Origin of the sequence: Nocardia sp. NPDC101769 (genome assembly GCF_044766925.1) — a bacterium.
Classification (GTDB): domain Bacteria; phylum Actinomycetota; class Actinomycetes; order Mycobacteriales; family Mycobacteriaceae; genus Nocardia.
In genome coordinates this window covers 1-110,196 of the sequence record NZ_JBIWMX010000024.1, presented here as the reverse complement: position 1 = coordinate 110,196, position 110,196 = coordinate 1, and the positions used below count along the sequence as shown (strand labels likewise).

Below are 110,196 nucleotides of genomic sequence, written 5' to 3'. Positions count from 1 at the left end.
TGGGAGTGGGCGATCACATCGACCGCGGGCGCGCCGGTGGTGGCCAGCACCCGATCGACGAACTGACCGAGTTGCCGGGCGGAGTCCTCCATCGGCCCGACACCGTAGCGGCCCGGCAGGATCGGCCCGACACCGCCGCCGCCCAGCGGCGTCTCACGGCCGAAATTGAAGGCGAAGACACAGAATCCGGCGCGGGCGACCTGCGGGGCCAGGAACGAGAAGCTGTCATAGGTATTGAGCCAGGTGCCGTGCACCAGCACCACGGGGTTGGGGTGCTCCGGGCTCGGTTTGCAGTCCCAGTCATTGGATCCGGGCGGCGCGGCATCCGGGTGGGTCAGGCCGTAGCCGAAAGCGGCCAGGAAGGACGACATCTCCGGGCCCACGCCGACGGTGTCGGAGGCGGTGCTGACGGTCGCCGAGCCGGAACTGCTGCCGGAGTCGGCCATGGAATCCGGCTCGGAGCGCGCCACGCCGGTCGAGAACGCGACCGCGAAGGCGGTGGCGCTGGCGAATACGGCGCTGCCGAGGGTGCGGATGGTCGGCCTCATGAAATCTCCTACTGCGTCCGGCGGATCCGACCGAACGCGTCGAATCCGATTGCGACCGTAGGAGCGTGCTGTGGCCCGTGTCACGGGCGCTGTGCCAGGTGACAGCGCGGCCCAGCGTGGATGCCGGGCGATTGTGGCGACCAACAGCCGTCAGGGGGCGGGTGTGCTCACGATGGCCATGGCCGTGCGGGTGAACAACGGCGCCAGTTCGGGCAGCGCCTGGGCGCCCTTGGTGTGCAGGCAGGCGCGCACCCGGTCGTCGATGCCGCCGAGCAGCATGTCGACCAGCTGTCGATCGGGTTCGGCGGTCAGATCGCCGTCGCGCACGCCGACCCGGGCCACCGCCATGATGTAGTCCGCGAATCGCTCGTGGACGCGCAGCCGGTGTTCCACCAATCCCGGTCCGGCCGCGAGAGTCTCGACATACAGTGCGCGGGCCGCACCGGGCTGCACGGACAGCACGCCGAGATAGATCTCGAAGGAAATCCGCACCCGGTCGGCGAAATTCACGCCTTCGAGACCGGTGACGGTTTCCTGCAACTGTTCCAGGGCCGCACCGACCGCGAGATCGTATGCGGCGGCGAAACATTCGTCCTTCCCGCCGAATACCGCGTAGAAGGTGCGGCGCGCCACCTGCGCCCGGGTCACGATATCGGCGACCGTGGTGGCCGCGAAGCCGAGCTCGCCCACCGCCTCCAGCACGGCGGTGCACAGGCGCCGGTACTGCGAGGCCTCCACCTGTTCGCGGGTCAGCCCGTGCCGGCCACGCGGCAGCGGTCCCGGTTCACCGATGGTTTCCACACTCACGTCCCCAGAATAGGTTTCCACGTCACCGAGCGACTAACGGTCCGGCCGATACCAGAGCGGTTCATCCGCTGATTCCTGTCCGGCCACCGTCGTCACGCCTTCCTGTTCGAGCAATTCGATCATGGTCCCGTCGTCGGCGTACTCGTCGACGACGCCGATCAATTCGTCCGAATGGCTCACCACCACGAGCTGGGCGTCCTCGGCGGCGCGGGCGATGAGCCGGCCCAGCGGGGCGAGCAGGTCCGGATGCAGGCTGGTCTCGGGCTCGTTGAGCAGCCGCAGCGGACGCGGCGACAGCTGGGCGGCGACCAGCAGCAGGTAGCGCGGGGTGCCGTCGGACAGTTCCGGCGCGGCCAGGGGGCGGGAGAGCGTGGGCTGGTGCAGCAGCAGTTCGAAGCGGCCGTCGCGGTTCACGATCTCGACGCGGCTGCCGGGAAAGGCGTGGTCCACGGTCTCGGCCAGCGCCCCGGCGTCATCGATTTCGATGACGGTCCGCAGGGCCGCGGTCACATCCGCCCCGTCGTGGGCCAGTGCCAGGGTGCGGGTGCCGATCTGCGGTGTGCGGGCGGGGGCTGCGGCGCCGGTGCGCAGGTGGTCGTAGAAGCGCCACGAGCGAATTCGTTCGCGCAGCGCGAGCGGGTCCGGTGCGCGTTGTGGATCGGCGAGCTCGGACAGCATGGAGTCGTACGGTTTCATCGGGCGCGGCACCATGCCCCAGCCGCCGGCCTCGTCGCGCAGGCGAACCACCGGTTCCCGCAGTTTGCGCAGGGACCGGTTGTTCTCCACGGCCAACGTGGTCAGCATGGGGTCCAGCGTATTAGCTACCAACCGGTCTCCATCAGTCGGTGAGTCCGGCCCGCCACTCCCGATAGGCCGACCGCGAGCACACCGCGCAGGGACGATAGCCGGCCGCGACAGCGGTGGCCTCGTCCGCGAAGAAGACGCGGTGGGCGGTGTAGCCGCCGCGGGCGAGGGCACGCAGCGCGGCCGGACAGTCCAGGCGGCCGTAGATCTTCAGGCGGCGATGGCCGCCGAGGACGCCGGGTGTCCGGCTGGCATACGGACGGCCGTCCGCGCCGAGCAGGGTGAACGCCATCACCCTCCCTCTCAGGCGTCGTGGAAGACCAGGCCCAGGGTGTGGCGCTGACCGGACCGCACCAGACTCACCCCGTGCCGCATGGGCGCGGCCGACCAGCCGCGCGTGCCGCGCACCGGGCGATCCCGGGTGGTGAAGATCAAACCGTGGCCCTGCGGCAGCGCCATGGCCGCGCCGCGGGATTGCGCGCGCGGGCGCTGCTCGACCATGAGGAATTCGCCACCGGTGTAGTCCACACCCGGTGCGTCCAGGCCGATCACGACCTGCAGCGGAAACACCATGTCGCCGAACAGGTCCCGGTGCAGGGCATTCCAGTCGCCGGGACCGTAGCGCAGCAGGATCTGTGAGCCCTTCACCTGTCCGGCTCGATGACACTGGGCGATCCACTCGTCCAAGCGTTCCGGCCAGGTGCCGGGCCGGCCCAGCCGGGCGGCCCAATCCTGGGCAATGGGAAGCAGTTTCGGATAGAGCGCCGACCGCAGTTCGGCCACGATCTCGGGGAGGTCGTGGGTGAAGTAGCGGTATTCGCCCGAGCCGAAACGGTGGCGGGCCATGTCGACGGTCGAGCGGAAGTGCTCCTCCTCGTCGTAAAGCCCTGCGAGGGTCCGGCATTCGGCGGCGGTGAGCAGCGGACCGGTGAGCGCGTGGCCGTGGTCGTCGAGCTCGCCGGCCAGGGCCGCCCATTCCTGCTGGGCGACCCGGCCGGCCCACACCGAGCCGATGGCGGCGGTGGTCATGCGGCCCGCTCGAGGTCCAGCAGTTGCTGCTTGCGCTCCACTCCCCCGGCGTAGCCGGTGAGCGAGCCGTCGGACCCGACAACGCGGTGACAAGGTCGCACGATCAGTAGCGGATTGGCGCCGATGGCCGAACCCACCGCACGCACGGCTGCCCTCGGCGCGCCGATGCGCGCCGCGATCTCCCCATAGGTGGTGGTGGTCCCGTAGGGGATCTCTTCCAAGGCACTCCACACGCGCCGCTGGAAATCGGTTCCGGCGCTGCCGAATCGGAGATCGAACTCGCTCCGCTCCCCCGCGAAGTAGGCGGTCAGCTGGCCCACCACCTCGGCAAAGGCTTCGGCGTCCGCAGTCCACTCCCCCTCCACCAGCATGCTCTTGCTCCCGGCCATCGACACCGCGGTCAGCTCGACCGAGTCGCCCCGCAGCTCCCCCACCAGCAGCAATTCCCCGACCGGGCTGGCCATCGTGGTGTACGCGCGCATCGCTTCCTCCTTCATCATCTTCTCTCTTCCTCACCTACTCTGGCCCAGCCGATCCCCGATAACCGGCGGGAATCAGCCATCGCGTTTGGCGGCATTCGGACAGACGTCAGCGAGCCCGGGGCCGGTGCAGAAGCCTCGGTCGGGCCGTCGAGCCGGAGGCCGGCTTCGCCCGGCCGCGCCCTGGCCGCGGAAGCAGATGCGGCGCGCCACCGAGCCGAGACGCGTGACGTTCCCTCTCGCCGAGGGCGGCAGCACGGCCGCCGGAAGCGCCGGGAACATTTCTTCAATATTTCCGGCGGGGTGCCGCCGATGCTGAGGGGCATGTTCAGACACGACACGAACCGGGCGGGTGGCGTCGAGCGGCCGCCATACGGTATTCGGCTGCTGCACGCCCTGCGCAAGGACCCGGATTGGGAGACGTTGACGGCGGCGGAGTTGGCCGCCCACAGTGAGGCGGCCAATCGTCTCACCGGGTCGCTGATAGGGCGGGTGATCACCGGGTTTCCGGAGCGCGGCACCACTATTGATTGGGAGGAGGTGGCGCTGGGTGATCGCGTGATCCCGGTGCGGGTGTACCGGCCGTCGGGCGAACGCGGCTGCACGCTGCCACTGGTGGTTCACGTCCACGGTGGCGGGTTCGCGGGGACAGCGGCGCAATGTGATTGGGGGAACAGTCATCTCGCCGCGCGACTGCCCGCGGTCGTCGTGTCGGTCGAGCATCGTCTGCTCGCGCCGGGGATTCCGCTGTCGGCGGCCGCCGACGACGGCTGGGATGTGCTGTGGCACATCGTGAATCACGCCGGAGAATGGGGAGTCGACCCCGCACGGGTGGCCGTTGCCGGGGAGAGCACCGGCGCATTGGTCACCGCACTGTCCGCGATCCGCGCCAAGGCATCCGGCCTGACCCTGCGGGCACAGGTATTGGTCAACCCCGCGTGCGATGTGGCTACGTCGTTCGATGACTATGCGTCGGTCTCCCGGTACGCGGACAGTCCGACGCTCAACCTGCCGAAGCTGAACCTGTTCCGGCAGTTGGCCGTACCGCCCGGCTCCGATCCGCGTGCGGTGTCGCCGATGTATGCCGACGACCTCGGTGGGCTGGCCCCGGCACTGGTGGTGGTGCCGACCCTCGACCCGCTGGCAGACCAGGGCCGCCGCTATGCCGAGCGGCTGCGCGAGTCCGGTACGCCCGCACAGCTTTCCGAGTACCCCGGCGCGACACACGCGTTCATCACGCTGCCCGGCCTGGTGCCACAGGCCAGAGCGGCGCGCGCGGAGATCACCGGCTTCCTCCGCGACCGGCTGATCGGATCGCGGGCGGCGGATTCGGTACGGGCGGACGCACAATGACCAGCAGGGCACCGGAGCCGCGCCGCCGTCGGGGCGATTATGGCGTCGACGGGGATTTCGCCGTGGTCCCGGCGCGCTGGCAGGCGGTGATCGTCGCCGCGATCATCACCGCGCTGACCGCCTCGGCCGTGCGCGAAGCTGTGAGCGGCGCTCCCGTCGGCACTGTCGCCACCGGCCTCCTCGCGCTCGGGTCTGCACTGTTCGTGGGCTCCTACCTGTACACGACGCTGGCCGGCAAGTTTCAGGTGTGGGCCGGGATTTTCGGCGACTTCGGACTGCGCGGCGACGAGCGCGCGCTGGATCTGGGTTGCGGTCGTGGGGCGGTGCTGCTGATGGCCGCCGAACTGCTGCCGCGCGGGCGGGTGGTCGGCATCGACCTGTGGCACGCGGATCAGACCGGCAACAGCCCCGAGGCCACGCGCCGCAATGCCGAGCGTGAAGGAGTGGCGGATCGGGTCGAGGTGAAAACCGGTGACATCACGCGATTGCCGTTCGCCGACAACACCTTCGACCTGGTGTTCAGCAATCTGGTGATCCACAACATCCCGGCCGCGGCCGGGCGGATGGCCGCCATCGACGAGGCCGTACGTGTACTGCGGCCCGGCGGACGGCTCGTGATCGCCGATCTCCTGGCCACCCACCGATACCGTGCCCGCCTGCTCGAACTCGGGTTGACCGAGGTGCGGCGTCGCAATCTCGGGTGGCGCATGTGGTGGGGCGGGCCCTTCTTCCCGACCCGGCTCGTCACGGCGACCAAGCCGTTCTGAGCCATCGCGAAGGCTCCGAATGACCAAAACTCAACAGGTAAACTTGCAAGTTTTACTTTGTTTGTGGCATTCTGGGCCGGTGAGCGCGAACGGAGAGGACAGGTCGGCCGCAGAGGTGGCTGCCGCCGCGAGCGAGCTGCGGGTGGCAGCGAGCCGGCTGTTGCGGCAGTTGCGGACGGCCCGGGCCGGAATCGAGATGACGCCCTCCCAGGCCGTGGCGCTGAGCCGGCTCGGACACGAGGGGCCGATGTCGGTCGCCGATCTGGCGCGGGCCGAGCGGGTGCGGCCGCAGTCCATGCGCACCACGCTCGCCGTGCTGGAGGAGCGCGGGCTGGTGGCGCGGGCACCGCATCCGACCGATCAGCGCCAGGTACTGCTGTCACTGTCCGAGGCGGGGCAGCGGTTGCTGCGGCTGGCGCACGACGCCAAGGAAGACTGGCTGGCCACCGCCATCACGACCAAACTCTCTCCCGGCGAACAGGATTCGCTGATCGCCGCGATCCCGCTGCTCGCCCGGCTCACCGAAGACTGACCGGAATCACCACTCCCAGAGAAGGATTGCACCTTGACCGACACCCTGCTCGATCCCAACACCGCTCTGGTCCTCATCGACCTGCAGCGCGGTGTCGTCGCCGCCCCCACCCAGCCCTACCCCGCGAACGAGGTGGTGCGCCGGGGAACCGAGCTGGCCAAGGCCTTCCGCGACAAGGGCCTGCCGGTCGTCCTGGTGCGCGTCACCTTCGCCCCGGACGGCAGCGATATGCCGCCCGGCCGCACCATGCACCCCGCCGGCGCATTCACCCCGCCGCCCGGCTGGGACGAACTCCTCGACGAACTCGACATCCAGCCCACGGACATCCGGATCACCAAGCGCCAGTGGGGCGCCTTCCACGGCACCGACCTCGACCTGCACCTGCGCCGCCGCGGCGTCACCGCCATCGTCCTGGGCGGCATCGCCACCAGCATCGGCGTCGAATCCACCGCCCGCGCCGCCCACGAACACGGCTACCACGTCATCGTCGCCACCGACGCCGCCGCCGACCGCGACCCCGCCGCCCACACCCACTCCGTCGAAAAGATCTTCCCGCGTCTCGGTGTCACCGCCACCACCGAGGAAATCCTGGACGCCGTCACCAAGCTCTGACCGAATCACGATCATTCAGCAACCGAGATCAGGGAGCCCCCACTGCGGAGATCTGTCCGATTTCCCGCGCTGGGAGCTCCCTGATCTTGTTGCCGACTGCGCACGGCGATCCCGGCCTGCCGATGGATCGGGGCGAAAACGGTTGTCGTAGTGGGTGGATGGGGTGGGGATGTACGTTCGGGTCATGGGGAGTTCGACCCGTCGGGTGTGTCGAGAACATCAGTATCGGCGTTGGGTTGCGATTTTTGCCGGGCTGCTGGCTGCGTTGTCGGTCGCGGCGTTGGTGCCGGGCTGGTGGTGTGGGCGGGATGCCGATGCGTGGTTCGATGGGGATTCGAGGCGGGTGCGTGGGCTTGCGGAGGAGTTGGTGGCGTTCGAGGATGCCGATGATCATTTGCGGGCGGGCGGCGCGGGTGGGGAGATCACCGGGATGTGGGGGTTGCTTGCGCATCAGATGACCGCGCTGGGATTGGCTCAGGTGTGTCTGGCGCACCCGGAATGGCGGGAACGGTTCGCGCCCATCGCGACTCGCGCGGCAGCGAAGAGTCTGCGACCGGAGATGCGGGACGTGTTCACCGCGACCTGGAACGGCGAGGATGGGCTGGCTGTTCCGGATAGTCCGCACGGGCACGCGTATCTCTCGTATCCCGCTCTCGCGCTAGGGATGGCGCGGCTGGTCGATCCGGCGTTTCCGCCCGACCTCGCGGCCCAGGATGACGCGCTGGTCGCCTCCTACGAGCGTCGGCTGCTCGCCTCGCCGACCGCATTGCTGGAAACCTTTCCGGGCGAGGCCTATCCCACCGATGTGGCGGCGGTCGCCGCGGCCATCGCGGTGCACGGCCGCGCGACCGGCGTCGACCACACGGCGGTGCTCGCCCATTGGGCGCAACAGGTCCGCGCGGTCCAGATCGATCGGGCCACCGGACTGCTGCTGCAGCGCATGGGAGTCGACGCGCATTCGCACGACGCCCCGCGCGCGTCGGGAACCGGATTGGGCGCCTACTTCGCCGGTTTCGCGAACCGCGCGCTCGCCGAGGAATTGGCGACCGGACTGTTCCACCAGGAACGGAATATCCTGGGCTTCAGCGCCATCCACGAGTACGGCAAGGGTTCCGACGGCACCGGAGACATCGACAGCGGTCCGGTCATACTCGGAATCTCGGTCTCGGCCACCGGCTTCGCGCTCGCCCCGGCCCGCGCCTTCGGCCACCGCGATATCTTCACCCGCCTGTTCCGCACCACCGACCTCGCCGGCCTCCCCCTGCGCAGCGGCAACCGCCTGCGCTTCGCCAACGGCGGCGTGATCGGCAACGCCCTGCTGCTCGCCTTCCTCACCTCCGGCCCGGAGCTCGCCCCATGAGAATTCCCGCCACCGAGTGGCTGCGCGCGGGATGGCGGCTCATCCGGCTCCCGCTGATCCCGATCGTCCTGTACCTCGCCCTGCGCCCGGTCCTGGCGGCACTGTCGGAGCGACACGGATTCGGCTCCCCCGACAGCATGAGCCTGGGCTATCTGGCAGTCGCCGCCACCCTGATGGCGTTGCGCATCGTGCTGCTGGTGATCGTGCCCGCCTACCTCACGTACCGCGTTGTGGCATACGCGGTTACGCGCCTCCTACGCCGAAGCGATTCGCAGAACCAGTCCGAAGCTTCCGACCAGTCACCGGATCCGATCAGGGCGAACAACAGCAACCAGCAACAGTGACCACGATACGAATACCGTCGAGCGGGGGCGACGCTATTCCCGGTGGGCTCGGGCCCAGAGGGCCGCCCAGCCGCCCGAGGCCAGCCAGGCGGTGGGGATGAGGAGGCCGTGGTCGGCTATGTGGGACCAGAAGGCTTCGTGATCGGGGCCCGGGTCGGGGGTGCCGAGTTCCAAGGCGGCGGGCCAGGCGGTGAGCCAGGGGCCGTCGGGGGCGGAGAGGGAGGTGGCGGGGTAGCCGGGGACGGTGCTGGCTCGGGGGGCGCTGATCGCGGTCACCGGGGTGTGGTGGGTGGGGGTGCAGGTGGTGGCCAGGATCAGGGGGCAGAGGAGGTCCGGGGTGGGGTGGCGGGTGATGGCATGGGTGAGCGCGGGGTCGCCGTGGTGGGCGAGGCGGCCGAGGGCGGCGCGGACGCGCTGGGCGATCAGGTCCATGCTGCGGGCGGTGGCGATGTCGGGTTCTTTCAGCAAGGCGCGCAACCGTTTCGACGGTACGGGTGCGTCGCCCGTGATGGTGGGCAGACGGGGGTAACGGGTCAGGATGGCGGCGTCCAGGGATTCGATCGCGGCGGCGAGGGGGCGGCTGCCGCCGGCGGTCCAGAGCGCGGGCAGAGCGGCGGGGTTGGCGTCGAGGAAGGCCACGCACAGGGCGGTGAGCCGGTCGGTGCCCGAACGGCGCAGGGCGGTCAGCGTTTTGGGATCGCCGTCGGTGTCACCGGCCAGGGCGGCGAGTACGCGCAGGGCGGATTCCGATTCGACCATTGCCTTGCGGACCGCTTCGTGCAGTGCGGGACCGACCTCGCGGACCGGATCAGGTGCCGAGGAGCGCCGCGCCCGAGCGGGCGGCTCCGCAGCCACCGACTCCACCGGATCGGGTTCCGGCTCCTCGACGCGGAGGGTCACGGCCCAGTCCCGGACCGCCTGCCGCACTGCGGGATCGGCTTCCTGGTTGAACCGTCCGGCGATCTCGCCGACCGCCCACCCGCGGCCTGCGCGGCGCAGTTCGGCATTGACCTGTAGATGGTCGTGCTCGTCACGCAGGCCGAGCAGGATGCTGCGCCCGCGCACGGCCCGACTCTGATACCAATGTCCCGCAATGCAATTGCCCATATGGTCCGACCACTCCGCGAGCCGGGTGGCGGTGCGGGCGATCTGAATCCGCAGCGACGTCCCGGGCAACACGGCACCGTCGTGGGCGAGGACCGGTTCGGCGACCTCGAATTCGCTGGTGAGCGCGGCGGCCACGACACCGCTGCCCACCAATCCGGCGCACAGGCGCGCCCAGTCCCGGCACCGCGCGGGCGCCGTTGCCCCGAGGTCGACCAGCTGGGCCGCCCCGGCAACCGCGAGCGGTACGGAGTCCGAGCGCGGCGTCAGCGGATCCGGTTGCGGCGCCGCCGGGTTCGTCTCGAATTCGGGCACCCGGTAGTAGTGCGCGAGCACGGCGGCCTCGTGCCCGCGCGCCCGGGCGATGGCGTCGGCGAGGTCGGCCAGCCACAGCAAATCGGAGGCATGCTCGGCCGCGGCGGGATCCCCGGCCAGCCGGACCGCGAGGCTGGGCTGACCGTGGGTGCGCACCATCGGGTCGACAGGCCAGTCCTGGGGCGGCCGCTGCGCGGTGTTACCGGCGACCGCGCGCCAGGCCCGCAGCGAGCTCGAATCCCAGTGCTCCACCGGGAACGAACGAGCGGGGATGTCGATGCCGAGCAGCATGCGGCATCGTCCGTCGACCACGATCGCGTATGCCAGCGCGGTCCGCATCCGAGCGCGCACGAACCGTTCGTAGGCGGCGTTGCGGGGCTGCTGCTGCCGCAGCCACGCGTCGATCTCGCGAACATGGACAACAGGCCGCACGGGCAGGGCGTTCGGCTCACCGGCCGCAGCCTTGGCCGCCTTGATGTCTCGGGAGCTCAGCATCGCGGAGACCACGGCGATCTCCTCGCGCACCCGGTCGATGCCCGCGACCACCCCGAGTTCGTGCACCGCGACAGCGGCCCGCAGCAGCACGGTGGCCGCCAGCGCGTCCTGGATCATCCGTTCGACGCAGTGTTTCCAGAGATTGCGCCAGGTCGGCAGAAATCGAATGGCCGTCGGCAGCGTGAGCGGCCCCGGTGCCGATCTCTGGACGAGTTCGATCAGCTGCTGCTCGGAGAACCGGTCCGAGCGTTCGCGCAGCGACTCCAACCCGCTCAGATCGTGGCTCGCCACCAGCCGTTCGCGCTCGAGCACGGCCCGCTGCCGAGCACAGACCCGCTCCCACAGATCCAGCACCAGCTCCAGCCGCCCTGGGCGCGAACAGGGTTCGAGGACCCGGCGCAGATTCGCCGCCAGCACCGATGCCGCGCCGTGGGGCATCGGATCGATGCCGTCGGGCGCGCGCAGCTCGAGCACCCGCACCAGTTGCTCGGGTCCGAGTAGATCCGCCGCCGCGGACGCCAATACCACTGCGGCCCAGCGCCCTTCACCGATGGCCTGCTCGGCGGTCGCGCCCACGGGTTTGGTGGCTGTCACCCCGAACAGCGCGACCAGGGTCGCCGTCCGCTCCCCCAGCCGCCACCCGCCCCCGACCTTCAGCACCCGCAGGGCCGCCAGTACCGCGTCCCGCCGGTCGCCGCCGGCGCCCGCCAGCCGCGCGGATACGAAGCCGTCACCGAGATCGATTCCGGCCCCGGCGATTACGGTGCCGCCGAGTTCGATGAGCCCGGCCAGGTCGGCGCAGGCGATGGCCACACGCGCGGGATCGCTGTCCCGTGCGCCCAGGACGACCGCCGCGCCCTCGGGCCCGTCATGGTCGATCGCCTCCCCGGTCTCGACCAGCCAGGCGCGCCGATCGCGTTCCGCGACCATGCCGAAGGCCAACAGCACTGCCAAACCCGAACTCCCACCGATGAATTACCGCGCCGCCTCGAATCCAGCACGGCGCACTCCCGCCCCGACCATACGATCGGGGCGGGAGCGCGGCAATCGAGTTTTCCGGCCGTTCACAACCGGCGGGCGTCGATCATCCAGATCTCTATATTGGAGGCTTCGTGGTTGGAGCCGATCCGGCCGATCATGCGCACCAGATCGGTGACATCCTCGGTCCGGGCGAGTAATTCGACTCGCAGGCCGGCAGAGACATCGGTTTCGAAACGCTGTCCGCGATAGCTTTCGACGCGGTTGTCACGGTCGTCCACGCGATAGACCTGGGTGACCACCATGCGCCGCACACCGAAGGCGGCGAGGGCCTGTTTGATCTGATCGAACAGGCCGGGCGGCACCACCAGCGTGAGGAGTTTCGCGTCCGCACCGCCGCCCGGGTCCATATTGTGGTAACCGATCATGCCGCCGAGGTGCAGCGGCGCCGACATCAGGATTCCTTGGCCGGAATCTCCGCTCCGTCCTGCCGCACCGCTGCTTCCGTTCGCGCCGCTCTCCGCACGGACGGTTGCGCGTGGACGAGAGTGTCGTCCGGATACGCCTCTTCCTCGTGTGCTCCGACGTCGCCGGTCTCGAGCACCTCGTCGGGCATGCGCAGGCTCATGAACAGGCTCAGCACCTTGAGAATGACGAAGGTGACCAACGCATCCCAGACGATCACCGTCGCGGCCGCACCCGCCTGCCAGAGCAGCAGTTTCGGATTGTGCCCGTAGAGCCAGCCGCCGTAGGTGGCGTCGGCCGCGCCGCCGGTCCCCAGGTACACCCGGATGTTCGGGTCGGCCAGTACGCCGACCAGCATGCCGCCCGCCAGCCCGGCCACGCCGTGGGTGTGCACCACGCCGAGGGTGTCGTCGACCTTGCGGAACAGCCGGGTGCGCCCGAGCTTGTTCCAGGACAGCCACACCAGGGTGGCGGCGATCAGCCCGATCACCATGGCCCCGAAACTGTTCACGAAACCGGCGGCCGGGGTGATGGCGACCAGGCCGGCGATCATGCCGTTGACCGCGCCGAGGAAGTTGGGCCGCCGCGACGGACCGGCCACCATGTCCCAGATCACCCAGGTCAGCACCGCGACCGCGGTGGCGAGATTGGTATTGATCACCGCGAGCGACGCATCCGCACCCGAGAAGTACGGGTCACCGCCGTTGAAGCCGTTCCAGCCCAGCCACAGGATGCCCGCCCCCGCCGCGGCCATGGGCAGGTTGTTGGGCACCGCCCGTTCCCGGTCGCGGGCCAGCCGTGGGCCGATGACCGCCGCGGCCACGAAGCCCGTGGTGCCCGCGGCGAGGTGGATGACATATCCACCCGAGTAGTCGAGCGCACCCATTTGCGACCACCAGCCGCCGCCCCAGATCAGGAACGCATTGACCGAATACGCCAGCGTCGACCAGAGCGGGACGAAGATCAGCCACACCTTGAAATTGATGCGCCCGATCACGCTGCCCAGGAACAGCAGGGGTGTGATGGCGGCGAACACGAACTGGAAGTAGGCCAGCGTGGTCTGGGAGAATCGGAACTTGGGCATGAGTCCGTCGAGCAACGGAATCACGGCCTGCTCTTGATTATTGGAACTCAGAATTGTGTGTGGCTTGCCGATTGCGGCCCGCAGTATTCCTGGGCCCAGTTTGACGGGCTCGCCGAACCCCATCTTGAAGCCCCACAGCACCCACACCACCAGGACCAGCGAGAATCCGGTGAACGCCATGAGCATGGTATTGACGGCCCATTTGCGTTGCACCAGACCGCCATACAAGATCGCGATACCGGGAATGCTCATCAGGCCGACGAGAGTCGCAGCTACCAACTGCCAGGCATTGTCGCCGGGATTCAGCCAGTCGGGATACGGTGACATGGTTCAGCGCTACCTCACCGCGGAGCGGGCAGGCACCAGACCCACTCCAGCACTAAATTACGTTGTGACATAAGGTGTCTAAGGTCACATCGGGTGAACCAAGTGTTGTGCCGGAACATTTCCCGGCGATTACATGCGGTTAAATCTGGATTTCATGGTCCGGTCGTGAATGCACGTGCATTCGAAATGATGGACCCGCTCAGCGAATTCCGACTGGTTGGAACTCGATCGACAGGGTGCGATCGCTACCGTACGATCTGGCTACGGGGAGCACCGGCCGGTCGAACGGGGGAAACGGAGTTGAGGAGTCGCTTACCGGCGACCATTCGCAGTCGCTCAGCGGCGATCACTCGCGGGGGCATGCAGTGGACGCGACGCTTCGCGCGCACCGCGCCCGGCGTCATCGGTGCGGTGGGCGCGGCCCTCGCACTGCTGGCCCTGCTCGGCGGCCTGGTGACCGCGAATCAGCAGGGCACCAAGATCACGCGCCACGACACCGTCCTGGCGCACACCGAACCACTGGCAAATGCCGCGCAACGGCTGTACGTGGCCCTGTCCACCGCCGACGCGGCGGCGTCCACCGCCTACCTCTCCGGCGGCATCGAGTCGCCCGAGGTCCGCATCCGATACGAAAACGCGCTGACCGACGCGGCCGCCGCGCTCGCGGAGGCCACCACCGGCGCCGCGGACGCCGAGACCCGCACCATCCTGGGCCGCATCTCGGCCGAATTGCCCAGTTACACCGGCTATGTCGAGGCTGCGCGGGCCAACAACCGGCAGGGCCTGCCGGTCGGCTCCGCGTATCTGCGGCAGGCGTCGGCGCTCATGCAGGGCTCGATCCTGAAGGACGCGGGCGAACTGGAGCAGATTCGCCTCGCACAGCTGCACAGCGATCAGGGCGCGATCACCGGGCTGCCCTGGTGGAGCGCGGGCACACTCGTGCTGCTGCTCGCGGCCTGCGGCTACGGCTCGTGGATTCTGGTGCGCCGCACCAACCGATGGATCAATCCGGGCGTGGTCACGGCCGGCGGTCTGACGGCGGCCGCGCTGCTGTGGATCCTCGCCACCACCGCCGCGACCACGGCGGCCATCGACACCGGGGCCACCGCGCGCTTCGAAAAGCTCGCGCAGGCAAGGATTCTCGCCCAGCAGGCGCGCACCGAGGAGACACTGCAGCTCATCACCCGCGCCGACGTCGACGCCAGCGAGCAGCGCTTCACCGCCGGCAGCGACCAGGTGCGTGCGGATCTGGCCGGCTTGCTGAGCAGCAATTCCGCAGCGTCGAAGGCCTTCTCGGGCTGGCAGGACGGCCATCAGAAGGAGCTCGCCGCCTACAAGTCCAACGACTATCGCGGGGCGGTCGACCAGTCGATCAAGACCGACGGCGCCGGGTCCGCGGCCCAGTTCACCGCCCTCGACGATGCCTTGAAGGCCGAACTCGAGCGGACCCGCCAGGAAGTGCGCGACGATGTGAACACGGCCGGAAATGCCCTCACCCTGAGCCCCCTGGGCACGCTGGTGCTGCTGCTGGCGGCGGCGGGATCGATCGTCGTCGGGGTGTGGCCGCGGTTGAAGGAGTTCCTGTGAAGCGGATGCGGATGCTGATGGTGGCAGCCGTGGCGCTGCTGGCCGCCGCATGCGGGTCGACGCCGGATGCCGCCCCCTTCCAGCTACCGTCCGGGAGCCGGCTGCCGGCGGGCGCCACCGTCCTCACCACCGCGCCCAATCAGCGCGGCGACCAGTCCTGTAACCCGACCGCGAGCCTGCGGCCGCTGAGTCCGCAACCGCAGCCCGGGTCCATGCCCGCCCGCTCGACCATGGCGAACATCGTCGCCAGCGGGAAGATCCGGATCGGGGTGGATCAGAACCAATTCCTGTTCGGCTACCGCAATCCGTCGACCGGCGACCTCGAGGGCTTCGATATCGATCTCGCCCACGAGATCGCCCGCGACCTGTTCGGCGACCCGGGCCGCGTGGACCTGCATCCCATCGACTCCTCCCACCGCGCGGATGCGCTGGTGAAGAACGAGGTCGATCTGGTGGTGCAGAACTTCACACCGACCTGTGCGCGCCGCCAGCAGGTCCAGTTCTCCACCGTGTATTTCGAGACCGACCAGCGGGTGCTGGTGACCAAGGGCTCGGGCATTCACTCGGCGGCCGATCTGGGCGGTAAGAAGGTCTGCGGCATCCCCAACTCGACGACGCTGGACGCGGTGTTCGCACTTCCTCAGCGCCCCATCGTGATCGGGATCGAGAACTGGCTGGACTGCCTGACCGCGCTGCAGCAGGGCGAGGTCGACGCCGCCAGCACCGATCTGCCGCTGCTGTACGGCTTGAAGATCCAGGACCCGAATCTCGAGGTGGTCGGCGACGCCATGGCCACCGATGTGTACGCCATCGGTGTCCAGAAACAGAACACGGATCTCGTGCAGTTCGTCAATGGCGTGCTGGAGCGGGTGCGCGCCGACGGTACCTGGCAGCGGATATACAACCAGCGGCTGAGCGTGCTCGGGCCGTCCATCGGTCCCCCGGCGCCCAAGTACAGCGATTGAGCCGGTCATGCACGAGAATCGTGGGCACATTCTCAGCGTCGCCGAGATAGATCGTGAAATCGCCGAGCGGGCACGCGAAATCGAGACCATCGCCGCGACCCTGGTGGAGCTGGACAAGCATCCCGGGCTGATGCTGCTGCGCCGCTTCCCGCCCGCCGGTGTCACCGAGCAGCGCTGGGCGCCGGCCCGGGCGGCGCTGGAACTCATGTGGGAGGACTTCGGGCGGCTGAGCACCGTGCTGGACCAGGCCCGCGCCGCGCGCGGGCGGCGCCGCCTGGACGCGCTGGACCGGGAGGAGCTCACGCGCCTGCTGCGCGGACAGCCGGTCGAGGTGTCGCGCAGCATGATTCCCATGTCCCAGCGTTCGCTGAGCGGGCCGCGCGAGCAGATCGAACTGATCGGCATCACCGAGATGCTGGACCGCATGCGTGCGGCCTTCCCGACCGTGGTGCGGGTGCTCGACGCGGTGGAGGCGGTGCACACCCGGGTGATGACCGATATCGCACCGCTGCAGGCGGAACTGACCCGTACCGGCATGTCGATTCCCGAATTGCAGTCGCTGACAAGCGATATCGACGCCCTGGCCATGCAGGTCGCCACCGATCCCCTGGCCCTGGCACCCGATGTGCTCGACCGTCGCCTGGGCGCGTTGTCCCGGCGCATGCGCGAGGCCGCGGCGGTACTGGCCGAACTGCGGGCCATCTCGACGGATTGGGACGCGGCGATCGAGCGGGCCCGGTCCCGGGTCGAGGCGCTGCGCAAGACCTATGAGCGGGCCGATCGCGCACGCGCCGAGGTGGAGCACACCATTCTGGCCGCGCCGCTCCCCCGGCATCCGGACGACAGTGCCGTGTACAGCGCGGAACTGACCGCGCTGGAAGCCAATCCGTCCGTGCCCACGGAGCTGTGGGAGCTGCGGCAACGCATCACCGGGGCGCTCGACGCGGCGACCCGCAACGAACAACTCGCGCAGGGGCTGCTCGATCGGCGGGCGGAACTGAAGGGGCGGTTCAGTTCCTACCGCGCCAAGGCCGCCCGGCTGGGGGTGGCCGAGGATCAGGATGTGCTCGCGGCCGCCCGCATCGCTGCGGGGCTGCTCTCGCGCCGGCCCTGCGATCTGGCCGCGGTCACCCGCGCCGTCACGGACTACCGCCAGCTCATCGACCAGAAATCGGGGAGGCGATCATGAACTGCACCGAGCCCGGCTGCACCGGGACCATCGAGGACGGCTACTGCACCGTCTGCGGCACCGCCCCGAGCGCGGCGCCCGCGGCCACCACGGGCGGGTCGACCACGTCGACCGGGACGAGCTCTCCCGACGCCGCGAGCGCAGCCGTCGGCTCCGAACGCTGTGCCGAACCCGGTTGCACCGGAACGATTGTCGACGGCTACTGCGATGTGTGCGGCAGCGCGCCGGCGTCGCCCTCGGCGCTGGCCACCGCCGCGCGCGACACCGGGCACGCGTCGGCGATGAGCACCGGATCGACGGTCAGCGGCCGGTCCTCCCGCAGCGGGCGCTCGGTCCGCACCGGGCGGTCGGGAGCCTCCGGCGCCAGCCGCGGCCGGCTGGGCGCGGGCATGGTCAAGGTGCCGCCGGTGCCGCGCCGGGATCCGGCCGAGGCCGTGCTGGTCGATCCGGAAGTACCGGAGAACCATCGCGAATGCGGCAGGTGCAATCGGCCGGTCGGGCGCAGCCGCAATGGTCAGCCCGGTCGCGCCGAGGGCTTCTGCGCCCACTGCGGGACGCGATTCTCCTTCACCCCCAAGCTGTCCGGCCGGGATGTGGTGGGCGGCCAGTACGAGGTGCTCGGCCCGCTGGCGCACGGCGGCCTGGGCTGGATCTATCTCGCGGTGGACCACAAGGTCGACGACCGGCCGGTGGTCCTCAAGGGCCTGCTCAATACCGGCGACCCGGACGCCATGCGGGCGGCAGTGGCGGAGAAGCGGTTCCTCGCGCAGGTCGATCACCCTAATATCGTGCGGATCTACAACTTCGCCGAGGACACCGGGCCGGACGGCAAGCCGGTCGGGTACATCGTGATGGAGTACGTGGGCGGTAAATCGCTCAAACAACTGCTGCGCGAACAGCGCACGGCCGATCAACGGTATCTGCCGCCCGCGCGGGCCATCGCCTACATCCTGGAGATGCTGCCCGCCCTCGAATACCTCCACGAGCGCGGGCTCGCCTACTGCGACTTCAAACCCGACAATGTGATGCAGACCGAGGAGCAGCTCAAGCTCATCGACCTCGGCGCGGTCGTCGGCCTGCACGATCAGAACGAAACCATCTACGGCACGCCGGGTTACCAGGCCAAGGAGATCGCGCAGACCGGGCCGACCGTCGCATCGGAGGTGTACACGGTGGGCCGCACGCTGGCGGCGCTCATCATGCGGATCCCGCCGCTGAACAACGAACTCGGCCCGCTGCCCGGTCCCGAGCTCGAGCCGCTCATGGCCCGCCACGAATCGCTGTACCGATTCCTGGTGCGCGCCACCGATATCGAGCCCGACGCGCGCTTCACCTCCATGGCCGAGATGGGCGATCAGCTCACCGGCATTCTGCGCGAGGTGCTGGCCACCGAGGACGGGCGGCCCCGGCCGGGACTGTCCACCCGGTTCGGCCCGCCGCGCGGGGTGTTCGGCGTCGGTGACCAGCTGCCCGACGATCCCCGCGCCCTCATTGCGGCGCTGCCGGTTCCGCTGGTCGACCCGACCGACAGCGGCGCGGCACTGCTGGCCTCCACCAGCGCGGTCACGCCCGAGGACCTGGAGCGCGAGATCACCGCGGGCCTGCAGTCGGTGGTCACCGGCCGCGAGGAGTCGGTGGAGATCCCGCTCCGACTGATCCGCGCCGCACTGGAATTCGGTGATGCGGACGACGCGCTGCGCCGGCTGGACGCGGTGGGCCAGACGCTGTCCGGCGACTGGCGGCTGACCTGGTTCGCGGGCCTGGCCCGCCTGCTGCAGCGCGATTGGCCCGCCGCCGCAGCCGAATTCGACGCCCTCTACAGCGCGCTGCCGGGTGAGGCCGCACCGAAGCTGGCCCTGGCCGTCACCGCCGAGCTCATGGCCGCGGACGGACTGGATCCCGAGACCGCGCGCGAGCGGGCCGCCCGCTACTACGACCTGGTCTGGCGCACCGACCGCTCGTTCACCAGCGCCGCGTTCGGCGCGGCCCGGCTGCGGCGCGCGGCCGGCGACCGGGCGGGCGCGGTCACGGTGCTCGATCAGGTCGACGCCGCCTCGGCGGTGCACACCGAGGCCGGGGTCACCGCCGTCGAGACGCTGCTGGCCGTCGCCGAGCCCGCCGAGCTGACCGAACAATTGGTTCGTGATGCCGGCAAACGCATCGATAGTCTGACCCTCGACTCGAAACGCCGTGCCGCGCAGGCCCGTCTGCGAGTCCTGGACGCGGCGCTGCGCTGGCTGCGCCTGGGCAGGGTGCCCACCGACCACTCCCCGCTGCTGGGGGTGGCGCTCGATCAGCAAGGGGTACGCACCGGATTGGAACGCTGTTATCGCGACCTGGCGCACGAGACCGAGGACATGTGGGAACGGATCGCCCTGGTGGAGCAGGCCAATGCGGTGCGCCCGAGGACGCTGCTGTGACGGCCCGCTGCCCGCACTGCGGCACCTTCGCCGCCGATACCGACCGATTCTGCGAGGCCTGCGGCCGCAAGCTCGGTATCCGGGCGATCGCCCTGCCACCCAAGGAATTCCGGCCCGGCTCCGGCTCGACCGTGCCGGTGGCCGAGGCGGCGCGCAATGCCCGGCTCGAACCCACCGGCACCACGGCCACCGTCGAATCCGGTCCGCCGCCCGACTGCACCGGCTGCGGCGGCACCGAATTCGACCCCGACGGCTACTGCGCCACCTGCGGTGAGCTCGGGCCCGAGCGGGATCGCTTCGAATTCGACCTGGGCACCGCGTGCCTGATCACCGACCGCGGCCTGCTGCACGCCCGCAACGAGGACGCGGTCGCGGCGGCGGTGCTGGAGGGCGCGGTGCCGGATCGCCCGGCCGCCGTGGTCATCACGGTCTGTGACGGGGTGTCGACCTCCGAGGATCCGCAGGCCGCCTCGGGTGCCGCGGCCCGAGCGGGTCTGGACGCCTGCCTGGCCGCCCTCGCCGCGCAGCAGCCCGCCGAGGACTGCGTCATGGCCGGGCTGACCGCCGCCGCCGACGCGGTCAAGGCGGTCGGCTCGCCGGACGGGAAGGCACCGTCGTGCACCTATGTCTCGGCGATCGTGCAGTTCGACGCCGAGGGCGGCGCGGACATCACCGTCGCGAACGTCGGTGACAGCCGGGCCTATTGGCTGCGCCCCGGCGACGACTCCGACCGGCTCACCGTCGACGATTCCCTCGCCCAGGCCATGGTCGACAACGGCCTGCTGGACGCGGCCACCGCCATGGACGGCCCGCACGCGCACGTGCTCACCCGCTGGCTGGGGGCCGACAGCGAACAGCAGTGGTCGCCCACCTGCGTGCGCACCCTGCACACCGACGCGCCCGGGGTGCTGCTGGTATGCACCGACGGGTTGTGGAACTACCTCCCGGAGGCGGCGGCGCTGGCCCGCTTCACCAGCTCGCTTGCGCCGTTACCCGCAGCGCGCGCCCTGGTGGAGCACGCGCTCGGCGCGGGCGGCAAGGACAACATCACCGTCGCCCTCGTGCCCGTCCCGTCCCTCGCACCGTCAGGAGACACACCGTGACTTCCGCTGAGAACAAAGGCATTTCGGTCGCCATCGACCAGAACGCATTCCTCGCCGAGGGGGTGCGCACGGTCGACGCCATCGTGACCGTCGAGGCCACCGGCGATCTGGTGGTGTCGGTGGCACCGCCGCCGCGGGTCGAGATCCTGATCATCGACACCTCCGGGTCCATGGGCGCGGCCGACAAGTTCGCGGGCGCCCGGCGGGCCACGCTCGCGGCGCTGGACGTCATGCCCGACGGCACCCGGTTCGCGATCGTGGAGGGTACCGACAAGGCGCAGGTGGTGTTTCCGCACCGCGGGCCCTCGGCGGTGGCCAGCCCGCAGGAGCGCGCCAACGCACGGCGAGCGCTGGACAAGCTGGTTCCGCACGGCGGCACCGCGATCGGCACCTGGCTGGGACTGTCACGCCTGATCGCCCAGCAGCACCCGGGCGCGATGGTGCACGCGATCCTGCTCACCGACGGCAAGAACGAGCACGAGGCGCCCGAGCGGCTGGCGGAGGAGATCCGCCAGTCCATCGGTGTCTTCACCTGCGACTGCCGCGGCGTCGGGGTGGACTGGGAGCCGAACGAGGTGCGCCCCATCGCCTCCGCGCTGCACGGGACGATCGACACCGTGGCGACCGCGGACCTGCTGGCCCAGGATTTCGCGGCCACCATGGAATCGTCGATGGAGAAGGCGATTCCGGACCTGACCATGCGGGTGTGGACACCCGTGGGCGCGAAGATCGTGTTCCTCAAGCAGGTCGCGCCGTTCATCGAGGATCTCACCGCGCGGCGCAGCGAGGTCGGGCCGCAGGTGGGCGAATACCCGCTGGGCTCCTGGGGCGCCGAGGATCGCGACTATCACATCCAGCTGGAGCTCGAGCCGGCCGCGCCGGACCGGGAGAAGCTGGCAGCGCGGGTGAGCGTGCTGGCCGAGGGCGACGTGCTGGGGCAGGGTCTGGTCAAGGCGGCCTGGACCACCGATACCGACAAGTCGGCGATCATCAGCCGCCGGGTCGCGCACTACACCGGACAGGCCGAGCTGGCCCAGACCGTCCAGGAGGGCCTGACCGCGCGCAAGCAGGGCGACTTCGCCACGGCCACCGCCAAACTCCAGCGCGCGTACCACCTGGCCAGCGAGTCGGGCAATGAGAACACCGCCAAGCTGCTGCTCAGTGTCGTCGATGTGGTGGACGAGCGGACGGGAACCATTCGCCTGCGCAACAAGATCGATCCCGCCGACGAGATGGCCCTCGACGTCCGCTCCACCAAGACCGCCCGAGTCCGCAAGGAGCCATGATGGCGCTCTGCATCGAGGGGCACGAAACCACCGCCACCGACTACTGTGATTTCTGTGGTGCGCCGATGGGCGCGCAATTCGGTGGTGCCGCACCGCAACTGGTGCTGTGCCCGTCCTGCGGGGCGCCCTCGGAGGGACGGTTCTGCGAGAACTGTGGACACGACTCGGCGCTGCCGCCGCCTCCGCCCGCGCCACCGGCGAGCGCGGAGCCGGCGACGACCGCCGACGAGTCCGGAGCAGCCGAGAACGGTGCCGCAGCGCCGGTCTGGGTCGCCACCATTTCCGCCGACCGGGCGCACTACGCGCGCATGCAGGCTCAGAAGGGACCCGATCTGGAGCGGGTCGACTTCCCCGACTACTATCCAGACCGCCGAATCCCCTTGCAGGGGCCCAATATCCTGATCGGCAAGCGCAGCGTCTCCCAGGGCGTGCACCCCGATATCGACCTCTCGGTCGCGCCCGCCGATATCGCGGTCTCGCGCTCGCACGCCATCCTGCACATCGAGGGCGCGACGCTCACGGTCACCGACCTGGGCTCCACCAACGGCACCTGTCTCAACGACAGCCCCCACCCCATCCCACCGAAAACGCCCGTGCCACTGCAGGCGGGCGATCGCATCCACGTGGGCGGCTGGACCACCATCACCCTGACCACCGAACCAGGTTGATCACCCAATTCGAGCAAAACAGCGATCTTGGTCCATTGTCCAGGTTAGGCTCCCCGCTCTATGAGCTTGACCCGCCGAGACTTCGCCCGCAGCACCCTGGCCGCCGCCGCAGGCGCGCTCGCCACCGGCCTGAGCAGCCCCGCGGCGCACGCGATCCCGCACGCGCGAACCGTCGGCGCACCGCCGCAGGCGTGGATGTCCGCGCTCCCCGACGCCACCTCCCTGCTGCGCCTCACCATCCCCGGCACCCACGACTCCTGCTGCACCAGCGCCGCCGACGGCACCGAGTGGGCGCACACCCAGAACTGGTCGCTCCCGGACCAATTCGCGCACGGCATCCGTTTCCTGGACATCCGCTGCAACGGTCTGCAGGACCACACCGCCGACTCCTTCGGCGTGTATCACAGCGCCTTCTACCAGGGCATCACCTTCGACACGGTGCTCGACCAGTGCCGGGCCTTCCTGGCCCGCAATCCCGGCGAAGTCCTCGTCATGCGGGTCAAGAAGGAGGACGGCACCAATAACGACGTGGGCGCCGATTTCGAGCGAATCTTCAACGGCTACCTGGACACCAAGGGCTACCGCTCGCTGTTCTGGCTGGACAATCGCTTCCCCGCGCTGGGTGAGGCCCGCGGCCGCATCGTCCTCATCGCCCAGTTCGCGAATTCCCTGGGCTGCCTGCAATGGCCCGGTGGCGACAACGGCGTCTTCACCACCGATCGGATCTACCTCCAGGACCACTACAGGGACCACGGCCTGGCCGGCCTCGACTCCGGGTCCTCGAACTTCGGCTCCTCCGGCGGCGACAAATTCGACTACGTCAAAGCCTGTCTCGACAAGGCGGCCGCCGATCCCGCCAACACCCTCGAATACATCAACTTCACCAGCTTCGCCGACAATGCCTGGCCCAAGGACAACGCGGCAGCAATCATGCCCAAGCTCGCCGACTACCTCACCACCCACAGCACCCAGTCCGCCCACTACGGAATCGTTCCCATGGACTTCCCCGACCAATACACCCGGGTGCTCGACCTGCTGCTCGCCAAGAACGCCGGCTAGGGCTCGACGCCAAGCTGGACCGACCAATCCGGCCCGGCGGAATGCGGCGGGCACTTCCGCGTCGTAGTCGTCGAGGTGTTCGAGACGCCAGGGCGAGTTCGGCATGGCGGGGTCGGTTTCGATGCGCGGACGAGTTCGGTGCGGTCGGCGTGAAGAACGAAGTGGTGCAACGTGATTCGGCCATCGCCGAGACCGGTGCGGATCGAGCCCGGCAGCAGCCGCGTCGATTCGCCTGCCGCGGCGGTTTTTCCGGCTCCGAAGGCGCCGTTCCACGGTCCGGATCCACCTCACCAACCGCACTGGCCCCACGCCGGTCGAGTTCGCCCATGTCACCATTGCCACGCAGCCCGAAGGCGCTGCGGTGCAGCCGAACACCGCCGGATATCAGGCCATGGCCGAGGCGATCGACCTCACCACCTTCGGCGGCCAGAGTTGACGTTTCGCCGTATTGCGTCGAGAGACAATCGCATTCGGAAATTCGTCCATGGATTCGCGTCCGCCAGTTCGATTGCCACGCAAATGGTCTCGAATCGATTACGATGATCTTTGTGAGTTATCCGATTCCGTCGGCGAAGGTGATGTTGGAGAGCCGCCTGCGGATGGTGCTCGACGGCAGCCCCTACACTGTGCGCTCGGTCCACGGCGGCTTGCGGGTCGAACGGCCCTACGACAAGGACCGCACCCGGACCCCCTACAGCTATTCCCTGCGGCTCAACGAAAAGCACAGCCGCGCACGGTTCTTCCGGTACTACTGGCCCAACAGTGAGGGCGAGGCCCCGCACCACTGGAACCGCGATCCCGACCGGATCGGCGAGTCCATCAAATCGGAACTGGCCACGATGGGATGGCAACTCGGCCGCAGCACCGCGGAATGGCTCTCCGCCATCCTCGGCACGGTCATCTGGCTGGCGCTCCCGGGCACCATTGCCGCGTTCTCCGGCCAGACCTGGTTCCTCGCAGTGTTCGGCTCGGTCCTCCTCGCGGTCGGCTCCGTCATCGTCGTCGGGGTAGTCGTTCTCCTCCGCCGATCACGTACCAGAGTCTGATCCCCGGGCCGGGTTGCGCCTGGCCGTCCAGAACATCCAGGATCCGGCCCCCAGCGTGAGTGCGATGAAGGTCGCCATTCCGATCAGCGCCGCGATTGCTCCCGGCCCGGTGGCACCACCCCCGCTCGCCTCGATCAGGAAACCTGCGGCTACCGGTCCGATGAGCACCAGACCGAGGGCCGTCAGCAGGAACGCGACATATGTCAGCTCCCCTGCCTGCAATCGTGTTTGCGCTGCCGAATGCGCATGTCGCCCGTCATCAACCTGCTGCTGTAACCGCCGAGCATTCGTCATATGCCCTCGAATCCACGTCTCGTAGATGCGTTCGAACAGGGAATTACGCTAACATCCGCAACTTCTCAGCGGCTGCACCGTAATCGAACGGTCATCCCACCTCGAATGCGTTCATGGCGTAATCGTGCCAGCGAGAGCCGCGCCGACGGACCAAGCCGCACAGGCATTTCGCGATGTCCGGTGCCGTTAGCGGAGCAGGTTCACGATTTGGCGGTAGGCGGCGCGGGTGGGCGGCGCCAGGCGGCGCCAGCTGATGGGACCGCCGGAACCCAGGTGAGCGTCATAGGGGATCTCGGCGACCGCCCGGACCACGTCGCCGAGATATTTGCGGACGTGTTCGGTGACCAGAGGCCCGTCCTTCGGGTGCTGGCGGGTGACGACGATGACCGCTTCGGCCAGGTGGTACTGGCTGTAGTTGTCGTCGAGCCAGATCAGGGCGGGTTTGAGCCGATTCACGGCGTCGGGGCGGGCGGCCAGGGTGATCACCAGCGAGATCCGGGAATCCGACAGCAGCGGGGCGACCATGCGGTTGGTGACGGGCGCGCCGCCGTCGTAGACGGGCAGGCAGCCGGCTTCGACCAGGTCGCGATGCACCGAGGAATAGGTCTCGCGGCGGGGCAGCGCCTCGGGGCCACGGGGCAAAACCCCTACGCCGGAGCTGTTTTCGCCGCAACTGTCGATCACCGTCGACGGCAGGCTGCGGTGGGTCATGCTCAGCCAGGACTGGACGGTGCCCGCGGCGTCGATGGTGTCGCAGCCGCGGGCGGCCAGATCGCCACCGGTGCTGGTGGCGTCGACGACGATCGGTGAGTGTTCGCCGTAGTCGTAGGCGGCCGCGCCCGCGATGCCCAGGGCGGTGGTGGTCGCGCCGGAGCCGCCGGAGCTGCCCAGGACGAGAACGGGTGGCAGGTCGGCCCACAGCAGGTAGCCGTTGCGCGGGTGCATGCGCACCATGTCGGTGGGCGCTCCGGGCGGGGCCGGGCGCAACAGCAGGGAAAGGTCTGTGGGAGTGGAAGAAAGAGCGGCGGGATGATCCGGGAAATTTTCGGACACTCTAGATTCCTTTGATGCGAGCGGCAGACGATGCTGCGGAATCTTCTGGTCACCACGTCGCGGAGGACGGCAACGCCGGCGTCATCCATCGCGTGCACGATCGGTGGCGCAGCCGGCCCCTGTCATTTCGCCGTCAACACCCACACCGCGTCGACGAGCGGCCCCTGCGCCTCGACAACTTCGCTGAAGCCTCGAGTTCTGTCCCCCGGATACCCCCTACCCGCCTAGCTGTCGATCAGGAGTGCAAAGGGGTTGCCGTGCAGCCCCTTTCAATGTGGCCAGATATTACCCGATCTTGTCGTGTCAGCAGCGATGTGCATAGCCCCGCCGAAACTCCGGCACTGAATGTCAGCGCACCGCCCGAATCGGCACAACCGCGGCCGCCCCCAGCACCGAAAGCAGACCCCCGACCAGGAATGGTGGCGGGTACCCGCCGAAGCTCACCACCGCCGACGCCACGAAAGGCCCGACAATTCGGGGACCGGCATTGGCGATATTGAGGACCCCCATATCGCGGGCGGAGTCTTCGGCCTTGGGCAGCACCATGGTGACCAGCGCGGTGTCCACGGCCATGAAGCCACCCGAAGGCCAGTCCGTTCACCGCGGCGAAGGCCGGCATGCCGGGCCAGGTCGCGGTGCAGAGTGGAATGAGCTGGGCCCCGGCCGCCAGCGCCGCCGAAAGGCCGACGAACAGCTCGAGCCGGTCGGAGAGCACACCGACGGTCGACCCGAGTCCAGAGCGTGCGAAGAGCTCGGGTTCCGGCCACGGTGCGGCCGGAACCCGTTGCGGTCGAGGCGATCAGCCGATATCGGCGGTGAGGGGGAGGGCGGTCACCGAGGTGCCGACGTGCACGGTGAAGGTCCCCGGTTCGATGGCCCAGCCCTGTTCGGTCCAGTGCTCGAAGGAGCGCTTGGGCACGTCGATGGTGGCGGTGACGGATTCACCCGGGTTCGCTTCGACCACCGCGAATCCGGCCAGCCAGCGCACCGGCCGGTCGACGTTGCTGTGCTCGCGCGACAGATACGCCTGCACGACCTGACGGCCGCGGCGGGCACCGGTATTGCGGACGGTGACGGTCGCGGTCCGGCCGGAAACCGCCAGTCGGTCGAGCTGCCAGGTGGTGTAGCCGAGACCGTGGCCGAACGGATAGGCCGGGGCCACACCCGATTTCAGCCAGGCGCGGTAGCCGATGTGAATGCCCTCGCCGTAGGGCAGCGCATTGCCGGGTGCGGGCTTGGTGTTCAGCACGGGCACGTCGGCCATCGTCTTGGGCCAGGTGGTGGGCAGGCGGCCGCCGGGTTCGGCGGCGCCGATGAGCACGTCGCCGAGCGCCGCGCCGAATTCCTGCCCGGGGAACCAGGCGAGCAGCACGGCCGCGACGTCGTCGCGCCACGGCATCTCCACCGGCGAACCGGAATTCACCACCACGATGGTGCGCGGATTCACCGCGGCCACGGCGGAGACCAGATCGTCCTGCCGGCCGGGCAGCCGCAGCGTGGCGCGGTCGAAACCTTCGGATTCGATCAGCTCGGTCGTGCCGACGACCACCACCGCCACCTCGGAGGCGCGCGCCAATTCGACTGCGGCAGCGAACTCTTCGTCATCCGATCGGCGCGGACGGCCGACCGCGCAGGTGATGCCCATGGCAGGGAAGCCGTTGTCGGGCATCATGCGCACCAGCACGTCGACCTCCTGCCCCTCGGCGAGGGTGCGGGTCACGAACCGCTGCGGCGGATTCAGCAGCATCTCGACCGGATCGGCGCCCGCGGGCACCACGGTCTCCGCGAGCGCCTGCTCACCGTCCAGTGTCAGGGTCAGCGTGCCCACACCGGCGAACCCGATGCGCCACTCCCCCGCCACATCGGCCCGCAGTCGTCCGCGCAACTCGATGGCCTTGGCCTGCAGGGCATTCGGGTTGCCGAAGAGCATGAGGCTGCCCGCCATCCGATGCTCGGTGTCGAGCACGGTGTCGCCGTCGAGGTACCGCAGCGACAGCCCCGGCTCGCCGGTCTCCGGATCGGTGACCAGGTCCAGCGGAACCGGAATCATGTTCTCGCTCAGGTGCACACCCGGTGTGTAGACCACCGGCAGCACCTGCGACAGCCCCTGCAGCGGGGAGGTGGTGTGCGCCGGAATCACGGTCGCACTGCCGCCGCCCATGAAACGCGGTTCGGCGGCGGCGGATCCGAGCAGCGCGACCTGCGCGGGCTTACCGAGCGGCAGGGTGCCGTCGTTGGCGGCGAGCACCATGGCCTTGGCGGCGGCCTCGCGCACCAGGCGCTGTGACGCCTCGTCACCGAAGGTCGGAACGGGCTTGGGCGTTCCGTTCAACGCGCCGACCCGGACGGCGAATCGCAGGATCCGCCGCACCTTCTCGTCGATCGCGGATTCGGGCACCTCGCCCTTGCGCACGGCCGCTTCCAGCGGCGCGCCCCACAGCTCCCACGGACCGGGCATGGCCAGGTCGTTGCCCTTGGCCGCGCCGAGAGTGGAGCGCACGGCGGTCCAGTCCGACACCACCACGCCGTCGAAGCCCCACTCCCCCTTCAACGGTTCGTCGAGCAGGTCGTTCTCGGTCATGGTGACGCCATTGACCGAGTTGTAGGCGGCCATGATCATCCACGCGCCCGCCTCGACGGACCGCTCGAAGGGGTACAGGTACAGCTCCCGCAGGGTCCGCTCGTCGGCGACCACATTCGCGGTGAACCGCTCGGTCTCGGAGTCATTGGCGACGTAGTGCTTCGGGCACGCGCTCACCCCGTGTGCCTGCACCGCCCGCACGTAGGCGTCGGCGATCTCGGCGGTCAGCATCGGGTCCTCGGAGAAGCATTCGAAATGCCTTCCGCCGAGCGGGGATCGGTGCAGGTTGATGGTCGGCCCGAGCACCGCGTACACATCCTTGCGGCGGGCCTCCGCGGCGATGAGAGCGCCGATCCCGGTGAGCAGGTCGCGATCCCAGGTGGCGGCCAGGGCGGTGCCCGAGGGCAGGCTGACCGAGGGGTCACGCTCGTCCCACTGCTCACCGCGGACGCCGGACGGGCCGTCGGAGACCGGCATCTCGGCCAGCCCGATGCCCGGTTCGCCCGCGAAGCGGAAGAAGCCCGCGCCCGAGATCAGGCGAATCTTGGCGGGAAGATCCAGCTTCCCGAGGAGGTCGTCGATGACGTCGGTCATGCCTGCTCCTTCCAGAAGGTCACCAGGTCCGCGAACACCTGTTCGGGGACATCCTCGTTCGGCACGTGGCCGGAGCCGTGGTACACCGCCGTCTTGGCGTGGATCTGTTTCGCGAACGCCTCGTGCACGTCGGGGGTCCAGATGTCGCCGGTATCGCCGTAGGCGACGAGGAGGGGGACGCCCGCATTCCGGAGCGGGCTCGGATCCCGCAGCGGCAGTTGCTGCATCGCGGTCATGATGCCGATGAGGTTGGCCTTGCGCGTGCGCAGAATGCGATTCCCCATGAACTCCAACCGCTGTGGGGTCGGCGGCTGGCCGGAGGCGGCCATCATGGCGCTCATCTGATCCCAGAGTGCCTGCTGGCCACCGGTTTCGATGAGCTGCACCAGCAGCGCGGGCGGCGGGAAGTTGAGGTTCTCGGTGGTGGACGGCCCGGAGGCCAGCAGGGTCAGGGTGCGGAACCGCTGCGGCCGCTCGACCACCGCGACTCGCGAGACATAGCCGCCGAAGGAGTGCCCGACCAGGTGGATCGGCGCGTCCGGCGAGATCTGATCGACGACGCCGAGCAGATCACCGACGAAATCGGCCATGGCGTAGGCGGTGACGTCCTCGGGACCGTCCGACTCGTATTGCCCGCGCTGGTCGTAGGTGACCGCGCGATATCCGGCCTCGGCCAGCAGCGGCAGGATGCCCTCGAAGTCTTCCTTGGAGCCGGTGAAGCCCGGCACCAGCAGCACGGTGCCGCGTCGCTCGCTGCCCGCGGGTGGTTCGACCACCCACCCGGCCAGCTTCCCGGCTGTGCCCTGCAGTGTGATCGGCGTGATCGGGGCCTGACTCATCGGCAATCCCTTCCCTCGTACTGCCCTGTACGGCTGGCACGAGTGTGCCAGTGGAAATCCAGTTTACCGAGTGGTCATTAGGTACTGTTATCGTTTCGTAACCACGGTTCGGTTTTGCCTGATCAACCCGCTTGACTAGTGTCCCACCTCATGACGCCCCACCCCCGACGCCGCAGACGGGGCGACGACCGCCGCGAGCAGATCATCGACGAGGCACTGAAAGCCTTCGCCGACAACGGCTATCGCAGTACCTCCATCGCCGAGATCGCCGACCGCTGCGGACTGTCCCAGCCCGGGCTGCTGCACTACTTCCCGAACAAGGCCGCGCTGCTGTCGGCGGTCCTCGACTACCGCGATCGCCTCGACTACGACCGCCTCGGGTTCGACCAGCAGCTGCGGGGCAAGGACGCCCTCGTCCGCCTGGCCCAGCTGGTCGACCACAATATGCACGTGCCCGGGCTGGTCCGGCTGTTCACCGTGCTCACCAGCGAGGCGGTCACCGCCGACCATCCGGCCCACGACTGGGCGCTGAACCGCTACCGCCTGCTGCAGGACTACCTCGCCGGGGCGCTGCAGGCGGGCATCGACGACGGCAGCATCCGCAAGGACATCGACCCCGCGGCCATAGCCCGCCAGGTCTTCGCCATGATGGACGGCCTGCAGCTGCAATGGCTGATGGATCCCGACACCGTCGACATGGCCGCCCTCTTCCGCGCCTATGTCGACGAACTCATCGCCTACATCTCCTGAGGCCTCATCCGGCGACAGCATCGCGGAAGTGCTCGGCAAGATCGAGCCGGCAGTACACCGAATGCTTTTCTTTCACCCGTTGATCATGCGTGAGAGAACCGCGCGCCGGTCTCGGTCGTGGTTGTCGAACACGATTCTGGCGGGCGGTTCGGGGCGGGTCCCACGGGTGAGCACCCGATTCGTTTGCGACGCACCACGCAGCAGGCCCAACCGAATTCGCAGAGCTGCGCTGCGGGCCATGAGCAACCAGCACACGACCGGGACGAAGAGGATCAGCCTCAGCACGCCGTCAGTGTATGAACCTGGCGCAATGCAATTTTCGCGTCGACACGGCGACCATCACCCGGTAGGTGGCGCGGTGCCCGCCACGAACTGGGTTGCGCGACGCCCGCCACAGACCGGGTTGATGTTGTCCTGGCATGGGCGTGCGTCTTCGTGTGCTCGACGCGCTCAGCCGCCGTCACCGGGTGCGGTCGTCCACGTCAACGGCGGTCGATGGATGTTCGGATGAGCGGGCTATCCGGTACCGGTAGAGGCCGCATTCGAGTGGTCGGTTTCCCGGTGGTTCGACACGTTTCCGGCTGCTGATGTCCGGATGGAGTCGGTCCGCATCCCGACCGGCGATGGGCGGCTCACGGCTGCCCGATTACGCGGAGTCCGCCGCGTACTGGTACTTCCCGCGATCGAGTTTGCGGACATTGCTGTTGTCGCGTTGCGCCATTCGCCCCAGCGCGACCGCGACGTGGTGGCGGGCGCTGATCGGCAGCTCCACGCCCCGACTCTGCAGCGCGGCGATCACTTCCGCCGGGGTCCAGGTCTGTTCGGGGTGTTCGGCGAGGAAGTCGGCCACCACCCGGGGCAGCGAGCGTCCCTGCGACGGCCCGGCCGACTCGGCGAGCTCCGGCACGTCCGTCAGCTGCTCGTCGCGGGCGGTGTCCAGCCAATTCGCGACGGTGAGCAGCTTCGAGCAGGCCGCACGCAATTCGGCGCCGGGCGAACGGATGTCACCGAGGTTGTACATGGCCTGGTAGTAGCGACCGATATTGGTCAGCAGATCGATAGCTTGCTTCTCGGTGTCGGCGACGATGGCTTCGCTGCTGCGACCCGACTGCGCGGCCGCCGCCACTGCTCCCACGTCCACGTCCGACAATCCCCTTCTCTGTTGATCGACAGATGCACGGCTCGCCTGACAGTAGCCAAGCATGGTGGCCGAATTGTGAAAGACTACAAGGTCATTGCCGTCCGCGCGCCCCCAACGGCGTTTCGCGTGACCGGAATGCCGGGTTCCCCCGGTGAGGAGCGCCGTATACCGCGGTCCGGCCCGATCGTTCCGAGCCGCCCGCCCACGCCCGACACGCTGGACGTTTCGGTGTGGACGCGTGGCGCGATATTCACTGCGTGGGGAGCACGCTCGAACCAGGCGAGGTGTTCACCTGCTACCAGGTCCTGCGGAAGCTGGGGGCCGGCGGGATGGGCGCGGTCTGTCAGGCGCGCGATCGGGACCTGCCGCGATTCGTGGCCCTGAAGCTGCCGACGCTTCCGGGCGGCGAGTCGCAGCATCGGGTGCGGTTCCGGCGGGAGGCCGATACCGTTGCGCGGCTGCAGCATCCGAACATCGTGACGGTGTACGCGCGCGGCGAGGAGGACGATCGGCTGTGGATCTCCATGACCTTCGTCGACGGCACCGATGTGGCGCGGGCACTGCGGCCTGGAACCATGCATCCGGCCCGGGCGGTGCGGATCATCGCCGAGACCGCCGCCGCACTCGACCACGCCCACGACACCGGGATACTGCACCGGGACGCGAAACCGGCGAATATCCTGCTCTCCGACGGGCGCCCGGAACGGGCGCTGCTCACCGACTTCGGCATCGCCAAGGCGTTCGACGAGAGCAGGCAGCTGACCCAGCACGGCGAGATCCTGGCCGACTTCCAGTACACCGCCCCCGAGTGTCGGCGCAGCCAGTCGGCGAGGATATTGCGGGCGATGCCGAGCTGTCGGCCCTCGGGGTGTGGGCGCTGACGACCCGGCGGCGACCGGCGGTGCGTGACAGGCTAGTCGGGCGTTTGGCCGAGATACCAGGACAGCAGGGTGGGATCGTCGACCGCGGCGGGGTCGACGACGCGGCCGGGGTCGGCGCCCTGTAGCAGGCGCTTGAGCGGGACTTCGAGTTTCTTGCCGGTGCGGGTGTGCGGGATGCCGGGTGCGGCCGTGATCGCGTCGGGGACGTGGCGGGGCGACAGCGCGGTCCGGATGGTGGCAGCGATCCGCTGCCGCAGCTCGTCGGTGAGCTCGTGCCCCGGGGCGAGCACCACGAACAGGGGCATCCAATAGCCTCCGTCGGGCTGTTCGATGCCCAGCACCAGCGATTCGGCAATCTCTGGCAGCGCCTCGACGACGTCGTAGATGTCGGCGCTGCCCATGCGAATACCGTTGCGGTTCAGAGTGGAATCGGACCGCCCGTGCACGATGACACTGCCGTGCGGTGTGCGGGTGATCCAGTCGCCGTGCCGCCAGACGCCGGGGTACATGCCGAAATATGCGTCGCGGTAGCGGGCGCCGTCGGGGTCGTTCCAGAACGCGACGGGCATGGAGGGCATCGGCTGAGTGACGATCAGCTCGCCGACCGCATCGTGGACGGAGTGGCCGGATTCGTCCCAGGCTTCCAGGGCCACACCGAGATACGGGGCGGAGAGCTCGCCGGGCCAGACGGGGACGGTCGGGGTGCCGCCCATGAAGGCCGAGACCACATCCGTGCCGCCGCTGATCGAGGAGACCGGGATGTCACCGACATTGACGCGCAACCAGATCGACGAGGATGCGGGGAATGCCGCACCGGTGACGCCGATCTGCCGCAGCGCACGCAGATCGTGGGCGAGCGCCGGACGTGCGCCTGCCTTCTCACAGGCCAGCACGTACCCGGGGCTGGTGCCCAGGACCGTGGCGCGGGTGCGGGCGGCCAACGCCCACAGCGCATCCGGCGCGGGATGGCCCGGACTACCGTCGTAGCAGACGATTGTCGCGCCCGCGAGCAGCCCGGAGACCTGGAAGTTCCACATCATCCAGCTGGGGCTGGTGTACCAGAAGAAGGTGTCGTCCGGCCCGATATCCGCATGCAGGGCAAGGGCTTTCAGATGCTCGAGCAGCACGCCGCCGTGGCCGTGCACGATGCCCTTGGGCTTGCCGGTGGTGCCGGAGGAGTAGAGCACCCAGAGCGGATGATCGAAATCGACGGGCTCGGTGGCGAGCGCGGGCGGTTGCGGCGCGAACAGATCCTCGGTGGCGTCGTTCCAGTCCAGGACGTCGGGCAGCGTACTGCCGAGCCGCGACACCAGCACGGTCCCCCGCAGCGCGGGCAAACCGGCCCGGAGAGCGGCTACTTCGGCGATCTTGTCGTGCGCCTTGCCGCCGTAGCGGTAGCCATCGGCGGTGATGAGCACGACCGGCTCGAGCTGGCCGAGGCGGTCGAGCGCCGCCGCGGCCGTGTAGTCCTGTCCGCACGCGCTCCAGACGGCGCCGATACTCGCGGTGGCTAGGAAGGCGATCGCGGCCTCGGGAATGTTCGGCAGGTAGCCCACCACCCGGTCGCCGCGACCGACGCCCAGTTCGCGCAGTGAGCGAACCAGAACCGCTGTGCGGGAGAGCATTTCCGCCCAGGAGAATTCGCGCGGTGGGCTGTTCTCGCTGAGCGCGACAATCGCGGGCCGGTCGGTGCGGGCGTGCCGGATGATCTGGTCGACGTAGTTGACCCTGGTGCCGGGGAACCACCGCGCCCCCGGCATATCAATGGAAGCCAGTACCTCGGCGGGCTCGTCGCCGACCTCGAAGTACTCCCACACCGCCCGCCAGAATCCGGCGATGTCCTCCACCGACCAGCGCCACAGCTCCCCGTAGTCCTCCGTGCGAATCCCATAGCGCCGCTCCACGAATCGACCGAAGTCGGTGATCCGCGCCGCCGCCACGGCGCGCTCGTCCGGCACCCATTGCGGCACCGCCGCGACCTCCACGATCTCGGTCATCGGGCGCTCCATCCGCCGTCCATGGTGTAGGAGGCCCCGGTCACCATCCGCGCGGCATCCGAGGCGAGCCAGCCGACCAGCGAGGCCACCTCCTCCGGCTCCACCAGCCGCTTGATCGCGTTGTCGGTCAGCATGATCCGCTCCACCACCTGCTGTTCGGGGATGCCGTGCGCAGCGGCCTGATCGGCGATCTGCCTGTCCACCAGCGGGGTTCGCACGTAGCCGGGATTCACGCAGTTGCTGGTCACCCCGTACGGCCCGCCCTCGAGGGCCGTCACCTTCGACAGCCCTTCCAGCGCGTGCTTGGCGGTCACATAAGCCGATTTGAATGCCGAGGCCCGCAGCCCGTGCACCGACGAGAGATTGATGATCCGGCCGTACCCCTGGGCATACATGTGCGGCAGGGCCGCGCGGGTGAGTAGGAACGGGGCCTCGACCATGAGCCGCAGCATCATGCGGAACCGTTCCGGCGGGAAGTCGGTGATCGGGCTGACGGTCTGGACTCCGGCATTGTTCACCAGGATGTCGGTCTCCAGCCGGAGGCCCTCCAGCGCGGTCACGTCCGACAGGTCCACCTGCCATGTCCGCCCGCCGAATTCGGCGGCCACCTTCTCCGCGCCTTCGCCGTCGATATCGGCGACGGTCACCTGCGCGCCACGGGCGGCGAGCTCGCGGGCACAGGCCGCGCCGATCCCGCTCGCCCCGCCCGTCACCAGTGCCCTGCGTCCCGCCAATTCGCCCAGGGGTCCGGTCGTCTCTGTCATGCCACCTTCACCTCTGCACTGTCGTGCGTCGAATTGCGCTGCGCTGCCATGCTTTCCGCGTCGGCCCGGTCGATGGCCGCCAGGTCGGCGCCCTTGGTCTCGCGGGCGAAGAGCACCGCCACCACGGTCACCGCCGCCGAGGCCGCCAGGTACCAGGCGATCGGTACCGAGGATTTGTAGGACTCCAGCAGCCGCACCGCGATGATGGGCGCGAGCGACCCCGCCACCAGCGAGGTCACTTGATAGCCCAGGGACACACCGGAATACCGCATGCGGGTGGGGAACATCTCGGCCATGATGGCCGGCTGCGCCGAGTACATGAAGGCGTGGAACACCAGCCCGATGATGACGGCGCACAGGATGACCGCGTTGTGCTTGCTGTCCATCATCGGGAAGGCGAAGAAGCCCCAGGTGGCGGCGGCGAGCGCACCGACCAGGTAGACCGGCCGCCGCCCGATGCGATCGCTGAGCCGCCCGACCAGCGGGATGACCAGGAAGTGCACGGTGTGCGCCGCGAGCAACCACCACAGGATCACCTTGGTGTTCGCTCCCACATGGACTTTCAGATACGTGATGCTGAAAGTGACCACGAGATAATAGAAAACGTTCTCGCCGAACCGAAGCCCCATGGCGGTGAGCACACCTCGCGGGTACCGCTTCAACACCTCCAGCGCGCTGAAGGAGTTCGCCTTCTCCTGCTCGGCCAGCTGTTGCGTGGCCACGAAGATCGGCGCGTCGGTGATCTTGGTGCGCACGTAGTAGCCGATCAGCACCACCACCGCCGACAGCCAGAAGGCCACCCGCCAGCCCCAGGACAGGAACGCCGCGTCGGACAGCGTCGAGGTCAGCACCAGCAGCGCGATGGTCGCGAGCATATTGCCCACCGGCACCGCCGCCTGCGGCCACGACGCCCAGAACGCGCGGCTACGGCTCGGACTGTGCTCGGCGACGAGCAGCACCGCGCCGCCCCACTCACCACCGACCGCGAAGCCCTGGATGAATCGCAGCACCACCAGCAGCACCGGGGCCAGATAGCCGACCTGCCCGAAGGTCGGCAGGCAGCCCATCAGGAAGGTGGCCGCGCCGACCAGGATCAGGCTCAGCTGCAGCAGCTTCTTGCGCCCGTACTTGTCGCCGAAGTGCCCGAAGACGATACCGCCCAACGGCCGTGCCGCGAAGCCGACCGCGTAGGTGATGAAGGCCGCCAGGATGGCGTCCAGGTCGCTGGTGCCCTTGGCGAAGAACACCTTGTTGAACACCAGCGTTGCCGCGGTGCCGTAGAGGAAGAATTCGTACCACTCGACCACGGTCCCCGCCATGGAGGCGGCGACCACGCGCCGCAATCCGGCCAGGCCGCCGCCCGCTTCCGGTTCGGTATCCGGGAGGCTCATCGCGCAACTCCTTCACGCTCGGGCCGCCTCACCCCTCATCTGTGATGCGGCCCACATACTTCGATGCCAAGGAGTATTCGTGCACATTCAACGCAGCCGCAATGCCCAGATCCGCAGCCGCAATCTGCAAGAATGCAGAAATGAGCGTGACCTCCACCACAAGCCGCCCCAGCCCCGACGATCTGCTGGTGCTGCTCGCGGTGGGCCGCACCGGCCGCTACGTCTCGGCGGCCGAGGAACTGGGCATCAACCACACGACCATCTCGCGGCGCATCGCGGCGCTGGAGCAGGCGCTCGGCGGCCGGGTGCTGATTCGCGGTGCCAGCGGATGGGAGCTCACCGATCTGGGCCGGGAGGCGCTCACCGCGGCCGAGGCCATCGAGTCCGCGGTCCGCTCGCTGACCTCCGACACCCCGGAACTCGAAGGCGTGGTGCGCATGTCGGCCACCGACGGGTTCAGCGCCTACGTGGCCGCGCCCGCCATCGCGAGGGTGCAGCGCCGCCATCCCGGGCTGTCGGTCGAGATCGTCACCGCCACCCGGCTGGCGTCCCTACAGCGGTCGGGTTTCGATATCGAAGTGGTGGTGGGCAAACCGCAGCTGCGCCGCGCCCGCGCCATCGCCCTGGGCGAGTACACGCTCGGGCTCTATGCCTCCCACGGCTATCTCGCCGACCACCCCGCCCCGGAGGCTCTCGAAGACCTGTCCCGCCACCCGCTGGTCTACTTCATCGACTCCATGCTCCAGGTCGACGACCTCGACCTGGCCCCCACCTTCGCGCCCGCCATGCGCGAATCCATCTCCTCCACCAATGTTTTCGTGCACGTGGAGGCGACCCGGGCCGACGCCGGACTGGGACTGCTCCCCTGCTTCATGGCCGACCGGCACGCCGACCTGGTCCGCGTGCTGCCGGAAATCTCGGTGCGCCTGACCTATTGGCTCGTCGCGCGCCCGGAAGCCCTGCGCCGCCCCGAAGTCGCCGCGATCGTCGAGGCGCTGCGCGAGCAGGTGGACACCCACCGCGACATGCTCATGGGTTCACCCACCCCACCGGATCACTGACGGCGTTCGAACCGGTATCCGACTTACCCACGGGCATCGCGACACCGCGGCCGATTCTCGCCAGCGTGGGCGGTGAGCGTCGGTGACCATCGAGAGCATGACAACGGATGCGATGACCACCCTGCGGTCCTTCTACGCGGCCGAGGCCGCCTACCTCTCCGAGGAGGCCGGGTTCGAGCGGATGGCTCGGTGTCTGGCGCCGGATGTGGTGATGCACCAGGCCCCGAGCCTGCCCTACGGCGGGCAGTGGCACGGGCATGACGGCATGCGCGAATTCCTCGCCGCTATGGGAGCCAGCTGGGACGGCCTGTGGTTCGACGAGCAGCGGTTCCTCAACGAGGGGGAACAGGTCGTCGTCTACAGCCGAGGACGCCTGCGTGCCCGGCGCACCGGACGGGTACTGGAAACCTCTCTGCTGCAATGGATCAGCTTCCAGGACGGTCTGATCACCGAATTCCGGCCCTACTATCACGACACCTCGGCGGTCCTGGCCGCTCTGGCCGAGAACGCCTGATCACCGGGCACGATCCCACGATCGCGAGGGCGGCGCCCGGGGCGAAGGAGGAGGCATGGCCCGGGTCGAAAGAGGGAGATGGGACCGACCGGTTGGACCTCGGCGCGACGATGGCACAGTGGATCGGGCACGGACCCGATCGAGGAGGAACCAACCATGAGCGGACGTACCCCCAGCCATTGGGAGGAGCTCACCGCTGCCGACCCCGCGCATTCGACGTGGTACGTGGAGCGGTTCAGGAGATTGGCGGCCGAGGGCGCAGATATCGTCGGGGAGGCGCGGCTGATCGACGCGATGCTCGACCGCGGTAGCCGGGTCCTGGATGCGGGGTGTGGCCCTGGGCGTGTGGGTGGCTACCTGCACCGAGCGGGTCACGTCGTGGTCGGGGTCGACGTCGATCCGGTATTGATCGCTGCCGCAGAGCACGACCATCCCGGCCCGACCTGGATTGTCGGTGATCTCGCCGAACTGGACCTGCCGGCCCGCAACATCACCGCCGACTTCGACGTCATCGTGTGCGCGGGGAACGTGATGACGTTTCTGGCGCCCTCCACCCGAGAGGCGGTGCTGGCCGGATTCGCCCGCAACCTCGCCCCAGGCGGCCGAGTGGTCACAGGTTTCGGAGCCGACCGCGGCTACGAGTTCCCGCAGTTCCTGACCGACGCCGAGAACGCCGGACTCACAGTGGATTTGCGGCTTTCGACGTGGGATCTACGCCCATTCACCGACCAGTCCGACTTTCTGGTGGCGGTGTTCTCCCGAGCAGAGTGAAACCTGCTCGGCCCCGGGAACTCCCAACCGTGACCGGTCGCCATTCGGTCCGCTGCAACACCGAACACCCTGCTGTACCGATCCAGGGCATCCATCTCCGGCGCAGTGGCACGCGGCCTACGCTCGGAGTTGCCGACGCTGTCAGCACGAATGTCGCGGTGAGCGAATCCAATTCGCCCACCGCGACATTCGGCTACGACCACTGCCCGGGCCGAAGCACGTCCATCCCGTGAGTCGGCCATGTCGCGAGGGCGACGATCGCCATGACGACCAGGTGCACCGGTGCCGCGAAGCTCTCCTTGGGCCCGTGGTGGTTGATGATGTGCGTGACCACGGCGCCGGTCAGCACCAGTATCAGCACCGCGGCGCCGAGGAATCGAGCCTCGTGGAACGGGATCACCAACAGCAGCGCACACGCACCCTCGATCCCGCCGACCACAAACCGGAACCAGGCGGGCCACCCCCACTCCGCGAACTTGATCGAGTAGGCAGGCCCGAAAAACGTCGGCCCGGGCCAGAACTTGGTCACCGCCCCCATCATGAACTCGAGGGCGAGGAACCACAGGAAACCGGTCGCGACCCATCCGGGCCAGGTGTGCGCAATAGTCATACCGCCATGACCACCCGCACGGCTGAAATGTGACACGCCCAGTGGAGCTCCCGTGGTGCGTGCGGGAGGTGCGTATGCACTCGCGTCCAGTGACACGAGCCCAGCCAACCTCAACCCACAACTGCCGCACGCTGATAGGGGCCACTCACATGATCGACACCACGGCCACTACCACGTCACAACGGCAATGACGATCGTCGCGGCGAAGGACCTCGGTGCTGGTGTTCCGCCGGTCGGGGGGGTCTCACGAAACACCAGCCGAGGCAATTGCATCAGATGCGAGATTCTTCCACCTGATGCAAGCGTCGAATGCGTTGCTCTTCTCTCTTCTTACGTACGGGGCCGGCCAAAGGTTCACGCAACGACAAATCCGGCAAAACCGAGCAGTCGGTGGTTCGGAACGGAGCTCTCGCCCGGGGGTGGAGGTCAGCCCTCGAGATCGACATCCTGGAACCAACCTCGAAACGGCCGCCGGGACCTGGGCGCCGACCAGGGAACTCGCGCGGCTGGGGTGTCACGACATCGTGGCAACCGATCTGAACGAACCCATGATGGCGGCGGCCGCAGCCCGACTGGTCTCCGAGCGCCGTAGCCCTGGTCATCACCGAGGCGCTCTGCGCGGCAGCACCCGACGAGCCGCTCGAGTTCTTCCGCCGGACGCCCTACGGATACTTCGACATCGACCGAATCCGCGGCGAACTCGAGGCGGCCGGGTTCGACCGAACCACCGGCAGATGACAGCCCAGCGGCCAACCGATTAAGCAGTATTCCGCCACGAGATAATCGCCGCCGACTCCGGGGTCTTCTCCCACGGAATGCCAAATCGACTCTCCCCGACCCAATGGTCTTTCCCATGCCGAAACCGACACTCCCACAGCTTCCTCGTCGGCACCGATACCGCCAGAGCACCATTCGTTCTGCGGCATGGCTCATACGGCACCGAATTCGATCCGATGCCCCTGACCGACGAATCGGCTTCAGGGGCAACACAATTCGACATCCACGGAACCAGGAGAAGCACAATCGGCGCTGACTCGAACAGCCCTGCCAGCACCGTTGAGCGGGCGGGCACAAGAGAGGATTATGGGCACGAAGCATTCGTTAGCCATGTGTACGCCGCGGCCCGAATTCCGCGATAATCACGGCAAGGAAATCCCCCAGATCATAGGTATTGAAAGGCAGGATGTGGGCATGCCCACATTTGCTCGATTGTTGCACGCTGTCGCCGCAGGGGCGCTGGTTGTGGCGGTCAGTCATGGCGTCGCGGCCGCCCCCGCCGCGAGTGCCCCGAATGGCCTGTTGCCCTGGCCGAGTTCCGAGCCGGACGGAATACAGGCGCCGGGGGCAGAGCTGGCAGACGGAATCATCGGCACGATGCTGTGGTCGCGAGAGCCGAACACGCCGGTTCCGATAGCCAGCATCGCGAAGGTGATGACGGCGCTGGTCGTCATCAATGCCGGCGACCTCGACCGGACGGTCACCGTGCCGCCGGAGAGCATCTCCTACTGCGCCAGGAACGACGGAAGCCGTGCGGGCCTGGTCCCCGGCGAAGTGTTCACCACGCGACAGGCCCTGTACGCGATGATGCTGCCGTCGGGCTGCGACGCGGCCTATACCCTGGCCGATGCCTACGGGCCCGGCCAAGACGGCTTCATCGCCAAAATGAACGATACCGCGGGTCAAATGGGCCTGGCGGGAACCCATTTCACCGATCCGAGCGGCCTGCCCTCCCCCACCGACTACTCCACCTACTCCACACCGGCGAACCTGGTGGCGCTCGGCCTGCGCGCGATGAGCCTGCCGGTGTTCCGCGAGATCGCCGGGTCGGAGAGCTATCACCTGCCGGCCGGCCCGGACAATCGCGAGCACCACTGGCAGACCACGAACCTGCTGCTGCGCGAATATCCCGGCACCATCGGCATCAAAACCGGATCCACCGACTCCGCGGGAGCCTGCCTGCTGTTCGAAACGGTTCGGGCTGGAATACCGCTGATCGGAGTGGTCCTGCACAGCTCACCCGGCAGCGGCCGCGCCGCGAAGGAAGACGCTGAGCGCCTGCTGAACTGGGCCTACGACCCTATCTTCACCGCGCTGCCGATCGGTTAGCACCGAATACCGCAGGCCGCCTATGAATCCCCGCCGGTGCCGCGCGGAACATCAAGGGCACGAAATAAACTCGCGCCCTTGATGTTCCGCGGCACCGGGAGATGGCAAATTTCGTCACGTCCGTTGCCGGGCACTTCGGCTCGTATCCGTGCTTCGACTCTTCGTTCGGGCCGTACCGACGGCCGCCAATATCCGAACCTGCCGCTGGGTACGGCGGCCCGGCACCCGCAGCAGAATCTTTCAGAGAACCTCGGACACCCGGTACGCGACTCCGTCGTCGACCAGATATCCCGATCCCACGGCAACAATGTCGTTGAGCCACGAGTAGTTCCGCGATCCGGTCTCGAACAGAACATTCGACCGCCAGTAATAGCTGGCGGGATCGACCTGCCGGTTGACGGCGGGATCTCGGATCTGGCTCAGCAATTCCGGCGGGATGATCCATCGTCCGCCGTAATACAGGTACACCAGGTCGCCGTCGTGGGTGCGAAGGGTCAGCCGCACGTCGAGATGCAGATTCCCGTCGGGTCGGTACAGACCCCAATCGCCACCACCCGGCAACACCTCCCCGCGAATCTTCGGCCCCTCGAATGATCCACCAGCACAACCGAATACAGTCCGACCACCCAGCGGCCCCCCAATACTCAGCCGCGGGCTCAGATCAGCCACCGTGTCGAACAGGTATCTCGTCTCGATTGCACCGACATCCTTGACACGTGCGTCCACGACCCTCCCCTTCCTTCGATTCATGTTGTTGCCGAACAGCTTTCGCGAGAAGACCCGCGCATCCACCGTCGACACAACAAACTATACGTACGATCATATGTTTTATAAATCCTCCCGGCCAGCCAGGAGCTGCTGGCTCCGCCGAAGGGCACGTTCGTCCGCTCCGACGGCGAAAGTCGCCCACCGGTCACCGATGGCCCGTTCGCGGAGACCAAGGATCTGATCGCCGGGTGGATGATCATCGACGTCGATACCTACGAGCGGGCGCTCGAGCTGGCCGGTGAGCTGTCCGCGGCTCCGGGCGCGGGCGGGAAGCCGATCCAGGAATGGCTGGAGCTACGACCGCTTCTCACCGCGTCACCCACGGTCACCGAGTGAACGAGTCGCTGCTACGCGAACTCGTACCCGCGGTGATCGGCGTCCTCGTCCGCCGCGGAGCCGACTTCGCCGCGGCCGAGGATGCGGTACAGGAGGCGCTGATCCGGGCACTGGAAACCTGGCCGGACAATCCACCGCGCGATGCCAAGGCCTGGCTCGTCGCGGCTGCCTGGCGCAAGTTCCTCGATGCCGCCCGCGCCGAAACATCCCGGCGGGAAAGGGAACTCGCCATGGAGATCGAGCCCCCGGCAGGTCCGGTGTCCGCCACCGACGACACGCTGTGGCTGTATTTCCTGTGCGCGCACCCGTCCCTGTCCCCCGGGTCGGCCGTCGCGTTGACCTTGCGCGCTGTCGGCGGCCTGACGACCCGGCAGATAGCCTCGGCCTATCTCGTCCCGGAAGCGACTATGGCGCAACGGATCAGCCGCGCCAAGCGGCGGATCACCGGACTGCCACTCGACCGGCCCGGCGACCTCACGACGGTGCTGCGCGTGCTCTACCTCGTCTTCAACGAGGGCTACAGCTGAGACATCGACCTGGCGGCCGAAGCCATCCGCCTCACCCGCCAGCTCGCCGTCTCGACCGACGAGCCCGAGGTCTCGGGGCTGCTCGCGCTGATACTGCTGCATCATGCTCGCCGGGCGTCTCGCACCGGCCCGGGCGGTCGCCTAGGGTGTGTCTCCCAATAGCCTGAGCCATTCGATGGGCTGATGAGTCCGGCGTGCGAGGATTCGGGTTGTGGGTCAGGCGGATTTGTCGGCAGGTTGGCTATCGCGGTGGTGCGATGAGGTCACGGCCGAGGTGCGGAGGGTGACCAGCTCGTTCGAGGCGACTTTCGGCTACCCGGCCGGTGAGAACAAGGTTCGCCTTGTGGACGAAGCTGATTTGGCTGCGGTCACCGAGCTGGCCACTATGCCGGTAGCAGCCGCTGACTTGATGGCCTTTTATGGTTACGTGGGTGAAGTCGTACTGAGTGACATCGGAAACGGCTACTTCATCCATCCGGCTCAGCTGACGTTGGGACATTACCGGGAGGAAGGCACCATAGTCCTGCCAGCAGCCGGGAATCCGCACGGCTTGGTGTTCGCTTCAGATGGCGGGGGCATCTTGTTCGCGGCCGATTCGGAAGGAGCCGTTCACCGTTCGAGCGCTGCCTCCTTCAGCGGTGGCTTCGAGAGAGTCACCGAAAACCTGACAGAGTTTCTCGATTTGATCCACCGGTCTGTCGTTCGATTCGCGGCCACCGGTGAGCCCGGATCGATCTAGGCTGTTCTGCTGGTCCCGATGCGGGCGTGAATGACAGCGCAGGCCAGCAGAACCCCACCGAGGTAGGTCAGCGCGTACTTGTCGTAGCGGGTCGCGATGCCTCGCCATTGCTTGAGCCGATTGAAGCCTCGTTCGACGGTGTTGCGCAGACCGTAGAGTTCGGCGTCGAACGCAGGTGGCCGGCCTCCGGCTGACCCTTTCGCCTTGCGTCGGGCGATCTGGTCTTTGCGCTCAGGGATGGTGTGTTTGATTCTCCTGGAACGCAATTCGGTTCGTGTGCTGGGATGCGAGTATGCCTTGTCGCCGAGCAGCCGGAAGTCGCGGCCGGGCTCACCCGCCCCGCGACGGGTCCGAGCGTAATCGTCGAGCAAACCCACCAGTTGGGGATTGTCTCCGGCTTGGCCGGCGGTCAACCGGACCGCGACCGGGGCCTGGCGCTGATCGGCCAGGGCATGGATCTTCGTGGTCAACCCGCCCCGCGAGCGGCCCAGCGCATGGTCCGCGGGCTCATCGGCGGCTTTCTTGTAATTCGACAGAGCCCCCTGTGGCGAGGGTGTCTGACCGCGCACCGGCGGCATGCTGATGCGCCCGCGCGCTCGTCGAGTCCACCGACAACAGCTTCTCCACGTCACCAGCCATCCCGGCGTCGAACCCGAACACGACCGCTACCCGGGCGAACATCTCGTCGTAGGTGCCATCCAAAGACCACCGGTGATGCCGCTTCCACACCGTCTGCCACGGCCCGAAAACAGCGGGCAGGTCCCGCCACGCAGTGCCTGTGCGGAATCTCCAGGCGATCCCCTCCAGCATCAACCGGTGATCACCGAACCTGTTGCCTCGCTTGCCCTTATCCGACGGCATCACCGGTTCGACAACCACCCAGAACTCATCAGAAATCAAACCCAACCGCGTCACCGGTCAATCTTCGCCGGTCAAGACCCGAATATTCGGGAGACACACCCTAGTGCCGCTCGCGGCGCAGGACCGATCCCGTTGGGACACATGCCTTATCGCCGAGGGGGTCACGATTCTGCAGACCGCGTTGGCCCGCGACCGGCTGGGCGAATACCAGGCTCAGGCCGCGATCGCCGCCCTGCACGCCGATGCCCCGAGCACTGCCGAGACAGACTGGGTACAGATCGTGGAGTGGTACGACGAACTGCTACTCCTCACCGCCAGCCCGGTAGTGCGGCTGAACCGCGCCGTGGCACTGAGCGAAGCGGACGGACCCCGCGCCGGCCTGGCCGCGCTGGCCGAACTGGACCCAGAACTCCCCCGCCACACCGCAGTCCGCGCCTACCTCCACGAACGCGCCGGCGACCTCGAACAGGCCGCCGCCCTGTACGCCGAAGCATCCCACGCAGCTACCAATCTGCCTGAGCGCGACCACCTCACCCGCGAGGCAGCCCGGGTCCGGCAGATGTTGCGGCCTTGAGCCTGGTTGCCGCACAGCCACACTCGGCTTTCTACTGGCAGCCCCGTGCGAAAGCACTGATCAGTCCACGCCGACGTTTGCCAGTCGGATCAGCCGACAGAGCGTATCGAGAATCCCTGGCGGATTGGATCATTGGCGCAGCCGGTTCCGTGGATGGCCTTGCTATGGGTTCGTCTACTTGTGGTCGATGCGGCCGATCGGATCAATGGCCTGCGCGAGATCGGCCTGCGTCTGCTTCCATTCCATGTCATCGATTCCGAGGGCGCTGCGGAGGAAGGCCCGAGACGCCTCCCTGATCAGCGCGACGCGGGCGGGGCTTTCGTCGGTGGTGTCGTTGGCGTTGTAGCCATGGATTCCGCCGAGTGAGTGATCGCCGCCGAAGATGGTGAGCAGGCTTTGGGCTCCGGGGCTGTAGACGTAGACGTCGGTGAACCAGTCGGGGCCGCGGGTCGAGAGATGGGATTGATCGTGATCGCCCGCGACCACGAGGGTCGGCGTGGTCAGGTTGTCGAAGTCGGGGTTCATGAAGGAGAAGTTCTCGGCGGCGAACGGGGTCAGTGTGTCGCCGCCGAGGCCGGTAGTGGCAAGCAGGACACCGGCTTTCACCCGAGCAGGACATCTGGCGCGTCCGAGTCCGCGATGTCACGCAGGTACTCGACCAGCTCGACCGGAGCTGCTCGACGGGTGCCGGCGGTGACGGCCGCGGCAGTTGATCGGTTGACGATCAGTCGGTGAGCAGGATGGTGAGCAGGGCGCGGAGTTGGTGTTGTTGCTCGCCGCTCAGCTGAGCCAGCGGTCGGCTGGCGAAGGGCATGCGGGCTCGTAGGTCCGCGGCGACGCGTCTGCCCTGCTCGGTCGCCGCGACCAGGCGGACTCGCCGGTCATCCGGATTCTCCCGGCGCTCGATCAGGCCCCGGGACTGCAATTTGTCGACGAGCGCGGTGACATTCGACGGCTCGGCGTGCAGATATTCGGCGATCCGCCGGGTCACGACCGGTTCCTGTGCCGCCAGCAGCGCCTTGGCCTGCATGGGCGTCAACCCGTGGGCGCCGGCCGCCGCCTCCGCCTCGGTGGCGTAGCGGCGATTGATCGCCGCGAACAGCCCCAACACCTCGGCCGTCAGTTCCCGCTGCTCCTGCTCGCTCGACATGCCCCCACTATAGCGATACCCCATCATGATTATGGTGTATTATGATTATGGTTCATAACCAATAGCCAGGAGGAAACACAATGAGCCCGTCCATCGACCGGAAAACCGTCCTGATCACCGGCACCTCGACCGGCATCGGAATGCACACGGCTATCCACGCCGCCCGTTCCGGCTGGCAGGTCATCGCCACCATGCGCGACACCGCCCGTTCGACCGCCCTCGTCGAGCTCGCCCGCCACAACGGCGTCGCCGACCACGTCGAGGTCCGACAGCTCGACGTCACCGATCCGGCCTCCGTCCATCGCTGCGTCTCCGGCGTCGTCGATGACCACGGCCACCTCGACGCGCTGATCAACAACGCGGGCGCCGGCCACCTGGGCACCCTCGAACTGGAGGACATCGGCGAGATCCGCACCGTCATGGAGGTCAACTTCTTCGGTGTCCTCGAAGTCACCCGCGCCGCGCTCCCGCAACTGCGCGCCACACACGGACGAGTACTGACCGTCAGCAGCGTCGGCGGGGTCATCGGACAGCCGTTCAACGAGGCATACTGCGCCGCGAAGTTCGCCGTCGAGGGCTTCATGGAAGCGTTGGCCCCGGTAGCCGCGCAGACCGGCGTCGCGGTCAGCGTCATCGAACCCGGTGCCGTCGCCAGCGAATTCGTCGCCAACGTCGGCGGACGGGAAACACTGACCACGAACGCGACCGGACCGTACGCTGCCGCGCTGGCCGCCTACCGCAAGCGCACCGAGAACGCCTTCGCCAACGCCCAATCTCCCGAATCCACGGCCCAGGCCATCGTCGAAGCACTCGACGCCAGCGACCTCCCGTTCCGAGTTCAGACCTCCGACACCGCCCGAAACTTCGTCGCTGTCAAACTCGCCGACCTCGACGGCGCGAAAGTGCAGGACATGACCAGCACCTGGATCGGGTGAACCACCCAACCGCAACAAGGCACGTCGTAGCCGGATGTGGGCGAGCGAATCATCGATTCATCACGCCGCCCACACCTACGCGCCCTCCTCGGGCTGGTCACCCTTTCGAACAGGCATCTGCTGACCCCACTCATCTGCGCTGTTCAGACCGGCCGGCGCGGAGCGTCGAAGGATCAATGGGCCGAGTGCCGTCCGGGCTCACCACGCCGGTCCCGGCGCGCACGGCACCGCCGTATTGCGCGTTGCGGGTGCGGTTTTCCAGACAGCTGCCGCCCTGGATCCACACCATCACCGGCAGTCGCGCGGCACCGGGTTCGGATGTCCAGATTTTGAAGGTCAGGCCGTCTTCCGAGCCGTCACCGGGGAAGAACTCGTCGCGGATACGGAAAACGATTGCGACATGCGCGAATTGAGCTGCCATCGCCTGTACTCGAACTGAGCCTCCTTGTCTCGCTGGTCCTTCTGGCGGCGGCACCCGGCTGTTCAATGGCAACCACGATAAAAGCTCGGTCTGAAACTGACAGAAGCTTCGATGTTCGATACCCGCGATCTCCACCTGACCTACAGGCATGATCGCCGACGCCTTGTAGATGCCGCATCCCACTCCTATCCTTACGATCAGAGGAGGCGACCCCGCGGAGTAGAGATGATCTACGACAATCTGCTAGCGCTGACAGCGCGGGCACCGACCACCAGCGGATTGCGGCAGGGCGAAGTATTCACGCCCTACGCCGCTTTGGTCGAGCGGATCGGCCGACTCGCCGTCGGCTTTATTGAACGTGGCATCGAGAGCGGCGATCCCGTTGCTCTGCTGATTCCAAACTCACCCGATCTTTTCGTAGCTGCCCACGCGCTCTTCGCCATCGGCGCCATCGCGATGCCTCTGGGCGAGACGGCCACGCGATCCGAACTTGCCATGCTCGCGCAAAAGGCACGGCCCAGGGCAGTCATCTCAACTCCCGGCCTTTCCTCTGCTGCCGAGATGCTGATCACAGATGCAGCACTCGGCACTCCCTTGTTCCTGACGAGCACCCTGTCCGAAGGAAATGCAACCGCCCAGCTGCCGAAACTGACAGGCGATACAACGGCGCTCTACCTCTTCTCGTCCGGCTCGACCGGGTTGCCCAAGGTGGTACCGCACACCCATGCCGAGCTCATCGCTGACAGTGAACGAGCCAGCACAGCCTGGGAAATTCAGCCCGACGATATCGTCCTCGACATTCTGCCGGGCAACTTCGCGATGGGCTTCCTACTGGGCGCTACGCAAGCCGTCGCCGGCGGTGCAACGACGCTCTATTGGAGCGATCCCCTGCCGCTGGCGCTTTCGCGGAAGAAGCTGCTCGACACCATGGTCCGCGAGCGCGTCACCGTCATGGGTGCCGTTCCGGCAATGTACGAGATCGTCGCCGGTCAGACCGGCAGTTTCGATCTCAGGCTGCGCCTGGCCTTCTCGGGCGGTGTCGCACTGAAGCGGCCGATCTTCGAAGCGGTGCGCGAGCGCCTTGGTATAACACTTCGTCAGGATTACGGCTCGACCGAGGCAATCATGTTCTCGCACAATAACTCCGTCGATCCCGACGGAAGCTGGGCCTCGGTGGGCAAGCCGGCGGGCGAAGCCAGGGTCCGCATCGTTCCATTCGACACCGAATTCGGCCCATACGTCGGCGAAATGGAAATAAGATCATCGTCGCTCATGCGGGGCTATCTCGGCGATGCCGTGGCCAATGCTCAGGCGTTCGACGAGGGCTGGTTCAGGACCGGCGATCTCGCCTCGCTCGATGAAGAAGGTCGCATCTTCATCCGTGGCCGCAGCAAGCTGCTGATCGAGGTATCCGGCTACAAGATCGACCCTATCGAAGTGGAGGAAACGCTGATGACTTCGCCTGCCGTTACCGAAGCCGCAGTGGCGGGTATCCCAGACTCGCGCAATGGAAATCGGCTGATCGCGTTTGTCGTCAGAGGGGCGGATGTGTCGGCCGATGAGTTGATCCGCTATGCGCGCGCAAGGCTGTCGGTTCAGAAGGTCCCAGCCGAGATCACGTTCATCGACGCACTGCCGCGGAGCCCGGCCGGCAAGGTGCTCCGCGCGCAGCTGCGCGAGCTTTAGGCGGGCTGAGTCGCTCGCTGCGAAACATAGGCCGCTATGTTCGCAGGCGATTCGAACAGCTCCGCCCGTATCTCCGTGTCAGGGATGCTGATCTTGAATCGCTCCTCGAGGAAATGCACCAGCTTTACCAAATTGATCGAATCCAGCAGGCCCGCCTCGAGCAAAGGGGTCTCGCGATTGACCGGCACTCCTCCGGCTTCAGCCACCATGGCGGAGATATACTCGACGATTGGTCGTTCGATATCGTTCATCACTCGAGTCCCTTATACAGTCAGCATAATAGCCAATTTCATCGCGACCTGAAGTGGTATTTGAAAAACATGGGAGGACGGCTTGGGTGACACACGCCCGTTGGGCGGAAAGGAGCAACTGCTCAACAGTTTTCATGTCCGTGGCGTGCTGATCGCCATGCACGTGCTGCATGTGCGCGGCCGCCTCGATCCGGCGCTGGTGAAGCGCGCGCTCGCCTGGCTGCAGACCCAGCACCCTATCCTTCGCGCTCATATCCGCTACGGCAAGATCGTCTGGCGACGCGTGCCGCCCTTCGCCTATCGCCAGGCGTGGTTCGACACCGAGGGCACAACGGAGATCCCTGTGAAGGTGCTCGACGACACCGACCCAGACGCTTGGCGCAAGGTTTTCGCCTCCGACATCCGCACACCGATCCCGAAGGGCAACCATCCGCGCCTCCGGATAACGCTGGTGCGGCAGTCGCCCGACGCCGACCTCAACCACATCGTCATTTGCGCCGATCACGCAACGCTCGACGCCCAGTCCGCGAACATGCTCGCTCGACAGCTTCTCGAATTCCTCGCCGACCCAGCCACGGCGCAACTGAAACCCTCGCTCCACACCGCCCTGCCCCCGCCGATCGAGGCCAGCCTGCTCAACAAGTCTGGCAGTGGCAAGAAGACCACCTATACGCCAGCGATTCGGCTGCCCAAGCAGAGGGTGCCCGATCCGAAGAAAGAAACGCGAGTACTGGCCCGTCACCTCGAGCCCATGGTCACGGCAACGCTCGAGAATGCCGTCAAAGCCAACAGAACGACGCTTCACGGAGCGGTAACGGCAGCCTTCCTGCTCGCCATGCGCGAGCAGTACCGGCTCGACGTCATGACCGTGTTGACCACGGTCGACCTCCGTCGCCTCAGTAATCTCGCGCTGCCGCAAGAGACCTACGGTTGCTATGTCGACATCCTGCGTACCAAGCACCCGATAACCGACGACTTCTGGGCAACGGCCCGTGACGCCTCGTTCAAGCTGATCGCCGCACTGGCCAAGGACTACGAGTCCGCCTCGATCATGAAGTTTCCGGAATGGGAAGTGTATCGGCAGGAAGTCCGTCCGACGCTCCGGAACAACCGGCGCCTCGACGGACTTGCTGTCACCACGACAGGCGAGTCCGGCCTTCAGGCCAGTTACGGCGCCTACACGCTCGAGGACGTCACCAGGGCCGTTTCGCTCGACATGTTCGGCCCGTCACTGTTTGTGATCGCCAGCGAGCGGCTCGGTGGCCTCGACCTCAGTGTCGGATACGCGGCAATCGCGATGAGCGACGATCAGGTATGTCGGCTCACCGACAACGCGGTGACCCGGCTCGAACGTGCTGGATAAATCGCCGCGCCGGTCGCGGCACGCCCCGTGTCGTGGACGAAGCTCCGGAAACCGACGTGGCCGAACAATCCATTCCGGCGTATCCGGATGATCCGGACATGGCCTCAGCCACATGACATCTCGAACATCCATGCCGCATCGTGCGCTGCTTGGACCGGCCAGGCCGCGAGCGGCCGAATGCGCCGTACTGCCCGGATGCCGCTTGGGTTCTCGCCGGTCAGGCCGATGCTGGTTCGGCCGGCCCGAGCAGGTCCCATCGGTTTCCGGCGATGTCGAGAAATACGGCCACCTGACCGTAGGGTTCGGTGCGCGGCTCGGTTACGAACTTCACACCGGCACTGACCATTCGGCGATACATGCCCACGAAGTCGGAGACCCGGAGGAAGAACCCGACTCGCCCGGCGACCTGATCTCCGACCGCATCGCGTTGCCTATCCCCGTCCGCCTGTGCGAGAAGGATTCCGGTGGCAGCGGCGGGCGGGCGAACGACCACCCAGCGTTTGGGACGTCCATCATTCGTGAACGATGGCGAGTTCTCGATCAGGTCGAAACCCAGTGTCCCGACGAAAAACTCGATGGCGGAGTCGTACTCCTCGACAATGATCGTGATCAGCTCGAGATGCATTCCATGAGCGTAGGGCGGCCCGGCTCCGAATGTCCGCATACCGCGCTGACCGAACCTGCATGCACGGGGGCGCCGGCGGCCGGAATTTGGATGCGGTGCAGAACGTCCGCAACGGCCGAATGGCGTGCCTCCGACCGGGCCTTGAATGATCTTCATACCGATGATGAAACGTGTTCTAATCTAGGCGTCGGCGAACTGGAAACGGAGGGGGCCGGTCTCGGTGGTTTCGTTCTTCGTGACGCGTGACGGGCAGTACGAAGCACAGGGTCACGGCGTGAGTCAGTGGTCATCGAAGCAGGTGAACGGACCTGCGGTATGTGGGTTGCTGGCCCGCCAGCTTGAAAGGCATTGCCCCGCTGAGGGCTTCATCCCCGCCCGGCTCACGGTCGACATGCTGCGCCCGGTGCTGAACGAACCGATCTCCGTGCAGAGTGCCGTGATTCGTGAGGGTACCCGGGTGACTGTCGCCGACGCCTCGATCGTCCAGCAGGGTGAGCTGCGAGCCCGGGCAACGGCGGTCTTCCTGGCGTCAGCTTCCGAGCCGCCGGGCCAGACATGGCAGCCGTGTATCCCATTGCCCGCGCCGCAGGCTCGGCTGATCTCGCCCGACGGCGAGCCACCGTTGCTCAAGTTCGGCGAATCGGATTGGACCGATAACCTTTCCGCGGGCCAGAATGCAGACTGTAAAGTATTGTGGCATAACCTGATTCCCCTTATCGAGGGCGAACCGATCTCCCCGTTTCAACGGGCAGCCGCCATGGGCGATGCGACGAACTTTGTATGTCACTGGGGATCGGCAGGGATCGGTTACATCAACGCTGATATGACATTGACGCTCTCGCGCCTGCCGGAAGGCCCTGAGCTCGGGCTCCAGGCTCAGGATCAAATCGCGAGGGGCGGCATCGCGGTCGGGACCGCAACGCTCTACGATCGCGCCGGTCGGCTGGGTACGTGCGTGGTCACTGCGGTCGCAAACGCTCGCCGACAAGTGACGGACACACGTCACGCGTCGGCGGCAACCTGATCTGCAAACATCCTCTTGTGCCGCTTCCAGTGCTGACCGAGCCGAAGAACTCCTGGTACCGCGATTGATCTCAGCAATCACTGCCCTACCAGGAGTTCACTCGAATCTCGGGCGTCACACACCCAACACCAGTTCTCGGACGCTCACTCATATGCACCAGTAGACGCTGCCAAGGTCGAAACACCAGGCAGCTGATCCGAACGATCCGTCGACCGGAGTGGCGGAATCGGCAGTGGCCGCGGGCGCGGCGAGGACGAGCAGGGGCGCGGCAATAACTGTCGCGGCTAGGGTTTTGATGGTCTTGCCAGACATTTTGCTTCCTTACAACGAGCTCTACGACGTCCGTGTACCAGGCCGCGTTGCCGAGCTACCGGACTGGGTCAGCGAGTGCGTCACATGCCGAATCGACTTTGCGACACCCGATTTCGCTCCTTGGTGAAGTACATGATGCGTCCCGACAGGAACACGCGTTCACACTGGCCGACAGCTGCAGCATCGACCGGACAAGACGTCATTTGGTACCGCGGAAGGCGTCAGTAACAGTTTACTGCTGGCTACCAGAACTCTGAAGCAGGTCGCCGCAGCAGACGGAAACAGACCGCCGGCAGCGAGCGGTAGCCGAACAGCGCACTCCACGCAGAGATCCGTTGCGCGACTACCGACTCACGACGCCGGTATCGCAGTTGGAGAATGTCGCGGATGGCAGGACCGGCTGCGGCTGCTGCCGCACTCTGCCTTCTTCTTCGAAGGTTTGGAAGCCCTCGAAGGTGGTTGCACAATGCCTTCTCGGCAGTGTTGTACCAGGCGCCGAGCTCGAGGATCTCGCGTGTTTGCTCAGGCGTCGCGATCGGTCGGCCAAGCTCCTCGGCGATCCGCACCATCTTGCGGATCATCTCCATCGTCGTGAACCTCTGGCACTGTCGGCGGCCAAGTGCACTCTGGTGGTCAACCCGCCGAGGTTCATAGCCTGGACACCCGCGCCGGGCACCACCAAGGGATACCCCTGCCGCGCGACGTGAGGTACTTCTGTGACCGCGTGACGCCAGGTCGACATCGCCAGCCCCGACAGCGGCGTGTGGCAGGCCGATGTGTGGAGCGATCCGCGCGACGAATCCGGCTACAGCGCCCACGACCCGATCAGTATCGGGTTCCTCGCCTCAGCGAAACATGCGGCGCTGGTTGAGAATTCACTGCCGCCGATCCGCTGGCCATAGACCTGGACGCGACGCTGGTGGACACGCACTCGGACAAGGAATACGTCGCGTGTTCGTGCGCTCAGGGAACTCGGCTGCCCACGCCATGTCGTCTAGGCTCCAGCAATGACCGACATCGCCGGCGCTCTGAGCCCTTCCCAGCAAGCACGACTGCGCGAAAGTATCGGACGCCAGACCTTGCTCACCACACTCGGGATCGGAATCGCAAGCCTGGCGCCCGGCCGCGTCGTTCTCGAATTGCCGTTCCGCAACGATCTGTGCCAGCAGAACGGATTCGTTCACGCCGGTGCCATCACCACTCTGGCCGATTCCGCATGCGGCTATGCGGCCATGTCGCTGCAACCACTCGACCGCGACATCCTCACCGTCGAATTCAAAGTCAATCTGATGAGTCCAGCTGTGGGACAGCGATTTCTAGCGACGGCGACGGTCGTGCGGTCCGGCCGCAACCTCACTGTCTGCACCGCCGAAGTCGTTTCCGACGCCTACGGCGCGGGCCCGGTGGCTCTCATGCAGGCCACCCTCATGGCAATGCCGTCCTCCTGATCGGCAGCCGTTCCCGCACAGGCGACAGGGGCGAGGTGATGCATGCTTCGATCGCCTGCCGCGAGTGCTGCCGCATAGTTTCTTCTGGGCTGCCCGACCGCTTCGGGCTGTGTCACCGGACGACGCGTCGCGCACCACATCCGGGTGATCGGCGGCAAGCTACAGGGCGATCGAACCACCCGACGAGACTCCGAGAATGTCTACGGCCGTGCCGAACTCGGCTCTGATCGCGTCGGTGTGTTCGGCCGCGATCTGGGCCATCGTGGCGCCCGCCGCCATTCCCGGCGCTCGTGACACCGCGAACACCCGGAAATGCCGGGCGAGCGGTGCCAGCACCTCGAGCTCCGAGAGACGCAGCGGCCCTGTGGGATTGGTGTGATCCTGGGTGAACCAGCGCAGAAACAGCAGCGGCCGCCCCGACCCGAGGGCGCGATACGGCAGACCGTGCGGCAGCACGCCCTCGGTTACGTTCAGCTTCTCGCGCCGATCATTCACATTCCCCGGCACGCGCGACCCGTCCGGCATCCTGGTGTGCCCGCTCGCGCCAGGCGCGTTCCCATCGCCGCGTCAGTGCCGGATAGACGATCAGATGACGGAACGGCGCGATCCCGGCCATATACAACCGCCCGAACAGGCCGTTCGGCTTGACCAGGGCCGCCATTCGCAACTCGTACTCACCGGTCTCGGCCTGGACCCACCCGAGGTGCATCACCGTGTGCACTGTCTTGTTCGCGAGCTCGTCGGCGGATTCGTCGTGGAGTTCGTACACGGCGGTGAACGGGGTGTCGCCAACCGGCTCCCCGGCTCGGGGCTGCCACAGATCATCCGGCAGGCGGTCACACAGCGACCCGACCCGACCCGCCATGCCCTCCTCGGGCCTGTCCCAGCCGAACAACGCACCGAGCTTCCAGCGCACCGCGAACAGCAACGCGACCAGCGGAGGGTTGCGGGAGAGCCCGCCGGCCACCCGCAGCGCGTCGCGCATGACGGGGAAGTCGTCCGGCCCGGCCCCGGGTGTGCGAAACGCCCACACGTCCTCGATCCGGAAATCGGGCGTGATCTCGTGGATGCGCCACGGGCGGGCGGTGTGCTCGATTTCGGGAAGTTGCCTGGACATCGCCGTCTCCTGAGGGGTTATACGGTTGCGTATAACAGGACGGTAGAGCAGTTATACGGGTGCGTACAACCTATGGAGAGATGCGCCACAACACGGGCCCGTTCGACTGATCACCCTCGGGATCCTTTACGCGACTCGGTGGCCCACAGGATGACGTTCGTGCCGAAAAACTTTGTGTTCCAGCCGATGTCGTGAAAACCCATTCGGCTCAACAGATCAGCGACCTGTTGTGGCGATTCGAAAGCGCGCGTGCGGGATTCGAGATAGGCGCAAGATGACCCGTCACCGGACACGACCTGCCTCAGCAGCGAGACGATCGCGCACATCCCCCACTCCATGATCGGCTTCACCGGTCCACTGCGCGGGCAGGTTTCGAGGATGATGATGCGGCCGCCGGGCTCGAGAACCCGGTGCTGTTCGCGGAGCACTCCCGCGGGGTCCTCGACATTGCGCGGCGGATAGCCCTCGGTGATCGCGTCGAACGACTCCACCATCGGGTATGACGACCGACGGTCAAGACGAAATTCATCCGATCGTAGTACCCGGCGATCTTCTGAAAGATCCCGTGCACCTCAACGCTTTTGCCCTGCGGCATTCGGTCGATTGCCATCTCGCACGCCCCTACTCAGGATCAGGTCGCCGGCGCGGGCGATGACCTCTTCGCGGGTACGACCGGGATGGTCGGCGGCGAGGAAATGGCTGCCGATGGCCGCGCAAAAGGCGAGCAAGCTGCGGGCCTCGACCTCGTCGGGATCCGAGCAGACGGTACCGATCGCGTCGCGCAGCAGCTCCATGCGCCGGTTGTCCACCCGGCGAAGACGTTCGGAGATCGAGGCGTCGCGGCGAGCCCAGTCACGGATGGCCAGATCGATGGGCAGCAACCGGTCGTTGGAGAAGGTGAGACGACCGGCCAACTGGGCCTTGTCGAGCGCGTTGCCGTCGGCCCGCTCGACCTCCGCGAGCACATCGTCGACCGCTTCGCGCTCCCAGGTGTCCAGCATCCCCGTCAGGAGCGCCTCGCGATCGGAGAAGTAGCCGTAGAACCCGCCCTTCGTAACCCCGAGGGTCTTGGCGAGCACCTCGACGCGCACCGCATCGACACCCCCGGTGGCCAATGCCCTCAGCCCCGCGTCGATCCATGCTTCGCGCGGTGTGCGCAGCGAGCCCATGTCGAGATCCACCTCACTCCAATGTTGTACGGAACCACATAACGGCCCCAACCTCGGATTATACGTAACCGTATAACCACGCTGAATATGCTGGCCTCCCTGCACACCCCGCACTGGAACCCCCTCGGCAGCCCGATCGGAAGGGCGAGGGTGGGGTTGCGCGAACCCGCGGAAAGGATCGGTTCACCTGGTCCCTCATGTGGCGCTGGCTGCACGACGCCGCGTTGGAGGACTCACTCGACCTCGCTGAGACCGCCCTGGTTCCGGGCACGGCGCCGAGGAGCCACCACAGCCGATACGTTCGCTTTCTGCGCGGGCGGATCCACAGCGAACAGGTCCACAAGAACAAGGTCCACAACGAGTCCGTCGGTCGATTCGATGGTCTCGCAACAACTTCCGTCTCACGTCACATGTCATGTACCAGCACTGCGGAGTCCCGGCGATGAACGAGCATGCCCGGCGGGCCGCCGGTGTTGTGCTGCCGGGCCTGATGTGGCACTACCGCCACGAGGGCATCGAGGACCGGTGGAGCAATTGCCATCCCGCCATCGGCAGCGCCGATGGTCGCGGATCCTGTAGCGAATACCGCTGTGGCACAAGTCGACTTGACGATACTGCCGTGGCGTGACAGGTTGAGCGTGCAAGTATAAAGAATCGTCAGCGCCAGGTAGGTCGGTGGAGCGTGTTGGCGTGCCCGCGCGGTTGTGGGCACGGCCGGTGACGCCCATCCGGGTGTAGTGGTCGTGTTCGGGACCGGGTGGGATGTCCCGAGAGGAAACACCATGAACACCGACCCGTTCGACATCGCCGAGGATGGGTACGTCCCGGATCCCGAGCGCGACCTCACCATAATCCTCGAGGCGTTCTTCGAGAGGATAGCGGTCACCCTGAGGGAAAATGACGTTCCGGCAACACTTCTCACCGATATGCGACGACTGCACGCCGAACTCGAGGCCGCGAGCGCAGACCGTGTTGTCGACGAGCCGTCCCGCTACAACCTGAGGATGACGGTGGCGCTGGTCGCGGCCTACCGATTGCTACAACCGCGACTCGGTCGTGCGAAATCCATCGAGGCGGTCGAGATTGCGTTCGTCGAACCGCTCGGTGACGCGGTGCGGGAGAGTACCCGAGCCATTCTCGATGGGGCGCCCGATCCGTTCCGGGCGATGGTCGAACTCGCCAAATCGAGGGAAGAGCAGGCATTCGGCCCAACTTTCACCTTCGAGCATCCCTTCGATGACGAGCGGCGCTATCGTTCCGATGTCGTGCGTTGCTTCTATCACGATGTGCTGGTGGATCATTCGGTCGCAGAACTGACTCCGGTGATGTGCGAATTCGATGCCAACTGGATCGCGGCCATCGATCCGGAACGGCACGGCTTCCGGTTCGAGCGGAGCACCACCATCGGCTGGGGCGGCACACACTGCCCGTTCCATTGGGAGCGCACCGACCACTGACGGCACTGACCACTCGATGCAGGTTGGCGCGGATGCAGTCGGCATCTCCACATCGATCCCTGCGCTTGTTACCACCACCGGAGGCTGGTGCGGCGGTGGCGGGCGTTCGCGTCGAAGAACTCCATGGTCGGGCACTCGAGGCCCAGTTGCTCGAAGAACGTCCGCCGTACGGCTTCATAACGGACGAACGGCTCATACAGTACGACCAGCGGAGTATGGTCCACCTCGGCAAGCTGGCGGTATGCGAAGTCGAGCGCATCGGTGATCCGCCGTCGTGCCTGACGCCGTGAAAAGGCATGCTTGCGAGCACGTTGTGACCGGACCGTGTGATCCTTGTCGCGGAGGATCAAGACCGGCTGCACGGCATAGCCCGCCGACGTCATGGAGCCGACGATTCGTGGACAGTCGGGCCACCCGTCGCCGTGCGGCAAGCTCTGACGGAACACGATCCTGTCCGGATATCCCCGGAAGTCGAGGCAATCCAATCGCTGGACATGGCCGCCGTCCCCGAAACAGCCTGCCGCCACGAACGCCCGCGTCAGCATGCGCGTCCCACTGCTCTCCGGCCCCAGGACCAAATACGCGGTTCTCATGCCCGAGCCCGTCCTTCCAGCGGGTCCAGGCTCGTGATGAACCCGCGCGGGCGCCAGTCGATATCGTCCGGCTTCGAGCCCAGATGACCTGCGGTGGGAAGGATTACAAGCTGCACTCCTGAAATGGTCGAGGCGGCATGGGTTTTGCACCGGCGAGGAATGGACCGAACCCCATCGTCGGCGATCATCAACACAGGCGTCCTCCCGAGCGCGGCCAATCCCCCACTGCGTACGCACAATGCCGCGTCGGCAAACAGCGCCAGCAGGCTCATCATTCGAAGACGATGACTCGCCCGGCGTTGGGATCACCGTCGATCGCGTCATGCAGTCCGGTCCCGTCGTAGGAAATCACGCGAGCTGCGTTCACGCCGTCCTACCTTTCAAGCGCGCGTCACCTTTGCCTCCGTGGTACGCCAGCGCCGATGATAATAATTCACTCTCGCTATAAACCGCGCTGGACGCACAGTACTGTTGAATCCAGGTGAAGGGTTGACATGTGATCGTGCACCTTACTGATGTTTTCGCCCCGCGAGTCGGCGGCATCGAGGTTCAGATCGAGCGGCTGGCGCGCGCTCAAACAGCCGCCGGCGAGGAAGTCCACGTCATCACCACGACGAGCGGGACCCATGACGATAGAGCGCTGCCCTATCGCGTGCATCGGGTCGCCCGGGTGGGGCACGTGCGTGCACTGCTGTTGCGACTGGAACCACGGGTTGCGCATGTGCACCTGAGTGTCTATTCACCCTTTGCGCTGTGCTCCACGAGACAGCTAGGGCTGCTCCGGATTCCGACCGTGATGACGGTACACAGCATGTGGGACCTGCCCGTGCGGGTCTGCTATCGCCTGATCGGGAAGGTCGGCGATTGGCGAGACCGGTTCGTGCTGACCGCCGTGAGCACAGTGGTCGCCGACCAGATCGCCCGCGCGTTACCCGGGACCACGACCGTCGTTGTCCCCAATGGCGTCTCACCGGTATTGCCACGCAGCACCTCACGTCCGACGGGCGAGCTGCAAGAGCTGCACGTCGTCTCTGTCGGCCGATTGGTCACCCGCAGGAAACCACTGATCCTGCTGAAAGTCCTTCGGCAGGCACAGCAACGGCTCGACGGCCAGGTCGCAGTGCATGCCACCATCGTCGGCGCCGGTTCACGGACCGACGCTATGCGGCGGTATCTGTCTCGGCATGGCATGACCGGGTGGGTGCGGTTGATCGGGGTGCAGGATCAGCAGACCATCCGCGACATCCTGGCCACCGCGGATGTCTACCTGAACGTGACCCGTCGCGAAGCGTTCGGGCTGGCCACATTGGAGGCGCGAACTGCGGGTCTGCCGGTGGTCGCCCGATCCGACAGCGGGGTGGCCGATTTCGTCGAGCACGGGCGTGAGGGACTGCTGGGCGACACGATGACCGACCTGGTAGCGGCCTTGGTGCAACTGGGATGCGACAAGCAATTGCACCACCGGATCGCCACCCACAACCGAACTGTGACGCCATCGGAGCACAGTTGGTCGGTCGTGCTGAACAGCCTGCGCCACTGTTATGACGAGGCGGTGCGTCGGGTACACATGTCCGATCCGACAGCAGCGGGAAAGGACGTCTGATGGCTTCGCCTGTGCATCTTGCACGTATCGCGTGGAGCAACGTCGATCATCTGCACAAGCGGTTCGGCAACGCCACCGCTGCCGGTCTGACCCGCGACATGATCCGAGCAGCCAGGCTACTGCGGCGTGACCCTGCTCCACGCTTGATGCCCGCCCGCGCAGAACGCATCGTCGTGACGTTGTCTACCGTGCCGCAACGGCGCAGGCACCTGCGGCCGGTTCTGCGCAGCCTGCTGGACCAGACAGTCCCGGCCGATCGGCTGCTGCTGGCATGGCCACGGTATTCGCTCCGGTCGGGAGCCGCCTACCCCGAGCCCCCCTCACTGCCGGCAGGAGTGGACCTCGTGCGGTGCGAGGACCAAGGGCCCGCGACGAAGTTGCTGCCCGCGCTGCGGGCGGAGCCGAACGCGGTGCTGGTGGTTGTCGACGACGATGCGATCTATCCCGAAACGTTGCTCGAAGACTTGCTCGCCGCCCACCGCCAACTGCCCGCCGCAGCGCTGGGCGTACGCGGCCAGCATGTCCGGTCGGGCTGCGACCCGCGCTATCTCGGGCACGTGTGCGGGACGGCGGTGCGCAAGCACGTCCCGGTCGACGTGCTGATGGGCATGTGGGGGTACCTGATTCCCGCCGGATCGCTCGACGAGGCGGTGCATGATTTCGAAGGCTGGCCCCCCGAGGTCTGGTGGCAGGATGATGTGTGGATCTCCGCGCATCTGGCCCGGCGGCGAGTGCCACGACTCGTGGTACCCATGCGCGGCACCCCACTCGAGTCCACGGGCGCGTTCGTGGGAGCGCTGCATCACACGGTGAACCGCTCAGGTCACAACGAGGCGGTAGCGTTCGAGACCTTCAAGCTGTGGTGGTGACGATCGGCAGCGTGACCCCGCTCGGCCTGTGCGGTTCGATCCGAAGGCTAAACAGCGCGCCGGACATACCATTCCGTGCCCAGCGCCCATCGAAACACCGGCCGAGGCAACCTCAACAGAGCGGCCAGCGTGCGCACTCCGTCACCGCCGGCCGACTGAGTGCAGTGTGCGGCCATGCTCGCCCGTTTGGCCACAGCGTAGCGGCCTACGCGCACCCGGTGGGTGATCGCGCTGCGGGGCGAGTAGCTGTTGGTGAGCAGATCCGGTGTCAGCTCGGGCGGCAACAGGCGAAACATGGCAGCGATCCGCATCGTCAGCAGGAGCGCATCGCGGTCGACGGTGGCTTCCAGCAGTAGTGGGGTGCCCGCGATCTGTGCCGCGAGCGCACCCACATGGTGTAGCTGAACATGGTCGGGATGCCCATAGCCGCCTGCCGGGTCGTAGGACGTGACCAGATCCGCCCGCTCCTCGACCAGTAGCGCGGCTATCCGCTCCGCGGCCTGCTCGACCGGCGTAGTAGAGAACGAATTCGCAACGGCCCCATCCGATCCGGAATCGCGGTAGCCGAGAAACTCCACCCGCGCGCAGCCGAGAGCGGTCGCCGAGGCCAACGTTTCCCGTCGCCGTCGCGCGCCGAGTTCGGCCCCGGCGGGCACATCCGCGAGCCCCGCTTCACCATCCGTGGCAACCACTAGGACGACCCGATGGCCCTCGGCGGCCAAGCGCGCCATCGTTCCCGCAGTCAAGAACGACTCGTCGTCCGGATGGGCGTGTAGAAAAACGCAGGTCGAGCTCACGAGACGCGCCCGCCGCGCGCGGCGTACTCATCGGCGTCACGCGCCGCAGCCTCAGCAGTAACGGCACGGGCGAATTCAGCAGACCTCGACATCGTTGCGCTGCCGTCAGTCCTGCGGCGGCAGCCCGATGAGTTTGCAATAGGCGTCGGCGATCGACGCGGGATCGAGCGAGCCGTCCTGGTGATACCAGCGATGGCTTTCGCTGACCATGTTCAGAATCGCGAAGGTCACGACGGATGACGGTGCGTCCGGGAGCTGCCCCAGCGCCTGCACCTTTTCGACGACACCGCGTACGGTGGCGACGAATTCGCGTTCGTGGAGTTGCACTTCCTCGGCCACCGCCGGCTCCAGCCATCGCTGCTCGCTGCGATAGACAGCGAAGGTGAGATGGTTCGCGATCACCGCGGAGGTGAATCGGGTGATGATCGCCCGCAGTTGGGCAACAGGATCGCTGCCCGCGGCCAGGCCGTCGTGCAGTGCGGTCGTCATGTCCCGATCGACCTGTAATGCGATCTCGCGCAACAGGTCTGCTTTCGAACCGACATAGTGGTAGATGGACGGCTGACTGAGGTCGAGCTGGGCCGCGATTTCCCTGGTGGTTCCCTTGTTGTACCCGCGGGAGGAGAACACGGCCGCGGCACCGTCGAGGATGCGCCGACGTTTGTCCTCCCAGGCCGACTCCCCCTCGACCGGCGTTGACGCAGCCACGCGTGGGCCTCCCACCATCGTTCCTCCGAAGTCGAACATGTCAGCTTAGCTCGTAGAAGGATCCAGGAAGCCCGCCGGACGGGGTGGCCGGGTGTCAGCACCCGCTCACGTGTTCGCCGCCATCCTGCGCAGAGCGAGTCGATCTATCTTGTTCGCAGCGGTTTTCGGCAATTGCCCCACCACCTGGATGTCCCGGGGTTGTTTGTAGTGCGCCAGATTCGTCGCGCAGTAGTCGGCCAGCGCCGCCCGGTTCAGGGTCGCGCCGCGGTCGGTGACGATAAACGAGCGACTCGGCCGCGGCGGAGATCGGATCGGCGTCCCCGACCGCGGTGAGCACGACACTGGCCTCGGATCGTTCGAGCAGCAGGCGCAGTTCCCGGCCGGTGAAGCTGGGGTTCATCAGGGCCACCTGCGCACCGGCCAGCCAGGCGGCGAAGATCGCGGCCGACAGCTCGGGGCCGTTCGGCATGATGACTGCGACCGGGCGTCCAGCCACGACCGACCCGGATAGTCGGCGTGCCAGACCCACCGCAGCCCGGCCCAATTGGGCGTAGGACAGTCTCCGGTCGCCGCATACGATCGCAGTCCGATCGGGCGCCTCGGCCATTGCCCGGAAACACTGACCCTGGGCTATGCCGGGGTGTACTCCAGCTTCCTACGCCACGCCGAGACCGCTGGTGCGCGATACGGCATCGATGCGCGCACCTTGCTCCTGGAGGCCGGGTGGCGTGGGTTGGTCGGCGGCCAGGAGGACATGCTCGTGGATATCGCCCTGACCCTCGCGGCCCGGCGATCTCGGAACAGTTCGACCCCCGGGCGATCCGCCACCCCACTCACCCCAACGAATTGATCAGGCCCGTAATCGGTTTCACCAGTGCTCCTAGGCCAGCAGCCGTAGCTTGATCAGTTCCATCATCTCGGTGCGGCTGCGCGGGCCGTTGTCGGCAGCCTGGAAGTGGTTGCCGATGCGCACCGAAACGGTGATCAGGCAGCGGATCTCGACCTCGTCCTCGTCGGGGCAGAACGAGGAATACAGGGACCGCAGGTAGTCCATGCGGCGGTTGTCGACGCGGCGGAGCCGTTCGGCCACCGCTCCGTCGCGGCGGGCCCAATCGCGGATCGCGATATCGGCGGTGATGCCCCGCACCGGCCCGTCCGCCGTGTCGGCGACGATGGCGAAAAGCCGTTCCAACCTGGTTCTGGCGTCCCCTCCATCGCGCTCGATCTGTTCGACCACGCCTTCGGCGACCTCGTACTCCCAGGTGTCGAGCATCTCGGTGAGCAGTGCGTCCCGATTGCGGAAGTACCCGTAGAAGCCGCCCTTGCTGACACCGAGCGCCTGTGCCAGCGCCTCGATCCGTACGGCTTCGGGGCCGCCCACGACGAGTGCCCGCAAGCCTTCCTCGATCCATCTGCCTCGCGGTGTGCGTGCCACGGCCATGGTGTGCCTCCTCACGTCGGCAAGGAGTATACGGGGGCGTATAAGTGGGTTTATGTTCGATCTATACGCCACCGTATAGATCGGAGCCGAGCTCGTGAGACTTCCTCCAACCGCTCACACCAACCGCCCGTGGCGGATCCACGACATCGCCGACGACTTCACCGTGGAGGACGTATGGGCGTTGCCCACCCCGGGCGGCCCCGACGACTTCCATTGGCTGGTAAGCCAATTCGCCGAAGGAGTCAGCGGTGGGGTGACCGGCGATACCGTTATCTCCCGGGCGCTGTTCACCATTCGCTGGAAGCTCGGAGCGCTGCGCGGCTGGGACCGGCCCGATACCGGCACCGGCGGTCGGCTGCCCTCCCTGTACGACCGCTTGCCCGCCGACCTCCGCGAGGGCTCCAGGGGTCCGGACCTCGGCGCATCGCCGTTCCGGTCCGTCTACCAACTGGAGAACGAATGGGCAGCCGAAATGGGCAACACGACCGTCCACGCGGTCATGCACCTCGGCTGGGTTGCGGACGGAACCGGAGGCTACCGCGGTCAGATGGCTGTCCTGGTGAAGCCGAACGGCCTGTTGGGCGCCCTCTACATGGCCGGTATCAAGCCTTTTCGGTATCTCGGTGTGTATCCGGCGCTGATGCGCGCCATCGGCCGCGAGTGGCAAGCGAACACCGTCGCCGAGACCTCGCACGGCAAAGGTGTTGCGGTACACACGATCTTCGAGAAGATCGCCGGATACTACGACCGGATGAACGTGGTCATGACGCTCGGCCGCCATGCGCGCTGGTGCCGTGAAGTGGCCGCCCGCGCCGCGCCGCCCGCGGGCGGGCAACTGTTGGACCTGGCTACCGGGACAGGTGCGATCGCTCTGGCGGCGGCACAGATGTATCCGACTGTCGTCGTGACCGGTGCCGACTTCTCCGAGGCGATGTTGGCTCGCGCACGGATCAAATCCGGGGCCGGCGCGGTTCGATGGCAGCAGGCCGACGCGACCCGGCTGCCGTTCGACGACGGGTCCTTCGACGCGGTTACCGAAGGCTATCTGCTCCGCAACGTCGAAGACCTCCCCGGAGTGCTTCGCGAACAGCATCGGGTCCTCGTGCCCGGCGGCCGGATCGTCATCCTCGAAACCTGCCCTCCCAGCGGCCCGTTGAAGCCGATCCTCGAGTGGGGAATGAGCACGATCATTCCGCTGCTGGGGCAGACGATTGCTCGCGACCGGTCGTCCTACACCTACCTCGAATACAGCACCCTCGCCTTCACCTCACCACAACATGTCGCGAATGTTCTGCGCGAAACGGGTTTTCAGAACATCGGATGGAGCAAGAAGTTCCTCGGCACCAATGTCATCCTCTGGGCCGACAAGCCACGATGATCAGTTATAGAAAATGAATTCTGGTTCTGGTTCATCGCATTCGGCGATCAGGGCCCATCGGCCGGACCACTCCGGCCTGATCAGCCTTCCATGCGCCCATAACTTGTCATTCCGTGATAGGAGTCTGATTCACATGATCAAATGGTCCGGCCGCATCATCGCGCTCATCGGCGCCGGGCATCTCACCATCGGGTTATTGCTCAGCCACGCCTACTTCGGGGACTGGCTGTCGCTGCGGCTGTGGGGCCACTGGCAGGAGGACACCCTGTCGGCCAACGCCTTCTGGGCCAATCCGGCAGGGTTCGGCCTGCCGCTGCTGATCGTCGGCCTGCTCGTGGTATGGATGGACCGGAACGGCATCGTCCCGCCGGTCTTCCTGGCGTGGATGACGCTGGCCTGGGGTGGCGTGTGCGCTCTCATCGTCGAGCCCACCCCAGCACCAGCGGTGGTGGCCACCGCGGTCCTGCTCCTGCGCGGCATTCACCGCGCCGCCGAACACGCCGGGCCCGCACCCGCGCACAGCGAGGTGTGAGCGTCGGCGGCCGGACATCCGATCGGCTCCGAAACCGGATACCTTGTGCGGCAGTCGGTTCCCTGTCCGCTGGTCGACTCCCCACGGCCGCAACAGGATCAGCGAGCCACGACACTCGAAGGGTCAACCAGCGAGCTTGAACCATTCCACGCAGTTGTCCCACATCTGAGGTACCGGGTTTTCGCCGAAAATCGGGCGGATATGGCGTAATCCATTGGATAGCAACACATCAGAGGAACGATCGGACCGCGTCTGATGCAATTTGCGCCCAGGATCGCGGTGTGCGATGCACCCGGTCCGGCCGCGTCCGAGCATCGAACTCGCAGGTCGGGCCAACTTCGTTGTTTTCCGCGAAAAAGGCCGGGACCCCGTCACCGCACCTCGATTCGGTCACCCAGCGCCTGGACTCCTCACCAGTCCGGAACCTGACCCCGAGCTCGCATACAGCTGCCGAAGCGTCAACGCGCTCGTCGCCGGACACCAACGTTTCGAGCACACGAATGTCACCTCGATACAACGGCCCGCGATGGCTGTCGTCGCAGTACAAACCCGAGACCGCGCGTTGTCGCCGCAGGTCAAGAGCCGTGAGCGGATTCTGCCTAATTTCGACGGCACCGGCTCACGCAACCACGAGGAGACACCGTGACAGGGACGACAACCACCCATATCGACCCCAGCGAGGAGCAGATCAAAGGGCTCATCGCCGCAGCGCAGTCTGCCGTCGGGCCTGTGGTGATGATCAATCTGCTGGCCTTCAACAATGCGCCCGACGGTGGCCGCGACAGCTACGCCCGTTACGCGCGGGAGGTTCAACCGCACCTGGACCGCGTCGGCGCCCGGATCGTGTACGCCGGCGACGCGAGGGAAATCGTCATCGGCGGTGAGGACTACGCCTGGTGGGACACCGTAGTCGTGGTGGAGTATCCGTCGCGGGCGAAGTTCCTGGAGATGGCACTGGATCCCGGCTATCAGGCGATAGCGGCACACCGCACCGCCGCGCTGACCACCTCGGCGTTGGTGGCCACCGACCCGTGGCAGCCGGAGTCCTGATGCGGACCCAGCAGATCGTGGTGGGCGACGTCCGCTCGCCCGTGCTCGTCGGCGGGCCCGAAGGCGGCGAGGCGGTCGTCTTCATCCACGGCAACCCCGGCGGTGGATCGGACTGGCTTCGACTGATGGCCCCGATCGCCGAGTTCGCCCGGGTTATCGCCCCGGACATGCCCGGCTTCGCCGGCGCGGAAATGCGCGGCGACCAGGGCTACACCGTCGCCGACTACGCCCGCCACCTCGACGGCGTCATCCGGGCGCTGGGCGTGCAACGAGTGCACCTGCTCGCGCACGACTTCGGCGGGCCATGGGCGCTCACGTGGGCCGCGCAACACCCCGACATGGTGGCCAGCGTGACACTGATCAATACCGGGGTGCTGCTGGATTACCGCTGGCACCGGCTGGCGCGGATCTGGCGTATTCCATTGGTCGGCGAACTGATGCAGCGGATCGCGACCCCCCGGCTCGTCCGGGCGCTGCTTCAGCACGACAACCCCGGCCTGGACCGGGCCTCGGTGGCTCGCGTCGCGGCGCATCTGCGCCCGTGGGGCACCAAGCGAGCCGTTCTCCGGCTATACCGGTCGACGAATATCCGGTCGATGATCCCGATTGCCGCTGTACTGCAGCGACACGACCTGCCGTGTCTGGTGGTCTGGGGCGCCGACGACGTGTACCTGCCGGCCGAACAGGCATACAGGCAGACTCAGCCGTTCCCGTCTGCGCGGATCCACACCATCGCCGGCGCCGGGCACTGGGTGTTCCTCGAACAGGCCGAACGGGTCGCCGAACTCGTCGTCCCGTTCCTGCGCACCCAGTTGGGCGGTCCCAACCCGCCGCAGACCAACCCGCCGCGGACCATGCCTCCGCGGCCGGCCCACGGCCGCCGCCGCACGGTTGCGGGCTGAAGGCCGAATCCCGTGCAGCGGCCGTCCTGCGTCGCCCACGCGCGCTCACCTCTCGTACGAAATCAAGGAGCTCGACCATGTCACTGTCCACCAAGGACCTCACCAACCGCGTCGTCGTCATCACCGGTGCCGGCAGCGGGATCGGCCGGGAACTGGCATTGGCGTGCGCCCGCCGCGGCGCCCGTCTGGCGCTCTGCGACGTGAACGCTACCGGCCTGGAGCAGACCGCAGTCGCAGTGCGCGCCAATGGCGTCGAGGTCTGCACCTGGATCGTCGACGTCTCCGACGCGCAGCAGATGACCACCTTCGCCGAGGAGGTGCTGCAACGCTTCGTCGGAGTGGATCTGCTCGTCAACAATGCAGGCATCGGCGTGGTCGCCGGCTTGCTGGAGACGACGCCGGAAGATTGGGAACGGCTGATCGGTATCAATCTGATGGGTGTGGTTCACGGCAATACCGCGTTCGTGCCGTCGATGATCGCGCGGGGCAGCGGGCATGTGGTCAACGTTTCCTCCGCGGCCGGCATCCTGGCCAACCCGGCACTGAGCGCTTACAGCGCAACCAAATTCGCGGTCTTCGGGCATTCCGAGGCGCTGCGGATGGAGCTGCGGGAGCACGGTATCGGTGTCACCGCCGTGTGCCCCGGCGTGATCAACACCGCGATCAGCACCAGCAGCCCGATCCGCGGCGGCAATACCGACGCCCGCCGGCAGAAGATGGCCGCCCTGTACGCCAAACGCGGTTACACGCCCGACAGGGTCGCGCTGAACATCCTGCGCGCGGTGGACGGGAACAAGGCGGTCGCTCCGATCGCGCCCGAAGCGCATCTGATGTACGGCCTGTCCCGGGCCGTCCCGCCGCTGGCCCGGTGGCTGTCGCGGCAGACGGCGAAGTTCGCGGTGTGAGCCGCACCCGGCATAGCACGCGTCTGCGGGAATAACGGTGCCGCGGAGATCCGCCGCGGCGAAAGCCGGGGTGGGTCAGTGCGACGTCTGTCCGCCCACCGCCGCGAGCATCGCCAGTGCCGCACGAAGATCCAGGGATGCGGTGTCGACGCTGCGGCCGAGCAACTGCTCGGCCTGCCGCACCCGATAGTTGACGGTGTTCGGGTGCACATTCAGCCGCGCCGCGGCCCGGCTGCGGCTGCGGTTCTCGTCCAGGAACACGGCCAAGGTCTCGGCCAGGCGGCGGGTTCCCGCGTCCGGCGCGGCCAGCGGCCCGAGCACCCGGGCCACGAACTCGCCGGCGAGTTCGGCATCGACGCTGGTCAGCGCCGCGAGCGCCACGTCGGCGTAGCGGGTGAGCGCGGTCGCCGTGGGCGACAGAATGGCCACGCGCCGGGCCTGGGTGGCTTCCAGATGGGTGCGCCGGAAACCGGTCAACCCCGCGCCGGGCTCGCCCGCCGCGACTCGCACCCCGCTCAACCGAACACATGCCAGCGCAGCCAGTTCCGCCTCGATGAACGCTGTGCCGCGGCTGAGCCAGCCGGTACACGACAACACCCCCGACGGGTAGATCAGCGGCGGGTCCGCGTGGACGTGCTCGGCGAGGTCGGTGACCGCGCGGGCCAGCATGGTCTGGGCGTCGTCGTCCGCCGACGGTGTATCCAGCCAGGCGAGCACTCCGATGTGGTGGCGGCGTAGGTCGTACCGTAATCGGGTCGAGGCCCGGGCGATGTCGGTCTCCCGGCGGGCCACGATGTCCTCGATCGCCTCCCCGCGCGCGGCCATCGCGCTGCGCAGCCAATGCTCGCGTTCGTCGTCGTACACGGTGGCGGCGCGGGTCACCGTCGCGTCGATGTAAGCGAACAGCCATCGCGAGGCCAGGTCGGCCGCCACGACGAGCTCGGCGGAATCCTTCGCGAGGGTGGCGATGCGCCCAAAGATCCACTGCCACCCCAGCTCATGCCCGAACCGGTAGGTACGGAGGAGATCGGCCAGCGGCAGCTGCCGCCACACTCCCGACCGGGCGATCGCGGCGGTCGCGGCGGGCAGTTCCACCGACCGCGGATCTCCCCCGCGCTCGATCATCTGCGCCAGCGCCAGCACGCTGGCTTCGGTGCTGACCTGGTTTTCCGCCAGCGTGGCGTCGTCGGGAAAGACATGCGGCAGCTCGACGGCGAACACCGAACTCATCTGCTGGCTCAACTCGGCCGCGGCGGCACGCAACTCCGCGGCAATGGGACGCAGCACAGTACGCCACGCCTGTCGCGCGGCGGGCTCTTGCGCGGGGGGCCATTCCGGTTCCACGTCCGCAGGCTAACAACGAATTGTCGTCCAGTAACAAAGGTTTACCGAGTTCGTCTAGGCCATATTGGGCCGCCGTCCGGGTTGGTGTTGTCGCCGCGTAACAGTGAGAGAACTAAACCTCGTCACGCCGGTACGAGTGGGCCGGGCTGGGCGCGCCTAACTTCTCCGGTATCGGGCAATGACGGAAAGGATCACACCGATGTCGAACCTCGTTCCTACCCACGCCGACCTGGCGGATTTCAAGGCCGCGCAACGGCTGGCCTATGACGCGGTCGCCGCCGTCGAGGCGCAGCTGTCCGAAGGCATCACCGAGAAACAGGCCGCCGCCGCGCTCGAGGACTGGCTGCGCGGCCGCGGCGTGACCCGGTTCTTCCACTACGGGTTCGCCTGGTTCGGCGAGCGGACTCGCTTCAAGGATTTCGCCAAGCCCGAGGGCGGCCTGGTCAACCAGTTCGCCAACCCGAAGATGGCGCATTTCGGCAAGCAGTTCCTGCCGACCGACCGGCCGCTGCGGCGCGGTGAGGCGGTGATCCTCGATGTCGGCCCGATCGTCGGCGGCACTGCCGCCGACATCGGCTACTCCTGCAGCCTCGGCGGCAGCGAGAACGAGGAGTTCCACAACGCCCGGATGGCGCTGCAGCCCTACCGTGAGCTGGTCCTGCGGCTAGTGCGCGCCGGCGCCGGTCAGGGCCGCATCTACAAGCAACTCGACGAGCTCATCCACGACCAGGGCTACGAGAACATCCACAGCTACTATCCCGGCTCGGTCCTCGCCCACCGCGTCGGCAAGGTGCCCGGCCTGCGCCTTCCCACCTTCCGCTACAAGGGATTCAGCCCGCAGGCCATCGCTTTCCTGTCCGGCCATCTGCTCGAATCCAAACTCCGCCCGGACGCGCACCAGGCGCCCATCTGGAACGAGGAGGGCGATAGCCCCTGTGAACCGGGCCTGTGGGCTGTCGAACCGCACATCGGCAACGGCAGTTTCGGCGTCAAATGGGAGGAGATGCTGGTGGTTACCGAAGACACCGCCTACTGGCTCGACGACGACCTGCCGCACGTCCGCTACTGGCAGCAGCATGAGCGCTCGCCCAGGTAACGTCGCCTCCACCGCCAACTGATCCCATTCCCTGCCGAGCTCGGTTCTGCTCCGGCGCAATTGTCGTGCCTCGTGGCGTCCGGCCGAGTCGGGGTCGCTGTGGTGCTCGCCGAAAATCGGGCGGATATCGGAGTAACCGCAGCGCCCGGGGCCAGCAGATATCCGCCACTTCGGCGGCCTGGACCGCCGGTGTGGGTGGTCAGGCGTCAGGATGCCCTGGGTTGTGGGTCACCAGATGTTCCAGGTTCCCCTGAGCGGCTTGACTTCACGGTCCGCACGCTCCAGCTTCGGAACCAGGTCGGTGAAGTACCGCCGGGCCTCGCAGCTGTCGTCGCAGTATTGATGCTGCTTCAGACCATGTTGTGCCACTTGCAGATTCATGACCGGATAGTCCGGCGCGTCGTGCGAGATGATGGTCATGGCCCGCTCCCTGTCGTCCGGTCGTCCGCACGGATCACGGCGATGGCCTGACGCTTCTTGCCGCACACGGACATCGGGCAGGACTCATGGATTCGGAGGGCATCGCGCGCGTAACCGATCGACATCGCGCTGATCGCCTCATGATTTTCGATGGGTATGCCGTACATGGCTGGCGCTCCGGTTGCCGGCGTTGATGTTTGGTGCCCCCGATCGCCGGTACGGCCTGAACGTGCGGCCCGTTTTCGAAGGGCACGATCGGAACTTGTTGACCGGGCGGGCTGTTCAGGTTCCCGGCGACCGGGGGTAACTACTGGTCTACGCCGTCCGGTCACTGCGTGGAACGTTCCAGAGGGCAATGTGCTTGAAAAGGTTTCCGCCATCCAGAGTTGGCGAGAGAATCATTCCAAAATTGCATGAGACCGGTAGAGAGGCTAAGCGAATGGCTGTTGGCTCCACCGTTCCACGCCGCCTGATCGGGCGGACACTGAAGCAGCTGCGCGAGCAGTCCGGCGTCCCGGCGGTCAAGGCGTACAGGCTGATAGATGTTTCGCCCCAAACACTCTGGAGACTCGAAACGGGACAACCGGGCACGAAGGTCCGGGAAGTGGACGTGCACGCCCTCTGCCGCCTCTATGGCGCCGACGAAGACACTACTGCCGCCCTCATCGGTCTGATCGCCGAAACGAAGAGTCCAGGGTGGTGGCACGACTACGGGTCCGCGGTGCCGTCGTATTTCGATCTGTACCTGGGCATGGAGGAATCCGCCCGGAAGCTCACCACACTCCACCTGAATCTCCTGCCCGGACTGCTCCAGACGCCGAGCTATCGGCGCGCGGTGATCTGGGCCGCCTACCCCGGTATGCCGACAGCGGAAGTCGAACAGCGCATCGAGATTTCGACGAAGCGCCAGCAGCGGTTGAAGGAGCCCCCGGCCGACTTCAGCGTCGTCATGTACATCTGTGAATCCGCCCTGCGCTGGTCGGTCGGCAGTCCGGCCGTCATGGCCGAGCAGCTTCGGCACATCGCGAGCGTGTCGAAGCTACCCACGGTGTCGATCCGGGTGGTGCCGCTCGGCGTGGCAACTCCATTGCCGCTGATCGTTGGTGCGTTCACACTGATGGAGTTCCCCGCGTACGCGGACTCCCGCCTGACGGAACCACCATTGGTATACGTCGAGGGCTTCACGGGCGCGCTGTACCTGGACAAGCCTGGAGAGCTGGACCTCTACAAGGCGGCGGTGAGAACCCTCCGCACGGTGGCGAAAAGCGAGCAGGACGCCAGGGAACTGGTACTGAACATTGCAAAGGAGTACGAGTGAACGCCGACCTGTCCAAGGCGGATTGGTACAAGAGCAGCCGAAGCGGCCCCAACCAGGACTGCGTCGAGGTTGCACATCTGGACGGGGGCACCGTGGGGGTACGGGACTCGAAGGACGTAGCCGGCCCGGCTCTGGTCTTCGCGCCGCGCGATTGGGACGTCTTCAACGCAGCCGTGAAGGACGGAAAGTTCGACCGGTCCTGATCGACCATGACGACTGTGGGAGTCTGGGCGTGGTGTCCGGGCACTCCCTTTCTTCATGCGTAACAAGATCTCCCACCAGCCTCGACACGTATACGACATGATCCGTTGAACACTCATCAAAGGAGATGTGCGATGCAGGTTAGGTCAGCAGTGGTCACCGGCGGCGCAGTGGTCGCTGGGTTCTTGGCAAGCGTTGTTCCGGGTGTGGCCCACGCCGACTTCATCGACCCGACGCCCTACGTGGACGCCAACGGGGTGGCCTGGTTCAACATGGCGGGAAACAACTGTTCGATTGCCCCGAATGGTGTTGTGGGGTGCGATCTTCCGAGTCCGGCGCCGATCATGTCGATGACGATCGCGGGTATGACGATCCCGGTGCCCTACGTGCCGGCCGTTGCCATCGACACGGCCTACTTTCCCTCACACCCGCAGTGGGGGTCCAATGGCAGCCACACCCAGCAGGGTGGCAATCCCGCGATTGTGCCGGGGACCGACCAGAACACGACGTCGGTCTACTACGGCGGAGCCACGTGCACGGTCTCGGTCCGCAATGATGTGGTGTGCTCGGGGATGAGTCACGAATTCCGCATCGCGGGGCTGCAGGCGTCCGGAAACTGAACCGGGACAATCGGATCGGTCGCCCGCCTCGCGGCTAGTCGCGCAGGAGAAGCGCGAGGTAGAGGCGGGTGGCCACGGCGTCGAAGGGTTCGGTGCCGGGATCGGAGTAGGTGCGCGCGCCGGGAATGTCGGCGGCGTACGCACGGGCGGCCTCAGCCAGTGCACCCATGATGCCCGCCGACCGCTGGATGGCGGACTTCTCGGCCCACGCCAGGGAGCGGGCCGACTCGGGCAGCAGCCGCTGGCAGGCGATGCGGACGCACAACTTGTCGGCGGGGGCTCCGTCGTGCAGGCCGAACAGTGCTGGGGGCGCGAGGGTTCGGGCGAGTTCCCAGAAACGGACGGTTTGGAAGACGTGCACGATATGGTCGGCGCGGTCGCCCAGGATACGGGGGTAGAAGTCCGGGACGAGCCGGTCGACGGTGAAGTTGCGGGCGGATTCCGTGCGGGTGAAGTAGTCGAGTTCCGCGGTGGCCTCGGGCGAATCGATCGGGTGCGCAAGGGTTTTGCCGCCCGCGAAGATGGCGTCCGCGCCGCTGCCGGTCAGGATCGGGCCGGTGACGCCGAGACGGTCCAGGACCGGCTGGATGGCGAGCATCGGGACGGCATACGAAACCTCCCACAGCTCGGGCACTTTCAGGCGTTCCAGCGATTCCCGCGCCAACGCCGCCACGGTGGGGGCGTCCAGTTCGACGATGTCGTGCGGCAGGCCGAGGGCGGTGGCGGCGGCCGTGGCGTTGGCGCGGTCGGCGCCGTCGGCGGTCAGCACGGTGAGGGCGTGCGGGCGATGGCCCAGGGCGACGGCGGTGGCGGCCAGGAAGATCGAGTCGACGCCGCCGGACAGCAGGATGACCGGGTCGGCGGGCATGGCCTCGAACACCGCGCGCAGCCGGTCGCGGGTCTCGGCCGCCACCAGTTCGGCGGCGTGCCCTGGATCGGTGAGGCGGCGCGAATCCGGGTCTGGGGTGGCGATATCGCGCAGGTCCGCGACGAATTGCATGGGTGCGCCGCTCTGGGCGGCGGGGGCGGTGTGTGTTGCGGCCGGTCGTCCCACGCGGCTCAGCCTACTGCGGCGCGATACCGGCTCGGATTCCCAGCTGGCACATAGGTAGGACCCATGGCCCGCCCACGTGCGGGCCTTTGGATGGGAGTCACGGCAGGCCGATCGGCCGACCGTCCCTCCGAGAAAGGTTCTGCGCGTTGAAATCCTCGTCTGTGACCCCGTCCCGCCTGCGCCGCGTGACCGCCCGCATCGCCGTGGCCGGTGCGCTCGCCGCGGTGCCGCTGGCCGCGCTGGCCATCCCCGCCTCGGCCGCCACCACCGACTCCGGGATTCCGGTGGTCAGCCAGATCGCCGACCCTGATTGGAATCACGATCGCGGCGGCGACAACCAGGACCGCCACGGCGACCAGGATCGGCACGACCGGCCTGGCGACCAGGATCGCGGCCCGGATCAGCCGCAGCCCCAGCCCGAACCGCAGGCCCAGCCGCAGCCGCCGACCGGCTCCTTCGGCTGACCGTCACCGCCGCGGGCTGACCGCCGCCGTGCGCTCAGCCCGCGGCGGGCAGGCGTACGGTGAATTCGGTGCGGCCGGGACGGCTTTCGACGTCGATGGCGCCGCCGTGCGCCTTCACCACCGCCGCCACGATGGACAGGCCGAGCCCGGTGCTGCCGGCGCGTCGCGAACGCGACGAATCACCGCGCGCGAAGCGTTCGAAGACCTCCGGCTGCAGTTCCGTGGGAATGCCCGGTCCATCGTCGGTGACCCGCCAGATCGCCCCGCCCCGGCCGTCCTCGGCCAGGGCGGTGGTGACCCGGGTGCCGGGTCCGGTGTGCACACGCGCATTGGCGAGCAGGTTGGCCAGCACCTGGTGCAGGCGGGCCGTGTCGCCGATGACCACGATCGGCTCGGGCGGTAATTCCAACGCCCACTGCAGATCCGGGCCGGCGATGTGGGCGTCGCTGACCGCGTCCACGGTGAGCCGGGTCAGGTCCACCGGCGTGTGCTCGATCCCGCGCCCGGCGTCCAGGCGAGCCAGCAGCAGCATGTCCTCCACCAGGGTCGTCATGCGCCGGGACTCGGAGTCGACGCGGCTCATGGCGTGCGCGACCACAGGCGGCAGCGTATCCCGTTCCCGCAGCGCCAGTTCCGCGTAACCGCGGATGGACGACAGCGGGGTGCGCAGCTCGTGGCTGGCGTCGGCCAGGAACCGCCGGATCCGGGTCTCGCTGGCGTGCCGAGCCTCCAGCGCGCCCGCGATGTGGTCGAGCATGCGGTTGATGGCCATGCCGAGCTGACCGACCTCGGTGCGGGCGTCGGCGTCGGCGACCGGAACCCGCACGGGCAGCGTCACTTCCCCGCGATCCAGCCGCAGATCCGCGACCCGCGCAGCGGTGGCGGCGACCCGATCCAGCGGGGTCAGGGCGCGCCGGATGAGCCAGATGCCCGCGGAGGTCGCCACCACCAGGACCACGGCGGTGACGATCAGCAGGATCAGGAGCACCCGCATGAGGGTGGCGTCGACCGAGGCCAGCGGCAGTCCGGTGATCACCGTCTTGCCCGACCGGGTGGTCTCGGCGAGCACGCGATAGTGGCCCTGGCCCGCGATATCCATCGAGACGGGCTTACCGGGAGTGACGGCGGCCAGCTGCTTGCGGGCCACCTCCGACAGGGCGGACTGCACGCCGTCGCTGCCGACGCGGCCCGCGGTCATCGAGTGGTCGCGGTCCACCAGCGCACCGACCGTATCCTGTTGGATGCTGCGGCGATTCAGGAATTCCGGTCCCGGACCGGACGGCTCGCCCGTGGACGGCGGCGGGCCGGGGGCATTGTGCTGGTCCGGCGGCGGGCCGAGGCCGGAACCGCCACCCACGTCACCGAGGGCATGCTCTGTCGTCTGGATGAGGCCGACGTCCACCTGGTGCACCAGGAACTGTTGCAGCGCAAGCTCGGTCGCGATGCCGATGCCCGCGACCACGACCACCAGCAGCACCATCTGCCCGACCAGCAGCCGCCTTCGCAGCGACCAGCGGCGGCGCGGCCTCGGCTCGGCGGGCCGGCCCGAAGGTACGGGGCGCTCGTTCATGGGCTCATCGCGTCGATTCATGGACTCACCCCGCTCGTTCGTGGATGGACCGAGCTCGGACTCACCGAACTCCAGCGTGGACTCACTGAGCCGGCTTGAGGACATAGCCCGCTCCCCGCAGTGTGTGGATCATCGGCGCGCGGCCGCTGTCGATCTTCTTACGCAGATAGGAGACATACAGTTCGACGATGTTGGAGCGGCCACCGAAGTCGTAACTCCAGACCCGGTCCAGGATCTGCGCCTTGCTCAGCACCCGGCGGGGGTTGCGCATGAACAGCCGCAGCAGCTCGAATTCCGTTGAGGTCAGTGCGATGTCGAGGCCGTCGCGGGTGACCTCGTGGCTGTCCTCGTCGAGCACCAGGTCGCCGACCACCAGCCGCGAGCCGCTGTCCTCGCTCGCGACGCCCGCGCGCCGCAGCAGCGCCCGCAGCCGCAGCACCACCTCGTCGATGCTGAAGGGCTTGGTGACGTAGTCGTCACCGCCCGCGGTGAACCCGGCGATCCGGTCCTCGACCGAATCCTTGGCGGTCAGCAGCAGGACCGGCAGATCCGGGATCAGGTAGCGCAGCCGGTCGAGCACCTCGAGACCGGTCATATCGGGCAGCATCACATCGAGCACGGCCACATCGGGCCGCAGTTCGCGCGCCCTGGCGACGGCCGTGCGCCCATCGCCCGCGGTGCCGACGGTCCAGCCCTCGTAACGCAGGGCCAGGGCGAGCAATTCGGCCAGCGCCGGTTCGTCGTCCACCACCAGCACGCTGACGGGACTGCCGTCGGCACGACGCATGGCGGAGCGCTCGATCGGGGTGTTTCCCGAGGTCAGAACTGACATCGTTACAGCGTCGGGGAAATCACTGGGCCGAAGCTGTACCGAAGCTATGGGTCAGCTGTGAGAGCTGTGCGCCGGCTGTGCGCGCCGCGTCAGCGTTCGGGCGGGACCGAGCGCACGGTGTGTTCGCGGATGCTCGAAGCGGCGAGTCGGACCACCCAATTCGGTGGCCGCACTGTCGAAATCGGTGCACGGTCAAATCAATTGCCCCACATCGGTGGCCACCAAGCGGTCCAGGGCGCGTTCGGCCAGGGCCGCGATGGTCATCGACGGGTTGCAGGCGGCGGTGTTGCCGGGCATGAGCGCACCGTCGAGGACGTACAGGCCGGGTTGGCCGTGCACGCGGCCGTCGAGGTCGCACACCGTGGCCATGCTCGCGCCGCCCAGCGGATGCCAAGTGGACGGGAACGCGAGATTGGTGTCGAGCAGGGCGCTCGACGGTCCGGCGATGCGCTGCACCGCGGGGCCGATGTGGTTGTCCTGGATGGCGGCATCGCCGTCGACGGGCCAGTGCAGGGTCGCGGCATCGGTCGCCGAGTCGTAGCGGAACTCGCCGCGGCCGGTGCTGAGCCCGTAGCCGACCATCATGGTGCTGTGCGCGTCCATCGACAGCGGCGGAATGGACGCCTGGATGACGGTGTGCGCGTTGTCCGGGTCATCCCAGTTCAAGCTGCCGTAGACGACGGGACCGCCCTGGGCGGGGCCGAATTCCTCGATGGGAGCGGACCAGACGTAGATGCGGTCGGCATTGGTGCCCCACCCGCGGCCGAGGTCGTCCGGGAGATCGGGGATCTGGCCCTTCGCCCCCGCGCGCACCAGCAGACGGGTGGTATTGAGGCTGCCCGCGGCCATGACCAGGGCATTGGTCGTGAGGATCTTGTTCTCCAGCACCGTGCCCGCGGTATCGGTGCGGTTCACGTGCACGACCCAGCGGCCGTCCGCGGCGCGCTCGATGTCGGTGACCTCGTGCAGGGTCTCGACGGTGATGCAACCGGTGGCCTCGGCAGCGGCGATATAGGTGACGTCGACCGAGTGCTTGCCGCCGTTGTTGACGCCCATGGCCCCGTCACCGTTGGTGTAGGAGGGAGCCATCTCGCCCCGGAGTTCGGCGAGTGCGAAGTTCCAGTCGATGGGCATGGGGATCTTCGACAGCGGCAGACCGGCCTGGCGGACGTGATCGGCGAAAACCCTTGCGGCGGTGTAGTTCGGCGCGTTGATCAGTTCGTCGGGAGCCACGGCCAGGCCGAGCATGCGGGCGACCCGGGGGTAGTAGACGGAATTCAGGGATTCCCAGTCGAATCCATCCGGGAAATGAGCGCTGAAGACCGCCTCCGTGGGCTGGAGCGACATGCCCTGGTAGACAAGCGAACCGCCGCCCAGACCGGCCGCGCACAGGGCGGTCATGTTCTGCCCCGGCACCGCCTCGACGAGGCCGGTGTACTTGTCGAAAGCCACCGGCTTGCCGAACAATTCGGCGCTCGAGCGATGCCACAGCATGCGCTTGTCCGGTGCGGTGGCACGCGGGAAGGTCTGCGCATTCGGTCCGGTGGGCCAGCGCAGGCCGCGCTCGAGCAGCAGCACCTGGACGCCGGCTTCGGCCAGGCGCAGGGCGGTGACGCCGCCACCGAAACCGGAGCCGATGACGATGACCCGATGGTCTTCGCGGGTGAGCTCCACCCGCTTGACCCGGGCGGCGATTCCTGCGCGGGCGACCGGCGCGGTCGCGAGCAGAGCAGCGGTGGCGGCTGCTCCGGACAGCAGGGAGCGACGCGAGATATCTGGCATTGGACACCTTGGAAGGTTCGTGCGGACTCTACGAGTAACCCGGTTACTCAAGTAACGGCGTTACTGTAACTGCATGGCCAAGGAGACGGAAGAGGCATTACGAGCACGGATCCTGTTCGAGGTCCGCACCCTGCTCGAATCCGACGGCTACGACGCCGTCCAGCTGCGCGAAGTCGCGCGCCGCGCCCGCGTCTCGCTCACCACCATCTACAAGCTCTTCCCCACGCGCGACGAGTTGCTCGTCTCCGCCATCGAAGCTTGGATGGAGGACAACACCTACATCCCGATGGAGTCCCCGCCCCCCGGTGAATCCATTCGTGACGGCCTGCTCCGCGTCATCCGCCACGTCTTCGATCCCTGGGAACGCCACCCGATCATGCTCGAGGCCTACCACCGGGCCCGCATCGGTCCGGCCAACCAGCGCCTCGACAATCACGGCCTGGACGCCGTCCTCCCCATCGCCGCCGCCGTTCTCGCCGGCGCCGAGCCCCGCTACCTCGAGGACATCGCCGTCGTCCTCTCCAACATGACCTTCTCCCTGCTCGGCCAATGCGCCGACGGCACCCTCCAGGTCTCCGAAGTCCTTCCGATCCTCGAACGCGCCGTCTATCGCCTGACGGCCAACAACGAGCCCGAGGCCACCGAGGCCCTCCGTCGCCGCGACTCCGCCGCCGCTGTCCCCCTGCGCCCCGACGTAGCCGCCCCGTTCCGCCGCGCCCCTACGGATTCCCCTGCGCCACAACAACCCTGACGCTCTCCCCCGCACCCCGCTCGAGCCCCTTTGCGCGGTAACGTTCGGATGTCGAATCCGGGCCGCCGTTCAATATCCGGCACGGCAGGACAGAAGACACGAACGGCTCGTGGGCGATATTTCAGGGCTTGTCGAGGGCTTGCTTCCCGAGTTGATCGAGGCCGTCGGGGATGCCGAGAATTTTTCGGTGTTCGGCCACAACATGGGATCCGTCGTAGCCTTCGAGTCATGCCGTCGGCTCGAGAATGAGGCAGGGGCAACGGCGACAGTGCTTTTCGCTTCCGACCGCTGCGCTCCGTCGGCGACACGAACCGGGCGCGTGCATCTGCTCGGTGATCGAGAACTGTGTGAACAATTGCTCCGGGTCGGCGGTACGCCCGCGGTATCGCTCGAGGATCCCGAGTGCCGGGAATTGATCCTGTCGATCGTCGGGAACGACTATCGAGCCATCGAGACCCACGCGTGCACGACGGACGCAATGGTCAAGTCCCCCATCGTCGCACTGGTCGGCGACCGTGACCCCGATGCGAGTTTCGCGGACATCCAGGCGTGGAGCTCACACACCTCCGGAAGCTTCGCCGCGCAATCGTTTCCGGGCGGTCACTTCTTCATCGACGCGAATTCCCGCGCGGTGGCGGAGCTGATCCGCGAGCACAGCTCGGCGGCGCTGTCGAGCCAGGCGAGAACGACCGGGTGAGCCTGAGCTCACCCGGTCCAGCGCGCAGCCGGTGCGGGTCCGGCGCGCGATCGCGGCGTGACGTCTGTCGAACCTTCGAGCCCGGATCGGCGGTGACATGCCCGATTTCGCCGATGCCCCCGTATGGTCCAGCTATCACCTTGCCGTCGACACCTCCGCCCCTGAACAAATGAGAGGACCGTGCAATGTCCCGCCAACCCACCCCGCAGGACAAGTTCTCGTTCGGGCTGTGGACCGTCGGCTGGAGCGGCGCTGATCCGTTCGGTGCCGCGACCCGCCCGACACTGGCTCCGTGGGACTATGTCGACGGGCTGGCCCAGCTCGGGGCCTGGGCAATCAGCTTCCACGACAACGACATCTACCCATTCGACGCCGATGAGACCATTCAGCGGCGACGGGTCGCCCGAGTGAAAGACGCGGCCGATCGCGCTGGCTTGACAATCGAGATGGTCACCACCAACACCTTCACCCACCCGGTGTTCAAGGAAGGTGGACTGTGCGCCAACGACCGGGCGGTCCGCCGCTTCGCGTTGCGGAAGATCCTGCACGCGGTCGATCTGGCCGGACAGGTCGATGCCACTACCTTCGTCATGTGGGGCGGCCGTGAGGGCAGTGAATACGACGGATCCAAGGACCTCTACGCCGCGCTCGAACGGTACAGGGAGGGCATCGACACCGTCGCGGCCTACATCAAGGCACAGGGATACGACCTGCGCATCGCATTGGAGCCGAAACCCAACGAACCGCGCGGCGACATCCTGCTGCCCACCGTGGGACACGCTCTCGCGCTGATCGCGGAGCTCGACCATGCCGATCTGGTCGGGGTCAACCCCGAGACCGGCCACGAGCAGATGGCGGGACTCAACTACACCCACGCGATCGGGCAGGCGTTGTGGAGCGGCAAGTTGTTCCACATCGACCTCAACGGGCAGCGCGGCGCGAAATACGACCAGGACCTGGTGTTCGGCCACGGCGATTTGATGTCGGCGTTCTTCACCGTGGACCTGCTCGAGAATGGGTTCCCCGGCTACCCCGACGGCCCTCGCTACACCGGGGCCCGGCACTTCGACTACAAACCCTCACGCACCGAACACATGCCCGGGGTGTGGGAATCGGCACGAGCGAACATGTCGACGTACCTGATGCTGGCCGACAAGGCGCGCGCATTCCGGGCCGACCCTCGCGTGCAGGAGGCGATGACACACGCCGGGGTGTTCGACCTCGCCGAGCCGACACTGGGCGAGGGTGAATCGGTACAGGAGTTCGCGGCGGCCCGAGACCAACGGTTCGACCCCGACACCGCCGCCACGCGCGACTACGGCTTCGTGCGTTTGCACCAGCTCGCCGTCGAGCATGTGATCGGATGAGGCCATGACACTGGTGGCGGGGGTCGATTCCTCGACCCAATCCTGCAAGGTTGTCATCCGCGACGCGCACAGCGGCCGGCTGGTGCGCTCGGCTACCGCCCCACACCCGCCCGGCACCGAGATCGATCCCGAATATTGGTGGCAGGCACTGCAATCGGCGGTACGGCAGGCCGGCGGCCTGGACGACGTGGCCGCGGTCTCGGTCGGCGGGCAGCAGCACGGACTCGTCTGCCTGGACGCCCGCGGCGCGGTAATCCGTCCGGCGTTGCTGTGGAATGACACCCGATCCGCTGCCGCCGCACGCGACCTTGTTCACGAAATGGGCGACGGCGATCACGACGCGGGTGTGCGGCACTGGGTAGACGCGGTCGGCACCGCACCCGTCGCGTCGCTGACAGTCACGAAACTGCGCTGGCTCGCCGACCACGAGCCCGCCAACGCCGCCCGGATCGCAGCGATCGCGTTGCCCCATGATTGGCTCAGCTGGCGGTTGCGCGGTGCGAGGTCGCTCGACGACCTGGTCACCGACCGCAGCGAAGCGTCCGGCACCGGCTATTTCGATCCGGTGTCCGATATCTACCGGCGTGAGCTGCTGGCAATGGCTTTGCGGTGCAGCCAGACCCACGCGCAGGGCATCGTGTTGCCGGCGGTTTCGGCGCCGACGGCGCCCGCAGGCACCTCCGACCCTGCGCTGGGCTGGCCGGAGATGATCGTCGGGCCCGGGTGCGGCGACAACGCCGGCGCAGCGCTGGGTTTGGGACTGCAGGCCGGCGAGGTGATGCTCTCGCTGGGTACCTCGGGCGTGATCGCCGCCGTCACGACCACGCCGGTCCTGGATCCGTCCGGCACGGTGGCAGGCTTCGCCGACGCTACCGGTCGTTTTCTTCCACTGGTGTGCACTCTCAACGCCACCAGGATCCTCGAGGCGACTGCCACCGTCCTCGGCGTGGATCTCGACGGGCTGTCGGTACTGGCGCTGGCGGCGTCACCCGGCGCGGGCGGGCTGGTGCAGGTGCCCTACTTGCAAGGCGAGCGGACGCCGAATCTTCCCCACGCCACCGGCTGCTTGTACGGCATGACGATGGAGTCGATGACCCGGGAGAATATCGCCCGGGCGGCGGTGGAGTCGCTGTTGTGCCTGACCGCCGATGCTGCCGACGTGTTCCGTCGTGGTTCGGTGCCCGTCGACCGGATCACGCTGACTGGTGGCGGTGCACGCTCGGCAGCCGTGTGCGCCATCGCGCCGGCCGTGTTCGGGGTGCCCGTCGATGTTCCCGTTCCAGGTGAATACGTCGCCGCGGGAGCCGCTCGCCAAGCCGCGTGGGTGATGGCGTCGACCCCGCAGCCCCCCGCCTGGCCGTCGGCCACAACCCGCACCTTTGGCGCAGACCCCTCGCCGGAATTGCTGGCCCGATACCGGGAGGCAGCCGCCCGCTCACACCGGTGACGTTCGGCGCCGTTGCCAGATCCCATGCATCGCTGCCGATTTCGGTACCCTCGTAGCCCGCCGACAGTCGATCGACCGCCAGGCCGCGTGAGGCGAGTGAAGTCGTGGATCACTTGGCGCACATAGCTTTCCGGGACCGGCAGCAACGCCGCGACCTCGAATACCGCATCAACCTCGAACAAGGCATCGGACGAGAACTTGCGGGTGAGCCTGGGCTCACCCGGTCGTCGCCACTAACCGGCGAGCCAGCCCTCGATCACGTCCGCGGCGTCCGCCGAGCCGTCCTCGAGGATCGTGAAGTGATCAGCCTGGACCGGCACGACGGAATGCGTTGCGTCCCAGGGCTGGGCCTGCCAGTCCGCACGGTCCGATGAGCTCCCCAGGAATGACCGGGCGCACTGGACGAACAAGGTCGGCGTGACAACGGGACCGGGCGCCATCTCCTGGAGACGACGGGACCACGCGGTGCGTGCACCCCGAGCACCAGATGACCCCAAACGCCGGCGCCCACTCGCCCCGGCCATGAGCCTCACTACCCCACCACACGCCAAGTACCAGCCGATTTGGATGTTCGGGGGGGTCCTGGGGTAATCTCATCGAGCACAAGCGAGAGCGAATGCAACGGGCTGTGGCGCAGCTTGGTAGCGCACTTGACTGGGGGTCAAGTGGTCGCAGGTTCAAATCCTGTCAGCCCGACCAAGAAAAACCCCTTCCGACCAGGGTCGGAAGGGGTTTTCTGTTATTTGACCAATCGGAGTTGGGGACCATCTGGGGACCGATTCGGTGCTCGGAGGTGGATCGACAGCAGGTTGCCGTCATCCTGGAGGGCCTTCTTATCCGGGTGCAGGTACCGCTGGGTGATTCGCGGGTCGGTGTGGCCGGCGATCTGTTGGAGCCGATGGATCGGCACTCCCGCGTCGGCGAACCAGGTGAGGCCAGTATGCCGAAGGCTGTGCCTACGCAGGTGTTCGTACCCCAACTTGGCGACCACTTCGTCCCAGTGTGTTGCGCGCCGTAACACGGTGACCTGGATCCGCCCGCCGCGCGGTCCGGCGAATAGCCGGGCATCCGGTTTCTTGCCCGCGACCGCGATCCGCTTCTCCACTAACGGACGAAGCTGCTCGATAATCGGGACCGACCGGGCGCGCTTCCCTTTCGTCCCCTTGTCCTGAAGTCCGCCCGGTCCGGGCGTGGTCTGACGCCGTAGCGTCCATAGCCACGCTTCGGTGTCGATGTCGCCAACCCTGCAGCCGGATACCTCACCGATCCTCGTCGCTGTGCACGCGGCGAAGATCACCACGTCTCCCCAGCCCTGGTATCCGTCCGACGAGGCGGCGACCAGAGCGTCCGCGATCTCGGACAGCGTCTGCCAATCCGGCAGGGCGAGGGCTCGAGGATTGTCCAACTCATCCTCGTAGCGTTCGTACTGTCGCTGCCACCCGGTGACGTCGACCCGATTGCGGTCGATCACTTCGTCGCGGACGGCCTGATCCATGACCCGACCCAGCGCGGCCAGGGTGTTCTTGACGGTCGACTTGCTGTGCCCGTCGGCAATCCACCGGGTGACCGCCCGATCAGCGACACCTGCGGTGATCATCGTGACCGGAAGGTGCCCGAGGGTGGGCAGGATCCTCTGGCGCCACCCGGCCCGGTACGGGTCGAGCGTTTTGGGTTCGAGACCACGCATGGCCGTATCCCAGTTCGTGTTCCCGTAGTCTCGCAGGGTCGCAGTGGCAATCCTCGGGTCGACCCCACGGGCAGCCGCCTGCTTGATCTTGTCGATCCAGTCCTGCGACTCCTCCCGTGTGAGGAAGGATTCGGACTTCGAGCCACGGCTCTTGGTCGCGGGGTCGGTCCACCGCACACGCGCCCGAAAGGGCTTGGCTCGCTTGCGCTCCTCGATGTCTCCCCGGATCTCGACACCGAGCGGGATCAGATCGACTTCGTTGCCCATCACGCGACTGCCGGATCCACGCGCCTGCGCATCAGGTAAGCGATGATGTCCGCGCCGCGGTATCGGGTTACGCGGCCGGAGATCTGGACGAACGGCGGACCCTGCGGTGGTCGAGCCGTTCGCCACCGCCGCAGGCTGGACGGGTCGATCTTCAGCAAGGCAGCGACCTCCTCGGTTGTGTACCAGCCGGATTCGAGAATCTCCTCCGGAGACCATTCAATACCGGTCATGACGCGGTTTCCTCACCATTTGCGCGGGTCTGGATCAGCCGCAGCCCCGACAGGGTGTCGCGGGTGGTGTCGCTGCTGCCGTAGCGTGCGACGATTCGCGCGACAGTGGAGTGATGGACACCGATTTCGTCGGCGATCCCGCGTGTGGAACGACCCTCGGCATGCAGCACCAGGATGCGCTCGTCGCGCGTATTCGGATCGTCGCTGTCGCGGGCTGTCGCAGCGCTGTCGCCTGGTGTCGCACCCGTCGGGGCGAGCTGTCGCGGCGTCGCATCCTGGTATCGCGCAATCGATTCCGACCCGAGGAAACCTCCAGCAGACGCTCCAGGGCCGTCATGGGGGCTTACCGCGTTGACGGATGCAGCGGACGGTTCTCCTACCGCCCCGGCCGGAACTCCGCCAGGCGCAGTGTGCGCAGGAACGTCGACCACAACTGGAGGAGTGGGTTCGGCATCACCACCGGTAGTGGGGGAACTGGATTCGGAGAGCAGCGCGAACCCGCAGGCGACCATCAGTCCGTCCAGCACCAGGGGGCCGACGGCGGAGCCGACGGTGCCGTATTCCCAGCTTTGCAGGACGTCGTGGACGTGGCCGTAGGAGATGAGCGCCGAGCCGGCGGCGACGGTACCGACACCGCCGTAGCGGGCCAGTGACCACGCCAGACCGGGCTTCCACCGTACGCGTGAGAGGGCTTCGACGGCCAGCAGCAATGTGACAGGCCATACGGCGGAACCGATTTGGGGCCATACTCCCGGCGTCCAGCCGTGTGGTTTGGATGCGGCGGGCAACCAGGTGTGCAGCCAGTTCATCACGATCGAGAGCACCGACCCGAATATGAATCCGGCCCAGGCGACGACCTTGCCGCCGCGGTCTGTCGCATCGGTGTCGCGTGCGCGACGGCTGTCGCGCGGCTGCTGCGACAGGGTGTCGCGGCTGTCGCGGGCGGTGGTCATGATCGCCTCCTCACTGAAGGCCGTAGGCGCCTCGTCCAGCACTGGGAGGGGCGCGGATGTGCGGGTGTCGCGTTCGTGCTGGCTGGTTGCCGGTGGTGCGACAGTGTCGACGCGGGGTGCGCCGTGGGGCGCAACGGCATTGGTGCGCCCCACGATCGAACCGGCGTCGTTGCCGGTCACCGACCACCGCCGTTCGCGCCCGTGGCGGGGGTGTAGACGGCGGTGTAGAGGCGGGCCTTGTCGTTGTCGGGGTCGGGACCGGTGTAGGTGACCGACAAGGTGGCGCCGACGTCGAAACTGGTTGCGCCGGAAGCGTTCATCGCCTGTCCGATGGCCTGCTCCATGCGGCTGGTCGGGTACAGGTTGCGCGGCCCGTTCGGAGTCTCGACGGTGATGAACAACTGCTGGATGACGTTGCCGTGCTCGTCGACGTCGACCTCGCCCGGGGCGCCGCCGTACTTCAGCTTCGGCTGTTCACCTATCTTGGTGATCCGCCCGTACACAGTGGTGCCCGGCGTGCTGTTCTTGCCGAACGCCGAAGGAATCTTCGCAGCGGCGGCAGTGAAGCGCTGTCCGAAATTGGTGCTGGTCATGACAGTTTTCTCCTTTGTGATCAATCAGGGATAGATGTTTGGTGGATCAGCGGCTGCGGGTGACCTGCCGCTGGGGTTGCGGGCCCGACCGGGGTTGCCGGTAATGGCGGTCGAGGTAGGGCACCATCTCCAGGTCCTCGAAGCCGTGGCTGGCGTCGAGGTGGTCGGACAGGTCCTTACCTGCGGCGGCTTGGAGCACGCGGACTTCACCGACGTGGCCATGCAGGGTTTCGGCGACCTTGGCGGCGTGGTGGTAGCCGGGACGATCGCGATCGGCGACCACGATCACCCGCCCCGCCCCGTGCAGCCATTTCGCATGCTGCTCGGTCCAGTTGCCGGCACCCATCGCGTTGCAGGTGGCGATCTGCCCGCCGTCCATCGCGCGCTGGACGTCCTTCTCGCCCTCGACGATGTAGATCTCCCGCCCCGCCTGGACGCCGTCGAGCAGCTCGGGCAGCCGGTACGGGATCGGCGCGAAACCGGTAGGCTCCCAGCTGCTTCCGGTCCATCGCGCCTGGGTGAACGACTTCTTCTCGCCGTACTCGTGCGGAGTCTTGTGCCGCACAACCACACCTTCCTCACCGCCGTCGGCGCGGCGATAGACGTACCCACACACGTTCTCCGTCGGCCCGATCGCTTCTCCGAGATCGGGTTTCGAGGGAGTCGGCAGGCGCGCGTAGTCGATAGCCTTGTCCACCAACGACACTCGCCGCTGATGCGCTTGCTGAGCCTGCGACGGCGGGCGCCGTTGTCCGCGCTGATGCGGCTGGTGGGGGTTGCGTTCGGGGAGTCGGTCCCACATGTCCCGGACACGGAGTCCGATCTTGTCGAGGACGTCTTTGTCGTCGCAGTGGGCGAAGCAGCGGACGATGGTTTTGCCCTGGGCGGGGTCGTAGCGGACCCCGAGGGAAGGGGTGTGGGGTTTTCCGTCGGCCTCGTGGACCGGGCACAGGAACAATGTCCACCGTGCCCGGTCCCGGCCCGGACCCATGGTGGCGGTCAGGGCAGCGGTGATCAGCTGCCAGGAACGCCTGTGAGCCGGATCGTGATCCATGACCGATCAGCGCTCTCGCTGGATCCGGCCCCGCGGGCGCACCCGCTGCGGTTCGGTCAGCTCCTTGGCCTGGTGTAGGCTGCGCCGCTGCACCTCGTCCAGGCCGCCGTCCCAGCCTTGGGCGTGGTTGAACTCGACATTGTCGAGGAACCTGTCCATGGTGTCGGGCCGATCGCGGAAGTCCTCGTACGCATCCGAGAGGTACTGCCACTGGTCGGCGTGCGGGCCGGAGTTCCACCGGCTGTGGATCTCACGGACTTTGCTGAAGCTCTCCCCGATCTCGGTTTCGGTCACTCCGGCCTGATACGTGCGCGCCTGCAGCGATGCCTGCTCCCGGAAGTCGCTGCGCATGGCTTCCTCGTGCTCGGCTTCCATAACTCAGCGCTCCCTTCGGATCGGCTGCCGCTGCGACAAAGCGGCGAGCGCGGCACGCTCCTCGTGGGCGATGTGCCGGGCCTGGGTCACGCTGCGCCGATTCACATCGGTGAGCCCGTAGTCCTCCCAGACATCCCGGCTGGCCTCCAGATCGCGGGCGAACCGGCCCATCTGCTCGGGATAGGCGTGCCAGTCCGCGTGCGCGGCGCGCAGGAACGCCCACTCGTCGGCATACGGTCCCGAAGCCCATCGCTGGTCGAATTCGCTGATATGGTCGGCGATTTCGTAGCGCTGGTCATCGCTGACCTCGGGCTGCGCCATCTTCAACGCCTGCGACTGGCGGTCGTGGAAGTCCGCCCGCATCGCTTCTTCGTGCTCGCTGTGCATGGTTCACCGACTCCGCTGCGGACGCTGCTGCCCGTTGTTGGGCTGCTGGATCTCGGGGCCGTCGCCGGCCTGCCGCTCGGCCTCGATCCGCTCGCTGCTGCCGTAGCGGTCCCGCTCCGGGGTGGCCTGCTTGAGCTTGTCCACCGCTTCGTCGCGTTCACCGCGGAACCGGTCGCGCTCGGCGCCGACGGTGTCGAGCTGCTCGCGGGCCTCGCGCAACTCGCGGTTGGTGCGCAACTGGGTGTTCTTCAACGTCTCCAGCTCCGCCCGCACCGCATCGAGCTGCTGCCGCTGCTGGTCGCGGTCGGCGGTGACCGCGTCCAGGCCGCGCTGCAACATCAGGACACGGCGCTCCAGATCCTCTGAACCTCCACTGGTGGAGGCGTTTTCGCGGGATCTATCCTGTCGGTTTTCCGGGGGCTGGTCGTGGACGGGGCGGTCGACCTCGTTGCGCCAGGCGTTGACTTCGTCGGTGACGAAGGCGTGGCTGCCCTCAGTGGTGAAGAACGGTTCGGTGCGGCCGGCTTCGGTCGCGGACACCCGCACGTTGGTCGGGTTGCCGAACTCAGCGGAATATCCAGTCCACTCGGCCGCCCACGCAGCGGCCTCGCTCTCGCCCGGGTGCAGTCCGACGTGGCGCAACCCGGACTCGACACCATCGGGACCGACCGCATGGCGGGCATCGACGACCGTCTCGGCGCGGCTGTTGGCCGTGGCGTTGTTGAACTCCCACGTGATCTGCTCGGCCGTCATCCCCGTCTGGGCCGCGGCCTGGGCCGCTTGCTGGCGGGCGGCGTCGCGCTCGTGGGGGTGCGGCGCCCACGGCCGGCTGACGGCCATGCTGCGTCGGATGTTCTGCACGGCCTCGGCCTGCGCCGCGGAGTACCCGCCGCCCGGCTTGCGGTGGGGCCTGGTCTGCCCGATACCGTTGTGGGACTGCGCGTTCGCGGGCCGGAAGTAGGCGGGGGTGCGGGCGATTCCGGTAACGACGTGGGCGCGAGCAACCTGAGCGCGGTAGCGCAGGGCGTCCAGGCCACGGACCTTGCGGGCGTGCTTGAACAGGTTGCCGAGCTTGAAGTCGGGGAACCGGGTCGCTGCGGCCATGCCGTCGAGCGCGATGCCCTGCTCGATGGGCGTCAGCATCTCCGAGTTCAGGACCCGCGCTTGCAGGTTGCCGTGGTGGCGGGCCAGCGATTCCCGGTCGCGCACACGCTGTTCGGCGCTGGTGGCCGGATCGATCGCGCGGGCATTGACTGCCGCGGAGTGCTGCCGGTAGTGGTCGATCGCGCCGGCGGCGGCCTGCAACTCGTTGGCGCGCAGTTGCTCGGCGGTGCGGGTCTGTTCGCGCACGAGCAGGTTGATGCCCTTCTTGATCTGTCGCTTCTCGCGCCAGCCCTTGGCGTGGGAGAGCCGGGCCAGCAGTTGCGCGATCTGGGCGGTGAAGCGTCCGGCTTCGCGGGTGATGTCGTCCATTTCGGACATGGGTGTATTCCTTTCGGCGATAAGGGGTTTCGTCAGTCGGCGGGGATGTGCTCGGTGGGGCCCAGACCCAGCAACTGCTTGTAGAACTGCCAGTTGCCGTAGTCGGCGTGACGCTGGTGCTCGACCATCCCGACCGCGCGCCCGTGGGCGGCGCGGGCGCGTTCATCGCTGGCCGTCGCGGGATCCTCAGGGCACGGTTCGTCCTCGTCGGACAGCACCCGCAGGTGCGGCGGCAGCAGCCGCTCGACCTGCAGCAGGCGACGGCCCCCGGCTTCGTAGGACAGTTCGGACTCGACCACCACGCACGCCAGTGCGATGGTCAGGCCATGCAGAAGGCCGTCGTGCCAGTCCGGGTAGTCGTGGTTCTCGGACAGGCCCAGCTGTTCGGTGCGTTCGCGGCAGGTGGCGATGGCCGCCTGAACCTCGACGAAAGTGGTCAAACTCCACCGGGCCCGTTCGGCGACGTTCGGCGGCCAGTGCCAGGCATCGCTGAGCTGGAAGTCACTGGCCTCGCGGTAGCGATCCTCGGTCGGCAGGGTCTCGCGGTGACGGGCCACCGCACCGACCACGTCCCACGTGTAGTCCAGACGGCTGGCGTACCTGCCCCGGAGCTGCTCGACGCCCTCGTGCGCCGAACTCACCCGGGCCAGCACAGCTTCCAAGTCGGTCAGGACTGCGTCGGTGGCCAGGACCGGGTCCAGCGGCGCACCCAGTTCATCGATCCGCAGCAACTCGGGACGGGCGCGCAGCTGCTGATAGTCGGCGCTCAAGTCGCGCAGCTCCGCGATCAGCCCGTCCAGCCGCCGTTGCGTGTGGCGCAGCTGCCGGAACAGCTCCCGCGGGCCTTTCGGGGGCAACGCGCCGACATCGATTTCGGCGGGCTGCTGGGGTTCATTCGTAGTCACGGGTCGGATTCCTCTCGGTTGCAGGGTGTTTCGGCTATCGGGTGCGTTCGATCGGGGGACGCTGCTGCGCGAGTTGCTGTTCGCGGTGCTCGACGGCGGCGTCGGTGAGGCTGATCCGGGACGCGGGCCCGTGGGCGTAGGTCAGGCCCTTCTCGACGGTCTCCAGGTCGCGGTCCACCGCCCGCAGCGCGGTGTGGGTGAGGATGACCGCCTCGCGCGGATCGGTCGGAGCGCCGAGATTGTCGACGCGCAGGGATTTCGGGGATTGCGCCAGTTCCGCGTACCGGTTGCGGATTCTGGTGACGTCCGCGCGCAGTGCCTGCACTCGCTCGGCGAGATCGCCGATCTCGTCGTACAGGTCGGCAGGGATAGGCAGGATCGGTTCGTTTCGGCTCTTGAACATCGAATGCCTCTCGTGGATAAGGGTTTTCATCAGGACTGAGCGACAGCGGTAGCGTGGTCGTCGAGGCCGGGAACGTTGGTGGTGACCTCGATGTCGGCGTGCACGGCGCTGTAGGCGGCCTGCCAGCGCATGCGGTCGAGCAGGGGCAGGGCTTGTCCGGGTGCGGGGTTGTGGCGGCGGCGGTTGAATTCGCTGCGCATGGCTTCGAGCTGATCGGTCCAGATCTCCACCACGGAGTAGTCGCGGCGGCCGGTGGTGGGGTCGATGGCCCAGGCGTGGCGGAGCTGGCGGCGGGCGGCCAGGATTTCGCAGATCAGTCCGGACAGCGACAGTTCGGTCAGTTCGCTTGGCGTGGAGAGCAGGTAGGGGTGGAATTTCGACCGCTTGTGGCTCTCGTCGAGTTCGCGCTGTTCGCGCCGCTGCCGGGCCTGGTGGTCGAGCAGGCGTTTGGTCGCGGAGAGTTCGGTGCGCTCGGCGGGGGTCATCCGCGTCCGGGCGACGGCCTCCGAGACGCGGGTGTCGAGATCCCAGTCGTCGATCGCGATGACCGTGGCGAGGGTCGCGATCCCGGCGACGACTCCGGCAGTGATGCCGAGACCGATCGCTCGGGAAGTGTTGGTGTGCATGGTGTTTCCCTTCCTTTGTGGTGAATTACGGGGGTCAGTGGAGGCCAGGCTGCTGGGCGCGGGCGGCGCGGTGTTCGGTGAAGGTGGCCAGCGCCAGCGACGGAGACGGGCGGCGAGCGGCGTTCCAGGCCAGGTAGGCGATCCAGCCCAGCCCGTAGAGGACGACGGGGGCGCCGACCTCGGCGGACTGTCCCCACGCCGCGGTGGTGGCCAGACCGACCACAACGAAGGAACCGGCCGCGCTCGCGCGCCAGATCTGGCCACGGGTAGGGGGTTTCGTCGGCAAGACCGGCGCCGGGTCGCCCGATTCCGCGGGCGTGGCGGTCGTGGACGGCTGCGGTGTGGGCAGGGGCGGGACCAGCCGCAGGATGGGCTTGGCCGGCGAGCGCGCGATCGTCTCGTCGAGGTTGGTGTCGTAGGCGGCGGGATCGGCGAGGTAGTCGGCGATCTCGTCGTACATCACCTCGGCGTGCGCGGCGATCTCGTCGCGGTTGATGCCCTTTCGGGACTGCTCGTCGTCGTGGTCGTCGCCGTCGTGGTCACGGAAGATGCGCATAGTTGTGGTGCTCCAATCGGATTCGCGCAGGAGATGAGGGCGGGGTTATGCGGTGGCGGGGGTGGGGTCGTCGCCGGTGCGCGGGGCAGGGGCGGGCGCGGTGCCGGGCAGGCGGGTCTGTTCGGATTTGTTGCGCAATACGACGCGGCCGTAGTCGGCGTGGCCCTGTTTGAAGAACACGAACTCGCCGGTGTCGAACCGGCTGACTCGGGCGGGGTCGACCAGCCATTTCTCACCGATGGAGACTTGGCCTTCGTCGCCGTGGCGCTGGCCTTTGATCAGGTGCCGTGAGGACAGCATGACCGGGACGGATCCGGCGTGTTTGCACAGCTCGCCCGCGTTTTCCATGTAGCCCAACAAGACTCCGCCGGCGCAGGATTTCAGCAGCCGTCCCAGCGACCAGGCGTCCGGCACGACGCTTTCGGGGCCGTGACCGCAGAACACCATGGCGATCTTCTGGGAGCGGCCCCGCTCGGCGATGTCCTCGATCCCGATGGACCCGTGTTTGGTGGTCAGGGCCGAGAGTTCGTCGATGAACAGGATCACGCTGCGCCGCAGAGCTTTCGCGGTGCGTCCGGCGCGCTGCATCAGCAGTCGCAGGGTCATCGCGACCTGGGCGCGGGCGGCGTCCTTGTCCAGGGCTGGGACGGTCATGAACAGCACGTCGAGGTCGTCGAGGTCGACGCCGTCGTCGAAGACCATGCGCCCGTTGGTGTCTTTGAGGTCTTCGAACAGGTTGGTGCATTTGATCAGCGCGTCGTCGAGCTGGGGCACTTTCTCGGCCTGCATGGCATCGATCTGGCGCACCACATCGGGGGCGTAATTCCATGCCTTCTTGAGGTTGGCCTCGATCAGCAGTTCCAGGAACTCGATGTGGTTGCGGGGCTTGCCGGTCGGGTTGTCCACCACCAGGGCAGCGATGCGGGTTTGCATCGATTCGAAGTGCTGGCCCTCGGCGGTGGTCGCCTCACTGGTCGCGGCCAGCAGTGCCGCGACCATCGCCCGCAGATCCCGGGCCGGGGTCTTGTCCCAGGCGTCGAGGGTTTCCATCCCAGGCACCCCGACCAACGCGATGCGTTTGGGGTCCACGCCCCGGGCGATCATGGTCTTGCGGATGGAAAGCCCGAGTTCGTGGTCGTCGGTTCCGCCCTTGCAGGAGATCATCGCCAGCAACGGCCGTGAGTGCTTGCCCGCCATGCCCGGCACGCCCGCCCATTTCTGCCAGGCCCGCCACTCGTAGTCGAACAGCGCCTCGGAATACTGCTCGTAGAGAGTGGTTTTGCCGCTGCCAGTGGTACCGAACAAGCACTGCTGCTTCTTGGCATCGGCATACGGGACCGCCAGCCACGGTTCGTGCCGCTTGGTCAGCGACCGCCAGACCCCGGGTGATTTGTAGCTGACGGTCTCGACGAGAGTGCCCAGCACGATGTCATGGCCCCGGTGCAGGGGCGCACCGAGTTTCGCCGCTCGCGCCGCCGCCTGATGCCGGCGGGTGGTGAGAGAGTCCTGCACGCGTTTGGTGCGGCGCAGCGACTTCAATCCGACGGTGTCGGTCTTGACCAGGAAATGCGCCCACCACAGCGACGCGGCGACCATGGTCGCGGGCAGGCCGAGGATCGTCATCATCGACAACCCGCCCAACTGTCCGTCGGCGAGGTGGGCCGCGCCTTCCCACAGCAGGCTCAAGGGTGTCGACCACGACCCGCCGGCCGCCGCGGAGGTCAGCGGCAATGCCCATGCGGCGGCGGCGAAATTGCGCAGCCGATGCGGCTCCAGCGGGCGGATTGCGGCCACGGCCACGATCAGCACGAGCATCGCCGCCAGCCCGGCCCCGCAAGCCAGCGCGGTCTCTGCGACGTGGCCGGCATGTGCGAGGTTCGGGCCCGACAGGTGGGTGATCGGGTCGGTGACCGCCTGCACCTGCGGCGGGGTACCGGGCGGGGCTTCCGGTGTGAATGGCGCGAACAGGCTTGTCGGGGTCGGGGTTTCAGGTAGCGGTGCGCTGGTGACGGTGGTCGGGCCGCAGTCGGCGGGGGTGATCAGGGGGACGCAGTCGTTGGTCATGATGTTTCCTATGAGGCTTGAGAGGTGGTGTGGGACTGTCGTTTTGCTTCGCGCTCGCGCTTTTCCTCGCGCTTGGCCTCACGCATCGAGTTGCGGGCCTTGAGGAACGACTCCCACTGCTTGTCGAAGTCCTGGATGCGCAAATCCAGTGGTGAATTCTTGAATTCGGATTCGGCTTGCAGCCGGTCGGCTGCGGCCTCCACGTTTTTCAGCACCGCCGCGCTGCGGCACAGGTACAGCAGCCCGACCATCGAGTACGGGTAGGCGTCATGAGCTGCGCGGATCGCGCCTCGCAACGCGGTGTCCATGTAGTCGGCGTCCTTGACCGAGAGTTCGACCTCCAGTGCCCACCAGCCGTAGGTGCCGCGCACGACACCCAGGAACCGGCCGTCGTGAATGTGCGGGCGTCCGGGGATCGGCTCGCGGCCGGTGGAGAACTCCAGCACCGGTGCACCGCGGCGGTTTTCGGCGGCGAGCTTGGCGGCGCGGGTGGCGTCGTGGCGCAGGGTGCGTTCGGAGATGAACGCCCGCCGGTCGTTGCCGACGAGCATGATCCGGGCCTGGGCGACGGCGCGGTAGTGCTCGGCGTACATCAGCGGCGGGGTCCATTCCCGCGGCTTCCACCCCAGATAGCGGTGCTCGACCTGCGGCGGTGCGTACACCCACGCCCGGCCGCGCTGAACCTTCTTCAGCTCGCACAACATGCCCTTGGTGATCAGCTCTCGCACCAGCGCGTACCCGGTGGATTCCAGCACGTTCAGGTACTCGGCAAGGACGTCGACCTGCATGCCGCGCATGTGCGTCACCCCGGCCAGAACCTCGTCCTGCCGAGCGGTAAGGGTGCCGCGCCGCCGCGCCGGCAACACCCGCCCCAGCGATCCGACCGGGATCCCGAGTTCGGCGGCGATCTCCTTGGTGCGGAATCCCTGGGCGCGCAAGGTTTCTGCCTCACCGAGCACGGTTTCGATCTGCCGCAGCGAGACCCCGAGCAGTTCCCGGATTTCGGTGTAGGTGAGCCCGGCGGCGCGGAGCCCGTCGATTATCTGGACGCGGTGGTGGCGGTCCAGCGTGACGTAGCGGTCGGCATTGACCTGGGTCATCGGCTGCGCCTCCTATCTGGCGTCGGGGTGGTCCGGTGGGCGGGGATATCGCGGCGGGTTCGGACGGCGACGGCGGCCGAATTCGGTTCGCGCGCCGTGGCTTCGGTGCGTTCGTTGTGGCGGGCGCGGTCGCGGGCGACCTGGCGGGCGTTGGTCCCAAGCCGGTCGGCGATCTCGTTCTCTGTCAGACCGCGGGCGGTCAGCGCGGCGACCTGCTCGCGCCGTTCCTCCCACGCTGATCCCGGGGTCCAGCGCGCCCGGACCGGACGGGCATTCGGGTCGTCCAGGGCGTGTTCGTCCCACTCCATCGGCAGCGGCCACCCGCGCCGCTCCCCCAACGCCCGCGACTGCGCCGACGGGCCCGGCGTCATCTGCAACCGGTCGAACAGGGCTTTGACCGCACGCTCACGCTCAGCCGAAATCTCCTGCGTGACACGCCCGTCGCTGTCGGCACGGTGGCCCATCAGCGAATGAATGGTGCGATTGGTGCGAGTCACGCCCAGCTCCCGCGCCAGCTGCGCCGCCGGATACCCAGACGCCACCAACGCCTGAAAGCGCCGGCGGGCACCCAGGATCGACACCAGAGCGGTGTCGGTGGTCACTGCGGCGGCCCGCTCGGGCACCGGTACCGCCAGCACTGCGGCTTCCACCCACGCCGCGATCTGCTTGTCCGGGCCGGTGGCCATGATCCGGGACAGGGAGGGCTGGGCGACGCCGGTCAGCTTGGCCAGCTGGTTCTGGTTCACCCCGGCGGCGCGCATCGCCTCCACGTGGGCGCGTACCGCGTCTGCGGGCACCCGCGGATTCCAGCGCCCGTACGTGATCTGGCGCCGCCGGTACTCGGCATAGTGGGTCGCGCACAGCCCAAGGCCCTTGGCCTGGCCGGTTCCGCATGCGCAGCTCACCGTGACCGCCTCCGATCACGCTCGCCACGCCGGCGGGTTTGGCGGCGGGCCGCCAGATCGGCGCGGGCCTGCGCAATCAGCTCCCGCATATCGGTGGCGTCGATCCCGCGGTCCTCGCACGCGTTCGCCGACCGCACCCAACGAGCGATCCTCAGCGACTCCAGCTGCGCGTCCGAGGATTTAAGCTTGGGCACCGCTTCCGCTGGGTCGTACAGGTACGCCTGCAACCGGCCAAAGCGACGGCTGGTACCCAGCACCTGCGCTTGGGCTTCACCGCCCGGGCGCCGCTTGTCTTGGGCCAGTTGACTTTCGGTCCGCAAATGCGTCGGCGCCGTCTTCCACGGGTAGGTGGGAATCCCGTACCGCTTGCCTTCGGGGTCATGGAATCGGGCGTTCATCGCGACCGCCGCCGATCACGCTCCACCGACTTACCGGACTGCCGGCGGGCCGCCAGATCCGCGCGGGCCTTCACGACCAGCGCACGCATGTCCGGGTCGTTCGCGTAGGCCCGGTCGGTCGCAGCGCGGGATTCGGTGACCGACTCGCTGCCCCAGCGCGCCTCGCTGTAAGCCTCCGAGGCAGCCAGGAACTCGGCCAGGACAGGCTTGTACACCGCTGCCCAGTGGACGCGTTTGGCCTCCTCGGCGGCGCAGTCGCGGTAGCCCTTCTGCTGCGACGTGTCGCAGGCGGCGTTGACGATGTCGGACAGGACGAAGTGCACGGTGCGGAGACGGTTGCGCTCGACACGCAGAGCGGCGAGTTCTGCCGGTTCCCTTCGCTGCGTGGTCATCTCGGCTCCGGGAAGTTCTCGGCCGTGAATCCCCCCTTGGGACGCTGCAACTTCGTGACCGCGCGCCCGCGCCGCCACAGGTTCCAGGCGGTGACGATCAGGCCGATCTGGTCGCGGTCGCTGACCCGGAGACGGGTCACGCGGATGGAATCCAGGCGGTCTCGCAGGGCGAGGATCGGGGAGTCGGCGGCCAATCCGACGCCGCTGTCCCACAGCCGCACGAACTCCGCGGCTGCGATCGGGTCGATCTCGGTGAGCCGGATCGCGACCGCGCACGCCACCGCAGGGCGGGCTTTCAACCGGCGCGCGAGGGCGGTGTATCGGTCGGCGATCGTGACCAGTTCGGGGTAGGCGCTGGCGAATTCGACTACCTTGGTGGTGGATTGGCTGGTTCCGCGGCTGGCTTCGCCGAAGAGGTTGCCTTCCATCCACACCATGTAGACGCGCAGCGCCGCAGCGACCACGGTCACGTTGTGGCTGGCGATCCCGGTCAGGGTGAGCTGATCCCCCGGGGTGCGTTTCGCGCCCTGGTCCATGGTGACCTGGACCTCCGGGGACAGACCGCGCACGATCAGCATCGGGAAACTCATCCCGGTGGTGCGGGCGATCGCCTGCAGCCGGTGCTGGCCGTCGAGGAGCTCGCCGTCGGGACCGAACTTGATCGCTTCGCCGTTGAAACGCCAACGGCCCGAGACCATGTCGTCGTAGTACTGCTGCACCCGCACCTGCCGGATCGGCCGGTTGTTCGGGTTGCATTCCAGCCAGCGCCGTGCCAGCGCGGAATCAACCTCCTCGATCTTGCTGACCACGGTGGTCTTCGGGTTGTCGGGGTTTTCGGGGTCGACGAGATGCATCGGTCATCCCTCCTCGGGACGGTCGGAAAGATCGGGGAGACGGTCGATGACCGTTTGCAGGGCGTCCCGAGCGCGCAGAAGGTCGCTGCGGAACCGGTGCGAGAGCTGCTCGGCGTGCTGGTCGAACCGGGCATCGGCCGCCAACTTGGCCAGCGTGTTGGCCTTGGTCAGTAACTCCCCGCGGGTGGTGTCGAACGACTCGGTGATCGGGGGCCGCCGACGCCGCTGCGGTGTGGGCTGGCCGCCCGGCTCGGGCTGCTTGTCGGCGGCGTCATCTACCGGATCCGATTCGCGGTCAGCGGTTTTCGGCTGGTAGGTCTTGCCGTCCAAACCGACCACCGAGTCAGGTGGTTCAATTTGATCCACCTGATCCAGTTCCTTGAGGATGGTCCCGCGGGCCAGCCCGGTCGCGGCGGCGATCGCACGGCTGCTCATACCGATCTCGCGCAGCGAGGCCACGATCTCTGACCGCTCCTCGCGTGGAATCCGCAGCTGGGCTCCGTCGAACTCGGCCGCGCAGTAGGCATCCCAGCTGCCGTAGCTGAGCGCCTCCCATACTCGGGCGGTGTACGCCTGCTTGATCAGGTCCCAAACTTGCGCGACACGGGCGCGGATGGTGTCGGTCAGCTCCCGCGCGGCCTCGGCGCTCATCACCGAATCTGGCTGCGGCACTTCAACAGTGGTGTCGGTACTCATCGCGACCGCCTCCGATCAGCCGATGCAGGAACACCTGCGGCGGTGACCTCCAACGGCGTCATCCATGGCCGGACGATCGCCTGGGCGGCGGTCCCGCGACCTGTTTGCACCGCAGACTGTTGCGGGTGCTCCGCGCGATGCTGGCCGTACCGATCCAGCACCGCCGCGGGCGTCAATCGCTCGTGCGGAGCCGACAGTGAATGCAGCTGCTCGCGGTCGAGCGCGTCATCCAGCGCGGCCGACAACTGCGCGACCCGCGCATCTCGCTCCGCGAGCACACGGCGCAACCGCTCGTTCTCGGCTTCCAGCACGGCCTTCGGCCCGAACAATGAGGTCCAGTTCATCGCGACACCCCCACCGGAGTCGGTGCGACAGCGGAGACGTGGACGCAGTCGATCCGCGAAACCTCGTCGGCGCGGCACACATTCGGCGACGGCGCGTCCCCCGGGCTGCCCTCGCCGAGCATCAGCCCGGCCACGACACCGGCCCCAAACAGCGTCAGTCCGTATAAGATCGGAAGACGCCAACGCAGCGGGGCCGACTGGAATCCTTTGAGTAGCAGTCCATTTGCGTCGTACTCAGCGCGGCCATAGGTAGACAGCGCGATCTGGTAACGCACATCGTGGCGGCTGTTCATCGCCGACCCCGCAGCCAGCTCTGACGCGGACGCAACAGGATGTAAATGCCGACCAAGAACGCCGGGACCAACATGACGTCGGGATGCCTGACCAGGGCATAGACCATGGCCAGCGCTATGAACATGATCATGACGGTGCGAGCCCTCACGCTGCACCATCCGTGTCGCTGATGGTCACCGGATGGACGAGCGCGAGCACCTCATGGAGGTTGACGCGCCACATGCTGCCGTTCAGCTTGTAACCCTGCAGCAGTCCGGCATCGATCCAATGCAGAATCGTCTTGCGATCGACATCGACAAGAGCCGCAGCCTTTTTCAGACTGATGAGTCCGCGCTCGCTTCGGACATCGGCGGCTGACTGACGTTTGGTGGCCAACTGAGTTCACTCCTCTGGGTGGAAAAGTCCGGAAAACCTGTCCACTCAGGGTGTTTTTTGACCTTGTCCCGCCGCGTCTCCCGCTAGGTATCACCTTTCGCAGCGATGTTCCTCGAAGGTCTCTTCTGTGTCTCTTAGTCGTGCTAGAGTCTTCTCAAGCCTCCGAAATCTCCTGCAAGGCAGACGATTATGGGCACCGTCCTAAAGGCACTCCTCCAACAACGCCACCTCCAAACGGTTTCGGCGTTCAATCGCGAATACGACAAGCTCGCGAAGAGGCTCGATCCTGCTCTCGTCGGGTACGGGCCGAAGAAGGCCCAGTTCTACCGGTGGCTCTCGGGGGAGATCTCCAGTCTTCCCTTTCCTGACCACTGCCGGATCCTTGAGGGGATGTTCCCGAACTGGTCGATAGCCGAGCTTTTCGAGGAGTACTCCGGGAATCCCGAGGATCTCGTCCGGGAGCCGCGCGTGGCCGGCTCCGCGACGAAGCCACCGAACGCACGGAATCTGGCTGACGTGGAAGCTGTCTACGCGACCAGGATTGACTTTCTGCGGGCTATGCCGCCGCAGGAGTTGTTCAAGACTGCCCGTACGATCGACATGGCCGGACTGTCGTTGAACATGCTGTGCCAGCAGTATTCCGACACCGACGTCCTCCGACTGCTTGAAAACGGCACAACCATCCGCTGCCTGTTCCTTGACCCTGCGGGGACCTCGATCCATGCTCGTGAGGTTGAAGAGGGGCACCCAACCGGCCTGCTCACGAACCTGACCGATACCAACATCCGAACCCTTGAGCGAGTTCGACGGCGGGTTACTCCGGAGACTCCTGGAAGGCTTCTGATCAGGGTCTACGATCAGTCCATCCGGTTCAACATCACCATTATCGATTCAATGATCTGCGTCATGCAGCCCTATCTCCCCAGCGCGCGGGGCGTCGAGTCGCCGACCTTCGTCGCCCGCAAGTCCGATACCGCAGGGCTCTACGGTACGTTTTCGGAAGTCTTCGAAGGCATGTGGGCAGACAGCACAGAGAGGGCTACCGAATGAAGGGTCTGGACGGCCTGCTGGAGCTCGCCCGCTCAGCGACAGCTGAAGGCGGTCGGCTGCTGGGTACCGTGGGGCCCGGCGAGGTTCATTCCAAGGGTGACCGCGACTTTGTAACGGACCTCGACCTGCAGATTCAGCGTTCGATTCGGGAGCACCTTGGGCGGGCTACGCCGGATATCGGGTTTCTTGGAGAGGAGCAGGAACCGAACGATCCAGAGCATGTCGCTCCCGAATTTCGCTGGGTATTGGATCCGATCGACGGAACGTCGAACTTCATTCACGGCGTACCGCTGTGCGCAGTCTCTCTCGCACTGACCCAGAACGACGTTCCGGTTCTGGGTGTGATCGTCGCGCCACTCCTGAACCTGGAGTACTACGCCTCAGCCGGACACGGTGCCTTCTGCAACAGCCATCGCATCAAAGCTAGTCATACACAATCTGTTTCGCAGGCGATCATTTCGATCGGTGACTACGCAGTCGGCGACGATGCGTCCAACAAGAACCGGCATCGACTTGCCGTGACAACCGCACTGGCAGCCCAAGCTGAACGGGTACGCATGTTCGGGTCAGCTGCACTCGATCTGGCCTGGGTGGCGGAAGGCCGAACAGATGCGTGCATCCTGCTGACGAACAAGCCCTGGGACATGGCCGCGGGCGTTGTCATCGCACGCGAAAGCGGGGCCCTCGTCACTGATTCCGACGGCAGCCCGCACACGATGCACTCAGCGCATACCGTCGCAGCAAACCCCGGCATCTCCGCGTCGTTGCTCGAGTTGATCGCCATTGCGATGGAGGGCGCAGAGGGCTGATAGTCGCACTTCACCTGACTCTGCGAGACTGGCTATGCCCTGCATGACAAGTAGGTGAACGTCAGCCCTGCTGTGCCGAGGAGGAATGATGAATCCGGCGACCAGACCAGCGATTCAATCCCAAGCTGAGGCACGGCTACCGATGACGGAAGCTCTCGATCAAATCGCGGAACAGGCAGCCATCGGAGTGACGGTCGTCTGCGGGTTTCCTGCCTCCGGCAAGTCAACAGCCGCACGTTATCTCGCGGATCTCATCGATGCGGTCATCATCGACAAGGATGCGTTCGCGCCAGACCTCGAAGAGTCCGTGATGGCCGAACTGACTGGCAATCCGTATGACAGGGACAGCAACGAATACATGCGCGTAGTCAACCCGCACATCTACAGGGCCTTCGTGCACCAGGCGTTCGTGATCGGCGTCCGGGTTCCAGTGATTGTGGATGCGCCGTTCATCGGACATGTTCAGGCAGCGGCGAGGAGAGGCGTCGCGCTCTCGGAACACCTCATGTCAACGGTTTTGGTTCCTCTGCCGCTGGTGAGGACGATTTGGATCTCTGCTATGCCGAATCAGATTCGTGACCGCATGAGCTACCGCGGTGCAGAACGCGACATCGGCAAGCTGGCAGACTGGGACGCCTATCGCGCTCACGTTCTCGACTCAGGTATCGAAGATGCAGCTCAGGGAGTCGTTGATTACGTTGTCCGGAACTACTGAACCGCGCGCCTGCCCGAGTCGCGAGTCGACTCGCCGATCGACCGACGGAGTCGACCCGGCCATTTCGCCGCATCACCCCCTCTTGGGCTTAACTCATAGGTAGGCACGAGCGGGTGCCGCAGGTTCGAATCCCGCCGAGGGCACACCTTGACCTGCACATTTGCGCACGGGCGCGCTTCAATGCCAGATACGTGCCAGTTCCGCGTGTTCGACGGCCGCAGAAGTGGACATTCCGGCACGAGACGGAGCAAGGTCCGTGCCAATGGCGGACATTCGCGTGTCCGCGGCAGCGCCCGGCCATTGCCCGACGTCAACCCAAGCATGAACGACGAACAGAGCCAGTGTCTTCGGCGTGCGGGGCTCGACCCGACCGACCCCGTGAACCGGTGGCGATTTCATCAGATCCGGATCATGATCATCACTTCCATGCCGGACAGCCTTCAGCGTGGCTGGCGGTGGCCGGCACCACCTGTTCGGCATCGGTAGCGCCGCAATGCCTTCCGGCGCGTTCAATATCGGTCGGCCAGATCCTCGTCGTCGACCACGCGCACGGCGTCGGCGAGCCGCTGCAACCCCGCGACCACGATCTCGGCCGCCGCCCCGGTCCGATAGACGCCGTCATACACCACGACGACTCCGCCGAGCATCGGCAAGGCGAGCAGCGCGAGCACCTCGTCGACGTCGTCCAGGCCCGGCGCCGGATCGACCGCCGGGCGGACCGCGCGCAGCACGTCGCGCCTGTCGAACATCTCGGCCGGATCGACCTCGGCGAGGACATCCAGGACCGCGGCGAGGAGGTGGTCAGATGCCATCGCTGACACCGTCCCGTCCGTCGAACACCAACGGGCTACAGCCCGGGCCGAGTTCCGGCTGATACACCCGGGCACCGCACCGGCCGCAGGTGTGGACGAGATGACCGCGGGAGCAGCCCGCGAGGCGGCACGCGGTCCATCCGAGCGTCGACCGGCTCTCCCTGAGCACGTGGCGTTCTGGGCTTGAGCAGAAGATCGGCGTCGGGAGCACCCACCCACGCGGAGTCTGGACGAGCTCGTCGTTATCGATGGCGTAGCCGTCCGGGTGCAGATACCAGACACGACGCCGGTCATTCGAACCCATGTGCGAATAGTAGCCGAGCGGTCACTTATGATCTGCGCGTGTCGGACGATCAGAAAATGTGCCAGATCTGCGGCGAACGCCCGGTCGGGCAGGGCTACATGTCGATGATGTGCCCGGAGTGCCGGGCGCGGATCGAGGAGCAGAACCGCACCCGCCCGTACCCGCTGCTACCTCCGCCAGACGACATCATCTAGCGCGCGGGCGCGGCGAGCTGGCCGGTTCGGTCAGCGCGATATGCGGCATTTCAGTTGCCCTGGTGCACGTTTCGAAGGTGCTTGCTATCAATTAGCCGGTGGTATAGCCGATTTCGCGTTCTCAGCGCGCGGGTTTGGCGGTGGCATTAGAGTTCAGTGTCGTCGGTGGGCGTTTCGTTCGGGGGTTCGAATGGTGTTGAAGCATCTGATTGTTCAGCTTCCAGGTATCGGTGGCAGCGTGCTGGCGCGGGACGGTCGGCCGGTGTGGGATCTGGCTGCCGCGAAGATCGCGCGGGCGGTGTGTGCACCGGATGTGGTGTCGCTCGACGGCGATGATCTTGAGCCGGTGGGTCTGGTCGACACGATGACGGTCATCCCGGGGTTGGTCGCGGTATCGGGGTACGACGGGATGATCGCGAACCTGCGCCGGTGGTTCGGTCCGCAGCTGACTGTGGTGGATTACCTGGACGGGGTGCCAATTCCCGCGCAAACGGATGTGCTGCGGATGCCGTACGACTTCCGGCGGTCGGTTACGGTCGCGGCGCAGCGATTGGATCGGGCGTTGGCGGGGACCGAGGCCGCGCAGCGGGGGGTGGTGGTTCTGGCGCATTCGATGGGTGGGCTGGTCGCCCGGTCGTGGGTGGCCGATTTCGGGGGCGGGAAGATGTGCCGGGCGCTGATCACGCTGGGTACCCCGTTCCGCGGCGCGCCGAAAGCGCTCGATGTGCTGGTCAACGGATTGCGCTTGGGAGGGTTGCGGCATCCTGGCGCGACGCGAGTGATACGCGAGTGGCCCGGAGCTCACGAGTTGCTGCCGCAGTATCCCGCGGTCCAGATCACCGACAGAGTGTGCGAACCGACCGACCTGGCGCCTGAGCTGGTGCGGGCGGCCGGCGATGCGGGAGCCGGTGCGCGGTTCGTGGCGAGGGCGCGGGAGGCGGCCGGGGTGCATGATCGGATGACGGCGCTCTGGCAGGAATCGGAGGTGCCGGAGTTGGTGCCGTTCTATTCGCGGGGGCATGCGACTCCGCATTGGGCGGGTGTGGCCGGGGGCCGGCTGCGGGTGACGGCCGAGGATCCGTCGTGGCGGGGGAATGTCGGGTGGTTCGGTGACGGCACGGTGCCGATGGTGTCGGCGATCCCGCCCGAGTTGAGTGAGCTGCCGGGCCGGTGGCATCCGGTGCTGGAGAAACACGGCGACATGGGCGCCACGGCGGGAGTGCGAGACCTGCTGACCGCGCTACTCGGGGGCACAGTGCCCCGCCGCGGTGGTGACAGCCCGGACCGGCCGTGGCTGGGTCTCGACCTCGAAGACGTGGTGTGGACCGGGAGCGAACACACCATCGCCGCGGAAGTATTCGGTACGGAAGGGCCGGGCACCGCAGCGTCCGTGACCGTGGCGGGGGTGCGGGTGCCGATGGTGATGCGTGGCAACCGCTGGGAGGCAATGCTTCCCGACCTCCCGGCCGGTGTCCACGAAGTGGTGGTGGAAGCCCGTGACCCTGACGACGGAGCACCGGTGTGGGGGCAGGCCCGGCTGGTGGTGGCCGCACCCGGTGACGGATGGGAACCGGAGACCGACGCCGATCCCGAGACAGGGGTGGCTGTGTCGTGAGTGGGTGGCCGCAGTGGAATCAGTCCCGGCCGCTGGATCTGGTGCGGTATGTACAGACCAGGGTGATGGCAAGGGTCGTGTCCGAGGGGGTGACGCTGCCAGGACCGTCGGCGGCGGCGCCGGAGTTGCGATTGCGCAGGGTGTTCGACGGGTTCGCCGCCACTGGGACCGACTACGCCGACGAGCCTTTCACCAGTACCGGTGACCTGCAGGACATCCGCACCCCGGACGAGGTGTTCGTCCGGCCCCGCTACGCGAACTGCCTGGACCTGTCGGTCGCGTTCGCCGGGGCGTGCCTGGACGCCGGGCTGCACCCGATCATCGTGCTCGTCGACCCCGCCCGCACCGGGCAGGCGGGGCACGCCCTAGTTGTGGTCTGGCTGCGCGGCGACTGGACCGGTGCCGGCCACCACGGCAGCATCACCACTGCCTACCCGTTCGACGAGCCCGTGCACACCGCCGCTCCCCGGTGGCCGGGTGCAGGGCTGCGAACAGCCTGGCAGGGCAGCGGGGAATTCGCCGCCGTCGACATCGCGGCCATCGCCCGCCATCACCGCCACCGCGGCAGCGACACCGTCACGGTCGAACACGCCGTCGACCGGGGTGGGGAGATCCTGACCGGTGACCGCTGGCATTGGCACCTCGGCATCGATATCGGCCTGAGTTACCCCGCCCCCGACCCGCTGCCGATGCCGGACTGGCCACACCTACCGCCCCTGGACCCCGCCTACCACGACCACCCTGGCACGGCCGGGCCGCTGGCTCACATCCGCGCCCGCAACAACGTCATCCGCTTCCAAGACCGCCCCGAACTCGACCAACTCCTGCAGTGGTGCCACGCCCCCGATCCCATGAGGCGGCCCCGTCTGGCCACTATCCGGGGGGTCGCCGGTTGCGGCAAAACCCGCCTCGCCGCAGAACTCGCCCACCAGCTCACCGCTGCGGGCTGGCACACCGGATTCCTACGCGAGGACCTGCTCACCGCCAGCGACACCCTGGCATGGGAATGGCTAGCCCGGGTCAACCAGCCGCTGCTGATCGTGATCGACTACATCGAGGCCACCCCGACCGCCACACTGGTCACCCTGCTGCGGCACCTGAATACCCGGCGCCAGCGCACCGTGGTCGTGATGACCGCCCGCGACACCGGTGACTGGTCACCGGCACTCGACCGTGCCCTCGACAAGGCCGGTATCCGAGTCGACCGACATCCCGACCTCGCTCTCGACGACGGGCATCCCCACCCCGAAACCGTCTACCGCCGCGCCTACCGCGCGTTCGCCGCACTCACTGACACCCCCGGCGAACCCACCCTCGACCCCCCCGGTGGTGCGCACCGCTGGACCACCCTCGACCTCGTCTTCCATGCCTGGATCGCCACCCACAACCCCGCACACCTGCCGACCGAGCAGTCCACGCTCTACGAGGAAATCCTCGACCGGGAATTCGACAACTGGAACAACGCCCTCACCACCCGGCACCGGCCACCCGTGCCGCCGGAAACCTTGCGGCGCATGATCGCCGGCATCAGCCTGCTCACACCCCCACCTATGGCTCTCACCAGCACACTCACCGCGCTCGGGCTCCCTGCATACACCAGCGTCCGCCCTACCGAACTCGCCGAAGCCCTCCGCCCCTTCATCCACGACACCACCACCGAACGACTCGCGCTACGCCCCGACGCCCTCGCCGACCACCTCATCACCACCCTCTTCGGCACAGACACCCCCTATTTCGACGCCGCCGTCGACCATGCCTGCACCCACGGCGAAATGCTCCCCCTCGCACGGGCACTCACCCGTGCCGCGGACAGCAACCCCGATACCGCCGCCACTCTCGCCGCCCGTATCCTCACCCGCCACCCCGACCAATGGCCCGCCGCGCTTCAAATCGCCCTCACCCATGGCGGCCCCTTCGCCGGCCCGCTGGAAACCCTGGCCCGACACCCAGACACACCCCTACCCCTCACGCAACTTGCTGACCTCATACCCTCAGGTCACACCCTCAGCACTCTCGCTCTGATCGCCGCAACCCGCAGCTACAACACAGTGACTAACGGCCGCGACACCCCAGAGCATTCACGGCTGTTGAACAACCTAGCGATCCGGCAGGCGGAGGTCGGGGACCGGGACGCGGCGCTGGCCACCATCACCGAAGCTGTCGGCCATTACCGTCGCCTGGCCGAGGACAACCCCGCCGCTCACCTGCCCGACCTGGCCGGATCATTGAACAACCTCGCCGTCCAGCAGGCGCAGGCCGGAAACCGCCGCGCGGCGCTGGCCACCATCACCGAAGCTGTCGGGATCCGACGTCGCCTGGCCGAGGCCAACCCCGCCGCTCACCTGCCCAACCTGGCCGCGACGTTGAACAACCTCGCCAACCAGCAGGCGGAGGCCGGAGACCGGGGCGCGGCGCTGGCCACCATCACCGAAGCTGTCGGGATCCGACGTCGCCTGGCCGAGGCCAACCCCGCCGCTCACCTGCCCGACCTGGCGATGTCGCTGAACACTCTCGCCAACCAACAGGCGGAGGCCGGAGACCGGGACGCGGCGCTGGCCACCATCACCGAAGCTGTCGGGATCCGACGTCGCCTGGCCGAGGCCAACCCCGCCGCTCAGCTGCCCGACCTGGCCGCGACGTTGAACAACCTCGCCAACCAACAGGCGGAGGTCGGGGACCGGGACGCGGCGCTGGCCACCATCACCGAAGCTGTCGGGATCCGACGTCGCCTGGCCGAGGCCAACCCCGCCGCTCAGCTGTCCGACCTGGCCGGATCATTGAACAACCTCGCCGTACGGCAGGCGGAGGCCGGGGACCGGGGGGCGGCGCTGGCCACCATCACCGAAGCTGTCGGCCATTACCGTCGCCTGGCCGAGGACAACCCTGCCGCTCACCTGCCCAACCTGGCGATGTCGCTGAACACTCTCGCGAACCGGCAGGCGGAGGCCGGGGACCGGGACGCGGCGCTGGCCACCATCACCGAAGCTGTCGGCCATTACCGTCGCCTGGCCGAGGCCAACCCCGCCGCTCACCTGCCCGACCTGGCCGGATCATTGAACAACCTCGCCAACCAGGAGGCGGAGGCCGGGGACCGGGACGCGGCGCTGGCCACCATCACCGAAGCTACCGGGATCCGACGTCGCCTGGCCGAGGCCAACCCCGCCGCTCACCTGCCCAACC

118 protein-coding genes, 1 tRNA gene and 7 pseudogenes (1 of these 126 only partly in view) are annotated in these 110,196 nt (G+C 67.2%); 55 read left to right on the top strand and 71 right to left on the bottom strand.

The window, feature by feature from the left end:
• The 6 genes from ACIRRA_RS31265 to ACIRRA_RS31240 all read right to left on the bottom strand — a co-directional run.
• On the bottom strand, positions 1-548 hold the 5' portion of the coding sequence (locus ACIRRA_RS31265; protein WP_402775559.1) for an esterase/lipase family protein. Its footprint begins 514 nt before the window's first position; the window shows 548 of its 1,062 coding nt (coding positions 1-548); it begins with the start codon at positions 546-548; the stop codon falls past the left edge of the window.
• A 150-nt stretch (positions 549-698) separates the two neighbouring features.
• The gene (locus ACIRRA_RS31260; protein WP_402775557.1) at positions 699-1,355 is read right to left on the bottom strand and encodes a TetR/AcrR family transcriptional regulator; all 657 of its coding nucleotides are present in this window, start codon (positions 1,353-1,355) and stop codon (positions 699-701) included.
• A 33-nt stretch (positions 1,356-1,388) separates the two neighbouring features.
• Positions 1,389-2,159: an AAA family ATPase gene (locus ACIRRA_RS31255; protein WP_402775554.1), complete on the bottom strand. Its 771-nt coding sequence runs from the start codon at positions 2,157-2,159 to the stop codon at positions 1,389-1,391.
• 34 nt (positions 2,160-2,193) lie between these two features.
• Positions 2,194-2,451, bottom strand: coding sequence for an Ada metal-binding domain-containing protein (locus ACIRRA_RS31250; protein WP_402775552.1), 258 nt, complete (start codon positions 2,449-2,451; stop codon positions 2,194-2,196).
• A gap of 11 nt (positions 2,452-2,462) precedes the next feature.
• Positions 2,463-3,188: a 2OG-Fe(II) oxygenase gene (locus ACIRRA_RS31245; protein ID WP_402775549.1), complete on the bottom strand. Its 726-nt coding sequence runs from the start codon at positions 3,186-3,188 to the stop codon at positions 2,463-2,465.
• Complete coding sequence (locus ACIRRA_RS31240; protein ID WP_402775546.1) at positions 3,185-3,670, bottom strand: methylated-DNA--[protein]-cysteine S-methyltransferase; 486 nt, start codon at positions 3,668-3,670, stop codon at positions 3,185-3,187. Before ACIRRA_RS31240 ends, ACIRRA_RS31245 begins: the two co-directional genes overlap by 4 nt.
• A gap of 321 nt (positions 3,671-3,991) precedes the next feature.
• Here ACIRRA_RS31240 and ACIRRA_RS31235 point away from each other — a divergent pair, with 321 nt between their 5' ends.
• The 6 genes from ACIRRA_RS31235 to ACIRRA_RS31210 all read left to right on the top strand — a co-directional run bounded on the left by ACIRRA_RS31235 (position 3,992) and on the right by ACIRRA_RS31210 (position 8,635).
• Positions 3,992-5,020 carry an alpha/beta hydrolase gene (locus ACIRRA_RS31235; RefSeq protein WP_402775543.1) on the top strand — a complete coding sequence of 343 codons (1,029 nt, stop codon included), beginning with the start codon at positions 3,992-3,994 and terminating at the stop codon, positions 5,018-5,020.
• Entirely contained in the window at positions 5,017-5,787 is a 771-nt protein-coding gene (locus tag ACIRRA_RS31230) for a class I SAM-dependent methyltransferase (protein WP_402775542.1), read from the top strand. Before ACIRRA_RS31235 ends, ACIRRA_RS31230 begins: the two co-directional genes overlap by 4 nt.
• A gap of 79 nt (positions 5,788-5,866) precedes the next feature.
• Positions 5,867-6,319, top strand: coding sequence for a MarR family winged helix-turn-helix transcriptional regulator (locus ACIRRA_RS31225; RefSeq protein WP_402775539.1), 453 nt, complete (start codon positions 5,867-5,869; stop codon positions 6,317-6,319).
• A 33-nt stretch (positions 6,320-6,352) separates the two neighbouring features.
• On the top strand, positions 6,353-6,931 hold the full coding sequence (locus ACIRRA_RS31220) for a hydrolase (protein WP_402775536.1): 579 nt from the start codon (positions 6,353-6,355) through the stop codon (positions 6,929-6,931).
• A 343-nt stretch (positions 6,932-7,274) separates the two neighbouring features.
• Positions 7,275-8,291 carry a hypothetical protein gene (locus ACIRRA_RS31215; protein ID WP_402775533.1) on the top strand — a complete coding sequence of 339 codons (1,017 nt, stop codon included), beginning with the start codon at positions 7,275-7,277 and terminating at the stop codon, positions 8,289-8,291.
• On the top strand, positions 8,288-8,635 hold the full coding sequence (locus ACIRRA_RS31210) for a hypothetical protein (protein WP_402775530.1): 348 nt from the start codon (positions 8,288-8,290) through the stop codon (positions 8,633-8,635). The genes ACIRRA_RS31215 and ACIRRA_RS31210 overlap by 4 nt, the downstream gene beginning before the upstream one ends.
• Before the next feature lie 33 nt (positions 8,636-8,668).
• Here ACIRRA_RS31210 and ACIRRA_RS31205 read toward each other — a convergent pair whose 3' ends face one another.
• The 3 genes from ACIRRA_RS31205 to ACIRRA_RS31195 all read right to left on the bottom strand — a co-directional run bounded on the left by ACIRRA_RS31205 (position 8,669) and on the right by ACIRRA_RS31195 (position 13,403).
• Positions 8,669-11,503 (bottom strand): hypothetical protein, encoded by a 2,835-nt coding sequence (locus ACIRRA_RS31205; protein WP_402775528.1) that lies wholly within the window; start codon positions 11,501-11,503, stop codon positions 8,669-8,671.
• A 110-nt stretch (positions 11,504-11,613) separates the two neighbouring features.
• Positions 11,614-11,982 carry a P-II family nitrogen regulator gene (locus tag ACIRRA_RS31200; RefSeq protein ID WP_357002404.1) on the bottom strand — a complete coding sequence of 123 codons (369 nt, stop codon included), beginning with the start codon at positions 11,980-11,982 and terminating at the stop codon, positions 11,614-11,616.
• Positions 11,982-13,403, bottom strand: coding sequence for an ammonium transporter (locus ACIRRA_RS31195; RefSeq protein ID WP_402775523.1), 1,422 nt, complete (start codon positions 13,401-13,403; stop codon positions 11,982-11,984). Before ACIRRA_RS31195 ends, ACIRRA_RS31200 begins: the two co-directional genes overlap by 1 nt.
• A 360-nt stretch (positions 13,404-13,763) precedes the next feature.
• Here ACIRRA_RS31195 and ACIRRA_RS31190 point away from each other — a divergent pair, with 360 nt between their 5' ends.
• The 9 genes from ACIRRA_RS31190 (at position 13,764) to ACIRRA_RS31150 (ending at position 24,726) form a co-directional block, all read left to right on the top strand.
• Positions 13,764-14,990, top strand: coding sequence for a hypothetical protein (locus ACIRRA_RS31190; RefSeq protein ID WP_402775520.1), 1,227 nt, complete (start codon positions 13,764-13,766; stop codon positions 14,988-14,990).
• A gap of 5 nt (positions 14,991-14,995) precedes the next feature.
• Positions 14,996-15,955: a glutamate ABC transporter substrate-binding protein gene (locus ACIRRA_RS31185; RefSeq protein WP_402775627.1), complete on the top strand. Its 960-nt coding sequence runs from the start codon at positions 14,996-14,998 to the stop codon at positions 15,953-15,955.
• Positions 15,956-15,962: 7 nt separating this feature from the next.
• On the top strand, positions 15,963-17,144 hold the full coding sequence (locus ACIRRA_RS31180) for a hypothetical protein (protein WP_402775517.1): 1,182 nt from the start codon (positions 15,963-15,965) through the stop codon (positions 17,142-17,144).
• Positions 17,141-19,564, top strand: coding sequence for a tetratricopeptide repeat protein (locus ACIRRA_RS31175; protein WP_402775515.1), 2,424 nt, complete (start codon positions 17,141-17,143; stop codon positions 19,562-19,564). The genes ACIRRA_RS31180 and ACIRRA_RS31175 overlap by 4 nt, the downstream gene beginning before the upstream one ends.
• A complete protein-coding gene (locus ACIRRA_RS31170) occupies positions 19,561-20,667 on the top strand; it encodes a protein phosphatase 2C domain-containing protein (RefSeq protein ID WP_402775512.1) in 1,107 nt (368 codons plus the stop codon). Before ACIRRA_RS31175 ends, ACIRRA_RS31170 begins: the two co-directional genes overlap by 4 nt.
• Positions 20,664-21,953 (top strand): VWA domain-containing protein, encoded by a 1,290-nt coding sequence (locus ACIRRA_RS31165; RefSeq protein ID WP_402775510.1) that lies wholly within the window; start codon positions 20,664-20,666, stop codon positions 21,951-21,953. The genes ACIRRA_RS31170 and ACIRRA_RS31165 overlap by 4 nt, the downstream gene beginning before the upstream one ends.
• A complete protein-coding gene (locus ACIRRA_RS31160) occupies positions 21,953-22,621 on the top strand; it encodes an FHA domain-containing protein (RefSeq protein ID WP_402775507.1) in 669 nt (222 codons plus the stop codon). The genes ACIRRA_RS31165 and ACIRRA_RS31160 overlap by 1 nt, the downstream gene beginning before the upstream one ends.
• 60 nt (positions 22,622-22,681) lie before the next feature.
• Positions 22,682-23,680 (top strand): phosphatidylinositol-specific phospholipase C, encoded by a 999-nt coding sequence (locus ACIRRA_RS31155; protein WP_402775504.1) that lies wholly within the window; start codon positions 22,682-22,684, stop codon positions 23,678-23,680.
• A gap of 548 nt (positions 23,681-24,228) precedes the next feature.
• On the top strand, positions 24,229-24,726 hold the full coding sequence (locus ACIRRA_RS31150) for a hypothetical protein (RefSeq protein ID WP_402775501.1): 498 nt from the start codon (positions 24,229-24,231) through the stop codon (positions 24,724-24,726).
• Positions 24,727-25,206: 480 nt separating this feature from the next.
• On the opposite strand, the gene ACIRRA_RS31145 is transcribed toward ACIRRA_RS31150, so the two are convergent.
• From ACIRRA_RS31145 to ACIRRA_RS31130, 4 genes are all read right to left on the bottom strand, one after another.
• Positions 25,207-26,073: a MinD/ParA family protein gene (locus ACIRRA_RS31145; RefSeq protein ID WP_402775499.1), complete on the bottom strand. Its 867-nt coding sequence runs from the start codon at positions 26,071-26,073 to the stop codon at positions 25,207-25,209.
• A 348-nt stretch (positions 26,074-26,421) separates the two neighbouring features.
• Entirely contained in the window at positions 26,422-26,646 is a 225-nt protein-coding gene (locus ACIRRA_RS31140) for a hypothetical protein (RefSeq protein WP_402775497.1), read from the bottom strand.
• A 226-nt stretch (positions 26,647-26,872) separates the two neighbouring features.
• Complete coding sequence (locus ACIRRA_RS31135) at positions 26,873-29,248, bottom strand: beta-glucosidase (protein WP_402775494.1); 2,376 nt, start codon at positions 29,246-29,248, stop codon at positions 26,873-26,875.
• A complete protein-coding gene (locus tag ACIRRA_RS31130; protein ID WP_402775492.1) occupies positions 29,245-30,087 on the bottom strand; it encodes an alpha/beta fold hydrolase in 843 nt (280 codons plus the stop codon). Before ACIRRA_RS31130 ends, ACIRRA_RS31135 begins: the two co-directional genes overlap by 4 nt.
• Positions 30,088-30,237: 150 nt before the next feature.
• Here ACIRRA_RS31130 and ACIRRA_RS31125 point away from each other — a divergent pair, with 150 nt between their 5' ends.
• A complete protein-coding gene (locus tag ACIRRA_RS31125; RefSeq protein ID WP_402775490.1) occupies positions 30,238-30,837 on the top strand; it encodes a TetR/AcrR family transcriptional regulator in 600 nt (199 codons plus the stop codon).
• A 72-nt stretch (positions 30,838-30,909) separates the two neighbouring features.
• On the opposite strand, the gene ACIRRA_RS31120 is transcribed toward ACIRRA_RS31125, so the two are convergent.
• Both ACIRRA_RS31120 and ACIRRA_RS31115 read right to left on the bottom strand, forming a co-directional pair.
• Positions 30,910-31,122, bottom strand: coding sequence for a hypothetical protein (locus ACIRRA_RS31120; RefSeq protein WP_402775487.1), 213 nt, complete (start codon positions 31,120-31,122; stop codon positions 30,910-30,912).
• A gap of 361 nt (positions 31,123-31,483) precedes the next feature.
• Positions 31,484-31,978 carry a hypothetical protein gene (locus tag ACIRRA_RS31115; protein ID WP_402775484.1) on the bottom strand — a complete coding sequence of 165 codons (495 nt, stop codon included), beginning with the start codon at positions 31,976-31,978 and terminating at the stop codon, positions 31,484-31,486.
• A 257-nt stretch (positions 31,979-32,235) separates the two neighbouring features.
• On the opposite strand from ACIRRA_RS31115, the gene ACIRRA_RS31110 reads away from it, so the two are divergent.
• Entirely contained in the window at positions 32,236-32,859 is a 624-nt protein-coding gene (locus tag ACIRRA_RS31110) for a serine/threonine-protein kinase (RefSeq protein ID WP_402775481.1), read from the top strand.
• A 32-nt stretch (positions 32,860-32,891) separates the two neighbouring features.
• Here ACIRRA_RS31110 and ACIRRA_RS31105 read toward each other — a convergent pair whose 3' ends face one another.
• The 3 genes from ACIRRA_RS31105 to ACIRRA_RS31095 are packed head-to-tail and all read right to left on the bottom strand — an operon-like array spanning position 32,892 to position 37,011.
• Positions 32,892-34,856, bottom strand: coding sequence for an acetoacetate--CoA ligase (locus ACIRRA_RS31105; RefSeq protein WP_402775478.1), 1,965 nt, complete (start codon positions 34,854-34,856; stop codon positions 32,892-32,894).
• Entirely contained in the window at positions 34,853-35,599 is a 747-nt protein-coding gene (locus ACIRRA_RS31100) for a 3-hydroxybutyrate dehydrogenase (RefSeq protein WP_402775625.1), read from the bottom strand. Before ACIRRA_RS31100 ends, ACIRRA_RS31105 begins: the two co-directional genes overlap by 4 nt.
• Before the next feature lie 17 nt (positions 35,600-35,616).
• Positions 35,617-37,011: an MFS transporter gene (locus ACIRRA_RS31095; protein WP_402775475.1), complete on the bottom strand. Its 1,395-nt coding sequence runs from the start codon at positions 37,009-37,011 to the stop codon at positions 35,617-35,619.
• 140 nt (positions 37,012-37,151) lie between these two features.
• Between ACIRRA_RS31095 and ACIRRA_RS31090 the strand changes: the two genes are divergently transcribed.
• From ACIRRA_RS31090 to ACIRRA_RS31080, 3 genes are all read left to right on the top strand, one after another.
• Positions 37,152-38,072: a LysR family transcriptional regulator gene (locus ACIRRA_RS31090; protein WP_402775473.1), complete on the top strand. Its 921-nt coding sequence runs from the start codon at positions 37,152-37,154 to the stop codon at positions 38,070-38,072.
• Between the two features lie 97 nt (positions 38,073-38,169).
• A complete protein-coding gene (locus tag ACIRRA_RS31085; RefSeq protein ID WP_402775470.1) occupies positions 38,170-38,586 on the top strand; it encodes a nuclear transport factor 2 family protein in 417 nt (138 codons plus the stop codon).
• A 156-nt stretch (positions 38,587-38,742) separates the two neighbouring features.
• On the top strand, positions 38,743-39,357 hold the full coding sequence (locus ACIRRA_RS31080; protein ID WP_402775467.1) for a class I SAM-dependent methyltransferase: 615 nt from the start codon (positions 38,743-38,745) through the stop codon (positions 39,355-39,357).
• Between the two features lie 193 nt (positions 39,358-39,550).
• Here ACIRRA_RS31080 and ACIRRA_RS31075 read toward each other — a convergent pair whose 3' ends face one another.
• Positions 39,551-39,967, bottom strand: coding sequence for a DoxX family protein (locus ACIRRA_RS31075; RefSeq protein ID WP_402775465.1), 417 nt, complete (start codon positions 39,965-39,967; stop codon positions 39,551-39,553).
• A gap of 1,083 nt (positions 39,968-41,050) precedes the next feature.
• On the opposite strand from ACIRRA_RS31075, the gene ACIRRA_RS31070 reads away from it, so the two are divergent.
• Entirely contained in the window at positions 41,051-42,073 is a 1,023-nt protein-coding gene (locus tag ACIRRA_RS31070) for a D-alanyl-D-alanine carboxypeptidase family protein (RefSeq protein WP_402775462.1), read from the top strand.
• 240 nt (positions 42,074-42,313) lie between these two features.
• Here ACIRRA_RS31070 and ACIRRA_RS31065 read toward each other — a convergent pair whose 3' ends face one another.
• A complete protein-coding gene (locus ACIRRA_RS31065; RefSeq protein ID WP_402775459.1) occupies positions 42,314-42,874 on the bottom strand; it encodes a DUF3237 domain-containing protein in 561 nt (186 codons plus the stop codon).
• A gap of 66 nt (positions 42,875-42,940) precedes the next feature.
• On the opposite strand from ACIRRA_RS31065, the pseudogene ACIRRA_RS31060 reads away from it, so the two are divergent.
• The 3 genes and pseudogenes from ACIRRA_RS31060 to ACIRRA_RS31050 form a co-directional block, all read left to right on the top strand.
• A pseudogene (locus ACIRRA_RS31060) lies at positions 42,941-43,177 on the top strand (YciI family protein); the annotation flags it as partial.
• Positions 43,174-43,848: pseudogene (locus tag ACIRRA_RS31055) on the top strand (DUF6596 domain-containing protein); the annotation flags it as partial. The pseudogenes ACIRRA_RS31060 and ACIRRA_RS31055, both read left to right, overlap by 4 nt.
• A gap of 139 nt (positions 43,849-43,987) precedes the next feature.
• Positions 43,988-44,443, top strand: coding sequence for a hypothetical protein (locus ACIRRA_RS31050; RefSeq protein ID WP_402775456.1), 456 nt, complete (start codon positions 43,988-43,990; stop codon positions 44,441-44,443).
• Here the strand turns inward: ACIRRA_RS31050 and ACIRRA_RS31045 are convergent.
• A pseudogene (locus ACIRRA_RS31045) lies at positions 44,440-45,358 on the bottom strand (IS5 family transposase). The gene ACIRRA_RS31050 and the pseudogene ACIRRA_RS31045 overlap by 4 nt on opposite strands.
• 13 nt (positions 45,359-45,371) lie before the next feature.
• On the opposite strand from ACIRRA_RS31045, the pseudogene ACIRRA_RS31040 reads away from it, so the two are divergent.
• Positions 45,372-45,878: pseudogene (locus tag ACIRRA_RS31040) on the top strand (RNA polymerase subunit sigma-24); the annotation flags it as partial.
• 174 nt (positions 45,879-46,052) lie between these two features.
• On the opposite strand, the gene ACIRRA_RS31035 reads toward ACIRRA_RS31040, so the two are convergent.
• A complete protein-coding gene (locus tag ACIRRA_RS31035; RefSeq protein ID WP_402775454.1) occupies positions 46,053-46,484 on the bottom strand; it encodes a hypothetical protein in 432 nt (143 codons plus the stop codon).
• Positions 46,485-46,602: 118 nt separating this feature from the next.
• On the bottom strand, positions 46,603-47,028 hold the full coding sequence (locus ACIRRA_RS31030; protein ID WP_402775452.1) for a MarR family winged helix-turn-helix transcriptional regulator: 426 nt from the start codon (positions 47,026-47,028) through the stop codon (positions 46,603-46,605).
• Between the two features lie 80 nt (positions 47,029-47,108).
• Here ACIRRA_RS31030 and ACIRRA_RS31025 point away from each other — a divergent pair, with 80 nt between their 5' ends.
• Positions 47,109-47,963: an SDR family oxidoreductase gene (locus ACIRRA_RS31025; protein ID WP_402775449.1), complete on the top strand. Its 855-nt coding sequence runs from the start codon at positions 47,109-47,111 to the stop codon at positions 47,961-47,963.
• Between the two features lie 130 nt (positions 47,964-48,093).
• Here ACIRRA_RS31025 and ACIRRA_RS31020 read toward each other — a convergent pair whose 3' ends face one another.
• Positions 48,094-48,567, bottom strand: coding sequence for a hypothetical protein (locus ACIRRA_RS31020; RefSeq protein WP_402775446.1), 474 nt, complete (start codon positions 48,565-48,567; stop codon positions 48,094-48,096).
• Positions 48,568-48,609: 42 nt separating this feature from the next.
• Here ACIRRA_RS31020 and ACIRRA_RS31015 point away from each other — a divergent pair, with 42 nt between their 5' ends.
• On the top strand, positions 48,610-50,070 hold the full coding sequence (locus ACIRRA_RS31015; RefSeq protein WP_402775445.1) for a class I adenylate-forming enzyme family protein: 1,461 nt from the start codon (positions 48,610-48,612) through the stop codon (positions 50,068-50,070).
• Here the strand turns inward: ACIRRA_RS31015 and ACIRRA_RS31010 are convergent.
• A complete protein-coding gene (locus tag ACIRRA_RS31010) occupies positions 50,067-50,321 on the bottom strand; it encodes an acyl carrier protein (RefSeq protein ID WP_402775443.1) in 255 nt (84 codons plus the stop codon). The two genes, ACIRRA_RS31015 and ACIRRA_RS31010, sit on opposite strands and share 4 nt — an antisense overlap.
• A gap of 82 nt (positions 50,322-50,403) precedes the next feature.
• On the opposite strand from ACIRRA_RS31010, the gene ACIRRA_RS31005 reads away from it, so the two are divergent.
• Complete coding sequence (locus ACIRRA_RS31005) at positions 50,404-51,684, top strand: hypothetical protein (RefSeq protein WP_402775440.1); 1,281 nt, start codon at positions 50,404-50,406, stop codon at positions 51,682-51,684.
• Between the two features lie 217 nt (positions 51,685-51,901).
• On the opposite strand, the gene ACIRRA_RS31000 is transcribed toward ACIRRA_RS31005, so the two are convergent.
• On the bottom strand, positions 51,902-52,309 hold the full coding sequence (locus ACIRRA_RS31000) for a VOC family protein (protein ID WP_402775438.1): 408 nt from the start codon (positions 52,307-52,309) through the stop codon (positions 51,902-51,904).
• Between the two features lie 220 nt (positions 52,310-52,529).
• On the opposite strand from ACIRRA_RS31000, the gene ACIRRA_RS30995 reads away from it, so the two are divergent.
• A complete protein-coding gene (locus ACIRRA_RS30995) occupies positions 52,530-53,333 on the top strand; it encodes a thioesterase family protein (RefSeq protein ID WP_402775436.1) in 804 nt (267 codons plus the stop codon).
• A 147-nt stretch (positions 53,334-53,480) separates the two neighbouring features.
• Here ACIRRA_RS30995 and ACIRRA_RS30990 read toward each other — a convergent pair whose 3' ends face one another.
• Both ACIRRA_RS30990 and ACIRRA_RS30985 read right to left on the bottom strand, forming a co-directional pair.
• On the bottom strand, positions 53,481-53,645 hold the full coding sequence (locus ACIRRA_RS30990) for a hypothetical protein (RefSeq protein WP_357011843.1): 165 nt from the start codon (positions 53,643-53,645) through the stop codon (positions 53,481-53,483).
• A gap of 242 nt (positions 53,646-53,887) precedes the next feature.
• A complete protein-coding gene (locus tag ACIRRA_RS30985; protein WP_402775433.1) occupies positions 53,888-54,463 on the bottom strand; it encodes a 3-keto-5-aminohexanoate cleavage protein in 576 nt (191 codons plus the stop codon).
• 189 nt (positions 54,464-54,652) lie between these two features.
• Here ACIRRA_RS30985 and ACIRRA_RS30980 point away from each other — a divergent pair, with 189 nt between their 5' ends.
• Entirely contained in the window at positions 54,653-55,093 is a 441-nt protein-coding gene (locus ACIRRA_RS30980; RefSeq protein ID WP_402775430.1) for a PaaI family thioesterase, read from the top strand.
• 159 nt (positions 55,094-55,252) lie between these two features.
• Here ACIRRA_RS30980 and ACIRRA_RS30975 read toward each other — a convergent pair whose 3' ends face one another.
• The 5 genes and pseudogenes from ACIRRA_RS30975 to ACIRRA_RS30955 form a co-directional block, all read right to left on the bottom strand.
• On the bottom strand, positions 55,253-55,588 hold the full coding sequence (locus ACIRRA_RS30975) for an alpha/beta fold hydrolase (RefSeq protein ID WP_402775427.1): 336 nt from the start codon (positions 55,586-55,588) through the stop codon (positions 55,253-55,255).
• Positions 55,581-56,210: a DUF2867 domain-containing protein gene (locus tag ACIRRA_RS30970; RefSeq protein WP_402775424.1), complete on the bottom strand. Its 630-nt coding sequence runs from the start codon at positions 56,208-56,210 to the stop codon at positions 55,581-55,583. The genes ACIRRA_RS30975 and ACIRRA_RS30970 overlap by 8 nt, the downstream gene beginning before the upstream one ends.
• A 110-nt stretch (positions 56,211-56,320) precedes the next feature.
• Entirely contained in the window at positions 56,321-56,704 is a 384-nt protein-coding gene (locus ACIRRA_RS30965; protein WP_402775422.1) for a class I SAM-dependent methyltransferase, read from the bottom strand.
• Positions 56,705-56,740: 36 nt separating this feature from the next.
• Positions 56,741-56,805, bottom strand: a pseudogene (locus ACIRRA_RS30960) (hypothetical protein); the annotation flags it as partial.
• The gene (locus tag ACIRRA_RS30955; RefSeq protein ID WP_402775419.1) at positions 56,783-57,379 is read right to left on the bottom strand and encodes a TetR/AcrR family transcriptional regulator; all 597 of its coding nucleotides are present in this window, start codon (positions 57,377-57,379) and stop codon (positions 56,783-56,785) included. The pseudogene ACIRRA_RS30960 and the gene ACIRRA_RS30955, both read right to left, overlap by 23 nt.
• Before the next feature lie 782 nt (positions 57,380-58,161).
• Between ACIRRA_RS30955 and ACIRRA_RS30950 the strand changes: the two genes are divergently transcribed.
• Positions 58,162-58,836: an L-2-amino-thiazoline-4-carboxylic acid hydrolase gene (locus ACIRRA_RS30950; RefSeq protein ID WP_402775417.1), complete on the top strand. Its 675-nt coding sequence runs from the start codon at positions 58,162-58,164 to the stop codon at positions 58,834-58,836.
• A 68-nt stretch (positions 58,837-58,904) separates the two neighbouring features.
• Here ACIRRA_RS30950 and ACIRRA_RS30945 read toward each other — a convergent pair whose 3' ends face one another.
• Together ACIRRA_RS30945 and ACIRRA_RS30940 are read right to left on the bottom strand one after the other, a co-directional pair.
• Complete coding sequence (locus ACIRRA_RS30945; RefSeq protein WP_402775414.1) at positions 58,905-59,429, bottom strand: hypothetical protein; 525 nt, start codon at positions 59,427-59,429, stop codon at positions 58,905-58,907.
• Positions 59,426-59,704, bottom strand: a complete 279-nt coding sequence (locus tag ACIRRA_RS30940) for a hypothetical protein (protein WP_402775411.1) — start codon at positions 59,702-59,704, stop codon at positions 59,426-59,428. The genes ACIRRA_RS30945 and ACIRRA_RS30940 overlap by 4 nt, the downstream gene beginning before the upstream one ends.
• A gap of 221 nt (positions 59,705-59,925) precedes the next feature.
• Between ACIRRA_RS30940 and ACIRRA_RS30935 the strand changes: the two genes are divergently transcribed.
• Positions 59,926-61,032, top strand: a complete 1,107-nt coding sequence (locus tag ACIRRA_RS30935; protein ID WP_402775408.1) for a glycosyltransferase family 4 protein — start codon at positions 59,926-59,928, stop codon at positions 61,030-61,032.
• Entirely contained in the window at positions 61,032-61,901 is an 870-nt protein-coding gene (locus ACIRRA_RS30930; protein WP_402775405.1) for a hypothetical protein, read from the top strand. The genes ACIRRA_RS30935 and ACIRRA_RS30930 overlap by 1 nt, the downstream gene beginning before the upstream one ends.
• A gap of 47 nt (positions 61,902-61,948) precedes the next feature.
• On the opposite strand, the gene ACIRRA_RS30925 is transcribed toward ACIRRA_RS30930, so the two are convergent.
• The 4 genes and pseudogenes from ACIRRA_RS30925 to ACIRRA_RS30910 all read right to left on the bottom strand — a co-directional run.
• The gene (locus ACIRRA_RS30925; RefSeq protein WP_402775402.1) at positions 61,949-62,698 is read right to left on the bottom strand and encodes a PIG-L deacetylase family protein; all 750 of its coding nucleotides are present in this window, start codon (positions 62,696-62,698) and stop codon (positions 61,949-61,951) included.
• A gap of 105 nt (positions 62,699-62,803) precedes the next feature.
• Positions 62,804-63,406 carry a TetR/AcrR family transcriptional regulator gene (locus ACIRRA_RS30920; protein WP_402775400.1) on the bottom strand — a complete coding sequence of 201 codons (603 nt, stop codon included), beginning with the start codon at positions 63,404-63,406 and terminating at the stop codon, positions 62,804-62,806.
• Between the two features lie 105 nt (positions 63,407-63,511).
• A complete protein-coding gene (locus ACIRRA_RS30915) occupies positions 63,512-63,748 on the bottom strand; it encodes a hypothetical protein (RefSeq protein WP_402775397.1) in 237 nt (78 codons plus the stop codon).
• Positions 63,717-64,013 (bottom strand): annotated as a pseudogene (locus ACIRRA_RS30910) (AMP-binding protein); the annotation flags it as partial. The gene ACIRRA_RS30915 and the pseudogene ACIRRA_RS30910, both read right to left, overlap by 32 nt.
• A gap of 6 nt (positions 64,014-64,019) precedes the next feature.
• Here ACIRRA_RS30910 and ACIRRA_RS30905 point away from each other — a divergent pair.
• A pseudogene (locus ACIRRA_RS30905) lies at positions 64,020-64,256 on the top strand (hypothetical protein); the annotation flags it as partial.
• Between the two features lie 30 nt (positions 64,257-64,286).
• Here ACIRRA_RS30905 and ACIRRA_RS30900 read toward each other — a convergent pair.
• The gene (locus ACIRRA_RS30900; protein ID WP_402775395.1) at positions 64,287-64,847 is read right to left on the bottom strand and encodes a TetR/AcrR family transcriptional regulator; all 561 of its coding nucleotides are present in this window, start codon (positions 64,845-64,847) and stop codon (positions 64,287-64,289) included.
• A gap of 94 nt (positions 64,848-64,941) precedes the next feature.
• Here ACIRRA_RS30900 and ACIRRA_RS30895 point away from each other — a divergent pair, with 94 nt between their 5' ends.
• The 5 genes from ACIRRA_RS30895 (at position 64,942) to ACIRRA_RS30875 (ending at position 69,614) form a co-directional block, all read left to right on the top strand.
• Positions 64,942-66,225 (top strand): ubiquinone/menaquinone biosynthesis methyltransferase, encoded by a 1,284-nt coding sequence (locus ACIRRA_RS30895; RefSeq protein ID WP_402775393.1) that lies wholly within the window; start codon positions 64,942-64,944, stop codon positions 66,223-66,225.
• Between the two features lie 133 nt (positions 66,226-66,358).
• Entirely contained in the window at positions 66,359-66,757 is a 399-nt protein-coding gene (locus ACIRRA_RS30890) for a DUF6463 family protein (protein ID WP_402775390.1), read from the top strand.
• Positions 66,758-67,399: 642 nt separating this feature from the next.
• Positions 67,400-67,807 carry a DUF1330 domain-containing protein gene (locus tag ACIRRA_RS30885; protein WP_402775388.1) on the top strand — a complete coding sequence of 136 codons (408 nt, stop codon included), beginning with the start codon at positions 67,400-67,402 and terminating at the stop codon, positions 67,805-67,807.
• Complete coding sequence (locus ACIRRA_RS30880) at positions 67,807-68,709, top strand: alpha/beta fold hydrolase (RefSeq protein WP_402775386.1); 903 nt, start codon at positions 67,807-67,809, stop codon at positions 68,707-68,709. Before ACIRRA_RS30885 ends, ACIRRA_RS30880 begins: the two co-directional genes overlap by 1 nt.
• A gap of 77 nt (positions 68,710-68,786) precedes the next feature.
• Positions 68,787-69,614: an SDR family NAD(P)-dependent oxidoreductase gene (locus ACIRRA_RS30875; protein WP_402775384.1), complete on the top strand. Its 828-nt coding sequence runs from the start codon at positions 68,787-68,789 to the stop codon at positions 69,612-69,614.
• 75 nt (positions 69,615-69,689) lie between these two features.
• On the opposite strand, the gene ACIRRA_RS30870 is transcribed toward ACIRRA_RS30875, so the two are convergent.
• Complete coding sequence (locus tag ACIRRA_RS30870) at positions 69,690-70,958, bottom strand: PucR family transcriptional regulator (protein ID WP_402775381.1); 1,269 nt, start codon at positions 70,956-70,958, stop codon at positions 69,690-69,692.
• A gap of 199 nt (positions 70,959-71,157) precedes the next feature.
• On the opposite strand from ACIRRA_RS30870, the gene ACIRRA_RS30865 reads away from it, so the two are divergent.
• Complete coding sequence (locus tag ACIRRA_RS30865) at positions 71,158-72,054, top strand: M24 family metallopeptidase (protein WP_402775378.1); 897 nt, start codon at positions 71,158-71,160, stop codon at positions 72,052-72,054.
• Positions 72,055-72,282: 228 nt separating this feature from the next.
• Here ACIRRA_RS30865 and ACIRRA_RS30860 read toward each other — a convergent pair whose 3' ends face one another.
• The gene (locus tag ACIRRA_RS30860) at positions 72,283-72,474 is read right to left on the bottom strand and encodes a hypothetical protein (protein WP_402775375.1); all 192 of its coding nucleotides are present in this window, start codon (positions 72,472-72,474) and stop codon (positions 72,283-72,285) included.
• A complete protein-coding gene (locus ACIRRA_RS30855; protein ID WP_402775372.1) occupies positions 72,471-72,641 on the bottom strand; it encodes a hypothetical protein in 171 nt (56 codons plus the stop codon). Before ACIRRA_RS30855 ends, ACIRRA_RS30860 begins: the two co-directional genes overlap by 4 nt.
• A 272-nt stretch (positions 72,642-72,913) precedes the next feature.
• On the opposite strand from ACIRRA_RS30855, the gene ACIRRA_RS30850 reads away from it, so the two are divergent.
• The 3 genes from ACIRRA_RS30850 (at position 72,914) to ACIRRA_RS30840 (ending at position 74,613) form a co-directional block, all read left to right on the top strand.
• Positions 72,914-73,792, top strand: a complete 879-nt coding sequence (locus tag ACIRRA_RS30850) for a helix-turn-helix domain-containing protein (RefSeq protein ID WP_402775369.1) — start codon at positions 72,914-72,916, stop codon at positions 73,790-73,792.
• Entirely contained in the window at positions 73,789-73,995 is a 207-nt protein-coding gene (locus ACIRRA_RS30845) for a DUF397 domain-containing protein (RefSeq protein ID WP_402775366.1), read from the top strand. Before ACIRRA_RS30850 ends, ACIRRA_RS30845 begins: the two co-directional genes overlap by 4 nt.
• A gap of 132 nt (positions 73,996-74,127) precedes the next feature.
• On the top strand, positions 74,128-74,613 hold the full coding sequence (locus ACIRRA_RS30840; protein ID WP_402775365.1) for a hypothetical protein: 486 nt from the start codon (positions 74,128-74,130) through the stop codon (positions 74,611-74,613).
• A gap of 34 nt (positions 74,614-74,647) precedes the next feature.
• Here the strand turns inward: ACIRRA_RS30840 and ACIRRA_RS30835 are convergent, their stop codons facing one another.
• Positions 74,648-75,667 carry an asparagine synthase-related protein gene (locus tag ACIRRA_RS30835; RefSeq protein WP_402775363.1) on the bottom strand — a complete coding sequence of 340 codons (1,020 nt, stop codon included), beginning with the start codon at positions 75,665-75,667 and terminating at the stop codon, positions 74,648-74,650.
• Between the two features lie 146 nt (positions 75,668-75,813).
• Between ACIRRA_RS30835 and ACIRRA_RS30830 the strand changes: the two genes are divergently transcribed.
• Positions 75,814-76,131 (top strand): hypothetical protein, encoded by a 318-nt coding sequence (locus ACIRRA_RS30830; protein ID WP_402775361.1) that lies wholly within the window; start codon positions 75,814-75,816, stop codon positions 76,129-76,131.
• 34 nt (positions 76,132-76,165) lie between these two features.
• On the opposite strand, the gene ACIRRA_RS30825 is transcribed toward ACIRRA_RS30830, so the two are convergent.
• The 3 genes from ACIRRA_RS30825 to ACIRRA_RS30815 form a co-directional block, all read right to left on the bottom strand.
• A complete protein-coding gene (locus tag ACIRRA_RS30825) occupies positions 76,166-77,701 on the bottom strand; it encodes a sensor histidine kinase (protein ID WP_402775622.1) in 1,536 nt (511 codons plus the stop codon).
• An 82-nt stretch (positions 77,702-77,783) separates the two neighbouring features.
• Positions 77,784-78,488 (bottom strand): response regulator transcription factor, encoded by a 705-nt coding sequence (locus ACIRRA_RS30820; protein WP_402775620.1) that lies wholly within the window; start codon positions 78,486-78,488, stop codon positions 77,784-77,786.
• Between the two features lie 237 nt (positions 78,489-78,725).
• The gene (locus ACIRRA_RS30815; protein WP_402775358.1) at positions 78,726-80,315 is read right to left on the bottom strand and encodes a GMC oxidoreductase; all 1,590 of its coding nucleotides are present in this window, start codon (positions 80,313-80,315) and stop codon (positions 78,726-78,728) included.
• Positions 80,316-80,388: 73 nt separating this feature from the next.
• Here ACIRRA_RS30815 and ACIRRA_RS30810 point away from each other — a divergent pair, with 73 nt between their 5' ends.
• The 4 genes from ACIRRA_RS30810 to ACIRRA_RS30795 all read left to right on the top strand — a co-directional run bounded on the left by ACIRRA_RS30810 (position 80,389) and on the right by ACIRRA_RS30795 (position 84,577).
• Positions 80,389-81,066 carry a TetR family transcriptional regulator gene (locus ACIRRA_RS30810; RefSeq protein WP_402775355.1) on the top strand — a complete coding sequence of 226 codons (678 nt, stop codon included), beginning with the start codon at positions 80,389-80,391 and terminating at the stop codon, positions 81,064-81,066.
• Positions 81,041-81,763: a thioesterase II family protein gene (locus tag ACIRRA_RS30805; protein WP_402775617.1), complete on the top strand. Its 723-nt coding sequence runs from the start codon at positions 81,041-81,043 to the stop codon at positions 81,761-81,763. Before ACIRRA_RS30810 ends, ACIRRA_RS30805 begins: the two co-directional genes overlap by 26 nt.
• A 185-nt stretch (positions 81,764-81,948) precedes the next feature.
• On the top strand, positions 81,949-83,130 hold the full coding sequence (gene xylA, locus ACIRRA_RS30800) for a xylose isomerase (protein WP_402775352.1): 1,182 nt from the start codon (positions 81,949-81,951) through the stop codon (positions 83,128-83,130).
• Positions 83,131-83,134: 4 nt separating this feature from the next.
• Complete coding sequence (locus ACIRRA_RS30795; protein ID WP_402775349.1) at positions 83,135-84,577, top strand: xylulokinase; 1,443 nt, start codon at positions 83,135-83,137, stop codon at positions 84,575-84,577.
• Positions 84,578-84,810: 233 nt separating this feature from the next.
• Here ACIRRA_RS30795 and ACIRRA_RS30790 read toward each other — a convergent pair whose 3' ends face one another.
• Entirely contained in the window at positions 84,811-85,017 is a 207-nt protein-coding gene (locus ACIRRA_RS30790) for a hypothetical protein (RefSeq protein ID WP_402775346.1), read from the bottom strand.
• Between the two features lie 182 nt (positions 85,018-85,199).
• On the opposite strand from ACIRRA_RS30790, the gene ACIRRA_RS30785 reads away from it, so the two are divergent.
• A tRNA-Pro gene (locus tag ACIRRA_RS30785) sits at positions 85,200-85,276 on the top strand.
• Positions 85,277-85,316: 40 nt separating this feature from the next.
• Here ACIRRA_RS30785 and ACIRRA_RS30780 read toward each other — a convergent pair.
• The 22 genes from ACIRRA_RS30780 to ACIRRA_RS30675 form a co-directional block, all read right to left on the bottom strand.
• Positions 85,317-86,531, bottom strand: a complete 1,215-nt coding sequence (locus ACIRRA_RS30780) for a tyrosine-type recombinase/integrase (protein ID WP_402775343.1) — start codon at positions 86,529-86,531, stop codon at positions 85,317-85,319.
• On the bottom strand, positions 86,531-86,761 hold the full coding sequence (locus ACIRRA_RS30775; protein WP_402775340.1) for a helix-turn-helix domain-containing protein: 231 nt from the start codon (positions 86,759-86,761) through the stop codon (positions 86,531-86,533). Before ACIRRA_RS30775 ends, ACIRRA_RS30780 begins: the two co-directional genes overlap by 1 nt.
• Positions 86,758-87,894, bottom strand: a complete 1,137-nt coding sequence (locus ACIRRA_RS30770) for a helix-turn-helix domain-containing protein (RefSeq protein ID WP_402775337.1) — start codon at positions 87,892-87,894, stop codon at positions 86,758-86,760. Before ACIRRA_RS30770 ends, ACIRRA_RS30775 begins: the two co-directional genes overlap by 4 nt.
• Positions 87,891-88,307 (bottom strand): hypothetical protein, encoded by a 417-nt coding sequence (locus tag ACIRRA_RS30765; RefSeq protein WP_402775334.1) that lies wholly within the window; start codon positions 88,305-88,307, stop codon positions 87,891-87,893. The genes ACIRRA_RS30770 and ACIRRA_RS30765 overlap by 4 nt, the downstream gene beginning before the upstream one ends.
• A gap of 46 nt (positions 88,308-88,353) precedes the next feature.
• Positions 88,354-89,361, bottom strand: coding sequence for a hypothetical protein (locus ACIRRA_RS30760; RefSeq protein ID WP_402775332.1), 1,008 nt, complete (start codon positions 89,359-89,361; stop codon positions 88,354-88,356).
• A gap of 6 nt (positions 89,362-89,367) precedes the next feature.
• A complete protein-coding gene (locus ACIRRA_RS30755) occupies positions 89,368-89,736 on the bottom strand; it encodes a hypothetical protein (protein WP_402775329.1) in 369 nt (122 codons plus the stop codon).
• Between the two features lie 3 nt (positions 89,737-89,739).
• Positions 89,740-90,123: a hypothetical protein gene (locus ACIRRA_RS30750; protein WP_402775328.1), complete on the bottom strand. Its 384-nt coding sequence runs from the start codon at positions 90,121-90,123 to the stop codon at positions 89,740-89,742.
• Between the two features lie 3 nt (positions 90,124-90,126).
• Positions 90,127-91,605 (bottom strand): hypothetical protein, encoded by a 1,479-nt coding sequence (locus ACIRRA_RS30745; RefSeq protein ID WP_402775325.1) that lies wholly within the window; start codon positions 91,603-91,605, stop codon positions 90,127-90,129.
• Between the two features lie 32 nt (positions 91,606-91,637).
• The gene (locus ACIRRA_RS30740; RefSeq protein ID WP_402775322.1) at positions 91,638-92,510 is read right to left on the bottom strand and encodes a hypothetical protein; all 873 of its coding nucleotides are present in this window, start codon (positions 92,508-92,510) and stop codon (positions 91,638-91,640) included.
• 34 nt (positions 92,511-92,544) lie between these two features.
• On the bottom strand, positions 92,545-92,913 hold the full coding sequence (locus tag ACIRRA_RS30735; protein ID WP_402775320.1) for a hypothetical protein: 369 nt from the start codon (positions 92,911-92,913) through the stop codon (positions 92,545-92,547).
• Positions 92,914-92,942: 29 nt separating this feature from the next.
• Positions 92,943-93,539, bottom strand: coding sequence for a hypothetical protein (locus ACIRRA_RS30730; protein ID WP_402775317.1), 597 nt, complete (start codon positions 93,537-93,539; stop codon positions 92,943-92,945).
• Between the two features lie 34 nt (positions 93,540-93,573).
• On the bottom strand, positions 93,574-94,095 hold the full coding sequence (locus tag ACIRRA_RS30725; protein WP_402775314.1) for a hypothetical protein: 522 nt from the start codon (positions 94,093-94,095) through the stop codon (positions 93,574-93,576).
• 45 nt (positions 94,096-94,140) lie between these two features.
• A complete protein-coding gene (locus ACIRRA_RS30720; protein WP_402775312.1) occupies positions 94,141-96,159 on the bottom strand; it encodes a hypothetical protein in 2,019 nt (672 codons plus the stop codon).
• 8 nt (positions 96,160-96,167) lie between these two features.
• Positions 96,168-97,259, bottom strand: coding sequence for a hypothetical protein (locus tag ACIRRA_RS30715; protein WP_402775310.1), 1,092 nt, complete (start codon positions 97,257-97,259; stop codon positions 96,168-96,170).
• On the bottom strand, positions 97,256-98,164 hold the full coding sequence (locus ACIRRA_RS30710; protein ID WP_402775308.1) for a hypothetical protein: 909 nt from the start codon (positions 98,162-98,164) through the stop codon (positions 97,256-97,258). Before ACIRRA_RS30710 ends, ACIRRA_RS30715 begins: the two co-directional genes overlap by 4 nt.
• Positions 98,161-98,562: a hypothetical protein gene (locus ACIRRA_RS30705; RefSeq protein ID WP_402775305.1), complete on the bottom strand. Its 402-nt coding sequence runs from the start codon at positions 98,560-98,562 to the stop codon at positions 98,161-98,163. The genes ACIRRA_RS30710 and ACIRRA_RS30705 overlap by 4 nt, the downstream gene beginning before the upstream one ends.
• Positions 98,559-98,954, bottom strand: a complete 396-nt coding sequence (locus ACIRRA_RS30700) for a hypothetical protein (protein WP_402775302.1) — start codon at positions 98,952-98,954, stop codon at positions 98,559-98,561. The genes ACIRRA_RS30705 and ACIRRA_RS30700 overlap by 4 nt, the downstream gene beginning before the upstream one ends.
• Positions 98,951-99,808 (bottom strand): hypothetical protein, encoded by an 858-nt coding sequence (locus ACIRRA_RS30695; RefSeq protein ID WP_402775299.1) that lies wholly within the window; start codon positions 99,806-99,808, stop codon positions 98,951-98,953. The genes ACIRRA_RS30700 and ACIRRA_RS30695 overlap by 4 nt, the downstream gene beginning before the upstream one ends.
• 3 nt (positions 99,809-99,811) lie before the next feature.
• Positions 99,812-100,504 carry a helix-turn-helix domain-containing protein gene (locus tag ACIRRA_RS30690; protein WP_402775296.1) on the bottom strand — a complete coding sequence of 231 codons (693 nt, stop codon included), beginning with the start codon at positions 100,502-100,504 and terminating at the stop codon, positions 99,812-99,814.
• Entirely contained in the window at positions 100,501-100,848 is a 348-nt protein-coding gene (locus ACIRRA_RS30685; protein WP_402775294.1) for a hypothetical protein, read from the bottom strand. Before ACIRRA_RS30685 ends, ACIRRA_RS30690 begins: the two co-directional genes overlap by 4 nt.
• A 289-nt stretch (positions 100,849-101,137) precedes the next feature.
• Positions 101,138-101,290 carry a hypothetical protein gene (locus ACIRRA_RS30680; protein ID WP_402775292.1) on the bottom strand — a complete coding sequence of 51 codons (153 nt, stop codon included), beginning with the start codon at positions 101,288-101,290 and terminating at the stop codon, positions 101,138-101,140.
• A complete protein-coding gene (locus ACIRRA_RS30675) occupies positions 101,287-101,517 on the bottom strand; it encodes a helix-turn-helix domain-containing protein (RefSeq protein WP_402775289.1) in 231 nt (76 codons plus the stop codon). The genes ACIRRA_RS30680 and ACIRRA_RS30675 overlap by 4 nt, the downstream gene beginning before the upstream one ends.
• A 189-nt stretch (positions 101,518-101,706) precedes the next feature.
• Between ACIRRA_RS30675 and ACIRRA_RS30670 the strand changes: the two genes are divergently transcribed.
• The 3 genes from ACIRRA_RS30670 (at position 101,707) to ACIRRA_RS30660 (ending at position 104,091) form a co-directional block, all read left to right on the top strand.
• Positions 101,707-102,567, top strand: coding sequence for a DUF5919 domain-containing protein (locus ACIRRA_RS30670; protein ID WP_402775286.1), 861 nt, complete (start codon positions 101,707-101,709; stop codon positions 102,565-102,567).
• A complete protein-coding gene (locus tag ACIRRA_RS30665) occupies positions 102,564-103,376 on the top strand; it encodes an inositol monophosphatase family protein (protein ID WP_402775284.1) in 813 nt (270 codons plus the stop codon). Before ACIRRA_RS30670 ends, ACIRRA_RS30665 begins: the two co-directional genes overlap by 4 nt.
• An 88-nt stretch (positions 103,377-103,464) precedes the next feature.
• On the top strand, positions 103,465-104,091 hold the full coding sequence (locus ACIRRA_RS30660; RefSeq protein ID WP_402775282.1) for an AAA family ATPase: 627 nt from the start codon (positions 103,465-103,467) through the stop codon (positions 104,089-104,091).
• 509 nt (positions 104,092-104,600) lie between these two features.
• On the opposite strand, the gene ACIRRA_RS30655 is transcribed toward ACIRRA_RS30660, so the two are convergent.
• Complete coding sequence (locus tag ACIRRA_RS30655; protein WP_402775280.1) at positions 104,601-104,903, bottom strand: hypothetical protein; 303 nt, start codon at positions 104,901-104,903, stop codon at positions 104,601-104,603.
• A 342-nt stretch (positions 104,904-105,245) separates the two neighbouring features.
• Between ACIRRA_RS30655 and ACIRRA_RS30650 the strand changes: the two genes are divergently transcribed.
• From ACIRRA_RS30650 to ACIRRA_RS30640, 3 genes are all read left to right on the top strand, one after another.
• The gene (locus ACIRRA_RS30650) at positions 105,246-105,401 is read left to right on the top strand and encodes a hypothetical protein (protein WP_402775278.1); all 156 of its coding nucleotides are present in this window, start codon (positions 105,246-105,248) and stop codon (positions 105,399-105,401) included.
• A 190-nt stretch (positions 105,402-105,591) separates the two neighbouring features.
• The gene (locus tag ACIRRA_RS30645; protein WP_402775277.1) at positions 105,592-107,016 is read left to right on the top strand and encodes a hypothetical protein; all 1,425 of its coding nucleotides are present in this window, start codon (positions 105,592-105,594) and stop codon (positions 107,014-107,016) included.
• A 65-nt stretch (positions 107,017-107,081) separates the two neighbouring features.
• On the top strand, positions 107,082-110,196 hold a 3,115-nt coding region (locus tag ACIRRA_RS30640), incomplete at its 3' end, for a hypothetical protein (protein WP_402775274.1).

What these genes read in the sequence shown, in the direction of transcription:
- ACIRRA_RS30965 (WP_402775422.1), bottom strand. Translation starts at nt 56,704, where the DNA reads ATGGTGGAGTCGTTCGACGCGATCACCGAGGGCTATCCGCCGCGCAAT.
- ACIRRA_RS31105 (WP_402775478.1), bottom strand. Translation starts at nt 34,856, where the DNA reads ATGACCGAGATCGTGGAGGTCGCGGCGGTGCCGCAATGGGTGCCGGAC.
- ACIRRA_RS30790 (WP_402775346.1), bottom strand. Translation starts at nt 85,017, where the DNA reads ATGGCGCCCGGTCCCGTTGTCACGCCGACCTTGTTCGTCCAGTGCGCC.
- ACIRRA_RS30735 (WP_402775320.1), bottom strand. Translation starts at nt 92,913, where the DNA reads ATGTTCAAGAGCCGAAACGAACCGATCCTGCCTATCCCTGCCGACCTG.
- ACIRRA_RS31155 (WP_402775504.1), top strand. Translation starts at nt 22,682, where the DNA reads ATGAGCTTGACCCGCCGAGACTTCGCCCGCAGCACCCTGGCCGCCGCC.
- ACIRRA_RS30715 (WP_402775310.1), bottom strand. Translation starts at nt 97,259, where the DNA reads ATGACCCAGGTCAATGCCGACCGCTACGTCACGCTGGACCGCCACCAC.
- ACIRRA_RS30880 (WP_402775386.1), top strand. Translation starts at nt 67,807, where the DNA reads ATGCGGACCCAGCAGATCGTGGTGGGCGACGTCCGCTCGCCCGTGCTC.
- ACIRRA_RS30655 (WP_402775280.1), bottom strand. Translation starts at nt 104,903, where the DNA reads ATGGCATCTGACCACCTCCTCGCCGCGGTCCTGGATGTCCTCGCCGAG.
- ACIRRA_RS31230 (WP_402775542.1), top strand. Translation starts at nt 5,017, where the DNA reads ATGACCAGCAGGGCACCGGAGCCGCGCCGCCGTCGGGGCGATTATGGC.
- ACIRRA_RS31090 (WP_402775473.1), top strand. Translation starts at nt 37,152, where the DNA reads ATGAGCGTGACCTCCACCACAAGCCGCCCCAGCCCCGACGATCTGCTG.
- ACIRRA_RS30840 (WP_402775365.1), top strand. Translation starts at nt 74,128, where the DNA reads ATGCAGGTTAGGTCAGCAGTGGTCACCGGCGGCGCAGTGGTCGCTGGG.
- ACIRRA_RS30990 (WP_357011843.1), bottom strand. Translation starts at nt 53,645, where the DNA reads ATGTCTGGCAAGACCATCAAAACCCTAGCCGCGACAGTTATTGCCGCG.
- ACIRRA_RS30765 (WP_402775334.1), bottom strand. Translation starts at nt 88,307, where the DNA reads ATGACCAGCACCAATTTCGGACAGCGCTTCACTGCCGCCGCTGCGAAG.
- ACIRRA_RS31185 (WP_402775627.1), top strand. Translation starts at nt 14,996, where the DNA reads ATGCGGATGCTGATGGTGGCAGCCGTGGCGCTGCTGGCCGCCGCATGC.
- ACIRRA_RS30670 (WP_402775286.1), top strand. Translation starts at nt 101,707, where the DNA reads ATGGGCACCGTCCTAAAGGCACTCCTCCAACAACGCCACCTCCAAACG.
- ACIRRA_RS30900 (WP_402775395.1), bottom strand. Translation starts at nt 64,847, where the DNA reads ATGGCCGTGGCACGCACACCGCGAGGCAGATGGATCGAGGAAGGCTTG.
- ACIRRA_RS31075 (WP_402775465.1), bottom strand. Translation starts at nt 39,967, where the DNA reads ATGACTATTGCGCACACCTGGCCCGGATGGGTCGCGACCGGTTTCCTG.
- ACIRRA_RS31175 (WP_402775515.1), top strand. Translation starts at nt 17,141, where the DNA reads ATGAACTGCACCGAGCCCGGCTGCACCGGGACCATCGAGGACGGCTAC.
- ACIRRA_RS30745 (WP_402775325.1), bottom strand. Translation starts at nt 91,605, where the DNA reads ATGTCCGAAATGGACGACATCACCCGCGAAGCCGGACGCTTCACCGCC.
- ACIRRA_RS31030 (WP_402775452.1), bottom strand. Translation starts at nt 47,028, where the DNA reads ATGTCGAGCGAGCAGGAGCAGCGGGAACTGACGGCCGAGGTGTTGGGG.
- ACIRRA_RS30940 (WP_402775411.1), bottom strand. Translation starts at nt 59,704, where the DNA reads ATGATGAGCCTGCTGGCGCTGTTTGCCGACGCGGCATTGTGCGTACGC.
- ACIRRA_RS31200 (WP_357002404.1), bottom strand. Translation starts at nt 11,982, where the DNA reads ATGTCGGCGCCGCTGCACCTCGGCGGCATGATCGGTTACCACAATATG.
- ACIRRA_RS30645 (WP_402775277.1), top strand. Translation starts at nt 105,592, where the DNA reads ATGGTGTTGAAGCATCTGATTGTTCAGCTTCCAGGTATCGGTGGCAGC.
- ACIRRA_RS30855 (WP_402775372.1), bottom strand. Translation starts at nt 72,641, where the DNA reads ATGTACGGCATACCCATCGAAAATCATGAGGCGATCAGCGCGATGTCG.
- ACIRRA_RS31195 (WP_402775523.1), bottom strand. Translation starts at nt 13,403, where the DNA reads ATGTCACCGTATCCCGACTGGCTGAATCCCGGCGACAATGCCTGGCAG.
- ACIRRA_RS30930 (WP_402775405.1), top strand. Translation starts at nt 61,032, where the DNA reads ATGGCTTCGCCTGTGCATCTTGCACGTATCGCGTGGAGCAACGTCGAT.
- ACIRRA_RS30825 (WP_402775622.1), bottom strand. Translation starts at nt 77,701, where the DNA reads ATGAACGAGCGCCCCGTACCTTCGGGCCGGCCCGCCGAGCCGAGGCCG.
- ACIRRA_RS31235 (WP_402775543.1), top strand. Translation starts at nt 3,992, where the DNA reads ATGTTCAGACACGACACGAACCGGGCGGGTGGCGTCGAGCGGCCGCCA.
- ACIRRA_RS30700 (WP_402775302.1), bottom strand. Translation starts at nt 98,954, where the DNA reads ATGACCACGCAGCGAAGGGAACCGGCAGAACTCGCCGCTCTGCGTGTC.
- ACIRRA_RS31210 (WP_402775530.1), top strand. Translation starts at nt 8,288, where the DNA reads ATGAGAATTCCCGCCACCGAGTGGCTGCGCGCGGGATGGCGGCTCATC.
- ACIRRA_RS31125 (WP_402775490.1), top strand. Translation starts at nt 30,238, where the DNA reads ATGACGCCCCACCCCCGACGCCGCAGACGGGGCGACGACCGCCGCGAG.
- ACIRRA_RS31180 (WP_402775517.1), top strand. Translation starts at nt 15,963, where the DNA reads ATGCACGAGAATCGTGGGCACATTCTCAGCGTCGCCGAGATAGATCGT.
- ACIRRA_RS31070 (WP_402775462.1), top strand. Translation starts at nt 41,051, where the DNA reads ATGGGCACGAAGCATTCGTTAGCCATGTGTACGCCGCGGCCCGAATTC.
- ACIRRA_RS30980 (WP_402775430.1), top strand. Translation starts at nt 54,653, where the DNA reads ATGACCGACATCGCCGGCGCTCTGAGCCCTTCCCAGCAAGCACGACTG.
- ACIRRA_RS31140 (WP_402775497.1), bottom strand. Translation starts at nt 26,646, where the DNA reads ATGGCCGTGGACACCGCGCTGGTCACCATGGTGCTGCCCAAGGCCGAA.
- ACIRRA_RS30695 (WP_402775299.1), bottom strand. Translation starts at nt 99,808, where the DNA reads ATGCATCTCGTCGACCCCGAAAACCCCGACAACCCGAAGACCACCGTG.
- ACIRRA_RS30810 (WP_402775355.1), top strand. Translation starts at nt 80,389, where the DNA reads ATGGCCAAGGAGACGGAAGAGGCATTACGAGCACGGATCCTGTTCGAG.
- ACIRRA_RS30860 (WP_402775375.1), bottom strand. Translation starts at nt 72,474, where the DNA reads ATGACCATCATCTCGCACGACGCGCCGGACTATCCGGTCATGAATCTG.
- ACIRRA_RS30950 (WP_402775417.1), top strand. Translation starts at nt 58,162, where the DNA reads ATGAACACCGACCCGTTCGACATCGCCGAGGATGGGTACGTCCCGGAT.
- ACIRRA_RS31255 (WP_402775554.1), bottom strand. Translation starts at nt 2,159, where the DNA reads ATGCTGACCACGTTGGCCGTGGAGAACAACCGGTCCCTGCGCAAACTG.
- ACIRRA_RS30665 (WP_402775284.1), top strand. Translation starts at nt 102,564, where the DNA reads ATGAAGGGTCTGGACGGCCTGCTGGAGCTCGCCCGCTCAGCGACAGCT.
- ACIRRA_RS30970 (WP_402775424.1), bottom strand. Translation starts at nt 56,210, where the DNA reads ATGTCCAGGCAACTTCCCGAAATCGAGCACACCGCCCGCCCGTGGCGC.
- ACIRRA_RS30955 (WP_402775419.1), bottom strand. Translation starts at nt 57,379, where the DNA reads ATGGGCTCGCTGCGCACACCGCGCGAAGCATGGATCGACGCGGGGCTG.
- ACIRRA_RS31245 (WP_402775549.1), bottom strand. Translation starts at nt 3,188, where the DNA reads ATGACCACCGCCGCCATCGGCTCGGTGTGGGCCGGCCGGGTCGCCCAG.
- ACIRRA_RS30755 (WP_402775329.1), bottom strand. Translation starts at nt 89,736, where the DNA reads ATGGAAGCCGAGCACGAGGAAGCCATGCGCAGCGACTTCCGGGAGCAG.
- ACIRRA_RS30730 (WP_402775317.1), bottom strand. Translation starts at nt 93,539, where the DNA reads ATGCACACCAACACTTCCCGAGCGATCGGTCTCGGCATCACTGCCGGA.
- ACIRRA_RS31000 (WP_402775438.1), bottom strand. Translation starts at nt 52,309, where the DNA reads ATGCATCTCGAGCTGATCACGATCATTGTCGAGGAGTACGACTCCGCC.
- ACIRRA_RS30690 (WP_402775296.1), bottom strand. Translation starts at nt 100,504, where the DNA reads ATGAGTACCGACACCACTGTTGAAGTGCCGCAGCCAGATTCGGTGATG.
- ACIRRA_RS31085 (WP_402775470.1), top strand. Translation starts at nt 38,170, where the DNA reads ATGACAACGGATGCGATGACCACCCTGCGGTCCTTCTACGCGGCCGAG.
- ACIRRA_RS31190 (WP_402775520.1), top strand. Translation starts at nt 13,764, where the DNA reads ATGCAGTGGACGCGACGCTTCGCGCGCACCGCGCCCGGCGTCATCGGT.
- ACIRRA_RS31010 (WP_402775443.1), bottom strand. Translation starts at nt 50,321, where the DNA reads ATGAACGATATCGAACGACCAATCGTCGAGTATATCTCCGCCATGGTG.
- ACIRRA_RS30775 (WP_402775340.1), bottom strand. Translation starts at nt 86,761, where the DNA reads ATGACCGGTATTGAATGGTCTCCGGAGGAGATTCTCGAATCCGGCTGG.
- ACIRRA_RS31135 (WP_402775494.1), bottom strand. Translation starts at nt 29,248, where the DNA reads ATGACCGACGTCATCGACGACCTCCTCGGGAAGCTGGATCTTCCCGCC.
- ACIRRA_RS31080 (WP_402775467.1), top strand. Translation starts at nt 38,743, where the DNA reads ATGAGCGGACGTACCCCCAGCCATTGGGAGGAGCTCACCGCTGCCGAC.
- ACIRRA_RS30750 (WP_402775328.1), bottom strand. Translation starts at nt 90,123, where the DNA reads ATGCACAGCGAGCACGAAGAAGCGATGCGGGCGGACTTCCACGACCGC.
- ACIRRA_RS30760 (WP_402775332.1), bottom strand. Translation starts at nt 89,361, where the DNA reads ATGGATCACGATCCGGCTCACAGGCGTTCCTGGCAGCTGATCACCGCT.
- ACIRRA_RS30685 (WP_402775294.1), bottom strand. Translation starts at nt 100,848, where the DNA reads ATGAACTGGACCTCATTGTTCGGGCCGAAGGCCGTGCTGGAAGCCGAG.
- ACIRRA_RS31095 (WP_402775475.1), bottom strand. Translation starts at nt 37,011, where the DNA reads ATGAGCCTCCCGGATACCGAACCGGAAGCGGGCGGCGGCCTGGCCGGA.
- ACIRRA_RS30820 (WP_402775620.1), bottom strand. Translation starts at nt 78,488, where the DNA reads ATGCGTCGTGCCGACGGCAGTCCCGTCAGCGTGCTGGTGGTGGACGAC.
- ACIRRA_RS30890 (WP_402775390.1), top strand. Translation starts at nt 66,359, where the DNA reads ATGATCAAATGGTCCGGCCGCATCATCGCGCTCATCGGCGCCGGGCAT.
- ACIRRA_RS31025 (WP_402775449.1), top strand. Translation starts at nt 47,109, where the DNA reads ATGAGCCCGTCCATCGACCGGAAAACCGTCCTGATCACCGGCACCTCG.
- ACIRRA_RS30795 (WP_402775349.1), top strand. Translation starts at nt 83,135, where the DNA reads ATGACACTGGTGGCGGGGGTCGATTCCTCGACCCAATCCTGCAAGGTT.
- ACIRRA_RS31015 (WP_402775445.1), top strand. Translation starts at nt 48,610, where the DNA reads ATGATCTACGACAATCTGCTAGCGCTGACAGCGCGGGCACCGACCACC.
- ACIRRA_RS30945 (WP_402775414.1), bottom strand. Translation starts at nt 59,429, where the DNA reads ATGAGAACCGCGTATTTGGTCCTGGGGCCGGAGAGCAGTGGGACGCGC.
- ACIRRA_RS30720 (WP_402775312.1), bottom strand. Translation starts at nt 96,159, where the DNA reads ATGACCAACGACTGCGTCCCCCTGATCACCCCCGCCGACTGCGGCCCG.
- xylA (WP_402775352.1), top strand. Translation starts at nt 81,949, where the DNA reads ATGTCCCGCCAACCCACCCCGCAGGACAAGTTCTCGTTCGGGCTGTGG.
- ACIRRA_RS31130 (WP_402775492.1), bottom strand. Translation starts at nt 30,087, where the DNA reads ATGAGTCAGGCCCCGATCACGCCGATCACACTGCAGGGCACAGCCGGG.
- ACIRRA_RS30865 (WP_402775378.1), top strand. Translation starts at nt 71,158, where the DNA reads ATGTCGAACCTCGTTCCTACCCACGCCGACCTGGCGGATTTCAAGGCC.
- ACIRRA_RS30705 (WP_402775305.1), bottom strand. Translation starts at nt 98,562, where the DNA reads ATGAACGCCCGATTCCATGACCCCGAAGGCAAGCGGTACGGGATTCCC.
- ACIRRA_RS30725 (WP_402775314.1), bottom strand. Translation starts at nt 94,095, where the DNA reads ATGCGCATCTTCCGTGACCACGACGGCGACGACCACGACGACGAGCAG.
- ACIRRA_RS30780 (WP_402775343.1), bottom strand. Translation starts at nt 86,531, where the DNA reads ATGGGCAACGAAGTCGATCTGATCCCGCTCGGTGTCGAGATCCGGGGA.
- ACIRRA_RS30850 (WP_402775369.1), top strand. Translation starts at nt 72,914, where the DNA reads ATGGCTGTTGGCTCCACCGTTCCACGCCGCCTGATCGGGCGGACACTG.
- ACIRRA_RS31250 (WP_402775552.1), bottom strand. Translation starts at nt 2,451, where the DNA reads ATGGCGTTCACCCTGCTCGGCGCGGACGGCCGTCCGTATGCCAGCCGG.
- ACIRRA_RS31160 (WP_402775507.1), top strand. Translation starts at nt 21,953, where the DNA reads ATGGCGCTCTGCATCGAGGGGCACGAAACCACCGCCACCGACTACTGT.
- ACIRRA_RS30660 (WP_402775282.1), top strand. Translation starts at nt 103,465, where the DNA reads ATGAATCCGGCGACCAGACCAGCGATTCAATCCCAAGCTGAGGCACGG.
- ACIRRA_RS31240 (WP_402775546.1), bottom strand. Translation starts at nt 3,670, where the DNA reads ATGCGCGCGTACACCACGATGGCCAGCCCGGTCGGGGAATTGCTGCTG.
- ACIRRA_RS30875 (WP_402775384.1), top strand. Translation starts at nt 68,787, where the DNA reads ATGTCACTGTCCACCAAGGACCTCACCAACCGCGTCGTCGTCATCACC.
- ACIRRA_RS30815 (WP_402775358.1), bottom strand. Translation starts at nt 80,315, where the DNA reads ATGCCAGATATCTCGCGTCGCTCCCTGCTGTCCGGAGCAGCCGCCACC.